Source organism: Streptomyces sp. SAJ15 (assembly GCF_007595705.1).
Classification (GTDB): Bacteria; Actinomycetota; Actinomycetes; order Streptomycetales; family Streptomycetaceae; genus Streptomyces.
Genome location: NZ_NISY01000003.1, coordinates 113,277 through 226,374, shown reverse-complemented (window position 1 = coordinate 226,374; position 113,098 = coordinate 113,277). Strand labels below are relative to the sequence as shown.

Annotated in this window: 96 protein-coding genes, 4 tRNA genes, 1 other RNA gene and 2 pseudogenes (1 of these 103 running past the window's edge); 63 read left to right on the top strand and 40 right to left on the bottom strand. The window is 72.5% G+C overall.

Going from position 1 to position 113,098, the window contains the following annotated elements; translation table 11 throughout:
- Window positions 1–176 precede the first annotated feature (176 nt).
- The 5 genes from CD790_RS11135 to CD790_RS11120 all read right to left on the bottom strand — a co-directional run bounded on the left by CD790_RS11135 (window position 177) and on the right by CD790_RS11120 (window position 3,434).
- On the bottom strand, window positions 177–1,175 hold the full coding sequence (locus tag CD790_RS11135; protein WP_399217439.1) for an RNA polymerase sigma factor SigF: 999 nt from the start codon (window positions 1,173–1,175) through the stop codon (window positions 177–179).
- A gap of 350 nt (window positions 1,176–1,525) precedes the next feature.
- Complete coding sequence (locus tag CD790_RS11130; protein ID WP_144383023.1) at window positions 1,526–1,819, bottom strand: Dabb family protein; 294 nt, start codon at window positions 1,817–1,819, stop codon at window positions 1,526–1,528.
- 38 nt (window positions 1,820–1,857) lie between these two features.
- Window positions 1,858–2,028, bottom strand: coding sequence for a hypothetical protein (locus tag CD790_RS34520; RefSeq protein WP_186319001.1), 171 nt, complete (start codon window positions 2,026–2,028; stop codon window positions 1,858–1,860).
- A gap of 299 nt (window positions 2,029–2,327) precedes the next feature.
- Window positions 2,328–2,789 (bottom strand): carboxymuconolactone decarboxylase family protein, encoded by a 462-nt coding sequence (locus tag CD790_RS11125; RefSeq protein ID WP_144383022.1) that lies wholly within the window; start codon window positions 2,787–2,789, stop codon window positions 2,328–2,330.
- Between the two features lie 126 nt (window positions 2,790–2,915).
- The gene (locus tag CD790_RS11120) at window positions 2,916–3,434 is read right to left on the bottom strand and encodes a hypothetical protein (protein WP_144383021.1); all 519 of its coding nucleotides are present in this window, start codon (window positions 3,432–3,434) and stop codon (window positions 2,916–2,918) included.
- Between the two features lie 142 nt (window positions 3,435–3,576).
- Here CD790_RS11120 and CD790_RS11115 point away from each other — a divergent pair, with 142 nt between their 5' ends.
- Entirely contained in the window at window positions 3,577–4,260 is a 684-nt protein-coding gene (locus CD790_RS11115; RefSeq protein ID WP_144383020.1) for a TetR/AcrR family transcriptional regulator C-terminal domain-containing protein, read from the top strand.
- Between the two features lie 168 nt (window positions 4,261–4,428).
- On the opposite strand, the gene CD790_RS11110 is transcribed toward CD790_RS11115, so the two are convergent.
- The 3 genes from CD790_RS11110 to CD790_RS11100 are packed head-to-tail and all read right to left on the bottom strand — an operon-like array spanning window position 4,429 to window position 6,907.
- On the bottom strand, window positions 4,429–5,247 hold the full coding sequence (locus CD790_RS11110) for an ABC transporter permease (RefSeq protein WP_144383019.1): 819 nt from the start codon (window positions 5,245–5,247) through the stop codon (window positions 4,429–4,431).
- Window positions 5,244–6,206, bottom strand: coding sequence for an ATP-binding cassette domain-containing protein (locus tag CD790_RS11105; protein ID WP_144383018.1), 963 nt, complete (start codon window positions 6,204–6,206; stop codon window positions 5,244–5,246). Before CD790_RS11105 ends, CD790_RS11110 begins: the two co-directional genes overlap by 4 nt.
- Window positions 6,207–6,238: 32 nt before the next feature.
- Window positions 6,239–6,907: a DUF4097 family beta strand repeat-containing protein gene (locus tag CD790_RS11100; protein ID WP_144383017.1), complete on the bottom strand. Its 669-nt coding sequence runs from the start codon at window positions 6,905–6,907 to the stop codon at window positions 6,239–6,241.
- A 224-nt stretch (window positions 6,908–7,131) separates the two neighbouring features.
- On the opposite strand from CD790_RS11100, the gene CD790_RS11095 reads away from it, so the two are divergent.
- Window positions 7,132–7,857 (top strand): helix-turn-helix domain-containing protein, encoded by a 726-nt coding sequence (locus tag CD790_RS11095; RefSeq protein WP_144383016.1) that lies wholly within the window; start codon window positions 7,132–7,134, stop codon window positions 7,855–7,857.
- A gap of 103 nt (window positions 7,858–7,960) precedes the next feature.
- Here CD790_RS11095 and CD790_RS11090 read toward each other — a convergent pair.
- The 4 genes from CD790_RS11090 to CD790_RS11075 form a co-directional block, all read right to left on the bottom strand.
- Window positions 7,961–8,047: transfer RNA gene (locus CD790_RS11090), tRNA-Ser, on the bottom strand.
- 61 nt (window positions 8,048–8,108) lie between these two features.
- On the bottom strand, window positions 8,109–8,609 hold the full coding sequence (gene tadA / locus CD790_RS11085) for a tRNA adenosine(34) deaminase TadA (protein ID WP_144383015.1): 501 nt from the start codon (window positions 8,607–8,609) through the stop codon (window positions 8,109–8,111).
- A gap of 69 nt (window positions 8,610–8,678) precedes the next feature.
- Window positions 8,679–9,206, bottom strand: coding sequence for a hypothetical protein (locus CD790_RS11080; protein WP_144383358.1), 528 nt, complete (start codon window positions 9,204–9,206; stop codon window positions 8,679–8,681).
- 140 nt (window positions 9,207–9,346) lie between these two features.
- Window positions 9,347–9,529 carry a hypothetical protein gene (locus tag CD790_RS11075; RefSeq protein ID WP_144383014.1) on the bottom strand — a complete coding sequence of 61 codons (183 nt, stop codon included), beginning with the start codon at window positions 9,527–9,529 and terminating at the stop codon, window positions 9,347–9,349.
- Between the two features lie 159 nt (window positions 9,530–9,688).
- On the opposite strand from CD790_RS11075, the gene upp reads away from it, so the two are divergent.
- Window positions 9,689–10,324, top strand: coding sequence for a uracil phosphoribosyltransferase (gene upp / locus CD790_RS11070; RefSeq protein ID WP_144383013.1), 636 nt, complete (start codon window positions 9,689–9,691; stop codon window positions 10,322–10,324).
- Between the two features lie 312 nt (window positions 10,325–10,636).
- On the opposite strand, the gene CD790_RS11065 is transcribed toward upp, so the two are convergent.
- Together CD790_RS11065 and CD790_RS11060 are read right to left on the bottom strand one after the other, a co-directional pair.
- Window positions 10,637–11,338 carry a LytR C-terminal domain-containing protein gene (locus CD790_RS11065; RefSeq protein ID WP_144383012.1) on the bottom strand — a complete coding sequence of 234 codons (702 nt, stop codon included), beginning with the start codon at window positions 11,336–11,338 and terminating at the stop codon, window positions 10,637–10,639.
- A 251-nt stretch (window positions 11,339–11,589) separates the two neighbouring features.
- Entirely contained in the window at window positions 11,590–11,886 is a 297-nt protein-coding gene (locus CD790_RS11060) for a type II toxin-antitoxin system VapB family antitoxin (RefSeq protein ID WP_003986294.1), read from the bottom strand.
- Window positions 11,887–11,974: 88 nt separating this feature from the next.
- On the opposite strand from CD790_RS11060, the gene CD790_RS11055 reads away from it, so the two are divergent.
- Window positions 11,975–12,529 carry a DUF853 domain-containing protein gene (locus CD790_RS11055; RefSeq protein ID WP_260867494.1) on the top strand — a complete coding sequence of 185 codons (555 nt, stop codon included), beginning with the start codon at window positions 11,975–11,977 and terminating at the stop codon, window positions 12,527–12,529.
- Window positions 12,530–12,637: 108 nt separating this feature from the next.
- Here CD790_RS11055 and CD790_RS11050 read toward each other — a convergent pair whose 3' ends face one another.
- Both CD790_RS11050 and CD790_RS11045 read right to left on the bottom strand, forming a co-directional pair.
- The gene (locus CD790_RS11050) at window positions 12,638–14,206 is read right to left on the bottom strand and encodes a M28 family metallopeptidase (protein ID WP_144383010.1); all 1,569 of its coding nucleotides are present in this window, start codon (window positions 14,204–14,206) and stop codon (window positions 12,638–12,640) included.
- A 173-nt stretch (window positions 14,207–14,379) separates the two neighbouring features.
- The gene (locus tag CD790_RS11045) at window positions 14,380–14,964 is read right to left on the bottom strand and encodes an HhH-GPD-type base excision DNA repair protein (protein WP_144383009.1); all 585 of its coding nucleotides are present in this window, start codon (window positions 14,962–14,964) and stop codon (window positions 14,380–14,382) included.
- A 286-nt stretch (window positions 14,965–15,250) separates the two neighbouring features.
- Here CD790_RS11045 and CD790_RS11040 point away from each other — a divergent pair, with 286 nt between their 5' ends.
- From CD790_RS11040 to CD790_RS11030, 3 genes are all read left to right on the top strand, one after another.
- On the top strand, window positions 15,251–17,281 hold the full coding sequence (locus tag CD790_RS11040) for an APC family permease (RefSeq protein WP_144383008.1): 2,031 nt from the start codon (window positions 15,251–15,253) through the stop codon (window positions 17,279–17,281).
- 134 nt (window positions 17,282–17,415) lie between these two features.
- Window positions 17,416–19,683 (top strand): terpene synthase family protein, encoded by a 2,268-nt coding sequence (locus tag CD790_RS11035; RefSeq protein WP_399217320.1) that lies wholly within the window; start codon window positions 17,416–17,418, stop codon window positions 19,681–19,683.
- Between the two features lie 236 nt (window positions 19,684–19,919).
- Window positions 19,920–20,579, top strand: coding sequence for a DUF4360 domain-containing protein (locus CD790_RS11030; protein ID WP_144383007.1), 660 nt, complete (start codon window positions 19,920–19,922; stop codon window positions 20,577–20,579).
- 25 nt (window positions 20,580–20,604) lie between these two features.
- On the opposite strand, the gene CD790_RS11025 is transcribed toward CD790_RS11030, so the two are convergent.
- Together CD790_RS11025 and CD790_RS11020 are read right to left on the bottom strand one after the other, a co-directional pair.
- Entirely contained in the window at window positions 20,605–21,657 is a 1,053-nt protein-coding gene (locus CD790_RS11025) for a CU044_5270 family protein (RefSeq protein ID WP_144383006.1), read from the bottom strand.
- Window positions 21,650–22,291 (bottom strand): RNA polymerase sigma factor, encoded by a 642-nt coding sequence (locus tag CD790_RS11020; protein ID WP_144383005.1) that lies wholly within the window; start codon window positions 22,289–22,291, stop codon window positions 21,650–21,652. Before CD790_RS11020 ends, CD790_RS11025 begins: the two co-directional genes overlap by 8 nt.
- Window positions 22,292–22,397: 106 nt before the next feature.
- Here CD790_RS11020 and ctaD point away from each other — a divergent pair, with 106 nt between their 5' ends.
- Together ctaD and CD790_RS11010 are read left to right on the top strand one after the other, a co-directional pair.
- On the top strand, window positions 22,398–24,062 hold the full coding sequence (ctaD, locus tag CD790_RS11015; RefSeq protein WP_144383004.1) for a cytochrome c oxidase subunit I: 1,665 nt from the start codon (window positions 22,398–22,400) through the stop codon (window positions 24,060–24,062).
- Window positions 24,059–24,460 (top strand): hypothetical protein, encoded by a 402-nt coding sequence (locus tag CD790_RS11010; protein WP_260867493.1) that lies wholly within the window; start codon window positions 24,059–24,061, stop codon window positions 24,458–24,460. Before ctaD ends, CD790_RS11010 begins: the two co-directional genes overlap by 4 nt.
- Window positions 24,461–24,566: 106 nt before the next feature.
- Here CD790_RS11010 and CD790_RS11005 read toward each other — a convergent pair whose 3' ends face one another.
- Window positions 24,567–25,235, bottom strand: a complete 669-nt coding sequence (locus CD790_RS11005; RefSeq protein WP_144383003.1) for a CAP domain-containing protein — start codon at window positions 25,233–25,235, stop codon at window positions 24,567–24,569.
- Window positions 25,236–25,661: 426 nt separating this feature from the next.
- On the opposite strand from CD790_RS11005, the gene CD790_RS11000 reads away from it, so the two are divergent.
- From CD790_RS11000 to CD790_RS10990, 3 genes are all read left to right on the top strand, one after another.
- A complete protein-coding gene (locus CD790_RS11000; protein WP_144383002.1) occupies window positions 25,662–25,913 on the top strand; it encodes a ferredoxin in 252 nt (83 codons plus the stop codon).
- Entirely contained in the window at window positions 25,903–27,297 is a 1,395-nt protein-coding gene (locus CD790_RS10995; RefSeq protein WP_144383001.1) for an NAD(P)/FAD-dependent oxidoreductase, read from the top strand. The genes CD790_RS11000 and CD790_RS10995 overlap by 11 nt, the downstream gene beginning before the upstream one ends.
- Before the next feature lie 324 nt (window positions 27,298–27,621).
- A complete protein-coding gene (locus CD790_RS10990; protein ID WP_144383000.1) occupies window positions 27,622–28,875 on the top strand; it encodes a cytochrome P450 in 1,254 nt (417 codons plus the stop codon).
- A 22-nt stretch (window positions 28,876–28,897) separates the two neighbouring features.
- Here the strand turns inward: CD790_RS10990 and CD790_RS10985 are convergent, their stop codons facing one another.
- Complete coding sequence (locus CD790_RS10985; RefSeq protein ID WP_144382999.1) at window positions 28,898–29,866, bottom strand: LysR family transcriptional regulator; 969 nt, start codon at window positions 29,864–29,866, stop codon at window positions 28,898–28,900.
- Between the two features lie 156 nt (window positions 29,867–30,022).
- Between CD790_RS10985 and CD790_RS10980 the strand changes: the two genes are divergently transcribed.
- Complete coding sequence (locus CD790_RS10980; protein WP_144382998.1) at window positions 30,023–31,453, top strand: MFS transporter; 1,431 nt, start codon at window positions 30,023–30,025, stop codon at window positions 31,451–31,453.
- Between the two features lie 232 nt (window positions 31,454–31,685).
- Here the strand turns inward: CD790_RS10980 and CD790_RS10975 are convergent, their stop codons facing one another.
- Window positions 31,686–32,162: a DUF6328 family protein gene (locus tag CD790_RS10975; RefSeq protein ID WP_144382997.1), complete on the bottom strand. Its 477-nt coding sequence runs from the start codon at window positions 32,160–32,162 to the stop codon at window positions 31,686–31,688.
- Window positions 32,159–32,482 (bottom strand): plasmid stabilization protein, encoded by a 324-nt coding sequence (locus CD790_RS10970; protein WP_144382996.1) that lies wholly within the window; start codon window positions 32,480–32,482, stop codon window positions 32,159–32,161. The genes CD790_RS10975 and CD790_RS10970 overlap by 4 nt, the downstream gene beginning before the upstream one ends.
- Window positions 32,483–32,571: 89 nt before the next feature.
- Here CD790_RS10970 and CD790_RS10965 point away from each other — a divergent pair, with 89 nt between their 5' ends.
- A complete protein-coding gene (locus CD790_RS10965; protein WP_144382995.1) occupies window positions 32,572–33,588 on the top strand; it encodes a helix-turn-helix domain-containing protein in 1,017 nt (338 codons plus the stop codon).
- A gap of 302 nt (window positions 33,589–33,890) precedes the next feature.
- Window positions 33,891–34,367: a rhodanese-like domain-containing protein gene (locus tag CD790_RS10960; RefSeq protein ID WP_260867528.1), complete on the top strand. Its 477-nt coding sequence runs from the start codon at window positions 33,891–33,893 to the stop codon at window positions 34,365–34,367.
- Between the two features lie 238 nt (window positions 34,368–34,605).
- On the opposite strand, the gene CD790_RS10955 is transcribed toward CD790_RS10960, so the two are convergent.
- Window positions 34,606–34,693 (bottom strand) — tRNA-Ser (locus tag CD790_RS10955).
- A 73-nt stretch (window positions 34,694–34,766) separates the two neighbouring features.
- Between CD790_RS10955 and ffs the strand changes: the two genes are divergently transcribed.
- The 10 genes from ffs to CD790_RS10905 all read left to right on the top strand — a co-directional run bounded on the left by ffs (window position 34,767) and on the right by CD790_RS10905 (window position 45,854).
- Window positions 34,767–34,865, top strand: an RNA gene (ffs, locus tag CD790_RS10950) — signal recognition particle sRNA small type.
- A 98-nt stretch (window positions 34,866–34,963) separates the two neighbouring features.
- On the top strand, window positions 34,964–37,387 hold the full coding sequence (locus CD790_RS10945) for a DNA polymerase III subunit gamma and tau (RefSeq protein WP_144382993.1): 2,424 nt from the start codon (window positions 34,964–34,966) through the stop codon (window positions 37,385–37,387).
- A gap of 351 nt (window positions 37,388–37,738) precedes the next feature.
- Window positions 37,739–38,071 (top strand): YbaB/EbfC family nucleoid-associated protein, encoded by a 333-nt coding sequence (locus CD790_RS10940; protein WP_144382992.1) that lies wholly within the window; start codon window positions 37,739–37,741, stop codon window positions 38,069–38,071.
- Window positions 38,072–38,255: 184 nt separating this feature from the next.
- Complete coding sequence (gene recR, locus CD790_RS10935; protein ID WP_144382991.1) at window positions 38,256–38,855, top strand: recombination mediator RecR; 600 nt, start codon at window positions 38,256–38,258, stop codon at window positions 38,853–38,855.
- Entirely contained in the window at window positions 38,848–39,513 is a 666-nt protein-coding gene (locus CD790_RS10930; RefSeq protein ID WP_144382990.1) for a DUF5063 domain-containing protein, read from the top strand. Before recR ends, CD790_RS10930 begins: the two co-directional genes overlap by 8 nt.
- 319 nt (window positions 39,514–39,832) lie before the next feature.
- Window positions 39,833–41,113 carry an aspartate kinase gene (locus CD790_RS10925; RefSeq protein WP_144382989.1) on the top strand — a complete coding sequence of 427 codons (1,281 nt, stop codon included), beginning with the start codon at window positions 39,833–39,835 and terminating at the stop codon, window positions 41,111–41,113.
- Window positions 41,110–42,180 (top strand): aspartate-semialdehyde dehydrogenase, encoded by a 1,071-nt coding sequence (locus tag CD790_RS10920; RefSeq protein ID WP_144382988.1) that lies wholly within the window; start codon window positions 41,110–41,112, stop codon window positions 42,178–42,180. The genes CD790_RS10925 and CD790_RS10920 overlap by 4 nt, the downstream gene beginning before the upstream one ends.
- A gap of 392 nt (window positions 42,181–42,572) precedes the next feature.
- Window positions 42,573–43,229 carry a SigE family RNA polymerase sigma factor gene (locus CD790_RS10915; RefSeq protein WP_186318972.1) on the top strand — a complete coding sequence of 219 codons (657 nt, stop codon included), beginning with the start codon at window positions 42,573–42,575 and terminating at the stop codon, window positions 43,227–43,229.
- The gene (locus CD790_RS34515; RefSeq protein ID WP_186318971.1) at window positions 43,226–44,722 is read left to right on the top strand and encodes a hypothetical protein; all 1,497 of its coding nucleotides are present in this window, start codon (window positions 43,226–43,228) and stop codon (window positions 44,720–44,722) included. Before CD790_RS10915 ends, CD790_RS34515 begins: the two co-directional genes overlap by 4 nt.
- A 97-nt stretch (window positions 44,723–44,819) precedes the next feature.
- A complete protein-coding gene (locus CD790_RS10905; RefSeq protein ID WP_144382986.1) occupies window positions 44,820–45,854 on the top strand; it encodes an SURF1 family protein in 1,035 nt (344 codons plus the stop codon).
- Between the two features lie 493 nt (window positions 45,855–46,347).
- Here the strand turns inward: CD790_RS10905 and CD790_RS10900 are convergent, their stop codons facing one another.
- Window positions 46,348–48,246 carry a prolyl oligopeptidase family serine peptidase gene (locus tag CD790_RS10900; protein ID WP_399217310.1) on the bottom strand — a complete coding sequence of 633 codons (1,899 nt, stop codon included), beginning with the start codon at window positions 48,244–48,246 and terminating at the stop codon, window positions 46,348–46,350.
- 186 nt (window positions 48,247–48,432) lie between these two features.
- Between CD790_RS10900 and CD790_RS10895 the strand changes: the two are divergent.
- Window positions 48,433–48,615: pseudogene (locus CD790_RS10895) on the top strand (SAM-dependent methyltransferase); the annotation flags it as partial.
- 113 nt (window positions 48,616–48,728) lie between these two features.
- On the opposite strand, the gene CD790_RS10890 reads toward CD790_RS10895, so the two are convergent.
- Window positions 48,729–49,895, bottom strand: a complete 1,167-nt coding sequence (locus CD790_RS10890; RefSeq protein WP_260867527.1) for a cytochrome P450 — start codon at window positions 49,893–49,895, stop codon at window positions 48,729–48,731.
- On the opposite strand from CD790_RS10890, the gene CD790_RS35665 reads away from it, so the two are divergent.
- Complete coding sequence (locus CD790_RS35665) at window positions 49,783–50,076, top strand: hypothetical protein (RefSeq protein ID WP_260867545.1); 294 nt, start codon at window positions 49,783–49,785, stop codon at window positions 50,074–50,076. The two genes, CD790_RS10890 and CD790_RS35665, sit on opposite strands and share 113 nt — an antisense overlap.
- 181 nt (window positions 50,077–50,257) lie before the next feature.
- On the opposite strand, the gene CD790_RS10885 is transcribed toward CD790_RS35665, so the two are convergent.
- A tRNA-Pro gene (locus tag CD790_RS10885) sits at window positions 50,258–50,331 on the bottom strand.
- Between the two features lie 116 nt (window positions 50,332–50,447).
- Window positions 50,448–51,377, bottom strand: coding sequence for a metallophosphoesterase (locus CD790_RS10880; protein WP_144382983.1), 930 nt, complete (start codon window positions 51,375–51,377; stop codon window positions 50,448–50,450).
- A gap of 76 nt (window positions 51,378–51,453) precedes the next feature.
- Between CD790_RS10880 and CD790_RS10875 the strand changes: the two genes are divergently transcribed.
- On the top strand, window positions 51,454–51,921 hold the full coding sequence (locus CD790_RS10875) for a GatB/YqeY domain-containing protein (RefSeq protein ID WP_144382982.1): 468 nt from the start codon (window positions 51,454–51,456) through the stop codon (window positions 51,919–51,921).
- Window positions 51,922–52,232: 311 nt separating this feature from the next.
- Here the strand turns inward: CD790_RS10875 and CD790_RS10870 are convergent, their stop codons facing one another.
- Window positions 52,233–54,491, bottom strand: coding sequence for a transglycosylase domain-containing protein (locus CD790_RS10870; protein ID WP_144382981.1), 2,259 nt, complete (start codon window positions 54,489–54,491; stop codon window positions 52,233–52,235).
- 386 nt (window positions 54,492–54,877) lie between these two features.
- On the opposite strand from CD790_RS10870, the gene CD790_RS10860 reads away from it, so the two are divergent.
- Window positions 54,878–55,216: a WhiB family transcriptional regulator gene (locus tag CD790_RS10860; RefSeq protein WP_144382980.1), complete on the top strand. Its 339-nt coding sequence runs from the start codon at window positions 54,878–54,880 to the stop codon at window positions 55,214–55,216.
- A 463-nt stretch (window positions 55,217–55,679) separates the two neighbouring features.
- Here CD790_RS10860 and CD790_RS10855 read toward each other — a convergent pair whose 3' ends face one another.
- Window positions 55,680–57,011, bottom strand: coding sequence for an ArsA family ATPase (locus CD790_RS10855; RefSeq protein ID WP_144382979.1), 1,332 nt, complete (start codon window positions 57,009–57,011; stop codon window positions 55,680–55,682).
- Between the two features lie 40 nt (window positions 57,012–57,051).
- Complete coding sequence (locus CD790_RS10850) at window positions 57,052–58,029, bottom strand: ArsA-related P-loop ATPase (protein WP_144382978.1); 978 nt, start codon at window positions 58,027–58,029, stop codon at window positions 57,052–57,054.
- Window positions 58,030–58,101: 72 nt separating this feature from the next.
- Here CD790_RS10850 and CD790_RS10845 point away from each other — a divergent pair, with 72 nt between their 5' ends.
- From CD790_RS10845 to CD790_RS10830, 4 genes are all read left to right on the top strand, one after another.
- Entirely contained in the window at window positions 58,102–58,263 is a 162-nt protein-coding gene (locus tag CD790_RS10845) for a DUF4177 domain-containing protein (RefSeq protein WP_003975360.1), read from the top strand.
- Window positions 58,260–58,724, top strand: a complete 465-nt coding sequence (locus CD790_RS10840) for a RidA family protein (RefSeq protein WP_144382977.1) — start codon at window positions 58,260–58,262, stop codon at window positions 58,722–58,724. Before CD790_RS10845 ends, CD790_RS10840 begins: the two co-directional genes overlap by 4 nt.
- Before the next feature lie 619 nt (window positions 58,725–59,343).
- A complete protein-coding gene (locus CD790_RS10835) occupies window positions 59,344–60,291 on the top strand; it encodes an NUDIX hydrolase (RefSeq protein WP_399217436.1) in 948 nt (315 codons plus the stop codon).
- Window positions 60,288–61,118: an MBL fold metallo-hydrolase gene (locus tag CD790_RS10830; protein ID WP_144382976.1), complete on the top strand. Its 831-nt coding sequence runs from the start codon at window positions 60,288–60,290 to the stop codon at window positions 61,116–61,118. The genes CD790_RS10835 and CD790_RS10830 overlap by 4 nt, the downstream gene beginning before the upstream one ends.
- Before the next feature lie 287 nt (window positions 61,119–61,405).
- Here the strand turns inward: CD790_RS10830 and CD790_RS10825 are convergent, their stop codons facing one another.
- Window positions 61,406–62,080 (bottom strand): Crp/Fnr family transcriptional regulator, encoded by a 675-nt coding sequence (locus CD790_RS10825; RefSeq protein WP_014061749.1) that lies wholly within the window; start codon window positions 62,078–62,080, stop codon window positions 61,406–61,408.
- Window positions 62,081–62,366: 286 nt separating this feature from the next.
- Between CD790_RS10825 and nth the strand changes: the two genes are divergently transcribed.
- The 3 genes from nth to CD790_RS10810 all read left to right on the top strand — a co-directional run bounded on the left by nth (window position 62,367) and on the right by CD790_RS10810 (window position 65,410).
- Window positions 62,367–63,356, top strand: a complete 990-nt coding sequence (gene nth / locus CD790_RS10820) for an endonuclease III (RefSeq protein WP_313956493.1) — start codon at window positions 62,367–62,369, stop codon at window positions 63,354–63,356.
- Window positions 63,353–64,039, top strand: a complete 687-nt coding sequence (locus CD790_RS10815; RefSeq protein WP_144382975.1) for a CoA pyrophosphatase — start codon at window positions 63,353–63,355, stop codon at window positions 64,037–64,039. The genes nth and CD790_RS10815 overlap by 4 nt, the downstream gene beginning before the upstream one ends.
- 171 nt (window positions 64,040–64,210) lie before the next feature.
- Window positions 64,211–65,410, top strand: a complete 1,200-nt coding sequence (locus tag CD790_RS10810; RefSeq protein WP_144382974.1) for a MarP family serine protease — start codon at window positions 64,211–64,213, stop codon at window positions 65,408–65,410.
- A gap of 163 nt (window positions 65,411–65,573) precedes the next feature.
- Here CD790_RS10810 and CD790_RS10805 read toward each other — a convergent pair whose 3' ends face one another.
- From CD790_RS10805 to acs, 5 genes are all read right to left on the bottom strand, one after another.
- Window positions 65,574–65,810, bottom strand: a complete 237-nt coding sequence (locus CD790_RS10805; RefSeq protein WP_144382973.1) for a hypothetical protein — start codon at window positions 65,808–65,810, stop codon at window positions 65,574–65,576.
- Window positions 65,811–65,932: 122 nt separating this feature from the next.
- Window positions 65,933–66,859: an alpha/beta fold hydrolase gene (locus CD790_RS10800; protein WP_144382972.1), complete on the bottom strand. Its 927-nt coding sequence runs from the start codon at window positions 66,857–66,859 to the stop codon at window positions 65,933–65,935.
- Window positions 66,856–67,317, bottom strand: a complete 462-nt coding sequence (locus CD790_RS10795; protein ID WP_144382971.1) for a phage holin family protein — start codon at window positions 67,315–67,317, stop codon at window positions 66,856–66,858. Before CD790_RS10795 ends, CD790_RS10800 begins: the two co-directional genes overlap by 4 nt.
- Window positions 67,318–67,384: 67 nt before the next feature.
- Window positions 67,385–68,776, bottom strand: a complete 1,392-nt coding sequence (gene nhaA, locus CD790_RS10790; protein WP_144382970.1) for a Na+/H+ antiporter NhaA — start codon at window positions 68,774–68,776, stop codon at window positions 67,385–67,387.
- A 251-nt stretch (window positions 68,777–69,027) separates the two neighbouring features.
- The gene (gene acs / locus CD790_RS10785; protein WP_144382969.1) at window positions 69,028–71,025 is read right to left on the bottom strand and encodes an acetate--CoA ligase; all 1,998 of its coding nucleotides are present in this window, start codon (window positions 71,023–71,025) and stop codon (window positions 69,028–69,030) included.
- Window positions 71,026–71,318: 293 nt separating this feature from the next.
- Between acs and CD790_RS10780 the strand changes: the two genes are divergently transcribed.
- Both CD790_RS10780 and CD790_RS10775 read left to right on the top strand, forming a co-directional pair.
- Window positions 71,319–71,945 carry an RNA polymerase sigma factor gene (locus tag CD790_RS10780; protein ID WP_144382968.1) on the top strand — a complete coding sequence of 209 codons (627 nt, stop codon included), beginning with the start codon at window positions 71,319–71,321 and terminating at the stop codon, window positions 71,943–71,945.
- Window positions 71,942–72,586, top strand: a complete 645-nt coding sequence (locus tag CD790_RS10775) for a hypothetical protein (protein ID WP_144382967.1) — start codon at window positions 71,942–71,944, stop codon at window positions 72,584–72,586. Before CD790_RS10780 ends, CD790_RS10775 begins: the two co-directional genes overlap by 4 nt.
- A 290-nt stretch (window positions 72,587–72,876) precedes the next feature.
- Here CD790_RS10775 and CD790_RS10770 read toward each other — a convergent pair whose 3' ends face one another.
- The gene (locus CD790_RS10770; RefSeq protein ID WP_144382966.1) at window positions 72,877–75,129 is read right to left on the bottom strand and encodes a bifunctional SulP family inorganic anion transporter/carbonic anhydrase; all 2,253 of its coding nucleotides are present in this window, start codon (window positions 75,127–75,129) and stop codon (window positions 72,877–72,879) included.
- Window positions 75,130–75,447: 318 nt separating this feature from the next.
- On the opposite strand from CD790_RS10770, the pseudogene CD790_RS10765 reads away from it, so the two are divergent.
- Window positions 75,448–76,749: pseudogene (locus tag CD790_RS10765) on the top strand (hypothetical protein); the annotation flags it as partial.
- Between the two features lie 644 nt (window positions 76,750–77,393).
- Here the strand turns inward: CD790_RS10765 and CD790_RS10760 are convergent.
- On the bottom strand, window positions 77,394–78,383 hold the full coding sequence (locus tag CD790_RS10760) for an ATP-binding protein (protein WP_144382965.1): 990 nt from the start codon (window positions 78,381–78,383) through the stop codon (window positions 77,394–77,396).
- 101 nt (window positions 78,384–78,484) lie between these two features.
- On the opposite strand from CD790_RS10760, the gene CD790_RS10755 reads away from it, so the two are divergent.
- Window positions 78,485–79,309, top strand: a complete 825-nt coding sequence (locus CD790_RS10755; protein ID WP_144382964.1) for a Fic family protein — start codon at window positions 78,485–78,487, stop codon at window positions 79,307–79,309.
- Window positions 79,310–79,973: 664 nt separating this feature from the next.
- On the opposite strand, the gene CD790_RS10750 is transcribed toward CD790_RS10755, so the two are convergent.
- Entirely contained in the window at window positions 79,974–80,807 is an 834-nt protein-coding gene (locus CD790_RS10750) for an HAD family phosphatase (protein WP_144382963.1), read from the bottom strand.
- A 455-nt stretch (window positions 80,808–81,262) separates the two neighbouring features.
- On the opposite strand from CD790_RS10750, the gene ssd reads away from it, so the two are divergent.
- From ssd to CD790_RS10715, 7 genes are all read left to right on the top strand, one after another.
- Complete coding sequence (ssd, locus tag CD790_RS10745; RefSeq protein ID WP_144382962.1) at window positions 81,263–82,375, top strand: septum site-determining protein Ssd; 1,113 nt, start codon at window positions 81,263–81,265, stop codon at window positions 82,373–82,375.
- Window positions 82,372–83,556 (top strand): TadA family conjugal transfer-associated ATPase, encoded by a 1,185-nt coding sequence (locus tag CD790_RS10740; protein WP_260867490.1) that lies wholly within the window; start codon window positions 82,372–82,374, stop codon window positions 83,554–83,556. The genes ssd and CD790_RS10740 overlap by 4 nt, the downstream gene beginning before the upstream one ends.
- Window positions 83,553–84,491: a type II secretion system F family protein gene (locus CD790_RS10735; RefSeq protein ID WP_144382961.1), complete on the top strand. Its 939-nt coding sequence runs from the start codon at window positions 83,553–83,555 to the stop codon at window positions 84,489–84,491. The genes CD790_RS10740 and CD790_RS10735 overlap by 4 nt, the downstream gene beginning before the upstream one ends.
- Window positions 84,488–85,300 (top strand): type II secretion system F family protein, encoded by an 813-nt coding sequence (locus tag CD790_RS10730; protein ID WP_144382960.1) that lies wholly within the window; start codon window positions 84,488–84,490, stop codon window positions 85,298–85,300. Before CD790_RS10735 ends, CD790_RS10730 begins: the two co-directional genes overlap by 4 nt.
- Before the next feature lie 220 nt (window positions 85,301–85,520).
- Window positions 85,521–85,730 carry a DUF4244 domain-containing protein gene (locus tag CD790_RS10725; RefSeq protein WP_144382959.1) on the top strand — a complete coding sequence of 70 codons (210 nt, stop codon included), beginning with the start codon at window positions 85,521–85,523 and terminating at the stop codon, window positions 85,728–85,730.
- The gene (locus tag CD790_RS10720) at window positions 85,717–86,142 is read left to right on the top strand and encodes a TadE family type IV pilus minor pilin (RefSeq protein WP_144382958.1); all 426 of its coding nucleotides are present in this window, start codon (window positions 85,717–85,719) and stop codon (window positions 86,140–86,142) included. Before CD790_RS10725 ends, CD790_RS10720 begins: the two co-directional genes overlap by 14 nt.
- Entirely contained in the window at window positions 86,139–86,495 is a 357-nt protein-coding gene (locus CD790_RS10715) for an Rv3654c family TadE-like protein (RefSeq protein WP_144382957.1), read from the top strand. The genes CD790_RS10720 and CD790_RS10715 overlap by 4 nt, the downstream gene beginning before the upstream one ends.
- Before the next feature lie 108 nt (window positions 86,496–86,603).
- On the opposite strand, the gene CD790_RS10710 is transcribed toward CD790_RS10715, so the two are convergent.
- Window positions 86,604–89,015 (bottom strand): DEAD/DEAH box helicase, encoded by a 2,412-nt coding sequence (locus CD790_RS10710; protein ID WP_260867489.1) that lies wholly within the window; start codon window positions 89,013–89,015, stop codon window positions 86,604–86,606.
- Between the two features lie 134 nt (window positions 89,016–89,149).
- On the opposite strand from CD790_RS10710, the gene bldG reads away from it, so the two are divergent.
- From bldG to CD790_RS10625, 16 genes are all read left to right on the top strand, one after another.
- Window positions 89,150–89,491, top strand: coding sequence for an anti-sigma factor antagonist BldG (bldG, locus tag CD790_RS10705; protein ID WP_144382955.1), 342 nt, complete (start codon window positions 89,150–89,152; stop codon window positions 89,489–89,491).
- A 117-nt stretch (window positions 89,492–89,608) separates the two neighbouring features.
- Window positions 89,609–90,061 (top strand): ATP-binding protein, encoded by a 453-nt coding sequence (locus CD790_RS10700; protein ID WP_144382954.1) that lies wholly within the window; start codon window positions 89,609–89,611, stop codon window positions 90,059–90,061.
- 863 nt (window positions 90,062–90,924) lie between these two features.
- Window positions 90,925–93,321: a sodium-translocating pyrophosphatase gene (locus tag CD790_RS10690; protein WP_144382952.1), complete on the top strand. Its 2,397-nt coding sequence runs from the start codon at window positions 90,925–90,927 to the stop codon at window positions 93,319–93,321.
- Between the two features lie 199 nt (window positions 93,322–93,520).
- The gene (locus tag CD790_RS10685; protein WP_260867488.1) at window positions 93,521–94,093 is read left to right on the top strand and encodes a small secreted protein; all 573 of its coding nucleotides are present in this window, start codon (window positions 93,521–93,523) and stop codon (window positions 94,091–94,093) included.
- Window positions 94,094–94,763: 670 nt separating this feature from the next.
- Complete coding sequence (locus tag CD790_RS10680; RefSeq protein ID WP_399217298.1) at window positions 94,764–96,359, top strand: methyltransferase; 1,596 nt, start codon at window positions 94,764–94,766, stop codon at window positions 96,357–96,359.
- Between the two features lie 519 nt (window positions 96,360–96,878).
- On the top strand, window positions 96,879–97,076 hold the full coding sequence (locus CD790_RS10675; protein WP_144382949.1) for a hypothetical protein: 198 nt from the start codon (window positions 96,879–96,881) through the stop codon (window positions 97,074–97,076).
- A 196-nt stretch (window positions 97,077–97,272) separates the two neighbouring features.
- Window positions 97,273–100,131 (top strand): type I DNA topoisomerase, encoded by a 2,859-nt coding sequence (topA, locus tag CD790_RS10670; RefSeq protein WP_144382948.1) that lies wholly within the window; start codon window positions 97,273–97,275, stop codon window positions 100,129–100,131.
- A gap of 578 nt (window positions 100,132–100,709) precedes the next feature.
- Window positions 100,710–104,657 carry a dTMP kinase gene (gene tmk / locus CD790_RS10665; RefSeq protein ID WP_144382947.1) on the top strand — a complete coding sequence of 1,316 codons (3,948 nt, stop codon included), beginning with the start codon at window positions 100,710–100,712 and terminating at the stop codon, window positions 104,655–104,657.
- A 104-nt stretch (window positions 104,658–104,761) separates the two neighbouring features.
- Window positions 104,762–106,042, top strand: a complete 1,281-nt coding sequence (locus CD790_RS10660; protein ID WP_144383352.1) for a DNA polymerase III subunit delta' — start codon at window positions 104,762–104,764, stop codon at window positions 106,040–106,042.
- Window positions 106,043–106,541: 499 nt separating this feature from the next.
- Window positions 106,542–108,104 (top strand): alpha/beta hydrolase, encoded by a 1,563-nt coding sequence (locus tag CD790_RS10655; RefSeq protein ID WP_144382946.1) that lies wholly within the window; start codon window positions 106,542–106,544, stop codon window positions 108,102–108,104.
- Between the two features lie 117 nt (window positions 108,105–108,221).
- Window positions 108,222–108,295, top strand: a tRNA-Thr gene (locus CD790_RS10650).
- Window positions 108,296–108,525: 230 nt separating this feature from the next.
- Window positions 108,526–109,350: a GNAT family N-acetyltransferase gene (locus tag CD790_RS10645; RefSeq protein WP_144382945.1), complete on the top strand. Its 825-nt coding sequence runs from the start codon at window positions 108,526–108,528 to the stop codon at window positions 109,348–109,350.
- A 68-nt stretch (window positions 109,351–109,418) separates the two neighbouring features.
- Window positions 109,419–110,699 (top strand): 1-acyl-sn-glycerol-3-phosphate acyltransferase, encoded by a 1,281-nt coding sequence (locus CD790_RS10640; RefSeq protein WP_260867487.1) that lies wholly within the window; start codon window positions 109,419–109,421, stop codon window positions 110,697–110,699.
- Window positions 110,662–111,189: a methylated-DNA--[protein]-cysteine S-methyltransferase gene (locus CD790_RS10635; RefSeq protein WP_144382944.1), complete on the top strand. Its 528-nt coding sequence runs from the start codon at window positions 110,662–110,664 to the stop codon at window positions 111,187–111,189. Before CD790_RS10640 ends, CD790_RS10635 begins: the two co-directional genes overlap by 38 nt.
- A complete protein-coding gene (locus CD790_RS10630; RefSeq protein ID WP_260867486.1) occupies window positions 111,186–111,863 on the top strand; it encodes an alpha-ketoglutarate-dependent dioxygenase AlkB in 678 nt (225 codons plus the stop codon). Before CD790_RS10635 ends, CD790_RS10630 begins: the two co-directional genes overlap by 4 nt.
- A gap of 81 nt (window positions 111,864–111,944) precedes the next feature.
- On the top strand, window positions 111,945–113,098 hold the 5' portion of the coding sequence (locus CD790_RS10625; protein ID WP_144382943.1) for a 5'-methylthioadenosine/S-adenosylhomocysteine nucleosidase. Its footprint extends 310 nt past the window's final position; 1,154 of the gene's 1,464 nt are visible here — the first part of the coding sequence; it begins with the start codon at window positions 111,945–111,947; its stop codon lies off the right edge, out of view.

Here is a 113,098-nt window from a genome sequence, read left to right as displayed (position 1 = left end):
GAGGTCGCGGACGGATCTCAGCAGCGCTCTGTGCGTTGAGCGCAGCCTCCCCCTGAATACCGGAGGTCGGGCCACGGCAAACGCGGTTCCAGCAGAATGTCACATGTCGGCAACGCGCTGTAGCGCCATATCGACATTCCGTCCCGGAAACCGGGGGTCGTGGTCACCCGCAGCGGTTAGGACTCGATCCGATTTGCGGACCGAAGCCGGGCGAAGCTCCGCGACAGCAGTCGGGAGACATGCATCTGAGAGACCCCCAGCTCCGCGCTGATCTGCGACTGCGTCAGATTGCTGTAGTAACGGAGCAACAGGATGCGCTGCTCGCGCTCCGGCAGTTGCACGAGGAGGTGACGTACGAGGTCGCGGTGCTCGACCCCGGCCAGCTCCGGGTCCTCGTAGCCGAGCCGGTCCAGCAGCCCCGGCAGCCCGTCACCCTCCTGGGCCGCCTCCAGGGAGGTCGCGTGGTACGAGCGGCCCGCCTCGATGCAGGCGAGGACGTCCTCCTCGCTCAGCCCGAGGCGCTCGGCGATCTCCGCGGTGGACGGAGAGCGGCCGTGTTGCACCGTCAGATCCTCGGTGGCGCTGTTCACCTGGACCCACAGCTCGTGCAGTCGGCGCGGCACATGCACCGTCCGGACGTTGTCGCGGAAGTAGCGCTTGATCTCGCCGACGACGGTGGGCATGGCGAAGGTCGGGAACTGTACGCCCCGCTCCGGGTCGAACCGGTCGATCGCGTTGATCAGCCCGATGGTCCCGACCTGGACGACGTCCTCCATCGGCTCGTTGCGGCTGCGGAAGCGGGCGGCGGCGTATCGGACCAGCGGCAGGTTCGCCTCGATCAGCGCGTCCCGTACGCGGGTGTGCTCCGGGGTGCCGGGTTCGAGGGTGGACAGTTCGGCGAAGAGCACCTGGGTGAGCGCCCGCGCGTCGGCCCCGCGGCTCTTGGGCGTGCTGGGGGGCGGTGTGTCGGCGGCCTCGCCGGGGGCGGGGTTGGGGGCGGGGGCGGGATCGGGGACGGGCGTGGGCGTGGGCCGCCCGGCGTCGGTGTCCGGGGTCCCGGGTTCCCGGGTTTGGCGGTCCGGGGTCCCGGGTTCCCGGGTTTGGCGGTCCGCGGATTCAGCGTCCGGGGTTTCGAGATCCGGGGTTTCGAGATCCGGGGTTTCGAGGTCCGGAATTTCGAGGTCCGGAATTTCGAGGTCCGGGGTCTCGGGGTCCGCGGTCTCGTGGTTCCGGGCCTCGGGGTCCGGGGTCTCGCCGTCACGGGCACCGCGGCCGCCGTCGCCGGGCGGCTGGTCCGGGGTGTCGCTGGGAGGTGGCGTTCTGGGCGCAGTACGGGCCGACACGGTCACGCCACCCTTCACTGTCCTCCACTCACCCGTCAAAAGCGGTCATAGCATCACAAGACATGTGCACTGTGTGCAAGCACCGCATAACGCCGTGTTGGTGGTATGAAAGAACCCCTCGCCGCGCGGCGAGGGGTCGGCGCCCGAACGGGCGGCGGGGTGCGCTCGGGGTCGCGGGGTCCTCAGACCTCGTAGTCGGCGATCACCCAGGTGGCGAACTCGCGCCACTGCGCGGCGGCCGCCTGGTGCGCCGGGTGTTCGAGGTAGCGCTTGAGCGCGTCGCGGTCGGCCACGGCCGAGTTGATCGCGAAGTCGTAGGCGATCGGCCGGTCCGTGATGTTCCAGGCGCACTCCCAGAACTCCAGCTCGGGAACGGTCCCGTCGAGCGCCCGGAACGCCTCGACGCCGGCGGCCACGCGCGGCTCGTCGCGCGCCACCCCGTCGTTGAGCTTGAACAGGACCAGATGGCGTATCACTGGCTGAACCTCCGTGATGGAACGCGACCGGTCGCCGGTCAGCTGATCAGCGCGGTCATGAAATCGCCGATGCTCTTCGCGGCGTCGGATATGCCCTCGAACCCTACCTGGACCAGCTCGGCCGCCCGCTCAGGGGTTTTGATGATCGTGTAGAGCACGAAGATGACGAGCCCGTAGAGCACGATCTTCTTGGCCTGTGCCAACCCCATCCGGTGCCGCCTCCCCAGCGAGTCCCGTCGATCACGATCACGATCGCGTGAGTCTATCCACACGTATGGCCGATCCGGGGGAACGCTTGAGCGGCGTGGCCGCGTCCGCCCAACCGCTGCGGGGCGCAGTCGCCTTGACGGGCGGGGGCGAGACGCCGGGCTCCGGGCGGTCGAGTCGGGGAGGTGGCGCGCGAAGGCCCGGCTCGCGAGAGCCGGGCCTTTCGCGTCGCGGCGTGTCGGCGGCGGGGGCGCCCCCCGGTGCCTCCGGTGCCTCCGGTGCCCCCGTGCCGTCGGTGCCGTCAGCCCCAGACGGTGCCTGCGGGCTCCTTGATGGTGGCGTTGATGCGGTTGAACATGTTGGTCACGCCGATGACCAGGATGAGCGCGGACAGCTCCTGCTCGTCGAAGTGGTCGGCGACCTCGTCCCACAGGGCGTCGGAGACCGCTTCGTCGGAGCGGTCGGCGATCCGGGTGACGGCCTCGGTCAGGTTGAGGGCGGCGCGCTCGGCGTCGGTGAAGAACGGGGCCTCGCGCCAGGCGGCGACGGTCGCGATCCGCTCCGAGTCGGCGCCGGCCTTGACCAGGTTCTGGGTGTGGGAGTGGACGCACGCGCTGCAGCCGTTGATCTGGCTGGCCCGCAGGCCGACGATCTCCTGCAGTTCCTGGGGGAGACCGCCCTGGTTGATCGCCTTGATGAGGCTGCCCACGCCCTTCATGGCGTCGGCCAGAACGAACGCCGGGTTCTTCATCCGTGCCTGCATGATCGTCTCCTTCGTCGTCGGTGGTGGCGGTCGTTTCCGGCCGTTCTCGCCGGCGCCTACACATCACTGACGGAGCTCGGGGCGGGAGTGTGACGGCTGACGGTGTGACGTGGGTCACCGTCGCCGTCAGGCGGCGAGAAGGGTCACGAAGGCGACGGCGGAGGCGCCGAAGACCACCACGTGGCGGGCGTTCTGCAGGATCCAGACCCAGGAGGGGAAGCCGGCCTCGGCCGCCTTGAGCAGGGCGGGCACGTCGATGCGCGCCAGCATCGGGTCGCCCTTACGGGCGAAGGCGGCCTGCACGGACCGGGCGGCGGTCAGGTTGCTGTAGAGGATGACGACGTTGATGGCCAGCACGATCGACTGGAAGACCCAGGTCAGCGGGTGGGACCAGGAGTGGTCGGCGAGGTTGAGGGCGGCCACGCCCGCCATCACCGCGGCGATCGAGACCGGGGCCCAGGTCTCGTGGCCGCCGGCGTCGAACCGCATGCCGTTCTCGGCCAGCACCGTGGGCCGCACGCCTTGGCGCCGCAGCTCCGCCTCGGCGCCCGCGGTCGCGACGGCTCCGTAGCGGGAGCGCACCAGCGGAATGCTCAGGAAGGCGGCGGCGACGAGCAGCTGCAGGACGGCGATGAGCGTGTTCATGGACGGTCTCCCTCGTCGGGCGCTCTCCGGCGCCGCTCGACTTGAACTAAGTACAAGACGAAGGTAGAGCATCGATTGAACTAAGTGCAAGCGCTCTCCTGAACTTTGTACAAGACGGGTTCGGCTCGCCTATCGTGAGCGCATGCCGCGCGACACGCTGACCAAGGAACAGATCGTCCACACCGCCATCGAGCTGCTCGACGAAGAGGGCCTGGAAGGTCTGAACATGCGCAGCCTCGGCAAACGGCTGGGGAGCGCCGCCACCGCCGTCTACTGGCACGTCAAGAACAAGGACAACCTCATCCTGCTCGCCGGCGACCACGTGTGGGACGAGATCGAGCTACCCGATCTCGCCGTGGTCGACTGGCGCACGGCCGCCACCCGGATGGCCACCAGCCTGCACGCGATGTTCGGCCGGCATCCCTGGCTGGTGCAGGCCGTCGGGACCCATCTGCTGTACGGCCCGGGCAAGGCCCGGCACGACGACCACAGCCTCGCCATCTACGAGGCCGCCGGCTTCGCCGGCCCCGCCGCCGACCGCGCCGCCGCGACCGTCTTCACCTTCGTCCTCGGCAGCGTCCTCGGCACCTCCGCCAACGCCTCGCTCACCAGAAAGCTGGGCCGCGACGGCGGCGACGCGGAGGAGGAGCTGCGGGAGACCATGGCCAAGGCCGGCGAGATCGCCATGCGCTTCCCCCGCCTGCGCGCCCGCCTCGAAACCCCCGCCGCCGACTACAACGCCTCGCCCGAGCAGACCTTCGAGTACGGCCTCCACGCCCTCCTCGACGGCCTCGAAGCCCAACTGGCCTCCCACGATCGGGTCTGACGGAGAAAGACACGACGGACGACACGACGACGGAGGGCCCCACCCGCACGGGTGGGGCCCTCCGTGTCTCCTCGCGAACGAACAGGGCGGCGTACGCCGACGGGGTGTCGGTGTGCGCCGCCCTCGGATGGGACGAGTCGCGGGAGGCGGCCCGCGGGGTCATGGCGGTTACTTCGGGTCCTCGTTGAACTTCGCGGTCGACCAGAGGTAGCCGAGCACCGCGAGGCCCAGACACCAGGCGACGGCGAGCCATCCGTTGTGGCCGATCTCGGTGCCGAGCAGCAGGCCGCGCAGGGTCTCGATGGCCGGGGTGAACGGCTGGTACTCGGCGATCGGCTGGAACCAGCCCGGCATCGCGTCGAGCGGGACGAAGGCGCTGGAGAGGAGCGGCAGCAGGATCAGGGGCATGGCGTTGTTGCTGGCGGCCTCGGCGTTCGGGCTGATCAGGCCCATGCCGACCGCGATCCAGGTGAGCGCCATGGCGAAGAGCACGAGCAGTCCGAACGCCGCGAGCCACTCCAGGACGGTGGCATCGGTGGAGCGGAAGCCGATGGCCACCGCGACGGCGCCGACGAGGACCACGCTGGCGATCGACTGCAGCACGCTGCCGATGACATGCCCGATGATCACCGAGCCGCGGTGGATCGCCATCGCGCGGAAGCGGGCGATGATGCCCTCGGTCATGTCGTTGGAGACGGAGACCGCGGTGCCCACCACCGTGCTGCCGATGGTCATCAGCAGGAGGCCCGGGACGACATAGGCGATGTACCTGGCGCGGTCCGGGCCGCCGCCGTCGAGGCCCGCGCTCATGGTGTCGCCGAAGATGTAGACGAAGAGCAGCAACAGCATGATCGGCGTGAGCAGCAGGTTCAGGGTGAGCGACGGGTAGCGCCGGGCGTGCAGGAGGTTGCGGCGCAGCATCGTGGAGCAGTCGCGTACGGCCAGGGAGATCCGGGTCGGGCGGGCGGGAGCCAGCGGGGCGCTCATCGGGCGGTCTCCTTGGGCTGGTTGGGCACCTTGGTGCCGCCGGTCAGGGCGAAGAACACGTCGTCGAGGTCGGGGGTGTGGACGGTCAGCTCGTCCGCCTCGATGCCGGCCGAGTCCAGCCAGTCGAGGATGGAGCGCAGTTCGCGCTGGCTGCCGTCGCTGGGGAGGTGCAGCGCGAGGGCTTCGTCGTCCCGGGACGCCTCGCGCAGGGTGGCGGCGGCGGACCGGTACGCGGTCGGGTCGGCGAAGCGGAGGCGTACGTGCCCGCCGGGGACGAGTCGCTTCAGCTGCTCGGCGGTGCCCTCGGCGGCGATCTTGCCGTCGTTCAGCACCGCGATGCGGTCGGCGAGTTCGTCGGCCTCCTCCAGGTACTGGGTGGTGAGGAAGACGGTGACGCCGTCGGAGACCAGCTCGCGGATGATCTGCCACATGTTGTGGCGGCTGCGTGGGTCGAGGCCGGTGGTCGGCTCGTCGAGGAAGATGATCCGCGGGTTGCCCACCAGGGTCATGGCGATGTCGAGGCGGCGCTTCATGCCGCCGGAGTAGGTGGACGCGGGCCTCGACGCGGCCTCGGTGAGGTCGAAGCGCTCCAGCAGCTCGGCGGTGACCTGCCGTCGCTCGCGCCTGGAGAGATGGTGCAGGTCCGCCATGAGGAGCATGTTCTCCTCGCCGGTGATCAGCCCGTCGACGGCGGAGAACTGCCCGGTGACGCCGATCGCGGCCCGTACGGCCTGCGGGTCGGCGGCGAGGTCGTGGCCGCCGACGCGGATCTGACCGCTGGCGGGGTCCGGGGAGACAAGGGTGGAGAGGATCTTCACGGTGGTGGTCTTGCCGGCGCCGTTCGGCCCGAGCAGGGAGAAGATCGTTCCTTCCGGGACGGCCAGGTCGACGCCGTCGAGGACGGTCTTGTCGCCGTAGGACTTGCGCAGTCCGTTCGCCGCGATGGCCAGGTCGGTCACGAGGGGTGCTCCTTCTTGCGGGCTGCGGGCGGTTACAGGCTGCGGGCGGTGATGTCGCCGTACGAGGTGGTCGCGTGGACGCTCAGGCCGGGGGTGCCGTCGGTGTTCTTGAGCGCGTTGTGGATCCGGCCGTAGCCGGTGCCCGCGTCCAGGGAGGCGGAGACTCCGCGGGCGGCGCCGACCGAGATGTCGCCCTGCTCGGTGCGCAGCGTCACCGTGCCGCGCACGGCCTCGGTGATCTGGATGTCACCCCGCTGGGTGCTGATCTCCGCGGGGCCGCCCAGGCGGCCGACCGAGACGCCGCCGTCGAGGGCGGTGAGGCGGGCGCTCGCGGCCTCGTCGAGCTTGACCGAGCGGTGGCCGCCCTCGAAGACGACGTCGCCGAGCCGTCCGACACCGCGGAACTCGGCGGCGGCCGCCTTCGCCTCGACGCGGGAGCCGGCGGGCAGCTGCACGGTCACCTCGACGGATCCGCAGCTGCCGAGGATCCGGCTCTTCGCCTCCGGGGCCTCGATCCGCAGGACGCCGTCGCCGTACGCGACCTGGATCTGCTCCGCCGCCTTCACGTCGCGGCTCTTCGAGGCGTCCGCGGGCAGGATCTCGACCGTGGTGTCGGCCCGGTCGGCGGCGATGAACCGGATGCGTCCCGCGGGGATGTCGAGGACGGTGGCGATCGGGGCGGTGGTGTCGAACTTCTGCATGATGTCCTCCTGCGACTCGTTGTTTCCGATGACGGAAACGCTACGTTGCCTTTCCGGATCTCACAACAACCTTGTTGCATAGGATCCGTATAACCGCAGGTGAAGTCCCTAATTTCGTTGCAATGGGCAAAGATTCAACGCAACGTCAGAGCCTCTAGTCGTTGCAATGGACTGATGGTGAACGCTATGCTGGAGGCATCCGGGAGACACGAAGGAGATCGCAGATGCCGGGAGGCAGGCTCACCCAGCAGGAACGCCAGCAGATCGCGCTGGGGCTGGCCGACGGCCTCGCCTACGCGGAGATCGCCAGGCGCCTCGACCGTCCGACCTCGACGGTCACGCGTGAGGTGATGCGCAACGGCGGCCCCCTCGGCTACCGCGCCGACCTCGCCCACCGCGCCACCGAACGCCGCGCCCACCGGCGCAGGCAGGCCGCGCCCCGGGGGTCGGAGGCGCCCCCGCGGGCCCAGGGGCGCGACACCGAGGCGATGCGCGCCTACGAGGAGACGCTCACCACCGTCTTCATGCAGTCGGGCATGCCCAAGATGACGTCTCGGGTGATGGTCTGCCTCACCCTCTCCGACGACGGCAGCCTCACCGCGTCCGAACTCGTCCAGCGCCTCCGGGTCAGCCCGGCGTCCGTCTCCAAGGCCATCGCGTTCCTGGAGAGCCAGGACCTCGTCCGCCGGGAACGCGACGAAGGCCGCCGCGAGCGCTACGTCGTCGACGACGACGTCTGGTACCAGTCGATGATCGCCAGCGCCCGCGCCATCGCCCAGATCGTCGAGATCACACGACAGGGCGTCGGCGTCGTCGGCCCCGACACCCCGGCCGCCACCCGCCTGGAGAACATCGCCCGCTTCCTCGACTTCGTCTCCGAGAGCACCGTCCGCGCCGCGGAGCAGGCCCGCGACATCCTCTACGTGAAACCCGACACGACCGCGGAGTGAACGGGGGCCTGAGCCGGGCCTCCTGATACCAGAACTGAGACCAGAGCTGAGACGACAACGACGGAGGGCCCTACCCGCACGGGTGGGGCCCTCCGTCTGAGAGCGGTAGCGGTGGGATTTGAACCCACGGAGGAGTTGCCCCCTCACACGCTTTCGAGGCGTGCTCCTTAGGCCGCTCGGACACGCTACCGAGAGAGAGCTTAGCGGACGGTGGGCCGTGCTCCGAAATCGGTTGTCGGAAGAGGGTGGTCTCAGGGCTGGGGGCGGTCGCGGAAGAAGCGGGTGAGGAGGGCGGCGCAGTCCTCGGCGAGGACGTCGTGGATGACCTCGGGGCGGTGGTTGAGCCGGCGGTCGCGGACGACGTCCCAGAGCGAGCCGACCGCGCCCGCCTTGGGGTCGACGGCGCCGTAGACGACCCGGTCGACGCGGGACAGCACGATGGCGCCCGCGCACATGGTGCACGGCTCCAGGGTCACCACCAGCGTGCAGCCGGTCAGCCGCCACTCGCCGATGCGCCGCGACGCCTCCCGCAGGGCGAGGACTTCGGCGTGGGCGGTGGGGTCGCCCGTCGCCTCGCGTTCGTTGTGGCCGCGGCCGAGCACCGCGCCGTCGGGGCCCAGCACGACGGCGCCGACCGGCACATCGCCCGTCTCCGGGGCTCGTACGGCCTCGTCGAGGGCGAGCCGCATGGCGGCGCGCCAGGGGTCGCGTACGGGGTCGGGAGCGACGGCGGGCGGGGGATCGGCGGTCATGGCACCAGTGTGGGTGACGGGCGGTGGCCGGCTACGCGGGCGGGTGGGATCGGGCGGGGGAATCGGGGCTCAGCGCACCGCCTCCAGGACGTCGGTGCAGCCCAGCGCGTCCGCGAGGGTGCTGAGGGCGTCCCCGTCGAGCGCGAGCAGCTCTCTGTGCGTCACGCCGAGGTCGCTGAGGATGCCGGGGTCGCCGACCGGCCCGCGCGGGACCAGCGGCTCCGATCCGGGCGCCGCGTCCTCGTCCTCCGCGGGCTCGGGCTCGCCGTCCTCGGTGCCGTCGAGGTTCAGGCTGTCCAGGTCTTCGGTGTCGCTGTCGTCCCTCCCGATGAGCTCGTCGACGAGCATGGCGCCGTACGAGCTGCGGCCGGCCGCGATCCCGTCCGAGACGAAGACGCGCGGGTCGTCCTCGCCGTCCACGCGGACGACGCCGAACCACGCGTCTTCCTGCTCGATGAGGGCCAGCACCGTGTCGTCGTCGACCGCGGCCTCGCGGGCCAGGTCGGCCAGGTCGGCCAGGGTCTCCACATTGTCGAGCTCTGTGTCGCTCGCTTGCCACCCGTCTTCGGTGCGCGCGAGCAGTGCGGCGAAGTACACCGTGACTCTCCCACTGGTCATAGGCGTGCCGGAGCGGGCGAGGGACCACGCCCCGCCCATTCGGAATCGTGGCAGAAACAACGGCGTCGCGAGAGGTCTTCCGCGCTGCGTCGTGCCGCGGTCCTGGGAGATGTGGCTCACTACCACCGAAACGTCCGCATGCGCATGGCCTGCCGGGCCCGCGCGGCCCGGGCCCGGCGCGGCTGAACCCGGTCCCGCAGCTCCCTGGCCTCGTTCAAGTCGCGGAGGAACTGGGCGCGTCGTCGTCGCCGGTCCGCGTCGTTCTCCGCCGTCATGCCGCCGAAGTCGTCTCGATCAGCCATGGGCACCACCACCTCGGGCCGAGGTCTCCGCCCGGTGGGACAGTCCGGGCGTACGTGCCCACTTTCCCCCGAAGTGGTGGTTTGATGCCACCGCGCGGCAAAGTTTCGGCAGGTGCCGGGCGGACGCCGGTGCCCGAAAGCTCGGTTAATGTCGATGTCATGCGGATCCACGTCGTCGACCACCCGCTGGTGGCGCACAAACTCACCACGCTGCGCGACAAGCGCACCGACTCCCCCACCTTCCGGCGGCTCGCCGACGAGCTGGTCACCCTGCTCGCCTACGAGGCGACGCGGGATGTGCGCACCGAGCAGGTCGACATCGACACTCCGGTGACGGCGACCACCGGCGTCCGGCTGGCCCGGCCCCGTCCGCTGGTGGTGCCGATCCTGCGGGCCGGCCTCGGCATGCTCGACGGCATGGTCCGGCTGCTGCCCACCGCCGAGGTCGGCTTCCTCGGCATGATCCGTGACGAGGAGACGCTGCAGGCGTCCACCTACGCCACCCGGATGCCGGACGACCTCTCGGGTCGCCAGGTCTATGTGCTCGACCCGATGCTCGCCACCGGCGGCACCCTGGTCGCGGCCATCAACGAGCTGATCTCCCGGGGCGCCGACGACGTCACCGCCCTGTGCCTGCTGGCCGCCCCGGAGGGCGTCGAGGTCATGGAGCGCGAGCTGGAGGGCGCCCCGGTCACCGTGGTGACCGCCGCCGTCGACGAGCGGCTCAACGAGAGCGGCTACATCGTGCCCGGCCTCGGCGACGCCGGCGACCGGATGTACGGCGCGGCCGGCTGACCCGCCGCCCCGGGCTCGGCCCGAGCCCGCGGTCTTCGCTTGAAACCGTCATATCGCCGCCGTGGTGGGTCCCCGCCGCGGCGGCGACGCCGTTCCCGGACGGACGCCGGGGCCGGCACGACGACCCTGACGGACGACGTCCGTACGGCGTACGACCAGCGTGCGGGCGTCGTGCGGGCGCGTACGGCCAGCCTGCGGGCATCGTGCGGGCGGCGTGCGACGCCGCGCCGGGGCCCGTCGGTCCCCGACCCGCGGCGGCGCGCCCCGTGAGGCGTGGGGCGGGCGCCCAGGGCCCTGTTTCGAGGCTTCCGGTCAGCCCCGGGCGGTGGGCTCGCACTTCGCGGCGGCCCCGTCCGCCGCGGACGGGGCGGGCTTGGTCAGCGCGGCCAGCGCCCGGTCCGCCTCCCGCTTCGCGGTCAGGTCGGTGAAGGCGTCCCCGATGATCAGGTCGACGTCCTTGCCGCCGCGGGCGTCGTTCTTGGTGCGGACGTCGGGCACCTGGGTGCCCAGCACGTCGAAGGCGCCGTTGGTGGCCGCCGGGGCGCCCAGCAGCAGGCCGGGGGCCTTGATCTTCTTGTCGTACTCGGCCGGGGCGTTGCCCACCTTGCCGATCTTGAAGCCGCGCTTCTCGAGTGCCTCGGCGGTCTCCTTGGCGAGCCCGGTGCGCTTGGTCGCGTTGTAGACGTTGACCGTGATCTGGGACGGCTTGGGCACGGCCGTGGCGGACGGGTTCGGCCCCGTGGCGGGCTGGCTCCGTGTCTCGGTGTCCCGACCGCCGTCCGCGCAGTCTCCCCGCGCCCCGGTGCCGTGGGCGGCCGTGCGCGGGCCCTCGTCGTCGCCCGAGAAGACGTCGATGAGCTGCACCGTTCCCCAGCCCAGGAGGCCGAGCGCCGCGGCCGAGCCGACGGCGGCGAGCACCAGCCGGCGCCGACCCGTGGGGCGGCGCATCCGCGGATAACGGTTGCCCGTGATCCGGTAGTTTCCGCCCATGCCGGGAGGGGTGAGCATGCTCATGGTCGCAGCGTAATGCGGCCCGCGACTCATGCCTACTAGATGATCAATGGTTGCCGGTCCGCCCGGCGCAAAGCCAACCCAAAAGGGTCAATACCGGCCCGCGCGTGGAAGGGTGAGCGCACATCAACCGCACGACGGCGTGCGGACGGCACGCGGCGGCGCGAGGCGCGGCGCGCGCCCCGCGGCGGCCGGGGCGCAGACGAGGGGAACGCCGGAGCGGTGCCCCGCGCCATGGCGCGGGGCGAGTGGTGTCAGCCCAGTTCGAGCACGCGCGCGTGCAGCACCTGGCGCTGCTGGAGCGCGGCGCGCACCGCGCGGTGCAACCCGTCCTCCAGGTAGAGGTCGCCCTGCCACTTCACGACGTGGGCGAACAGGTCGCCGTAGAACGTCGAGTCCTCCGCGAGCAGCGTCTCCAGGTCGAGTTGCTGCTTCGTGGTGACCAACTGGTCAAGGCGTACCGGGCGTGGGGCGACATCCGCCCACTGGCGGGTGCTTTCCCGGCCGTGGTCGGGGTACGGCCGCCCGTTTCCGATGCGCTTGAAGATCACACGGAAAGCCTACCGGTCAAGTGGGTTCCGGCGCAGCCAAGGCGGCGGAGTGCGAAGGTGACAAACAACCGCATATATGGAGCGAGCCATGAATGAGAGCCCTCCGTCCGCCACCGAGCGCTCCCCCCGGGCGCCACGGGGGGACGTCCCGAGGCGGATCGCCGAGGGGTATCCGTCCTCCGGACCGGCGCTCGATCTCGGCGCGCCGCTGTGGGACAAGCGGGGCGCGCCGACGCCGGTCGCGGCGGTGCGGCTGCGGGCGCCCCGGTCCCGTATGGGGCCGATCGAGCCGGCGGAGCTGGAGCGCGCGGTCACCGGCTCCGCGCTCCTCGAACGTTATGCACAGGCTGTGGATCGTGACTCCGCCTACGAGAAGCTGGCCGCGGCCGGGGCCGCGAAGGAGGCGGCGACGACGGGAGCCGCGTCGGCGGGGCGCGGGGCTTCCGCGGGGCCCGGGGCGGGCGCGGGCGGTGGGGAGCGGAGGGCCCGGCGGGAGCGGGAGCCTCGGCTGGAGCCCGAGACCCTCGTCGACCAGGTCGTCGGCGGCGGGATCCTCACCACTCTCGCCCGTTCGGTCGACACCCGGCGGGGCGGGGAGATCTCGCGTTCCCTCTTCGGCACGGCCCGCCGCCGCGGGCGCTGAGCGCTCGGCCCGGCGCCCGCGGCGGTGAGGGGTGGTGCGCGGTGTGTGGTGTGCCGTGTGTGTTGTGCGTGTTGTGCGTGTTGTGCCGGGGGCGGTGCTACGCCCTCGCTACTCCGTCACCCGGTCGTGGTCGTCGTGCAGCCCGCCGCCGCTGCCCGCGTCACCGGTGGTGGGCACGGTGGCCACCGGTTCGGACAGCGAGCTCAGGTCGTGGGCGTAGGTGCCGACGGCGTTCGCGATCACGTCGACGTTGGTGTCCAGGGCGTCGAGGTCCAGGTTGTCGAGGTCGTCGCACGCCGCGTGGTAGCAGGCGTCGTACGCCACACCCGCCTCGCCGCCGTACTTCGCGGCCTGCCCCGCCGTCTTGACGCCCTCGGCGCCGGTGAAGGTGCCGCCGGAGGGGATGCCCACCTTGATGAACGGGCCGTAGTCGGAGCGGCCGGTGAAGTCGGTGCCCTCGTGCGGGAGGCCCCGGCGGTCCAGGAAGTCGTTGATCTGCTTCTCCAACTGGGCCGAGCCCGCGGGGCCGGCCGGGGCGCCGACGCCGTCGGAGTTGTCGCCGTCATAGACGAACTGGGCGGCGTTCGGCGAGGCGATCATGTCGAAGTTGAGGTAGAGCGCGATCTGCTCGCGCTGCGCCTCGGTGAGCTTCGCGACGTACGCGTGGGAGCCGAGCAGCCCCAGCTCCTCCGCGGACCACCACGCGAAGCGGATCTTGTTGGTGGGCTTCTTGTGGGTCTCGGCGAGCTCCAGCGCCACCTCCAGCAGACCGGCCGAGCCGGAGCCGTTGTCGTTGATGCCGGGGCCGGCGGCGACGGAGTCCAGGTGCGAGCCGAGCATCACCGTCCGGTCGGGGTCGCCGCCGCGCGTCTCGGCGATCACGTTGTCGGTCCGGCGCTTCTCCTGGAGCTCGCGCACCTCGAGGGTGACGGTCACCTCGCCGCGCCCGGCCTCCGCGACCAGCGCCTCGCCGTCGGCCTGGGAGATGCCGCCGGTGGGTATCCGGGCGTCGGCCGGGTCGCCGATGGTGCCGTTCAGCGCGCCCGGCACGTGGTTGTAGACGATCGCCCCCACCGCGCCGGCCTCGGCCGCCGCCTTCTGCTTGTCCGCGAAGGCGCAGCCGCCGCGCTTGATCAGCGCGATCTTCCCGGTGAAGCCTCCCGAGGCGTAGTCCGCGGCCTCACAACCGGGGGTGTCGTCGACCCGGGCCGCGGCCACGGCCGCCGTGATCCCGCCGACCGGGGTGCTCTTGGTGTACGTCAGCTCCTTGATCGGCACGTCCCGCGGCGTGGGGGAGACCACCGAGAGCTTCTCGGCGAGGGCCTCGGTGTACGTGAACTCGAACGGCTGGTACGAGACGCGGTAGCCGGCCTTCCGAAGCACCTTGGAGACGTACGCGGCGGAGGCGTTGTGGCCGGGTGAGCCGGCGGCGCGGTGGCCGCCCGACTCGTCGGCTATCTCCTGGAGTCTTTCCAGGTGGTCCAGGGCGCCCTCGGCCGAGGACGCGCGGACCAACTGGCGCGCCAGCTTCCGGGCCTTCTTGGCGGGGTCCTCCCCGTGGCCGGCGCCCTGGGCCGGGGCGGCCGAGGCCGAGGAGATCAGCAGCGGTGCGGCCAGCGCGACGGCGGCCAGCGCGGCGACCGCGCGGCGCGCGGATGACAGAGAACGTACGTCCATGGGAAGCGGTCCTTCCAGGCATACGAGGCCGTGCCGGGGCGCCCTGCGCGCCCCGGGGTCGCCTGAGCCTGCCCCGCGCGGAGCTCTCCGATACATGACGACACCGCACCGATAGCCGAAGACCTCCGTGGCCTCGGCCGAAGACGCCCCGCGGCCGCGCGGCCGCGTGCGCCTCATGCCTGTTTCGCCTTCGCCGCCCGCTTCATCTCCTGCTTGTACGCCCGCACTTTGTCCAGGGAGGTGGGTCCGGTGATGTCGGCGACGGAGCGGTAGGAGCCCACGTCCCCGTAGGGCCCGGCGGCCTCGCGCCAGCCGCGGGGGCGCACGCCGAACTGCTTGCCCAGCAGGGCGACGAAGATCTGCGACTTCTGCTTGCCGTAGCCGGGGAGTCGGGTGAGGCGGGAGAGGAGTTCGGCGCCGCTGTTGACGTCGCGCCAGACGGCGCCGGCATCGCCCGCGTAGTGCTCGACCAGGTACTGGCACAGCTGCTGCACCCGCTTGGCCATGGCGGCCGGGTAGCGGTGCACGGCGGGCTTCTCGGCCAGCAGTTCGGCGAACCGGTCGGGGTCGTAGACGGCGATCTCGTGGGCGTCCAGGTCGTCGCGCCCCATGCGCCGCGCGATGGTGTACGGGCCGGCGAACGCCCACTCCATGGGCACCTGCTGGTCGAGCAGCATGCCGGTCATGATGGCCAGCGGGCTGCGTCCCAACAGGGCGTCGGCCTCGGGCTGCTGCGCGAGCCGCACGGTGGCGTCCATGGGCACCTCGGTCGTTGCCGTCCTCGCCTGGTCGTCTTCGCCCATTGTCGGACGAGCCCCCGGGCCTCGCCACGCGGAGCGGCCGCCGTGCCGCCCCTGCCCGCCGACGTCCGACGGCCGCCCCTCCGACATCCCGCGGCCGACCCTCCGACGGCCGTCGGTCCTGTCGTCGGCGGCACCTCAGCCGATCGGAGGCGCGACGACGAGCCGGGCCCTGGGCACGGGGCGTACCGCCGAATGCGCCGTGCGTCGGGTATGCGAAGCATGTCCGACTTACGCTCGCGCTGTGTTCAACCTGACGGGTCTGCTCAAGCGGCTGGTGATCGGCCGGGCGCGGCGCAGCGAGGAACTGCACGAGACGCTGCTGCCCAAGCGGCTCGCGCTGCCGATCTTCGCCTCCGACCCGCTGTCCTCGGTCGCGTACGCCACGCAGGAGATCCTGCTGGTGCTCACCCTGGGCGGGCTGGCGTATCTGCACTTCACGCCCTGGATCGCGCTGGCCGTGGTGTGTCTGATGACCGTGGTGGTGCTGTCGTACCGGCAGGTGGTGCGCGCGTATCCGAGTGGCGGGGGCTCGTACGAGGTCGCCTCGACCAACCTCGGCGCCTCGGCCGGGCTGGTGGTCGCCTCGGCGCTGCTGGTCGACTATGTGATGACGGTGGCGGTCTCGGTCGCCTCCGGGGTGGCCAACATCATCTCGGCGGTGCCGGCGCTGGTCGATCACCGGGTGCCGATGGCGCTGACCTTCGTGGCCCTGCTGACGGCGGTGAACCTGCGCGGGGTGCGCGAGGCGGGCTCGGCGTTCGCCGCCCCGACCTACCTCTTCATCACCGGTGTACTGATCATGGTCGGCACGGGGCTGTTCCGCTATCTGATGGGCGACGCGCCGGTGGCGGAGAGCGCCCGGTACGGGATCGAGCCGGAGCCGGCCGACGCCGGTCTGACCGGGCTGGCGCTGCTGATGCTGGTGCTGCGCGCCTTCTCCAGCGGCTGTACGGCGCTGACCGGCGTGGAGGCGATCTCCAACGGGGTGCCGGCCTTCCGCAAGCCCAAGTCGAAGAACGCGGCGACGACGATGGCGGCGATGGGCCTGATCGCCATCACCATGTTCAGCGGCGTCACCACGCTGGCGGTGGTGGCCAAGGTGCACATCGTGGAGCACCCCTGCCAGCTGATCGGGCTGCCCGACTGCGAGGACCACACCCAGCGCACCGTCATCGCCCAGCTGGCCTCCGCGGTCTTCGGCGGGCCGGAGACCCTCGGCTTCTACTACATCCAGGCGGCCACCGCCCTGGTGCTGATCCTGGCGGCGAACACCGCCTACAACGGCTTCCCGCTGCTGGCCTCGATCCTCGCCCAGCACCGCTATCTGCCACGGCAGCTGCACAACCGGGGCGACCGGCTGGCCTTCTCCAACGGCATCCTGGCGCTGGCGGTGGTCGCGGCGCTGCTGCTGTGGGCCTACCGGGCGGACGTCACCAGCCTGATCCACCTCTACATCCTGGGCGTCTTCACCTCCTTCACGCTCTCCCAGTCCGGCATGGTCCGGCACTGGAACCGCGAGCTGCGCGCCGAGTTCGACCACACCGTCCGGCGCCGGTACCACCTGGCCCGCACCGTCAACGCCACCGGCGCCGTGGTCACCGGGCTGGTGCTGGTGATCGTGCTGGCCACCAAGTTCACCCAGGGCGCCTGGCTGGCGGTGCTGGCCGCCGCCCTGCTGTGGCTGATGATGCGCGCCATCCGGCGCCACTACGACGCGGTCGCCGCGGAGCTGGCCGTCGCCGACCCGCGCAGCGAGCTGTCGCGGCCCTCCCGGGTGACCGCCATCGTGCTGGTCTCCACGCTCCACAAGCCGACCCTGCGGGCGCTGTCGTACGCCCGCGCGTTCAAGCCGGACCGGCTGGAGGCGTTGACGGTCGCGGTGGACCACGAGGAGGCGGCCGGGCTGCGACGGCAGTGGCAGCAGCTGGACATCGAGGTGCCGCTGAGGATCCTGGACTCGCCGTACCGGGAGATCACCCGCCCGGTGGTGGAGTATGTGCGCTCCGTCCGCCGCACCAGCCCGCGGGACGTGGTCGGCGTCTTCATCCCGGAGTACGTGGTGGGCCGCTGGTGGGAGCATCTGCTGCACAACCAGTCCGCGCTGTGGCTGAAGAGCCGGCTGCTGTTCACGCCGGGGGTGATGGTCACCAGCGTGCCCTGGCAGTTGACCTCCTCCGCGCGGGCCGACCGGCCCGCCGCCCGCGCCCCCGGCTCCGTGCGGCGCGGCGAGCCGACCGGCGAACGCCCGGCGCACCACCGGGCCAGGTCGTGACCCCGCGGTGCCGTTTGTATGACTGTTCTGGATTCCGGATAACCGGCGAGGGGCCGGGGTAGTGCTGAGCGCGCCGTCCGGGCGGCGACGGAACGGCTCTCTCAGTAGACGGCTTTCAGCAAAGGTGGGCGCTCGTGGCACAGCCGTTTGAACTCCCGGACTTCTACATGCCGTATCCGGCACGGCTGAACCCGCATCTGGAGGAGGTCAGGGCCCACTCCACGGCCTGGGCCCGGGAGATGGGGATGCTGGAGGGCTCCGGGGTCTGGGAGCAGAGCGATCTGGACGCCCACGACTACCCGCTGTTGTGCGCCTACACTCACCCCGACTGCTCCGGCCCGGACCTCGCGCTGGTCACCGACTGGTACGTGTGGGTCTTCTTCTTCGACGACCACTTCCTGGAGACCTTCAAGCGCACCCAGGACCGCGAGGCGGGCAAGGCGTATCTGGACCGGTTGCCCGCCTTCATGCCGATGGACCTGTCCGCCGGCATGCCGGAGCCGGTCAATCCGGTCGAGGCGGGCCTGGCCGACCTGTGGACCCGTACGGTTCCGGCCATGTCGCTGGAGTGGCGGGCCCGGTTCGCCGAGAGCACCGAGCACCTGCTCAACGAGTCGCTCTGGGAGCTGTCCAACATCGACGCCGGGCGGATCCCCAACCCCGTCGAGTACATCGAGATGCGGCGCAAGGTCGGCGGGGCGCCGTGGTCGGCCGGGCTGGTGGAGTACGCGGCCCGTGCCGAGGTGCCCGCGCGGGTGGCCGACTCCCGACCGCTGCGGGTGCTCCGGGACACCTTCTCCGACGGGGTCCACCTGCGCAACGACCTCTTCTCGTACCAGCGGGAGACCGAGGAGGAGGGCGAACTCGCCAACGGCGTCCTGGTGTTGGAGACCTTCCTCGGCTGCACCACCCAGCAGGCCGCGGACGCCGTCAACGACCTGCTGAGCTCGCGGCTGCGGCAGTTCGAGGACACCGCCCTCGGCGAACTCCCGCCGCTGTTCGCCCGGGAGGGCCTGGATCCGCGGTCCTGCGCGGATGTGCTGCGGTACGTCAAGGGGCTCCAGGACTGGCAGGCGGGCGGCCACGAGTGGCACCTGCGGTCCAGTCGCTATATGAACGAGAAGGCCGGGGCCGGGGCTCCCGGGGCCGCCTGGTCGCCCTTCCGGGTCGAGGGGCCGGGGACCTCGGCGCTGGACATCCGGGGGGCGGTCGGGAAGTCGCTCGCCGCCAGGGCGCGCGGCCACGGCCATGTGCCCTTCCAGAAGGTGGGGCCGTCCCGGCTGCCCGACTTCGAGATGCCGTTCCCGACCACCCTCAGCCCGCATCTGCCCGCGGCCCGTCGGAACACCGTCGCCTGGGCGCGGCAGACCGGGATCCTGGGGCCGCAGACCGGGCCCGGGGCGCCGGGGGCCGCGGTCTGGGACGCGGAGAAGCTCGCGGACTACGACTTCCCGCTGTGCGCGGCCGGGCTGCACCCGGAGGCGACGCCCGAGGGGCTCGACCTGGAGTCGCAGTGGCTGACCTGGGGGACCTTCGGGGACGACTACTACCCCGCCGTCTTCGGCCGCGTCGGGGATCTGGCCGGTGCCGCCGCCTGCAACGAGCGGCTGCTGGCCCTGATGTCCGTGGAGTCCCCCGAGGCGCCGCCGCTCGCGCCGGTCAACGGGATGGAGCGCTCCCTCGCCGACCTGTGGGCCCGTACCGCCACCCCGATGGGGGTCGACCAGCGCCGGGAGTTCCGCGGCGCCGTCGAGCGGATGCTCGGCAGCTGGCTGTGGGAGCTCGACAACCAGGTGCTGCACCGCGTCCCGGACCCGGTGGACTACATCGAGATGCGCCGGCTCACCTTCGGCTCCGACCTCACCATGGCCCTGGCCCGCTTCGCGCACGGTAGGCGGCTCCCGTCGGAGGTCTACCGCAGCGGGCCGATGCGCTCCCTGGAGAACGCCGCGGCCGACTACGCCTGCATGATCAACGACGTCTTCTCGTACCAGAAGGAGATCGAGTACGAGGGCGAGGTGCACAACGTCGTCCTGGTGGTGCAGAACTTCTTCAGCTGCGACTACCCGACCGCGCTGGCCATCGTGGACGACCTGATGAAGTCCCGGATGCGCCAGTTCCAGCACGTCGCCGCGCATGAACTGCCGGTCGTCTGCGATGACTTCGGGCTCGACCAGGCCGCCCGCGAGCAACTGGCCGGGTATGTGCGGGAGCTGGAGAACTGGCTGGCCGGGATCCTCACCTGGCACCGGGGCTGCCGCCGCTACCGCGAGGAGGACCTGCGCCGTCACCACGCGCGGGTTCGGGCGGGGGCGCCGCCGGCCGGGCCCACCGGGCTCGGCACCTCGGCCGCCCGGCTGCTCGCCGGTCGGGCCGGTCGGGCGGCGGTGGGCGCGGGGTAGCGGCCCGGCGGGGCGGCCGCCCGGAGGGGGAGGCGGCGGGACGCGATCGGTCTGGCCCGTTGTGGTCTGTTCTCGCGGCCCGCCGGTTCCTACGGTTTCACTACTTCATTCACCGTTCCTGCGCATGGCCGGAGGGTGTCTCCGCTATTGGCATGAGCATGATCGGTATCCCCATGAAGTGAGCACCCGTCGCACCGTCCCCACGCACGTCCACCGACAATCGATCGGAGCACCCCATGACAGCACGTGCCCTGTTCACGGGCGCCGCGACCGCGGCCTTGTGCGCGTCGATGCTCTCCGCCCAGCCGGCTTCGGCCGGCTCCTCCGGCCCGACCCTCCCGCCCGACAAGATCCAGATCGAGATCGCGACGGTCAACGGATCCGGCTGTCCCGCGGGCACCGCGGCGATCGCCGTCTCCCCGGACAACACCGCGTTCACCGTGACGTACAGCGCCTACACGGCCAAGGTGGGGGCCGGCGCCCAGCCCACCGACTTCCGCAAGAACTGCCAGCTCAACCTGATCGTGTACGTGCCGCACGGCTTCACCTACGCCATCGCCAGCGCCGACTACCGCGGCTTCGCCCACCTGGAGCGCGGCGCCTCCGCCGTCCAGAAGGCCTCGTACTACTTCCAGGGCTCCCAGCAGACGATGCCGATCAGCCACCCCTACGCCGGTCCGTACAGCGACAACTGGCAGGAGAGGGACGAGACCGAGGTCGGCCAGGTGGTCTGGGCCCCCTGCGGCGAGCGGCGGAACTTCAACATCAACACCGAACTGCGGGTGAACGCCGGCTCCTCCGACCCGCGGAAGACCAGCTTCATGGCCATGGACTCCGTGGACGGCGACATCAACACCGTCTATCGGCTGATCTGGAAGCAGTGCCCGCCGCGGTAGGCGCTCCGCCGGCCGTGCGGCCGGCTCAGGGCAGCCACGCCTCGTACGAGAGGACGTCGCCCGCCCTGAGCCCGAACTCCGGCTGGTCCCGGGCGGCGGTCAGCTCGACACCCAGCACCCGGCCGTCCTCCGGGCTGAGGACGACCATGTAGCGGGCCTCACCGAACCGGTGGGTGTACGCCTGCCCCCGCCGGCCGAGGCGGTCGGTGACCGCACCGGCGGGGCGCAGGCCCTCGGCCCGGGAGAGCAGGGTGGCGATCGCGGCGCGCCCGCGCGGGCCGGGGGTCCACGTCCGCAGCAGCGCGGAGAGGTCGTCCAGCAGCTCCGTGGTGGTGCCGGTGGTGCCGGCGGGGCCGTGCAGCCGGGTGAGGTAGGCCCGCAGCGCCGCCGGCTCGTCGGGCGGCTCGTCCCCGGGCAGCCGGGTGCCGGCGGGGTACTCCGTGCGCTCGATCACCTTCCCGTCCGCCACCGGGCGGGCCCTGCCGCCGGAGTCGTCGATCACCGGTTCGCCGGGCCTGCGCGGATCGGTGGCCACCGTCAGGTCCGTGCCGCTGCCGTCGGCGTTCCAGCGGATGACGCGCTCCTGGGGCAGGGTGACGGGCGCGGCGGCGTCGGGACCCTCCTCCAGGCTCACGTACCAGGACTGGAAGTGGCTGCCCCGGCGTGGCGGGGCGGTGCTGCCGTCCGCCGCGGCCCAGGCCCGTTGGGCGACCTCGGCGAGCGGCACCGGGCGGGAGCCGGCCCGCGGCACCAGCGCGGTGGGCGCGGCGGCCGCGGGAGCCGTGGTGGCCTCGGAGAAGACCACGGTGAGGGTGACGACCACGAGCACCGCCGCGGTGGCCGTCGCCGCGGCGCTCAGCATGAACCGCCGGGCGAGGCTCGGCCGGCGGCCGGGCCACCCGCCCGCCCGGGCCCGCTCCCGCGGTCGGTTTCCGGACAGCTCCGCGGTCCGCGGCGCGCCCCGCATCAGCAGGTTCAGCCGCCGCTCGGCGGCTTCGTCCAACGGCCGGTCCCGCCAGGGCCCCTCGTCGGCGCGCACGGGGTTGGCCAGCCGCAGCCGCTCCAGTTCATCAGCCATTGCCCAGGCCCATCTGCGTCGTACGGGGGGTGGTTCGCGAAGCGCGCGGAGCGCGAGGGACGCGCGGCGCCACGGCCGCCGGCTCCGTCGGCGGCTTCGGGGCGGGGGGCGGGGCGGCGCTCCGCGCACCCTCGGCCCGCATGGCGTCGATCTGGTCCCGCAGCCGGCGGCGGGCACGGTGCAGCCGCATGGCCGCCGCGCTCTGGCCGCATCGGAGCGCCACCGCCAGCTCGGCGAGGCTCAGCTCCTCCCAACTGGTCAGCCGCAGCACCTCCTGGTCGGCGGGGGAGAGCCGGGACAGCGCCTCGTGCACCCAGGCGGCCGGGTTGTCGCTGTCCGGGCTCCGCACGATGTGGGTGCCGTGCGCGGCCTGGTGGTGACCGATCCGGTTGAGCAGGCGGCGATAGCGGCTCTGCCCCCGCACGGTGTTGGCCAGGCAGTTCCGCGCCACGCCGTACAGCCAGGGGAGTGTGGCCTCGGGGAGCTCGGCGCGGCGGCGCCAGGCGACGGAGAAGACCTCCGCCACCACCTCCTCGACCTCGTGCGCCTGCCCGTCCAGCCGCCGCGCGACATAGCGGCTGACCGCCCAGTAGTGCTCCCGATAGGCATCGGCGAACGCTTCGTCCGTGCTCATGTCCGCTTGGTGTCCGGCATGCCGCCGATCATCACACCCCGGGGCTGTGACCTTTCCCGGGGACCGGACCGGTGAGGGAGAGGGGGTGTCCGGACACCTACGGGGCATGAGGCACACGCAGGACCGCCGGCCCGCGGCGGTGAAGTGGCTGACCACCACGGATCACAAGACCATCGGCACGCTCTACCTGGTCACCTCGTTCGCGTTCTTCTGCGTCGGCGGCGTGATGGCGCTCTTCATGCGCGCCGAACTGGCCCGCCCGGGGTTGCAGATCATGTCGAACGAGCAGTTCAACCAGGCGTTCACCATGCATGGCACGATCATGCTGCTGATGTTCGCCACCCCGCTCTTCGCGGGCTTCGCGAACTGGATCATGCCGCTGCAGATCGGCGCGCCCGATGTGGCGTTCCCGCGGCTGAACATGTTCGCCTACTGGCTCTACCTGTTCGGCTCGCTGATCGCGGTCGGCGGCTTCCTCACCCCGCAGGGTGCGGCCGACTTCGGCTGGTTCGCCTACTCCCCGCTGTCGGACGCGGTCCGCTCGCCGGGCGTCGGCGCCGACATGTGGATCATGGGGTTGGCGCTCTCCGGGTTCGGCACCATCCTGGGCGCGGTCAACTTCATCACCACGATCATCTGCATGCGCGCCCCCGGCATGACGATGTTCCGCATGCCGATCTTCACCTGGAACGTGCTGCTCACCGGTGTGCTGGTGCTGCTGGCCTTCCCGGTGCTGGCCGCCGCGCTCTTCGCGCTGGAGGCGGACCGCAAGTTCGGCGCCCACGTCTTCGACGCCGCCAACGGCGGGGCGCTGTTGTGGCAGCACCTCTTCTGGTTCTTCGGCCACCCCGAGGTGTACATCATCGCGCTGCCGTTCTTCGGCATCGTCTCCGAGGTCATCCCGGTGTTCTCGCGTAAGCCGATGTTCGGTTACATCAGCCTCATCGCGGCGACCATCTCGATCGCGGGTCTGTCGGTGACCGTGTGGGCCCACCACATGTACGTCACGGGCGGTGTGCTGCTGCCCTTCTTCTCCTTCATGACGTTCCTGATCGCGGTTCCGACCGGTATCAAGTTCTTCAACTGGATCGGCACGATGTGGAAGGGGAGTCTGAGCTTCGAGACGCCCATGCTGTGGGCGACAGGATTTCTCATCACCTTCGTCTTCGGTGGTCTCACCGGTGTCATCCTGGCCTCGCCGCCGATGGACTTCCATGTCTCCGAGTCGTATTTCGTGGTGGCGCACTTCCACTACGTGATCTTCGGGACGGTGGTCTTCGCGATGTTCGCCGGCTTCCACTTCTGGTGGCCGAAGTTCACTGGGAAGATGCTGGACGAGCGGCTGGGGAAGATCACGTTCTGGACGCTGTTCATCGGTTTCCACGGCACCTTCCTGGTGCAGCACTGGCTGGGCGCCCAGGGAATGCTGCGCCGCATTCCCGACTATCTGGTGGGCGACGGATTCACCACGCTCAACACCGTTTCCACGATCTTCTCGTTCCTGCTCGGCATGTCGATCCTGCCGTTCCTCTACAACGTCTGGAAGACCGCCAGGTACGGCGAGAAGGTCGAGGTCGACGACCCTTGGGGGTGGGGCCGTTCGCTGGAGTGGGCCACCTCCTGCCCGCCGCCGCGGCACAACTTCCACGCCCTGCCGCGGATCCGCTCCGAATCCCCGGCGTTCGACCTGCACCACCCCGAGATCGCGGCGGACGCGGACGGGCCCGACCCGCTCGACGCGCCCGACGAGCAGCAGGAGGCCCTCGTATGACCACGGTGAACGGCAACGCGGTGAACGGCAGGGGGACGGCCGGGGCGGCGGACCCGGCCGGCGCGGCCCGGTCCGTGGACCCCGCAGAGGTGATCAACGCCATCGAGGGCTATCTGCTGTGGGAGGGGGAGAAGCGCCAGGCCCAGGCGCGCGCCCGGGCGCTGTGCGGGCGGATGCCCTGGCTCACCGACTCCCAGCGGATCGAGGTCGAGCGGCTCTACGTCGAGGACCACCTGAACACCTCGAAGGCGTATCTGAAGCGGGTGGCGCGGCGCAGCGCCGAACTGCGCGCCGAGTACGAGGGCGTCTACCGGGTGCTGCGGCGCCGGCTCCTCGCCGCCTTCCTGTCGGGCGCGGCCGCGGTGGGGACGGTGGCGGCGGTGATCGCCCTTCGCTAGCCGCCGAGAAGACCACGCGGGCCCCGACCGGATCTCCTCCGGCCGGGGCCCGTGCGGGCTGTCCGCCGTTTCAGGGGGCTTGGCGGCGGTCTGAGCGGAGACGGCTCTAGCGGGCCGTTCCGAAGTTCTGCGTCCAGTAGTTGCCCGGCTGCGCCAGGCCGACGCCGATCTCCTTGAAGGAGCAGTTCAGGATGTTGCGCTTGTGGCCGGCGCTGGACATCCAGCCCTGCATGACCTTCTCGGGAGTGGAGTAGCCGTAGGCCACGTTCTCGCCGTAGGTGCTCCAGTTGTAGCCGGCGCGGGTGATCCGCTGGCCGGGGTTGGAGCCGTCGGAGCCGGTGTGCGACATGTTCTGGTGCGCGGCCATGTCCTTGCTGTGGGCCTGCGCGGCCTGGGTCAGCTTCGCGTTCACCGTCAGCGCGGAGCAGCCGGCCTTGGCGCGCTCGGCGTTGACCAGTTCCACGACGCGCTTCTGCGCGGCGGTCAGCGTGGTGGTGCCCGAGGTGGGGGTGCTCGGGGTGGCGCTCGGCGAGCCGGAGGCGCTCGGGGCGACCGGGTCGGCGGGGGCCTTCGCGCCGCGTCCGTTCTGCGCGCGCCAGTCCTTCTGGGAGGCGTCGCGCCAGTCCTTCTTGGAGGCGTGATGTCCGTAGGAGTCGCCCTTGCCGCCCTGATCGTCCAGGCACGCCATGGCGACGGACGGGATGCCGACCGCGGCCACGGCCACGGCGGCGATGGTTATCTTCCGGTAGTGGGTGTTCCTGCGGTGCTTCGTCATATTGCGACCTCACCTCGTTTTCGTGGGGGGACCGTCATTCTGGAGACCGCCGAAGGGGCCCGGCAATGACCTGCGTTACTAAGCAGGCTCGTAGCGCGGCAGGGTTCTTGCGATGCGTGAGTGGGCATGCTCTTCCCGCACACGGGGATGCGCCACGAAATCTGTTGGACCGTCAAATCCCCTTATGCACCGACCAGGCGACGGAAATCACTGAGTGGATCACAGCGCATTCCTTGCCCTGTGTGACAAATGTCCATTCCGGGCGGGACGCGTCTCAAATGTCGGCCGGTGGTTCTCTACTATCCGGCGGGGTGAGAAGCGGAATGCGCTGTGAGGGATGTCACGAACCGGTGACGGTCTTCGGGGGTCACCCCTTTGGTCCGGTTGTGCGCGCGTGACCACGAGAGCCCACCCATGCTGGGACATATGAGACTTGTGGTCGATCTCGTCCGCTGTCAGGGCTATGCGCAGTGCGCCTTCCTGGCGCCCGACGTCTTCACCATGCACGGCGAAGAGGCGCTGCTGTACAACCCGCACGCCGACGCGGCGCAGCGGGAGAACGTGCTGCGCGCGGCGACCGCGTGTCCGGTCCGGGCCATCACGGTCGAGGACACCGAGGCCCCGACCGGCACCGGCGGGCGCGTCGACTCCACGGGGGTGGGCACCGATGCCCGCTGACGGATCCCTGGAGCGGCTGCGGCGAGAGGGCCGGATCGTCATCGTGGGCGCCTCGCTGGCCGGGCTGCGCGCGGCCGAGACCCTGCGCGCCGAGGGCTTCACCGGCTCGCTCACCCTGATCGGGGACGAGTCGGCCGAGCCGTACGACCGGCCGCCGCTCTCCAAACAGGTGCTGCTGGGCAGGGCCGCCGCGGACCGCACCACCCTCCCCCGGCGCCGGGAGATCGACGCGACCTGGCGGCTCGGTGTCGCCGCCACCGGGCTGGACATGGCCGCCCGCACGGTGCGGCTGGCCGACGGCGACCAGGTGGAGTACGACCGGCTGCTGATCACCACCGGGGTCCGGGCCCGTCCGTGGCCCCACGAGTTGGAGGCCGACCTGGACGGGGTCTTCGTGCTGCGCGACCGGGACGACGCGGCCCGGCTGCACGCACGGCTGCGCGCCGGGCCGCGCCGGGTGCTGGTCATCGGCGCCGGATTCACCGGCTCGGAGATCGCCTCCGCCTGCCGTGAACGGGGGCTGCCGGTCACCGTCGTGGAGCGCGGCGCGGCACCGCTGGTGGGCGCGCTCGGGGCCGTGGTCGGCGAGGTGGCCGCCGCCCTCCAGCGCGCGCACGGAGTGGACCTGCGCTGCGGGGCGATGGTGACCCGGCTGGAGGGGGACTCGGCCGGGCGGCTGTGCCGCGCCCATCTGGCCGACGGCGAGACCGTCGACGCCGATGTGGCGGTGGTCGCGCTCGGCGCGACCCGCAACACCGAGTGGCTGGCCGGCTCCGGGCTCGGCGCCGGGCCCCGCGGCATCGCGTGCGACGCCGGCTGCCGCGCCTTCGACGCCAGCGGCATCGTCACCGACGACATCTTCGCGGCCGGGGACGTCGCCCGGTCCCCGCATCCGCTCTTCGGGTACCAGTTCCTCTCCCTGGAGCACTGGGGGAACGCCGTCGCCCAGGCCGAGATCGCGGCGCACAACATGATCCATGCCAGTGCCGACCGCCGTCCGCACCTCAACGTGCCGGCCTTCTGGTCCTCGCAGTTCGGGGTCAACATCAAGTCGGTCGGCGTCCCGCCCATGGGCGAGCAACTGCTCATCGCCCAAGGCGCGCTCGCCGAACGCCGGTTCACCGGCGTCTACGGCTACCAGGGCCGGATCATCGCCGCCGTCACCTTCGACCAGACGAAGTGGCTGGACTTCTACCAGCGGCAGATCGAGTCGGCCGCGCCCTTCCCACCCGCCTTCACCACCGTGGATCGCCGGGCCGAGGGCCTGCACCCGGTCCCGGCCGGCTTCCCCGACCCCTCGCAGCCCACCCACGGGCCGACCGTCACGGTCAGCGGCTACTCGCCGACCGACCGGCGGATCACCTTCACCCCGGCGCGGGCCTGAACGAGGCGTCGCGGCGGCCCGCCCGCGTCCGCCCGTCCCCCACTCGCCTTCGCCGCTGCCCGGTCCCGGCCGTACGCCCGACGGACGCGCCGCGGCCCCGACCGTCCGTCCGTCCGCCAGACCAGCCGTCGTCCGTCCGCCAGACCAGCCGTCCGTATCGACCGAGGACCCGCCTGTATCGCCCGACGACCCCGTCCGTACGCCAGATCAGCCGTCGGTATCGCCCGACGACCCACCAGCAACGCCCGACGACCCGCCCGTCTCTCCCGACGAACCCGCCCCGCACGTCCCGCGGCTCCGCCGCCTCCGCCCAAGGACTCCCCCATGACGCACGGCACCCTCCTGCGGCAGATCACCGACTACGCCAACCGCGCCGACCCGTACCCCCTGTATGCCGAGCTGAGGAAGACGCCGGTGCTGCACGAGGAGGACGGCCCGTACGTGGTCAGCACCTACTGGGAGATCCAGGGCCTGCTGCACGATCCGCGGATCAGCTCCGACGCCCGCAATCTGTCCCCCGCGGCCGCGCGGCTCTCCCCCGAGGTCGCGGGGGCGACCGAGGAGGAGGAGGGCTCGGGGCTGCCGCCCAGCTTCCTGCGGCTCGACCCACCCGAGCACGACCGGCTGCGCCGGATGGCGATGACCCCGTTCGGCCCCCCGCACACCCCCCGCCGGATCCACGAGATGCGCGGCGAACTCACCCGGATCGTCGCCGACCTGATCGACGGCTTCGGCGACCGGACCCGGATCGACCTGGTGGACTCCTTCTCCTATCCGTTCCCGGTGACCGTGATCTGCCGGCTGCTCGGTGTCCCGCGCGAGGACGAGACGCGCTTCCACTCCTGGGCCGACACCATCGCCGCCAGCCTGGACCCGGACCCGTCCGCGGACCCGGTCGAGCGGCGGCGCGTCGCCCAGCAGGCCCGTACCGAGCTGGGGATGTACCTCTCCGGCCTGATCGAGGAGCGCCGTCGCACCCCCGGCGACGACCTGCTCTCCGCGCTGGCCACCGGGCACGGGCCGGACGGGCAGATGAGCCATCTGGAAGTGCTCACCACCGCCGCGCTGCTGCTGATCGCCGGCCATGAGACCACGGTCAACCTCATCACCAACGGGATGCTCACCCTGCTGCGCAACCCGCCGGTGCTCCAGCGGCTGCGGGACGAACCCCGCCTGGCCGTCCCGCTGGTGGAGGAACTGCTGCGTTTCGAACCACCCGTGCAACTGCTGCCCCAGCGCACCACCCTCGCCGACATCGAGATCGCCGGCACCACCGTCCCCAAGGGGGCCTCGCTCTGGCTGATCCTGGCCTCGGGCAACCGCGATCCGCGGCGCTTCGCCGACCCCGACCGCTTCGACCCCGACCGCCCGGACATCCAGCACCTGGGCTTCGGCAGCGGAATCCACAGCTGCTTCGGCGCCCCGCTGGCCCGACTCGAAGCACAGATCGCCCTCGCCGAGCTGGCCCGCCGGCTGGAGGACCCGCACCTGGTCGAGGACCCACCGCCCTACCGCCGGAACGCGGTGCTGCGCGGCCCGCGGCATCTGAACATCACCTTCGACCGCCTCGTGGACTGAGCCCGGTCGGCGACGGTCCGCTTCAGGCCGGGGCCCCGGCCGGCTCCGCGACCCGGCGCCGGGCCGTGCCCCGGGCCGGCTCGGACGCCCCCCGGGCCGGCTCGGACGGCTGGGCCGTCTTCAGCGCCGTGCGGGCGAAGGCCCGCACTGCGCCGGTGCTGTCGGCCGCCCGCCACACCAGTCCGTAGCCGACCGGGGCCGCGTCGTCCAGCGGCAGGTAGGCGACCCCGGGACGGGGGTGATAGGCGGCGGTGTGCGCGGTGGTGAGGAACGCGCCCTTGCCCGCCGCGACCAGCATCAGCGCCTCCTGGAGGCTGGTGATGCCCGGGCCGCGGGGGATGGGTCGGCCGTTCGGGGTCCGCGCGGGGCCGTGGTGCTCCCGTCGGTACTCGGGGAGTTCGCCCTCGACGGTCAGCAGGGGCACCTCGGCCAGCTCTTCGAGCGAGACCCGCCGCCGGGCGGCGAGCGGATGCCCGGCCGCGACGGCCAGCACCCGCTCCTCGGTGAGCAGCGCGGGACCCTCGCCCAGGTCCGGCTCCCGCACGGGCAGCTCGATGAGCTGGATGTCGAAGTCGCCCTTGCGCAACGGCCCGTAGGGGTCCGCCAGCGGCACCTCGCAGATCTCGACGTCGAGCCCGGGGTGGCCGGCGCGCAGCGCCTCGGCCGCCTTCATCACGACCTCCCCGGCCAGCGGACTGGAGAAGCCGACGTGCAGCACCCCGCTGACGCCGCGCGCGGTGGCGGCGGCCCTGGCGACGGCCGCGTCGATCGCGCGATGGTGCGGGGCGAGGTCCTCGCGGAGCTGCCGCCCGAGGGCGGTGAGGGCGACCCGGCGGCTGGTGCGGGCGAACAGCGGGGCGCCGACGCGACGTTCGAGCCGCCGCACCAGCTGGCTCACCCGGGCCCGGGACAGCCGCATGCGGTCCGCGGTGCGCCCGAAGTGCAGCTCCTCGGCGAGGATCAGGAAGCACTCCAGTTCGTCGCGCTCCATGGCCGCCCCTTCGGTCCCGCGGATCGGTAAGCCTGACTGAACCAACATTGCGATCTTCGCCGTTGTTCCCCCTCCTCGGCCGATCGATGGTGGTCGGGCGGAGAACTTCCCCCGCCATCACCGTCTCGACCGACCAGAGGAATCACGGAAATGCAGATGAGCGCGAGAAATTGGGGCGTGCTGTTCGTCCTGTGCGGGGCGATCTTCCTGGAGGGCATCGACGTGGCCATGCTCAACGTGGCCCTGCCGTCGATCCGCGCCGAGCTCGGCATGTCCACCGGCGAACTCCAGTGGGTGATGAGCGCCTACGTCCTCGGCTACGGCGGCTTCATGCTGCTGGGCGGCCGCGCGGCCGACCTCTTCGGGCGCCGTCGGATGTTCGTCTTCTGGCTGACGGTCTTCCTGCTCTTCTCCGGCCTGGGCGGATTCGCCACCGAGGGCTGGATGCTGATCACCGCGCGGTTCGTCACCGGGGTGGCGGCCGCCTTCATGACGCCGGCCGGCCTGTCCATCATCACCACGAGCTTCGCGGAGGGGCCGCAGCGCAACAAGGCGTTGCTGATCTACTCCGGGACCGCGGCCGGCGGCTTCTCCGTCGGCCTGGTCGTCGGCGGGCTGCTCACCGCGGTCGACTGGCGCTGGGTGTTCTTCGCCCCCGTCGCCCTCTCCGCGGTCATCCTGGTCGGCGCGCTGACGCTGGTGCCCGCCTCGCCCCGGCCGGACCGGACCGGGCAGCGCGTCGATCTGGCGGGCGCGGTGAGCGTCACCGCGGCCATCGTGCTGCTGGTCCTGGGCGTCGAGCGCGCCGCCCACGCGAGCCTCGGCCAGACCATCGGCACCCTCGCCGCCGGGCTGGCCCTCTTCGCCGCCTTCGTCGCCGTCGAGCGCCGCGCCGCCGCCCCGCTGGTCCGCCTCGGCCTCCTCCGCGGCGGCCCGCTGGTCCGCGCCAACGTCGTGGGACTGCTCTTCGCCGCCGGCTTCTTCGGCTTCCAGTTCCTCGTGGTGCTCTACCTCCAGGAGCTGCGCGGCTGGTCCACGCTCCAGACGAGCCTCGCGATGGTCGTCATCGGCCTCGACTCGGTCCTGTCGCCCACCCTCACCCCCAAGCTGGTCGACCGGTTCGGCAACGCCCGGGTGATCTTCGGCGGGCTGCTGCTGGCGGCGCTCGCGTACGGGTTGTTCCTGCCGGTCGGCGCCGACTGGACGTATCCGATGATGCTGCCGAGCCTGGTCCTCCTCAGCCTCGGCTTCGCGCTGGCGTACGGCCCGCTGACCATCGTCGCCACGGAGGGCGTCCGGGCGGAGGAACAGGGCCTGGCCGGCGGTCTGCTCTACACCTCCTTCCAGTTCGGTGCCGCGCTCGGCCTCTCCACCGTCACCGCGGTCGACGTCGCGGCCACCGACGGGAACAGCCCCGCGACGCTGCTCGACGGCTACCACGCCGGCCTCGTCGTCCCGGTGGTCACCGCGCTGCTCGCCGCCGTCGTCGGCGCCTTCGGACTGCGGTCCGGCCGCCGACCGGGCGTGGTCACGGCAGCGGGAGACGCGGTCGCCGCCGACCGCGCGGAGACCCCCGCCGCCCGCTGACCGGCCCCACCCCGGCCGAGGACGAGCGGTCCCGGCGCCACGCCTGGGACGCCCCGGTCGTCGCCGCGCCCAGCACCACGGTGGCGACGCGACCCGCGGGGGCGGCCCGGTCCGCCCGTGGCTCGGTTCCTCCGGGCTCAGTCCGCCCGTGGCTCGGTTCCCCCGGGCACAGTCCGCCCGTGGCTCGGTTCCCCCGGGCACAGTCTGCCCGTGGCCCGGTCCGCCCCCTGGCTCAGTTCGCCCGGTGGCGGTACCGGGCCCACAGCGGCAGCACGTACCAGCACAGCACGTACCAGAGAAAGACCAGGCCGACGATCCACGGCACGAAGGCGTTGTGGGCGGCCACCCGCAGCACCAGGAGCAGCGCCGAGACCATCGTGCCCAGCAGCAGCACCAGCCCGATGTTGGTCAGCCGGTGCGCCCACCGCACCGTCTCCGGCTTGATGCGGCGGCCGGAGACGAGGCGGTGGAAGGAGACCGGGCCGATCAGCGCCCCGGTCGTCGCCGCGCCCAGCACCACGGTGACGATGTAGATCGTCTGGTCGGTCTGGCTCAGCTGCTCGTAGCGCGGGGTGAAGACGACGGCGAGGAGGAAGGCGAACAGCACCTGGACGCCGGTCTGGGCCACCCGGACCTCCTGGAGGAGGTCGCCCCACATGCGGTCGGCGCGCTCGTCGTCCGTCTCGTCCCTCCCCCTGCGCTGGGTCATTTGCCGAGGGCCCGCTTGAGCTGTTCCTTGTTCATGTGCGAGCGGCCCTCGACGTTGCGCCGCTGGGCCTCGGCGTACAGCTGGTCGTACGTCGGACCCTGCGCGCCCCTGCCGGAGCGCTGGCCGCCGCGCTTCCCGGAGGACATGTCCTCAAGGGAAAGCGGGCTGGCGGTCTTGGATTCGCCCGCCCGGGCCCGCTCCTTGTTCACCGTGCGGGCGGCGATCTCCTTGGCCCGCTTCTCACTCTCGCCCCGGTCCTCCGCGCTCTCCTTGATGTGCTCGTACTGTCGCTCGCGCTTGGGGCTGGAACCTCTGGGCATGACACTCACCTCATTGCTCGTATCACCGGGCAGCCGTCGGTCATGCGCCCGGCGCCCGACGGAACCCTCCCTCTCATTAAGATCCGGCCATGGCGAAGTCGCACGTGGTGGCGGTGCTGGCCTTCGACGGAATGGCGCCGTTCGAACTCGGTGTGGTGGTGGAGGTATTCGGGCTCGCCCGGCCCGAGCTCGGGGAACTGCCCTGGTACGAGCTGCGGGTCTGCGCGGAGGAGCCCGGCCGCGACCTGCGCGCGATCGGCGGGTTCTCGCTCCGCGCCGAGCACGGTCTGGACGCGCTGGCGGCCGCCGACACGGTGATCGTGCCGGGCGTGCCCCGCGCGGGCGGCGCGGTCTCCCCTGCCCTGGTGGACGCGCTGCTGCGGGCGCACGCCCGCGGGGCCCGGCTGGTGTCGATCTGCTCGGGCACCTTCGCGCTCGCCGCGACCGGGCTGCTGGACGGTCGCCGGGCCACCACCCACTGGCTGTACGCCCGCACCCTCGCCGAGCGCCATCCGGACATCGAGGTCGACCCGGACGTGCTCTACGTCGACAACGGCGACGTGCTCACCAGCGCCGGCAGCGCCGCCGGCATCGACCTGTGCCTCTATCTGGTCCGCGCCGACCACGGCGCCGCCGTCGCCAACACCGTGGCCCGTCGCTTCGTGGTGCCGCCCCACCGCGAGGGCGGACAGGCGCAGTTCATCGAGGCGGCGGTGCGCCCGATCGGCGAGGAGGACGACGGCGTGGCGCGGAGCATGGCCTGGGCGCTGCGCCGGCTGCACACCCCGCTCTCGGTGCCCGCCCTGGCCCGCGCCGCCAGCATGTCGGAGCGCTCCTACCTGCGGCACTTCGCCCGCCGGAACGGGGTCAGCCCGATGCGCTGGGTCATCTCGCAGCGGGTGGCGGCGAGCCTGCCGCTGCTGGAGTCGGGCGAGGGGTCGATCGACGAGATCGCCACCGCCGTCGGCTTCGACAGCACGGCCACATACCGCCACCACTTCACCCGGCAGATGCGGACGACGCCGACCGCCTACCGGAGGGCGTTCACCCGGGTGCCCGGCCCGGCGGGGCCGCCCGGACCGGGGATCCGACTGGCGGGATCTTGACGAAGGGCGGCGTTCACGCCACTCGTGAGGCGGGAGCGGGGCCCGGAGGATGGAGTCATCGCCGAGCGGGGGAGCACCCGGCCGGCGCGGACCACCACCATCGCCGCCGTTCCCACCCCGCACGACACGCAAGGAGCACGCAGATGCCCGCCGCCGCCCCGTCCCCCGAGGCCACCCCGTCCGCCCCAGCCGCCCCTTCCGCCCCGTCCGCCGAGGCCGCGCGGTCCGCCGTCCCCGCCCCGTCCGCCGAGGCCGCGCGGTCCGTCGCAGCCGCCCCTTCCGCCCCAGCCGCCCCTTCTGCCCTGTCCGCCACCGGGATCGTCAGCGCCGTTCTGAAGGTCCCCGCCGCCGCGCCCGCCGAGGCCGCCGCCCACTACGCCGCCCGGCTGGCCTTCGAGACCGACGTCTCCGATGTGCGCGCCGACCTCCTCGCCGGCGTCCCCGGGGTGGTCGTGGTCGACTCCCGCAGCGACGCCGCCTGGGCGCAGGGACACATCCCCGGCGCCGTGCACCTCCCCACCGCGGAGATCGCCGAACGCGCCGCCGAGCTGATCGACCCCTCGGCGACCGTGGTGACCTACTGCTGGGGACCCGGCTGCAACGGCGCCACCCGCGCCGCCCTCACCTTCGCCCGGCTCGGCTACCGGGTCAAGGAGATGATCGGCGGCTTCGAGTACTGGGTGCGCGAGGGCTTCCCGCACGAGACGGCCCAGGGCACCGACCAGCGCCCGGTCGACGACCTGACCGCCCCGCGCTCGGGCATCTCCTGCGCCTGCTGAACGTGGGAGCCCGGCGGACGCGGGCGTACGAGACAGACGGGCGACCGTGTGACACGCGTCACACCGTAGGGGCGGTGCCTCCCGCTGGTCTCCGGTGTCGCGGCGGGCGCGATCATGGTATGGGAGCCCGGGGGTCCGCGCCGGAGGCGCGCCCGGAGCCGAGGCGGAGGCCGAGGCGGAAACTACGGCGGAGAAACGCCAGAGGGCTGGACCGCCGGAGCGGTCCAGCCCTCTGAGCTGGCGGAGGATACGAGATTCGAACTCGTGAGGGGTTGCCCCCAACACGCTTTCCAAGCGTGCGCCCTAGGCCTCTAGGCGAATCCTCCGCCGCAAACAATACAAGACCAGAAGCAGTGCTCGCGAACTCGTTCCTCACGGCTCCGATCCGCTAGGGTGGGGGGCAGCCCCTCACGTGGCGCTATCTCACTGAACTCCCCCAGGGCCGGAAGGCAGCAAGGGTAGGTGGGCTCTGGCGGGTGCGTGAGGGGCGCTTGCGTTGGGGGAGCGGGTTTCCCGCGGGGCGGGCGGCGGGTCGTGGCTGGCGGGTTCGCTGTGACGGGAGCCACTTGTCGGTGGGCCCCGATATCGTCGTATGCGTGTCGTCTCTCGCGCTTTACCGCCGCTACCGCCCGGAGACCTTCGCCGAGGTCATCGGGCAGGAGCATGTCACCACCCCGCTGCAGCAGGCGCTGCGGAACAACCGGGTCAATCACGCGTACCTGTTCAGCGGGCCGCGCGGCTGTGGCAAGACGACCAGCGCCCGCATCCTGGCCCGCTGTCTCAACTGCGAGCAGGGGCCGACGCCGACGCCGTGCGGGGAGTGCCAGTCCTGTCGTGACCTGGCGCGGAACGGGCCGGGCTCGATCGATGTGATCGAGATCGACGCGGCGTCCCACGGTGGCGTGGACGACGCCCGTGAGCTGCGCGAGAAGGCGTTCTTCGGACCGGCCTCCAGTCGGTACAAGATCTACATCATCGACGAGGCGCACATGGTCACCTCGGCGGGCTTCAACGCCCTGCTGAAGGTGGTCGAGGAGCCGCCGGAGCACCTCAAGTTCATCTTCGCGACCACCGAGCCGGAGAAGGTCATCGGCACCATCCGGTCGCGCACGCACCACTACCCGTTCCGGCTGGTGCCGCCCGGCACGCTGCGCGAGTACCTCGGCGCGGTCTGCGAGCGCGAGGCCATCCCGGTCGAGGACGGCGTGCTGCCGTTGGTCGTGCGGGCCGGCGCCGGGTCGGTGCGTGACTCCATGTCCGTGATGGACCAGCTGCTGGCCGGCGCCGCCGAGGACGGTGTGACGTACGCCATGGCGACGTCCCTGCTCGGCTACACGGACGGCTCGCTGCTCGACGCCGTCGTGGACGCCTTCGCGGCGGGCGACGGCGCGGCGGCGTTCGAGGTCGTGGACCGCGTCATCGAGGGCGGCAACGACCCCCGGCGCTTCGTCGCGGACCTGCTGGAGCGGCTGCGCGACCTGGTGATCCTGGCCGCCGTCCCGGACGCCGCCGAGAAGGGGCTGATCGACGCCCCGGCCGACGTCGTCGAGCGGATGCAGGCCCAGGCGTCCGTCTTCGGCGGCTCGGAGCTCAGCCGCGCGGCCGACCTGGTCAACGAGGGCCTCACCGAGATGCGCGGCGCCACCTCGCCGCGGCTCCAGCTGGAACTGATCTGTGCCCGGGTGCTGCTGCCCGCGGCCTTCGACGACGAGCGGTCGGTGCAGGCCCGCCTGGAGCGGCTGGAGCGCGGCGCCGCCGTCGCCGGTCTGGGCGGCGGAGGCGCCGCCGCCGGCCCGCCCATGGGGTACGTGCCGGGGCCGGACGCCCACGCGCCGCTCACCGGACCCTCGGGTCCCGCCGCCGCCCGCGCCGCCATGGCCGCCGGCCCCGGCGCCCCGGCGCCCACCCCTGTGACGGCCCCCGCGGCGGCCCCCCCGGCCGCCGCGGTCCAGCCCGCCGCCCCCGAGGCTCCGCACGCGGCTCCGCAGCCGCCCGTCGAGCAGCCCGCCACGCCCGCCCCGGTGCCCAGTGCGCCGGCCGCCTCCGCCCCGGCGCCCGGCGCTCCGGCCCCGTCCGCCCCGCCGGCCCAGCCTGCCGGGGCGCGCCCCGGCGCGTGGCCCGCGGCCGCCGCGCCCGGCCAGGGGGCCGGGTCGGCCGCCGCCGAGCCCCGGCGGCCCGGTGGCTGGCCCACGGCGGCCGCGCCGGGACAGCCGGCCCCCGCCGCGCCCGCCCCCGGCGGCCCCGCCGCTCCCGTGTCGCCGCAGGCCCCCGCCCAGGCCCCGGCCCAGGCCACCGCCCCCTCTGCCGCGGCCGCCCAGGGCGCCATGCAGGTGCGGCAGATGTGGCCCGACATCCTGGAGGCGGTGAAGAACCGCCGCCGCTTCACCTGGATCCTGCTCAGCCAGAACGCGCACGTCTCCGGCTTCGACGGCACCACGCTCCAGGTCGGCTTCTCCAACTCCGGCGCCCGCGACAGCTTCGTCAACGGCGGCAGCGAGGACGTGCTGCGACAGGCGCTCAGCGAGCAGTACGGCGTGCAGTGGCGGGTCGAGGCGATCGTCGACCCCTCGGGCGGCGCCGGCCAGCCGGCCGGTGGCTCCGGCGGCGCGGGCGGCTTCGGCGGGGCGGGCGGCTTCGCCGGCCCCGGCGCGGCCCCCGGCGGCGGCTTCGGCGGTGCGGGCGGCGGCTTCGGCGCTCCGGCCGCGCCCCGGCCGCAGGCCGCCCCTCCGGCGCCCGCCCCGGCTCCCCAGGCGCCGAGCGGCCCGTCCGCTCCCGCCGCCTCCGGCCCCGCCTCCGGACGACCCGCGCCGTCCGCGGCGGCCGGTCTCGGCGGTCCCGGCGGTTCTGCCGGTCCCGCCGCCTCGCCGGCCTACCGCGAGCCGGAGCCCCCGCCGGTCGCGCCCGAGGACGACATCCCGGAGGAGGACGACCCGGACCTCGACGAGTCCGCGCTCAGCGGCCACGAGCTGATCGTCCGCGAGCTCGGCGCGACGGTGGTCGAGGAGATCGCCAACGAGTAGCACGGTCGGGGCGGCCCCCCCCCGGCGCCCGGCTCGGCCACGGGCGCCGCGCCGCCGACGTCCGCTCGCCGCCGCCGAATCCGCTGCTGCGGAACCCGTCGCTGATCGACGCTGGCGCGGAGGGGTGGCGTGGAGCCGGCACGCCGTGGACCGCGTCGGAGACGAGCCAGCGCCCGAGGCAAGCCCGCGGAGAAGACGAGACCACCTCGGAGACGGGGACGAGAAAGAGCGGAACTCCTCCCACCACCGGGGTAGCGCGCGGTGTCCCCTCAGCACGTAGGCTCGGGCTATCGGAATGAAGAACACGGACGGACGGCAGCAGAGCCTCCCTCGACAGCCAGGAGCGCACTCGTGATCCCCGGTGGCCAGCCCAACATGCAGCAGCTGCTTCAGCAGGCTCAGAAGATGCAGCAGGACCTCGCCGCCGCTCAGCAGGAGCTGGCGGAGACCCCGGTCGAGGGTTCGGCCGGCGGCGGCCTGGTGAAGGCGACCGTGACCGGCGCCGGTGAGCTCCGCGACCTGGTCATCGACCCGAAGGCGGTGGACCCGGAGGACACCGAGACCCTCGCGGATCTGATCGTCGCCGCCGTTCGGGACGCCAACCAGGCGGCCCACGAACTCCAGCAGACGAAGCTCGGCCCGCTCGCCCAGGGCCTCGGCGGCATGCCCGGCCTGCCGTTCTGAGCCCCAGGGCAGCCGCGGCGGCCGGGGAGCGGCCGGGAGCCGGTCGTGAGCCGCGTACGGCAGCCGTGAGCAAGCCGTACGAGAGCCCGTAAGGTCGGCGTCCCCCGGACGTTCCGCGGGCTTCCCACGGGCGTCACCCCGGCGCCCGACAGTCGCCCAGACGTCCCACTAAGGAGAGCGTTCCGTGTACGAAGGCGTGGTCCAGGACCTCATCGACGAGCTGGGCAGGCTGCCCGGCGTCGGTCCCAAGAGCGCGCAGCGGATCGCCTTCCACATCCTGCAGGCCGACCCCGCCGACGTCCGCCGGCTGGCGCACGCGCTCACCGAGGTGAAGGCGAAGGTCCGGTTCTGCGTCGTGTGCGGCAACGTCGCCGAGGCCGAGCAGTGCCGGGTCTGTCTCGACCCGCGCCGCGACCCGGCCGTCATCTGTGTGGTGGAGGAGCCGAAGGACGTCGTCGCCATCGAGCGCACCCGGGAGTTCCGCGGCCGGTACCACGTGCTCGGCGGGGCGATCAGCCCCATCGAGGGCGTGGGCCCGGACGACCTGCGGATCAGGGAGCTGCTCGGCCGGCTGGCGGACGGCACCGTCACCGAGCTGATCCTGGCCACGGACCCCAATCTGGAGGGGGAGGCCACCGCCACGTACCTCGCGCGCATGATCAAGCCCATGGGCTTGAAGGTCACCCGCCTGGCCAGCGGCCTGCCGGTCGGCGGCGACCTGGAGTACGCGGACGAGGTGACCCTTGGTCGGGCCTTCGAAGGGAGAAGACTTCTCGATGTCTGACGCAACCCTGCACGACACTCACCAGAACCCCGACGACTTCGCGGTTCAGATCGCCGACCAGATCGAGAGCTTCATCGTCGCGGTCACCGAGGTCGCGAAGGGCGACGAGCCGGACAGCGCTGTCCCCTTCCTGCTGTTGGAGATCTCCCAACTGCTCCTGGCCGGCGGGCGGCTGGGCGCGCACGAGGACATCGTCCCCGACGAGCGGTACGAGCCCGACGTGGGCCCGGAGCCCGACGTCGACGAGCTGCGGGAGAACTTCGCCGCCCTGCTCGACCCCGTCGACGTCTACTCCGAGGTCTTCGACCCCTACGTGCCGCGTAAGGCGCCCGTCGCCTGCCGCATCTCCGACGACCTGGCCGACATCATCACCGACCTGCGGCACGGTATGGCCCACTACCGCGGCGGCCGGGTCACCGAGGCGCTGTGGTGGTGGCAGTTCTCCTACCTGTCCAACTGGGGCCCCACCGCCTCGGCCGCGCTGCGCGCGCTCCAGTCCCTGGTCGCCCATGTGCGGCTGGACAGCCCGTTGGACGAGCTCGACGGACTGGACACCGACAGCGAGCCGGACGGTGACGAGGCGCTGGAGGAGGAGGCCGGGCGGGTCATGGCCGCGGAGATCGCGGGGCCGCTGGGCATGCGGTCCGCGCGGGGGTGACAGCGGTCGGGGCGCTCGCTCTCCGTCGCGGGGCGTGCGAGCGCCGATCGGCGCGTGCGAGCACCGATCGGCGCGTTCACGCGCCAGGTCGCTGTCACCTGAACCACGTCGCGCCAGGCCGCTGTGACCTGAATTACGTTTCCGTGTGCCCGGTCGAGCAGCGGGCAGGGTCGTTGCTGAGCGGGTGCGGGGCGTGCCGGGTGCGCCCCGTCGATCATGTGGTGAGCAAATCGTCTCGCTATGTGATATCAGGAAGGCGGATCCTGGTCGCTCGTTAAACTGAGTCGACCGCTTTACTAACAGTTTGCGAGGAGCGCACGTGGGCCTTGTCGTGCAGAAGTACGGAGGCTCATCCGTTGCCGATGCCGAAGGCATCAAGCGCGTCGCCAAGCGAATCGTCGAAGCCAAGAAGAACGGCCACCAGGTGGTCGTCGTGGTTTCCGCGATGGGCGACACGACGGACGAGCTGATCGAACTCGCCGAGCAGGTATCTCCGATCCCTGCCGGACGTGAGTTCGACATGCTGCTGACCGCCGGAGAGCGAATCTCCATGGCTCTGCTGGCGATGGCGATCAAAAACCTCGGGCACGAGGCGCTGTCGTTCACCGGTAGCCAGGCCGGAGTCATCACGGACGCCGTTCACAACAAGGCGCGGATCATCGACGTCACGCCGGGCCGCATTCGGGACGCGCTCGAGCAGGGCGCGGTCGCGATCGTGGCCGGTTTCCAGGGCGTCTCGCAGGTCAGCAAGGACATCACCACGCTGGGCCGGGGCGGCTCGGACACCACGGCGGTGGCCCTGGCGGCCGCTCTCGACGCCGCGGTGTGCGAGATCTACACCGATGTGGACGGCGTGTTCACGGCCGATCCGCGCGTGGTGAAGAAGGCCCGCAAGATCGACGAGATCGCGTTCGAGGACATGCTCGAACTCGCCGCGAGCGGCTCGAAGGTGCTGCACCTGCGCTGTGTCGAGTACGCCCGCCGTTACAACATCCCGATCCACGTCCGGTCCTCATTCTCCGGTCACTGGGGGACGTGGGTGCGCAACAGGCCAGAGCCTGGAGAAGGAGCAGAGGGTATGGAGCAGGCGATCATCTCCGGGGTCGCGCACGACACGTCCGAGGCCAAGATCACGGTCGTCGGTGTGCCGGACAAGCCGGGCGAGGCCGCGGCGATCTTCCGGGCGATCTCCAACGCCGAGATCAACATCGACATGGTGGTGCAGAACGTCTCCGCCGCGTCGACCGGTCTCACCGACATCTCCTTCACCCTGCCGAAGACCGACGGTCACAAGGCGATGGAGGCCCTGACCCGGGCGCAGCCGGCCATCGGCTTCGACTCGCTCCGCTACGACGACCAGATCGCGAAGATCTCGCTGGTCGGCGCCGGCATGCGGACCAACCCCGGCGTCACCGCCACCTTCTTCGAGGCGCTTTCGAACGTCGGCGTGAACATCGAGCTGATCTCGACCTCCGAGATCCGCATCTCGGTCGTGACCCGGGCCGACGAGGTCAAGGAGGCGGTGCGCGCCGTGCACACCGCCTTCGGCCTGGACAGTGAGAACGACGAGGCGGTCGTCTACGGAGGGACCGGGCGATGACCACGGCCGCCGACCGCGCCGGTCGGCCGACCCTCGCGGTGGTCGGCGCGACCGGCGCGGTCGGCACCGTCATGCTCGGCCTGCTCTCCGAGCGGGCCGACGTCTGGGGTGAGATCCGGCTGATCGCCTCCCCGCGCTCGGCCGGCCGCAGGCTGACCGTGCGGGGCGAGGAGGTCGAGGTCCTCGCGCTGACCGAAGAGGCGTTCGACGGCGTCCATGTCGCGATGTTCGACGTGCCGGACGAGGTCTCGGCGCAGTGGGCGCCGATCGCGGCCAGCAAGGGCGCGGTCGTGGTCGACAACTCCGGGGCCTTCCGGATGGACCCGGACGTTCCGCTGGTGGTGCCGGAGGTCAACGCGCACGCGGCGCGGGTCCGGCCGCGCGGCATCATCGCCAACCCCAACTGCACCACGCTGTCGATGATCGTCGCGATCGGCGCGCTGCATGCCGAGTTCGGGCTGAGCGAGCTGATCGTCTCCTCGTACCAGGCGGTCTCCGGCGCCGGGAAGGCGGGCGTCGACACGCTGCGCGAGCAGCTGACGAAGGTCGCCGGCGCGGAGCTGGGCACCCAGCCCGGAGACGTCCGACGGGCCATCGGCGACCTGGGCCCCTTCCCCGCCCCGATGGCGCTGAACGTGGTGCCGTTCGCGGGCTCGCTCAAGGAGGACGGCTGGTCCTCCGAGGAGCTCAAGGTGCGCAACGAGTCGCGGAAGATCCTGGGCCTGCCCCAGCTCCGGGTCAGCGCGACCTGTGTCCGGGTGCCCGTGATCACGACGCATTCACTGGCCGTGCACGCGCGGTTCGAGAACGAGGTCACGGTCGCCGCCGCGCACGAGATCCTGGCCGGCGCGCCGGGCGTGGTGCTCTGCGACAACCCGGCCGAGGGCGAGTTCCCGACCCCGGCGGACGTCGTGGGCACCGACCCCACCTGGGTGGGGCGGGTGCGGCGCTCGCTGGACGACCCCTGTGCGTTGGAGCTCTTCGTGTGCGGCGACAATCTGCGCAAGGGCGCGGCGCTCAACACCGCGCAGATCGCGGAGGTCGTGGCGGCGGAGCTCACCGTCTGACCCGCCGCGGTTCGGTGGTCGGCCGAGTCGAGGAATCGGAACCGTGGAACGGAACCGAGGAATCGAACGGACGAGTCAGAGTCGAGGATCCGGAGTCGAGGATCCGGAGTCGAGGAACGCGGTCGCGTGACGACCGGGAGCCTGTGAAGATTCTGTGACCAATACAATGGCCTGGACCACTTGAACTGCGCAGACGATCTGTTTGACGATGCGCTCCCCGCCTCGCTGCAACCGGCAGCGGCGCGGGGAGCGTCTTTCTGGCCGCCCCGCTCGGGCGCGGTAAAAATTGGGGCATTTGGGGAAGAGATGGTGCGCGTGGGGGCATTTGATGCATCGTCAAACGCGGCTCCGTGCGCATACAACCCTGGCGGGGAGAAGCGTGTCCAACGTGCGTGGCAGAGGTACTCGGCATCGCAACGGCCCCGGGGCGCGGCTCGACGCTGCGTCCTTCGCGTCCCCGCACGCCAGGTGGCATGCCGGTGATCGCTCCATGGCCGACCGCCCGCCCTGCGCAGGCTCCGACGGGTCGCGGGGAGACTGACGGCGCGATGGCAGTGGGCACCACAGTCGACCACCTCACCGAGACCTACCGCGCCCACTACCGGTCGCTGCTCGGTCTCGCCGCGCTGCTCCTCGATGACACCGCCTCCTGTGAGGACGTCGTACAGGAGGCGTTCATCCGCGTGCACTCCGCGCGCAACCGGGTCCGTGACCCGGAGAAGACCCTTGCCTATCTGCGGCAGACGGTCGTCAATCTCTCCCGCTCCGCCCTGCGCCGGCGCATCCTCGGGCTCAAGCTGCTCAGCAAGCCGATGCCCGACATGGCCAGTGCCGAAGAAGGCGCGTACGAGCAGTTGGAGCGCGACCAACTGATCAAGGCGATGAGAGGACTGCAGCGCCGCCAGCGCGAGGTCCTGGTGCTGCGTTACTTCGCCGATATGACCGAGGCCCAGGTCGCCGAGACGCTCGGCATATCTCTCGGCTCGGTCAAGGCGTACGGCTCGCGCGGCATCGCGGCGCTCCGCGTCGCCATGGAGGCTCCAGCATGAACGACAGGACCAAGCGGCCGGACGCGGGCGACCGCGACCGGCGACACCAGCACGACCCGGACCTGGAACAGGACCGGGAGCAGGGCCGGGACCGGAGCGAGGGCACGGGCCAGGGCCAGGGCCAGGGCGACGGCCGGGGCACGGACCTGGGCCGGTCGCTCGGGGCCGACGCGGCCGAGGAGCGGAGCTCCGGGCGCCCCGCCGCCGAGCCGACCGCGAAGCCGGCCGAGCCGTTCGCAGGACCGGAGCGCGCCCCGGCGGGCGACGCCGACCGCGGCAGTGACGCCGACCGCGCACGTGACGCCGATGGTGGCAGTGACGCCGACCGTGCCAGCGCCGCCGACCCCGCCAGTGGCGCCGATCTCGGCAGTCACGCCGACCTCGGCAGTGACGCCGGCCGTGACGGCGACGCAGACGGCGGTGACGACGCCGGCGGCCATCAGTCGCTGCTGGACGAGAACGCGCTGAGGCAGCTGCTGCATGGGGCCGTGGGCGACCTCGAACCCCGCCCTGACGCCCTGGAGCACCTGTATCGCGCCGTCCCCGCCCGCCGCACCCGCCGTCGACAGGCTTTGGTCGGAGCGGCGGCCGCGGTAGTGCTCGGCGGGGCCGCGATGCCCGCCGTGGTGCATGTGGCCGCCACCGTCACCACCTCTGACGACCGTTCCGCCGACACCGCCTCCAGCCACCGCACCCCCGGGGTGCAGGGCGGAGCGCACGGCGAGGGCAGCGACGGCGGAGAGACCGGCATGCCCGCCAGCCACCGTCCGGACGAAGGCGACAAAGAGAAGAAGAAGGACAAGGAGAAGCACGACCCGACGAAGAAGCCCGAGGACAAGGAGGAGTCCGGCGCCCCGGTGCCCATCCCGACGGGAACGCTGAACGCCACCTCGCCCACCTGTACTCGGGCCCAGCTCGGCAACGGCACCGCCTCGGCCGGCGCGGCCGACGCGGAGGGCCGCGTCTACGGCTCCTTCCGTGTCGTGAACATCTCCGCCGTCCCCTGTGCCGTCGACGCCGGCGGCACGGTCAGCGCCACCGCGCAGGGCGCGGCGGACGCCACCAGGATCGCGGTCCTGGACCACACCGCGGGCGACGCGGCGAGCCAGCTCCCCGACCCGTCCACCGAGCCCGGGAAGCTGATCCTTCAGCCGGGCGCGGCCTACCAGGTGAAGTTCGCCTGGGTCCCGGCCGCCGGCGGTGGTACCTCCGGTTGCCAGACCACCGGCGCCTCGCCGACCCCTGAGCCCACCGACTCCCCGACGGGCGCCGCCCCCGAGGACCAGCCCACGCCGCAGGAGCCCACCGGCGGCGAGGAGACCGGCGGCGGCACCGACGGCGGCGGCGAGACGGGAGGGGCCGGTAGCGAACAGCCCGAGGCGAGCGTGCAGCTCAGCTACACCCCGGACGCGGGCGACCCGGCCGCCGCGAGCACCACGCTGACCAGCGCCTGCGCCGGCACCGTGTACCGCACCGGGATGCTGGAGGGCTAACCGGCCGAGCCCGGCGCCCTTGCCTTCGGCGCCTTTACCGCCCGACTCCCGCGCCCCCGGCGCAGGGAACCCCGCGCGGGGCCCGTACCGTGGTGGTGTGTATCGGTTTCTGCTGACGCCTCGGTGGTGGGCACTCAACGTCTTCACCGTGCTGTCGATCGTGGTCTGCGTGGTGCTGGGCAGCTGGCAGCTGAGCCGCTTCGAGGCGCGCGTCGACTCCCACAAGAACCAGCAGAAGCGCGCGTCCGACGCCCAGGAGGCCGAGGCCGCACCGCTGCGGAAGCTGCTGCCGGTCACCAAGGAGACCTCCGGCCGGCTGGCGACCGTCACCGGGCGCTACGACGCCGAACACCAGCTGCTCGTCCCCGACCGCCGGCTCGACGACCGCACCGGCTTCTACGTGCTGACGCTGTTGCGCACGGACGCCGCCGAGGGCGGAGGCCGGGAGAAGGCGCTCCCCGTCGTGCGCGGCTGGCTTCCCGGCGACGCCGACGACAAGGCGGCCACCGCCAAGGTGCCCGCGCCGCCCTCCGGCGAGGTGACGGTCACCGGTGCGCTCCAGGCATCGGAGAACCGCGGCACCGACGGTGTACGCGCCGAAGGCGGACTGCCCGAAGGTCAGCTCGGCATGATCAGCGCGGCCTCGCTGATCAACGTGGTGCCGTATGACGTGTACGACGCATGGGTCACCTCCTCCAAGACCACCGGCGCCCTGCGCCCGGTGCCCCCGGCCGCTGCCGAAGGCACCGGCCTGGACCTCAAGGCGTTCCAGAACCTCGGCTACACCGGTGAGTGGTTCGTCTTCGTGGGCTTTGTGCTCTTCATGTGGTTCCGCCTCTTCCGCCGCGACGTCGAGGCCGCGCGAGACCTCGCCCTGGGCATCGTCCCCGCCGACGCCGCCACCCCCGCCCCGACCACGGCGGGCTCACCCGACGACGGCAGTGACGACGCCACCCCCGCCGCCCCGGGCCCCAGGAAACCGGCCGCCTCCGGCTCGGGATCGGTCTCCGGAGCGGAACCGGAACCGGTGGCCTCTGGGGCCGATGCGGCGGCCTCCAGCGCGAAGCCGGAACCGGCCGCCTCTGGGAAGGCGTCGGCGGCCTCGGGTGCGAAGGCGACCACTTCCGAGTGAAACCGGCGCCGCCCGGTGCCGATCCGGTGCCCACGAGCCGCACGATCCCGAGCGGGGCCGCTCCCGATTCCGCGGGTCATGCCCGGCAGTCTCCGAGCCGTGTCCGCGCCAGCCGTGTCCGCGCGAGTCGTGTCCGCGCGAGGCGGGGTGCCCCGTCGTAGGCGGCCGCCAAGGCGCCGGCCAAGGCGCCGGCCAAGGCGTCGGCCAAAGCGCCCGCTTCGGGGCCGGACGGCTCAGCCCTGCCGCTCCACCGCCTTCCTATCCCGCGCCCCAGGGAAGGCGCGGGCGCCGCCCCTGACCTCCCGGGAGTGCCCCCGGTGTCCCCGGGGCCCGCCTGGCGTCTCTCAAGCGCCCTGCCGACCCCGGAGGCGGCGTCCCGGGAGCGTGCGGGGCGGGCCCGCGCTTGGTCCCGGCGGTCGGGGGCGGGCGGCGCCGCCTCGAATCGGGCACGCCCGCCCCCAACCGTCGGTCCGGACGGTGTCGTCCGGGGGCGTCAGCTCAGGCGGCTCAGGTGACGCTGGGCGAACTCGATCTCCAGCCGGAGCTGCTTGATCCGCTCCTCGACGACGAGCGAGCCGTGGCCGGCGTCGTAGCGGTACACCTCGTGGGGGGCGCCCCGCCGCTCCAGCCGGGTCACGTAGTTCTCGATCTGGCGTATCGGGCAGCGCGGGTCGTTGACGCCGGCCGAGATGTAGACGGGCGCCCGCACCTGGTCCACGTAGGTCAGGGGGGAAGACGCCTCGAACCGCTCCGGGACCTCCTCCGGCGTGCCGCCGAAGAGGGTGCGGTCCAGCGCTTTCAGGGCCTCCATCTCGTCGTGGTAGGCGGTGACGTAGTCGGCGACCGGCACCGCCGCCAGGCCCACCGCCCACGCCTCCGGCTGCGTACCGAGGCCCAGCAGTGTGAGGTAGCCGCCCCAGGAGCCGCCGGCCAGGACCAGCCGGCGGGGGTCGGCCAGCCCCGAGGCCACGGCCCACTCCCGGACCGCCGCGATGTCCTCCAGCTCTATGAGCCCGATGCGGTGCTTGAGAGCGTCCGTCCACTCCCGTCCGTACCCGGTGGAGCCGCGGTAGTTGACCCGCACCACCGCGAAGCCGTGGTCCACCCAGGCGGCCGGACCGGCGGCGAAGGCGTCGCTGTCGTGCCACGTCGGCCCGCCGTGGATGTCGAACACGGTCGGGAAGGGGCCCTCGCCCTCGGGCCGCTGCACCAGTGCGTGCACCCGGCCGCCGGGCCCCTCCACCCAGGCGTCCGTGACCGGCACCGACTCCGGGGCTCTGAGCCAGAAGGCCGCGTCCGCACGCCCTGTGCCGCTCTCGGCGACCACGGCACCCGCGGCGCCCTCGGCGGGCGGCTCCAGCACGATTCGCCCGCTCGTGGAGCGCACCTGGGGCGGATGGGCGGCCGAGGACCACAGGTACTCGACCGTGCCGTCCGGCCGGGCCGAGGCGCCGGATATGGTCCCGGCCGGGGTCTCCACCGCGGTCAGCTCGCCGGAGCCCAGGTCGTACCGCCACAGCTCGCTGCGCGCCTGGTAGCCGTGCTCCACCAGCAGCGCCGAACCGTCCGGGTACCAGTCGACGCCGACGTCACCCGGCAGCTCGATGGCGAGCGCCGTCTCCTCGCCCGTCAGCGGGTCCCAGATCACCGGCTCCCAGCGGCCGCGGCGCTGGTGCCCGACCAACAGCCGCGTGTCCCCGGCGACCGGCGCGAAGCCCATCACCGAGAGCCCGAGCTCCACCGCGCCGCCCTTGGTGTCGTCCAACTCGGCGACGGTGGTGCCGTCGCGCCGCACCACCCGGATCGCCGAGTGCATCGCGTCGCCGTGCTCGGTGTGCTCTATCGCGATCAGCTCGCCGTCGTAGGAGAGATCGCCGACCCCGGCCGACTCCCGGTGGCGGTAGATCTCCCGCGAGGCGCCGTCCGGCTCCACGACGTGGAGGGTGGAGCCGTCCTCGTCGGTCGAGCGGCCGACGACCGCCGTGCCGTCCCGGCCGAGCGCGAGCCCGGCCGGATACGACGGCGCCAACGGCGTCGCGGGCTCGTCCTCTTCACCCTCGGGACGCCGGGAGTCCCACCCGGAGAACGGCTGGCGCCGCCATATCCCGAACTCGTCGCCGTCGGTGTCGGAGAACCACCAGATCCACTCGCCGTCCGGCGACAGCACCCCGCCCGTCGTCCCGTTGGGCCGGTCCGTCGCCTGGCGTTGGACACCGGTGGTCCGATCCCAGGCGTACAGCTCGTACGTGCCCGTCGCGTTCGATACGAAAAGCGAGCGGTCGGGGGCGTCCTCCGCCCAGTCCGGCAGCCCCACTCGCGGCGCTCGGAAGCGCTTCTCCCAGTCCGGCATGGACTCCGGCATGGATCCTGTGCTCTCAGCCATGCCCCCCATTCTGCGCCGCCGCGCAGACAACTCGCTGACGTCGCCGCGCACCTGTGGATAACCTCCGGCGCATGCGCCGATCCACGCCGCGGGACGACACGGCGGACGACCCGGCGGAGGACTGGCACGAGACCGACCGAGCCCTGGGGGACCAGCGCGTTCCCGGGCATCTGGCCAGCGACTTCCCCGACCTCACCCGCCGACGTCTACGACGCGGTCGAGGCGGTGCCCGACTCCTCGTACGACATCGTCTACACCGGCGTCGGGGCGCCCTGCCGGCTGCCCGACATCGACCGCTGGGCCGAGACGACCGCCCGTCTCGTGGCGCTCGGCGGTTTCCTCCACCTCGCCGAGTTCCACCCGCTCACCGACGCGCTCGGGTCCGGCCGTGAGGGGCGCGAGTGCCGCCGTGACGGGCATGGGTCCGGTTGTGACCGGCAGGGCCCGCCCGGGGCGTGGAGTCCTGCCCTGGCACGCACGGGCTCCGCCCGCTACCCGTGCAGCCGCAGCGGCAGCGCGTCCACGCCGTAGACGATCGAGAGCTTGCGGAACGACAGCTCCTCCGGCGCGACCGCCAGCCGCATGTCGGGGAAGCGTCGCACCAGTGCGGGGAGCGCGGCCCGCAGCTCCATCCGGGCCAGCTCGGCGCCGATGCAGCGGTGGATGCCGTATCCGAAGGCCAGGTGGGACGCGCCGGCCTCGCGGTGCGGGTCGAAGCGCTCCATGTCCTCGCCCAGTGCCGCGTCGCGGTTGGATCCGCTCAGCGAGCACAGCATGAAGTCGCCGCGAGCGATCTTCGTGCCGGCGATCTCCATGTCCTCCTTGGCGAAGCGCGGGAAGGCCACCTGGACCACCGTCAGATAGCGCAGCAGCTCCTCGATGAAGGGGTCGACCACGTCGTCGCGGTCGCGCAGCGCCGCGAAGTGCTCCGGGTGCTGGAGCAGCACGAGGGTGCCCAGCGCCAGCATGCTCGCCGTCGTCTCCAGGCCGCCGGTCAGCACTCCGTCGGCGAGACCGGTGAGCTCCTCGTCCTCGATGTCGTCGCCGTGCTCGCGAACGATCATGCCCAGCAGTCCGTCGCCCGGGTTCTCGCGCTGCTTCTTCACGATGTCGCGCAGATACGACAAAGAGTCGGATATGACGCCGAATGGGGCATTTGCTCCGCCGAATAGGTCGAACCGCGCGGTGCTCAGCTTCTGGAACTCGTCGCGGTCCTCGTACGGCACGCCCAGCAGTTCGCATATGACGAGCGAGGGGATCGGGAACGCGAACGCCTCCACCAGGTCGACCGGCCCGTCGGCCGCGGCCATCTCGTCGAGTCGTTCCTCCACGAGGGAGTGAATGCGCGGAGTCAATCGGTTCAGTCGGCGCATCGTGAACTCCGGTGTCAGGAGGCGCCGCAATCTCGTATGTGTCGGTGGATCACTGAAACCCAGCCCGCCGGGATTCTGCTGAGCAGAAATTCCGGCATTCCCCGCAATGTTGGTGAAATCGGTGCTGAAGGCGTTCGCCTTTCCGAGGACCGCCTTGCATTCGGTGTGTCCCGTGACGAGCCAGCCATTCATCCCGAACGGCAGCGAAAGCTTGCTGATCGGCTCCTGGGTGCGCCGTGTGGCCAGCGCCGGCACCGGATCCACGCCGTCGCGCCGCAGCGGCATGAGCGTGGATTCCGGCAGAAAAGACATCTTGGACAGGTCGAGGCCGTTCCTCTGCAATCTCGAAAAGTACTTGCGGCTGACCCAGGAGACGATGTTTGAGCGGAGAGTCGACATGCGCGCAATACTGCCTGCCGCCGCTCAGGGACTGGTAAGCGGCCCGAGAATCCGCCGGCGTCTGTAGGTGGCAGAAGTTGATTCCGGCAACGGCTTTATCGAATCGCCTTCCCGGCGTGACGGTGACGCGATCACGGGCGCCGTCGAACGGGTGCCGAGACCATCCGAGCACGTTCCCCGGAGAGCATGGCGGGGACGCCGGACATAAGCGAGAGGCCCGGTCCAATGGACCGGGCCTCTCGTGCCAGTCGGGGTGGCGGGATTTGAACCCACGACCTCTTCGTCCCGAACGAAGCGCGCTGCCAAGCTGCGCTACACCCCGAAGCAACGAGCTCTACTTTAGCCCACGTCGCGCCAGAGACGAAATCCGGTTTCGAGGCCGGGCCCGCAGGTCGCTCCCCCGTCGCTCTCGGATCGCTTCCGAGGTCGGCCCCGAGCTCAGTCCCGGGGGGTCAGCGTGAGCAGGGTGGCCTCGGGCGGGCAGGCGAAGCGGACCGGGGTGTAGCGGTTGGTGCCGCAGCCGGCGGAGACGTGGAGGAAGGAGGTGTGGCCGCCCGCGGTGTGCGTGGACAGGCCCTTGACCCGGCCCGTGTCGATGTCGCAGTTGGTGACCAGTGCTCCGTAGAAGGGGATGCACACCTGCCCGCCGTGGGTGTGCCCGGCGAGGATCAGCGGGTAGCGGTCGGCGGTGAAGGCGTCCAGCACGCGCAGGTACGGGGCGTGGACCACGGCCAGCGACAGGTCCGCGTCGGTCTCCGGGCCGCCCGCCACCGCGTTGTAGCGGTCTCGCTTGATGTGCGGGTCGTCCAGGCCGGTCAGAGCGATCTCCAGGCCGCCGTCCAGCTTCAGCCGGCCGCGGGTGTTGGTGAGGCCCACCCAGCCCGCGGCGTCGAAGGCGTCGCGCAGGTCCTCCCACGGGTTGTGGATGGCGCCGACCACCGGCGGGTTGCCGTTGAGTCCGTGCCGGCCGCTGGCCTTCTCCATCAGATAGCGGGCGGGGTTGCGCAGCTTCGGGCCGTAGTAGTCGTTCGAGCCGAAGACGTACGCCCCGGGGAACTCCATCAGCGGGCCCAGGGCGTCCAGCGTCTCCGGGACGCCCTCGGTGTCGGAGAGGTTGTCTCCGGTGTTGATGACGAAGTCGGGGCGGAGGCCGGCGAGCGACTGGAGCCAGCGCTGCTTCTTCCGCTGTCCGCTGACCATGTGGATGTCGGAGACCTGGAGGACGCGCAGCGGTCGCATCCCGCGCGGCAGCACGGGCACGGACACCCGTCGGAGCCGGAAGGAGCGGACTTCGAAGCCGACGGCGTAGGCGAGGCCGGCCGCGCCGACTGCGGTGATTCCCAGGGGTACTCCGTAACGAGCGCGCATGGTCCCCATGGTCCCAGACCTGCGACGGCGACGAAATCTTCGGGTGATTCCCGACCGGTGCTGGCAGACTCAGTCCATGACCACCACGCTCAAGGACAGGCTGCAGGCCGACCTCACCGCGGCGATCAAGGCGCGCGACGAACTGCGCTCCTCCACGCTTCGGCTCACCATCACCGCGATCACCAAGGAGGAGGTGGCGGGCACGACCGCCCGCGAACTCTCCGACGCGGAGGTGGAGAAGATCGTCGCGCGGGAGGCCAAGAAGCGCCGTGAGGCCGCCGAGGCCTTCGAGCAGGGCGGCCGCGCGGAGCAGGCCGAGCGGGAGCGGGCCGAGGGCGAGGTGCTGGCGGAGTACCTGCCGAAGCCGCTGACCGACGAGGAGCTGGACGCGCTGGTCGCCGCCGCGGTCAAGGAGGCGGCCGAGGGCGGTGCCGAGGGCCCGCGCGCGATGGGCGCCGTGATGAAGATCGTGAATCCCAAGATCGCCGGCCGCGCCGACGGCGGCCGGGTGGCGGCCGCGGTGAAGCGGCACCTCGCCGGCTGACCCTTTCGAACGTCGTCCCACCCCTTCCGACCGCGTTCCGGCCGCACCGTGCCGCAAACCCGCCGGACGGGTGGTTCTCCCATCGACCGGCGACCGGCGACCGGCGACCGGCGACTGGCGACTGGCGACTGGCGACTGGCGGTCGATGGGAGCGGGGCGCCGGCTGTCGACCGCGGGGCGCCGGCGCCGGCGAGGGGGCGCCGCCGGAGGCAGGCCGTACGCAACGGGCGACGGGGCCCGGACATCCACTGTCCGGGCCCCGTCGCCCTCTTATGCCGTCGTGCCGGCCCTGATGGTCGGCCGGCCGGTGGTCAGCGCCGGCCCCTGCCGACGCCCGGGTTCCAGCCGCCGTTCCAGCCCCCGATGTCACCGATACCCCCGATGTCATCGATGCCGCCGTCCTCGCCGCCGATCAGGTCCGGCGGGATGGTGAGGTCCGGCCATGGCTTGTCGCCCCGGCCGCCGTTGCCCCCGCGGCCCGGCTTGTTGTCCTCGTCACCCCGGTCCGGCCGGTCCTTGTGCGGGTCGTCGACGGGCACGGTGACGAAACCCGGCGCGGGCTTGCCCGCCAGGGCGCCGGACATCGCCTCGCGCCAGATCGGCCCGGGCACCTGGCCGCCGAAGACCTTGCCCCAGGTGCGGCCGCCGATGGTGATGTTGACCATCTTGCGCTGGTGCTTGGGGTCGCCGACCCACACCGCGCCGGCCAGGTTCGGGGTGTAGCCCACGAACCAGGCGGCGTAGCGGAAGTCCGTGGTGCCGGTCTTGCCGGCGCTGGCGCGCCCGCTGAGGCCGGCCTCCTTGCCCGTGCCGTCCTCGACGACGCCCCGCAGCAGCGTGTTGACGGTGTCGGCGGTCTTCTCCGACATGGCCCGCTTGCAGGAGGTCTGCGGGACCTTGAACGACTTGCCGTCCGCGGTGGTGATCGACTCGATGGCCACCGGGGTGCAGTACACGCCCCGGTTGGCGAAGGTCGCGTAGGCGTTGGCCATGGTCAGCGGGGACATCTCCTGGGTGCCGAGCGTGATGGACGGCACCTGGTCGATCTTCTTGCCGTCGGCCCGCTTGACGCCCATCTTGTCGGCGAGGGTGGTCACCGGACAGACGCCGATGTCGCTGATCAGCTGGACGAAGTAGGTGTTGACCGACTTCGCGGTCGCCTCCCTCATCCCGTACGGGCCGACCTCCGAGGGGTTCTCGTTCTCCACGGAGGCGGTGTCGCTCCAGCTGCCGTCGCAGGTCTGCACCGGGCTCGGATACGGCATCTTGTACGGCGACGGGTAGGACTGGCTCGGCTTGGTGCCCCGCTCCAGCGCGGCCGCCGCCACGATGGGCTTGAACGTCGAGCCCGGCTGGTAGCCCGCGCCGCCGCCCATCCGCTGGTCGACCGAGAGGTTGATCTGCGTCTGGTTCTCGCCGAAGCCGTACGGCCTGGACTGGCCCATGCCCACGATCTTGCCGGTGCCCGGCTCCACCAGGGTGACGGCGGTGGCCACCTCGTCGCTCGCGTTGACGCCGTTCTTCACGGCCTTCTGCACCGACTTCTGGGCCCGCGGGTCGAGGGTGGTGCGGATCGTCAGACCGCCGCGGTGCCAGCGCTGGGCCCGCTCCTCCGGCGTCTTGCCGAAGGCCGGGTCGGTGAGGAAGACCTTGCGGACGTAGTCGCAGAAGAAGCCCGCGCCGTCGACGGCGGTGATGCAGCCGTTCTTGGGCCGGCTCACGTTGAGGCCGAGCGGCTTCTTCTTGGACGCGTCCGCCTGCGCCTGGGTGATGTGCCTCACCTCGGCCATGCGCTGCAGCACGGTGTTGCGGCGGAGGGTGGCCTCGCGCGGGTCGTTCACCGGGTCGAAGCGGCTCGGCGACTGCACGAGGCCGGCCAGCAGCGCCGACTCCTCCAGGGTGAGGTCCTTGGCGTGCTTGCTGAAGTAGCGCTGTGAGGCGGCTTCGACGCCGTAGGCCTGCTGTCCGAAGAAGGTGATGTTCAGGTAGTTCTGGAGGATCCGCTCCTTGCCGAGCTCCTTCTCGACCTGGATGGCGTACTTCAGCTCCCTGATCTTGCGCCCGACCGTCTGCTGGGTGGCCTCCGCGACCTTCTCGGGGTCGTCGCCGGCCTCCTCCACGAAGACGTTCTTCACATACTGCTGGGTGAGGGTGGAGGCGCCCTCGGAGACGCCTCCGTCCTGGGCGTTCTTGTTGAGCGCGCGCAGCACGCCCTTGAGGTCGATCGCCCCGTGCTCGTAGAACCGGGCGTCCTCGATCGCCACGATCGCCTTGCGCATGTGGGGGGAGATGTCCTTGAGCTCCACGACGGTGCGGTCGCGGGAGTAGACCTTCGCGATCTCGCCGCCGTCGGCGTCGAGGATGGTGGTCCGCTGACTGAGCGGCGGTGTCTTGAGGTTGGCCGGAATCTCGTCGAACTCCTCGACCGTCCCCTTGGCGGCCAGGCCTAGCGCCCCGACCGCGGGCAGTGCGAGGCCGGCCATCACCGTGCCGGCGAGCATGCTGACCCCGAGGAACTTGGCCGCCTGCTGAGTGGTGGAGAGGCCCCCGCCCGAGCGCTTCTTACCCATAGGGGGCAGCCTACGTGGCGAATCGCCGGACAGGGGCCTACCGGTTCGCCTACTCTGTTTCACGCCAGCCACAGATGTGCGGTTCAGCGCTCCTCCATTAATCACTCGTGTGAGTGATGAGACATGCCCGAGTTGTCGAGGTGTGTCGCTCCCCGCGCCATATGTCCTGGGTGATCTGCCCCGTTATGCGGGATTGCTCTGTTATGTCGTCAGCTCACTCCGTTGGGTGATCTGCCGCGTACGCATAGTCCGTTCGGGCCATTCAAGATTGGGCCCGCAGGGGGTGTTGCACCCTGCTTGCCTTCCGTAACGTCCTCAACTGGCGACGGTGCATATGCCGTTTGTCGCCGTGGGGGAGCCTCGATTCGGGAGAGGACGGCGCCAGCATGGGCTGGGTAACCGACTGGAGTGCGCAGGCAGCCTGCCGCACTACCGATCCGGATGAACTATTCGTCCAGGGCGCGGCACAGAACAGGGCGAAGGCGGTCTGCACGGGATGCCCGGTGCGCACCGAGTGCCTGGCCGACGCCTTGGACAACCGCGTGGAGTTCGGCGTCTGGGGCGGGATGACCGAGCGCGAGCGGCGGGCGCTGCTGCGCCGCCGGCCGACCGTCACCTCGTGGCGGCGGCTCCTGGAGACCGCCCGCACGGAGTACGAGCGCGGAGCGGGCCTGCTGCCCGTCGGCGACGACGAGGAGTACGGCAGCTACGCCGCGGCGGGATGAGCCGTCGGCTTGCTCCGTTCGGCGTGAAACACCCGGTCTGATTCGCTGGGCCGGATGCACCGCGGCGCGATCCGCCCTTGCGGAGACCGCTGCGGCCTCGCTGAGAACGCTGTGGGCCGGTCAGCCTCGGAGGGGTCCCCGCGCGGCGATCGCTTGAGGCATGTGGCCGAGGCCCGCCGGGCCCGGCGCGTGGGACAGGTGGCCCAGCGCGTGCGCCACGGCGCGACATGCGGCCGTGCGGGATGCGCGGCACGGCGCGACATGCGGCGACGCGGGGTGTGCGGCGACGCGGGATATACGCGGCCTCGACCGCCGCTTGTACGCCCCGTCGTGGGCGCCCCACCAGGTGCTGCCGCGCTCGCCGGCGGCCGCTCAGGCCCGCACCCCAGCCCCGGACCGCCCGCACCCCAGGCCCGGACCTCGGTCTACGGAGGCCCATGGCCGGAGCCGCCGGCCGCGTGCCCTAACCGGCGGCTCGGCTCTCTCCCGTCTGGACCGCCAGCCGCTCGCCCACCGCACGCAGCCCCGCCAGGTCGTGCACATCGCCGGGGAGCGCGGCGACCTCGGCCACCGGAACCTCGGAGTGCAACGCGGCGAAACGATCGCGCGTGCGCTGCTCACGCGCGAGCACCTGCATGCGCTCCGCGTGCAGCCTCAGCAACCCCGCGGCAAGCTGCTCCGCCGACGTGGGGGAGTGGTCGTCGGCGACGGCAGTGGCGACCGGGTCCGCGCCGGAGTCCGTATCCGGTGCGCTTCGCTCGTCAACCTTCCCGGAAGCGCGATCGACAATGCGGGCGTCGCCAAGATTTTCTACAGAATCATCACTGACCGTCAGAACGTTGGCCATGGATGTCCGGTCCGCCAGCATCTCCGCGGCGGCCAACGCGCGTTCGGCCGACAGCTCCGCCGCGCCGCTGCCGTGCACCCGGTTGAGCACCAGGCCCGCCAGCGGCATCCGGTCCGCCGCCAGTCGCTCGACGAAGTACGCGGCCTCGCGCAGCGCGTCCCGCTCCGGGGCGGCCACCACCAGAAACGCCGTGCCGGGTGCCTGGAGCAGCCGGTAGGTGGCGTCCGCGCGGGTGCGGAAGCCGCCGAACATGGTGTCCATGGCGGAGGCGAAGGTCTGTACGTCCTTGAGCAGTTGCCCGCCCAGCAGCTTGCTCAGTGCCCCCGTCATCATCGACATGCCGACGTTGAGCACCTTCAGCCCGGCCCGGCCGCCCACCTTGGCCGGGGCCAGCAGCACCTTGATCAGCTTGCCGTCCAGGAACGAGCCGAGACGCTTCGGCGCGTCCAGGAAGTCCAGCGCCGAGCGGCTGGGCGGTGTGTCGACGATGATCAGGTCCCACTCGTCGCGCGCCCGCAGCTGGCCCAGCTTCTCCATGGCCATGTACTCCTGCGTGCCCGCGAAGCCGGCCGACAGCGACTGGTAGAAGGGGTTCGCGAGGATCGCGGCGGCACGCTCGACGTCGGCGTGGGCCTCGACGAACTCGTCGAAGGTCCGCTTCATGTCGAGCATCATCGCGTGCAGTTCGCCGCCGGCCGAGGTGTCGATGCCCTCCACCCGACGCGGGATGTTGTCGAGCGAGCCGATGCCCATCGACTGGGCCAGTCGGCGGGCCGGGTCGATGGTGAGGACGACCACCCTGCGGCCGCGCTCGGCGGCCCGTACGCCCAGCGCCGCCGCGGTCGTGGTCTTGCCGACGCCGCCCGAGCCGCAGCACACCACGATGCGGGTCCGCGGGTCGTCCAGCAGCGCGTCGGTGTCGAGCCGCGGTGCCGCGTCCATGGTCATGCCCACCTTCCCTCGCGCGGCCCGGTCCGGTGCCCGCCGCTCATGCCGTCCATTGCTTGCGGAGGTCCGCCGCCAGCCGGTAGAGCCCGGCCAGGTCGATCCCGTCGCTCAGCAGCTCCAACTCGTGGGTCGGCAGCCCCAGTCGCCCCAACTCGGCGCGTTGCGCGTGCTCCAGCGCCACCCGCTCCGCATGCTCGCGCGCCTGCTCCAGCAGCGGGTCGACCAGCCGCTCCGCCAGTCCGCCGCGGCGCGCGCCGCCCAACCCGGCCTCCGACAGGGCCTTGGCCACGGCCGTGCGCTGGCCGTTGGCGGCGGCCTGCACGGCCGCCTGGTCCAGGATCGCCGGACGGACCATGTTGATGATGACCCCGCCCGTCGGCAGGCCCTCCGCGCGGAGCTCGGCGACGCCGTCCGCGGTCTCCTGGACCGGCATCTCCTCCAGCAGCGTCACGAAGTGCACCGCGGTCTCGGGGGACTTGAGCACCCGCATGACCGCCTGCGCCTGGTTGTATATCGGGCCGGTGCGCGCCAGCCCCGCCATCTCGTCGTTGACGTTCAGGAAGCGGGTGATCCGGCCGGTCGGCGGCGCGTCCATGACGATGTGGTCGTAGACGAACCGGCCGTCCTTGCCCTTGCGGCGCACCGCCTCGCAGGCCTTGCCGGTCAGCAGCACATCGCGCAGCCCGGGCGCGACGGTCGTCGCGAAGTCGATGGCGCCGAGCTTCTTCAGCGCCCGCCCGGCACTGCCGAGCTTGTAGAACATGTGGAGGTAGTCGAGCAGCGCGTACTCGGGGTCGATGGCCAGGGCGTGCACCTCGCCGCCGCCCTGCGCAACCGCGATCTTGCGCTCCTCATAAGGCAACGCCTCCGTCTCGAAGAGCTGCGCGATACCCTGCCGGCCTTCTACCTCGACCAACAGTGTCCGCTTGCCCTCGGCCGCGAGGGCCAACGCGAGTGCGGCGGCGACCGTGGTCTTGCCGGTTCCGCCCTTGCCACTGACGACATGGAGCCTGCTCACATTCGGGAGCCTAACCAGTCGCCGTACGGAGTACGCACGAGCCCCCGCGAGAGAGGCATTACAGTCAGCACCATGACCAAGTGGGAATACGCGACCGTGCCGCTGCTCGTGCATGCGACCAAGCAGATTCTGGACACCTGGGGCGAGGACGGCTGGGAGCTCGTCCAGGTCGTGCCGGGCCCGAACAACCCCGAGCAGCTGGTGGCCTACCTGAAGCGGGAGAAGCAGGCGTGAGCGCGGTCGAGGAGAAGCTCGCGGAGCTCGGCCTGCGGCTGCCGGGCGTCGCGGCGCCCATCGCGTCGTACGTCCCGGCGGTCCGTACGGGCTCGTACGTCTACACCTCGGGCCAGCTCCCGATGGTCGAGGGCAAGCTGGGCGTGACCGGCAAGGTCGGCGCGGAGGTGACGCCGGAAGAGGCCAAGGACCTGGCGCGGATCTGCGCGCTGAACGCCCTGGCCGCCGTGAAGTCGGTGATCGGCGACCTCGACAAGGTCGTCCGCGTGGTCAAGGTCGTCGGCTTCGTCGCCTCGGCTCCGGACTTCACCGGCCAGCCGGGCGTCATCAACGGCGCCAGCGAGCTGCTGGGCGAGGTCCTGGGCGCCAAGGGCGTGCACGCGCGTAGCGCCGTGGGCGCGGCGGCGCTGCCGCTGGACGCGCCGGTCGAGGTCGAGATCCAGGTCGAGATCGCGGACTGAGCTGTCTGAACGGACGAGCTTTCCGAACGGACGAGCTTTCCGAACGGACGAGCTCTCCGAACGAACGAGCTCTCCGAACGGGCGATCGTCTGTACGGGCGATCTGTCTGTACGGGCCGGGCGGCCGGAAACGGTCGTAGGCGACGGGTGGACCGAGCCGGCTGAGAGGCTCGGTCCGACCGCACGACGTGGGTTCACGGCGCGGGTCGGAGTCGCCGCGCGGGCCGGGTCTGGTCACCGCGCGCCGAAACCGCGCACCGCGCGGGGCGCGTTCACCATGCGGACCGTGGACCGTGGACCGTGGACCACGGCCTGCGCGTGTTCGCCGCGCAGGCCGCGATTGCTTGCCGCGCGGGGCGATGCGGCCCCCGGCCATACGTGCTCACGCGAGGGCGCTCACCGTTTCGACCGTCAGAGCGGGTGCCGCCAGGAGTCGGCCCGGGATCGGCCCCGGGCGCTCTCCTGGCGGCACCTTCGCTTGTCCGGCCCGTTCGGCGACCGCGACCGCAACGGCACGTCCGTGGACACCCGGCGGGCCACAGGGGGAGAAGAACCGGCTGGTCAGGGCGGCGCCTCTCGAACATCCGCCCGCGAGCGCATACCATCCGGCCATGCCGTCCATGTCGCCTGGCCCGTCCGCGTCGTCGTCCGTGTCACCGGCGTCGCCCACGCCTCCCACGCCGCCCGCCGCCAACGGCCAGTGGTACCCGGCCGAGTGGCCGGATCGCATCCGGGCGCTCGCCGCCGGCGAACTCACCCCGGTCGCCCCACGCCGTGCCGCCACCGTGCTGCTACTGCGGGACGGTGCCGACGGCCCCGCCGTGCACATGCTGCGCAGACGCGCCTCCATGGCCTTCGCCGGAGGCGCGTACGCGTATCCGGGCGGCGCGGTGGACCCGCGCGACGACCGACCGGTGGCCTGGGCCGGGCCCGCGCGAGACGTCTGGGCCGAGCGGTTGGGGCTGGCGGGAGACGGGGCGGCGGCGCAGGCGATCGTGTGCGCCGCGGTGCGGGAGACCTTCGAGGAGGCCGGCGTGCTGCTCGCCGGGCCCACGGCGGACACGGTCGTCGCGGACACCTCCGGGGACGACTGGGAGGCGGACCGCGCGGCGCTGGTCGACCGCGAGCTGTCCTTCACCGACTTCCTCAGCCGCCGCGGCCTGGTGCTGCGTTCGGACCTGCTGCGCGGCTGGGCCCGATGGATCACCCCGGAGTTCGAGGCGCGCCGCTACGACACCTGGTTCTTCGTGGCCGTGCTGCCCGAGGGCCAGCGCACGCGCAACGCCTCGACCGAGGCGGACCGTACGGTCTGGATCCGCCCCCAGGACGCCGCCGACGGTTACGACAAGGGCGAGCTGCTGATGATGCCGCCCACCATCGCGACGCTGCGCCAGGTGGCGCCGTACGGCACGGCGGCCGAGGCGCTGGCGGCCGCCGAGCGGCTCGACCTGACACCGGTGCTCGCGCGGGCGAGCCTGGTCGGCGAGGAGATCGTGCTGAGCTGGCCGGGCCACGACGAGTTCACCAAGCACGTCCCCACGGGACCCACGGGCGGAGCCACCTCATGACCTACGCAGCCTCCCTGCCGGGACAGCCGCGCGGCGGCGCGATCAGCGGTCCGGCGACCGCCCGCGCGGTGTGCGTGTTGGCGCCCAACCCGTCCGCGATGACCCTGGACGGCACCAACACCTGGATCATCGCCGAGCCCGACTCCGACCTCGCCGTCGTCATCGACCCGGGACCGCTGGACGAGGGCCACCTCCAGGCGGTCGTCGACACCGCCGAGCGGGCCGGCAAGCGCGTCGGCCTCACCCTGCTCACCCATGGACACGCCGACCACGCGGAGGGCGCCGGGCGCTTCGCGGAGCTCACCGGGACCCGGGTGCGCGCCCTCGACCCCGCCCTGCGACTCGGCGACGAGGGCCTCGCGGCGGGGGACGTCATCACCACCGGCGGCCTCGAACTGCGCGTGGTCCCCACCCCCGGCCACACCGCCGACTCGCTCTCCTTCCACCTCCCCGCCGACGCCGCCGTGCTGACCGGCGACACGGTCCTCGGCCGCGGCACCACCATGGTGGCCCACCCCGACGGCCGCCTCGGGGACTACCTCGACTCCCTGCGCCGCCTCCGCTCCCTGACCGTCGACGATGGCGTGAGCACGGTGCTCCCCGGCCACGGCCCCGTCCTCAACGACGCCAAGGGCGCGGTCGAGTACTACCTCGCCCACCGCGCCAACCGCCTCGCCCAGGTCGAGACGGCCGTCGAGGACGGCTACCGCACGGCGGAGGAGGTCGTCGCGCACGTCTACGCGGACGTGGACCGCTCCCTGTGGCCCGCGGCGGAGCTGTCGGTCCGGGCGCAGCTGGAGTATCTGCGGGAGCATGGGCTGATCTGAGGCGTACGGGGGCGCGGGGCTCGGCCACGGCCGGTCGGGCCGGAGCACGCCCGGTGGTCGCCGCCCGCGGTGGTCGCGCCCACCGGGTGCCGGCGCGCGGCGACGCGCTACGGGATCCTCCCGCGCCGTACGGCGGATCGGTCCGCCAGGCTGTCGTACGGCGGATCGGTCCGCCAGGCGACGGCAACGGCGAAGGGCCCCCGCCGGATGCCCGGCGGGGGCCCTTCGTGCCTATGGCGTGCGGGTGCGGGACGGCCCCGCACCGGTGTGCCCGTGGCGAACCCGCGTCAGCGGGACCGCTTGGCCAGGCGCTCCACGTCCAGCAGGATCACGGCGCGGGCCTCCAGGCGCAGCCAGCCGCGGCCCGCGAAGTCGGCGAGGGCCTTGTTCACGGTCTCGCGCGAGGCGCCGACGAGCTGGGCGAGCTCTTCCTGGGTCAGGTCGTGTACGACGTGGATGCCCTCCTCGGACTGCACGCCGAAGCGGCGCGACAGGTCGAGGAGCGCCCGCGCGACACGGCCCGGGACGTCGGAGAAGACCAGGTCGGACATCTGGTCGTTGGTCTTGCGCAGGCGCCGGGCGACGGCGCGCAGCAGGGCGCTGGCCACCTCGGGGCGCGCGTTGAGCCACGGCTGGAGGTCGCCGTGGCCGAGGCCGAGGAGCTTCACCTCGGTGAGGGCGGTCGCGGTGGCGGTGCGCGGGCCGGGGTCGAAGAGCGACAGCTCGCCGATCAGCTCGCCGGGACCGAGCACGGCCAGCATGTTCTCGCGGCCGTCGGGAGAGGTGCGGTGGAGCTTCACCTTGCCCTCGGTGACCACATACAGGCGGTCGCCCGGGTCCCCTTCGTGGAAGAGTGCGTCGCCTCGGGCGAGGGTGACCTCTCCCATGGAGGCGCGCAGCTCAGCGGCCTGCTCGTCATCGAGCGCCGCGAAAAGCGGGGCGCGCCGCAGAACGTCGTCCACGAGATCTCTCCTTGTCGACACGCACAGGGGACCTTGGTCCCCATGATGCCGGACGGTAAAACAGTGCGATCAATCACAAGTTTGACGCACCGGTCCATGGGACCGTACGGCAGGGGTCCGATTGGGCGGCCGATTTCGTGCGACCGGGGCGGATGTCAGTGCCTGGGCTTAGGCTGGCCGGGTGTCCAATAGGCCGGTGAGAGCACAGGGCAAGGGGGCTGGACGGGTGAGCGCACCTCGAAATTCCGCTGTGGGCGAACACCCGCCCCGTGCTGCCGCGAAAGCCGTGAAGTCGAGCAAAAGGCCCAGCGCCGCCGCCTCGGAGGCCGCGCCGGCCACGCAGGATGTCGCCCCGACCGCCGAGGGCGTCGCGCCGGCCGGAGCGTCGAGGACCGCGAAGCCCACGAAGGCCCCGGGGGCGGCGAAGAGCGCGAAGGTCCCCGCGGCTGCCAAGTCCGCCACGAGCGAGAAGCCCGCCAAGCCCGCCAAGCCTGCCAAGCCCGCCAAGTCGGAGTCTCGCGTCGCGCTCGTCCGTCGCGCCCGCCGGATCAACCGCGAGCTCGCCGAGCTGTATCCGTACGCCCACCCCGAGCTGGACTTCCAGAACCCCTTCCAGTTGCTGGTCGCCACCGTCCTCTCCGCCCAGACCACCGACCTGCGCGTCAACCAGACCACTCCGGCCCTCTTCGCCGCCTATCCCACCCCCGAGGAGATGGCGGCCGCGGATCCCGAGACGTTGGAGCGGCTGATTCGGCCGACCGGGTTCTTCCGGGCCAAGGCGAGGTCGTTGCTGGGGCTCTCGGCCGCCCTCCGGGACCGGTTCGGCGGCGAGGTGCCGGGGCGGTTGGAGGACCTCGTCACGCTGCCCGGCGTCGGGCGAAAGACGGCCAATGTGGTGTTGGGTAACGCGTTCGGGGTGCCCGGCGTGACCGTTGATACCCATTTCGGGCGACTTGTCCGGCGCTGGAAGTGGACCACGCAGGAGGACCCGGACAAGGTCGAGGCCGAGGTCTGCGCGCTCTTCCCCAAGAGCGAGTGGACGATGCTCTCGCACCGGATCATCTTTCACGGCCGGCGCGTCTGCCACGCCCGCAAGCCCGCCTGCGGCGCCTGCCCCATCGCCCCGCTGTGCCCGGCGTACGGAGAGGGCGAGACCGACCCCGAGAAGGCCAGAAAGCTGCTGAAGTACGAGCTGGGCGGCCAGCCCGGCCAGCGGCTCAGCCCCCCGGCCGACTACCCCGGCAAGGCCGCCGCGCCGCTGGGAGCCGCCGGATGACGAGCACCTACGGTGGCGGCGTCGCCGTCAGCGCCCAGGGCCTGCCCGAGTGGCTGGAGCCCGTCGCGCGGGTCGCCGAGACGATCGAGCCGCTCCAGCTCAGCCGCTTCCTGCCGCCCGCCCAGGGCGGCGGCCGTCCGTCCGCGGTGCTCGTGCTCTTCGGCGAGGGACCGCGCGGGCCGGAGCTGTTGCTCATGGAGCGCGCGGGGTCGCTGCGCGCGCACCCGGGGCAGGCCTCGTTCCCCGGCGGCGCGCTCGACCCGGAGGACGGAGACCCGGACGGGATCGGCCCGCTGCGCGCGGCGCTGCGCGAGGCCGAGGAGGAGACCGGCCTCGACCCCACCGGCGTCCAGATCTTCGGGGTGCTGCCCCGGCTGTACATCCCGGTCAGCCGCTTCGTCGTGACCCCCGTGCTCGGCTGGTGGCGCGAGCCCAGCCCGGTCGCGCCGGTGGACCCGGCCGAGACGGCGCGGGTCTTCGCCGTGCCGGTGGCGGATCTCACCAATCCGGACAATCGGGCCATGGCGCTTCACCCCAGTGGGCACCAGGGCCCCGCCTTCACCGTTGGAGCGGGCTTGGTGTGGGGTTTCACCGCCGGGGTGATCGACCGCCTGCTGCACTACGCGGGCTGGGAGCTCCCCTGGGACCGGGACCGACAGGTCTCGCTCGACTGGCAGGCATGAGAGGTTTGTCCCCGTGCCGTCTTCTCCCGGGGACCCCGACATGAGCGGCCGCCACCGGCCCGGCGGCCCCGTCGCCGACGCTCCGGGGCGCCGCGCGGGCCGGTGGGAGGGCCGCCCCGGGAGCCCCGGCCGGCCCACGGTCCCGGCGACATCATTGCGAGGCAAATTTCGGTGAACGTGCTGGACATCCTGCTGCTGCTCGCCGCCGTGTGGTTCGCCATCGTCGGCTACCGCCAGGGCTTCGTCGTCGGTGTGCTGTCCGTCATCGGCTTCCTCGGCGGCGGCCTGATCGCCGTCTATCTGCTGCCGGTGATCTGGGACGCCGCCACCGACGAGGCGACGCCGGGCACCTTCGCCGCGGTCACCGCGGTGGTGCTGGTGATCGTCTGCGCCTCGATCGGACAGGCCGCCACCACACACCTGGGCAACAAGCTGCGCCGGCACATCACCTGGTCACCGGCGCGCGCCCTGGACGCCACCGGCGGCGCGCTGGTCAACGTCGTCGCCATGCTGCTGGTCGCCTGGCTGATCGGCTCCGCGCTGGCCGGCACCTCGCTGCCGACGCTCGGCAAGGAGGTGCGCAACTCGCGGGTGCTGCTCGGCGTCTCCCGGGTGATCCCGGAGGAGGCCAACACCTGGTTCGCCGACTTCTCCGCCACGCTCGCGCAGAACGGGTTCCCCCAGGTCTTCTCCCCGTTCGCCAACGAGCCCATCACCTCCGTCCCGCCGCCCGACCCGGCGCTGGCCGAGAGCCCCGTCGCCACGGCCGCCAAGCAGAGCATCGTCAAGGTCGTCGGCTCCGCCCCGAGCTGCGGAAAGGTCCTCGAGGGCACCGGCTTCGTCTTCGCGCCGCACCGCGTGATGACCAACGCGCATGTCGTCGGCGGTGTCGACGAGCCGACCGTGCAGATCGGCGGCGAGGGCCGGACGTACGACGCCCGGGTGGTGCTCTACGACTGGGAGCGCGACATCGCCGTCCTCGACGTCCCCTCGCTGCGCGCTCCCGCGCTGAAGTTCACCGAGGGCGACGCGCGCAGCGGCAACGACGCCATCGTCGCCGGCTTCCCGGAGAACGGCTCCTTCGACGTCCGCGCCGCGCGCGTGCGCGGACGTATGCAGCCCACCGGTCCGGACATCTACCACCGGGGCAGTGTCCGCCGCGATGTCTACTCGCTCTACGCCACGGTGCGGCAGGGCAACTCCGGCGGCCCGCTGCTGACCCCCGAGGGACGGGTGTACGGCGTCGTCTTCGCCAAGTCGCTCGACGACCCGGACACGGGGTACGCGCTGACCGCCGACGAGGTCCGGGAGGACGTCGAGCAGGGGCGCACCGCCACCGGTCAGGCCGACAGCCAGGGCTGCGCCCTGTAGCGCGGACAGGCGGACCCCGGCCCCGCCCCGGGCGGAATCAGGCGGCGCCGGGCACCTTCGACCGGCCGCACGAAGGGTGTCGCGGTCGTGCGGATGGTGTCAGCGGCCGCGCGAGGGGTGTCAGCGGTCTCGCGGAGGGTGCCGGCTGGCAGCGCGAGCGCTGTCAGCGGCTGCGCGGGTGGTGGCGCAGCCGCGCCGAGACCCAGCGGGCCCGGCGGCGGATGATCCGTGGGATGCCGATGCGGGAAGCATGGCCGCCCAGCGGACCCGGGCCCTGCGGCGCGAGGGGGCCCTGCGGATGTCCGGGAGCGCGTCGCTCGGACACGCTCAGCGTGGTGTTGGCATTGGCGTCGGAGCCGCGCTCGCTCGGTGCGTCACGGTAGTCGTGCGTCCAGCCCATACCCGGGACTCTGCCCGTGCCTCAAGGTCCGTAATCGCCTGTGGAGGCGTCAATTGGCCTATGCGACGGGCAAGTGGCAGTTGGTCGTACGGGCGTTTCCCTGGTGGTTGACGGGGCGTCGCCTAACGGTCGGGTTCCGGGTCCCGCAGCCAGTCGATCAGCTCGGTCGAGAACGCCACCGGATCCTCCTCATGGGGGAAGTGGCCGAGGCCGTCGAAGAGCCGCCAGCGGTAGGGCGCCTCCACATACTCCCCCGAACCAGCGGCGCTGCGGGTGCGCATCACCGGGTCGAGTGAACCGTGGAGATGCAGCGTCGGCACCCGCACCGGCCGCTTCATACGCCGGTTGAACTGGAAGCCGTCCGGGCGGGCCAGCGACCGCACCATCCAGCGGTACGGCTCGATCGAACAGTGCGCCGTGGAGGGGATGCACACGGCGCGACGGTAGACGTCCACCGTCTCGTCGTCGGGCAGCAGCGGCCCCGACCAGTCCCGGATCAGCCGCCCCACCAGGGCCGCGTCGTCGGCGACCAGCTGACGCTCCGGGATCCAGGGCCGCTGGAACCCCCAGATGTGGCTGCTCGCCGCCGACTGCTTGACGTCCGCGACCATGGCCGAGCGCCAGCGCCGAGGGTGCGGCGAGGAGGCGACGACGAGCCGTCGCACCAGCTTGGGCCGCATCACCGCGGCCGTCCAGGCCAGATAGCCGCCCAGGTCGTGGCCGACGAGCGCGGCGTCGGGTTCGCCGAGCGAACGGATGACGCCGGTGATGTCGAGGGCGAGGTTGGCCGGGTCGTAGCCGCGCGGCGTACGGTCGCTGCCGCCCACGCCGCGCAGGTCCATCGCCACCGCCCGGAAGCCGGCGTCGGCGAGGGCGGTCAGCTGGTGCCGCCAGGTCCACCAGAACTGGGGGAAACCGTGGAGCAGCAGTACCAGCGGACCGTCGCCCAGCTCGGCGATGTGGAAGCGCGCACCGTTGGCCGCGACGTCCCGGTGGGTCCAGGGGCCGTCCAACCGTACGAGCGCGGCAGCGGAATCGGGAGCCGTCATGCAGTCGAGCGTGTCACATCGACGTCCACCCGGTGGCCATCGACGGTGGCACGCGGATGCGGCTTGACGTACGAGAGCACCGCCGCGGTCTGCTTCGCGGAATCGATGGACTTCTGGGGCGGCTTGACCTTCTTCAACTTCGCCATCGCCAGCAGCCCGAGCACCGCCGCCAGCAGCCAGTACAGGCCGCCGACGATGAGGAAGCACCAGACCAGACCGAGTCCGGTCCAGGCGCGGAAGCCGTACGCCAGGGCGAAGCTGAGCACCGGCAGCGAGAAGAGCACCAGCACACCCGCCGCGATGAAGGCGCCACTTCCGATCGCGCCCCGCTTGACGTCCTGTCGGATCTCGGCCTTGGCCAGTGCGATCTCGTCGTGGACCAGCGCGGACAGCTCGGTGGTCGCCGTGGCCACCAACTGGCCGAGGCTGCGGTTGCCGCTGTCGTCGGCTGCGCTCATCGCCATCTCCCTCTGCTCTTCTGCGGAGCTCCGCACCCGCGGAGCTACGGTCCTCAAGCCTCTCAGATCATGCCGGACCATCCTCGCCGGTGTCCTGGGCGGCGGCTACTTCGGCCAGCCGACGGTGTTCGGCCGCCCTGGCCTCGTAGATGGCGGCCATCCGCAGGTGGTAGTCGGGCTTGTCCAACTCGTAGACGTCCGGGATGCCGTCCTGGTCCTCGTCCCGATCCTCCTCCTCACAGAGCCGCTTGTACTTGTTGTTGCGCAGCTTGAGCAGCACGCAGGCCAGGACCGCGGCCAGCAGCGAGCCGATGAGCACCGCGGCCTTCACCTCGTCGGCCAGCACCGGGTCCGCGGGGAAGGCCAGCTCGCCGATGAGGAGCGAGACGGTGAAGCCGATCCCCGCGAGCGAGGCCACGGCGAAGACGTCCGCCCAGGCCAGCTCCTCGTTCAGCTCCGCCTTGGTGAAGCGCGCGGCGAGCCAGGAGCCGCCGAAGACACCGATGGTCTTGCCCACCACCAGCCCGAGGACGACGCCGAGCGTCTCCGGCCGGGTGAAGACGTCGGCGACCGCGCCGCCGGAGACCGAGACACCGGCCGCGAAGAGCGCGAAGAGCGGTACGGCGAGGCCCGCGGAGAACGGACGCACCTGATGCTCGACGTGCTCGGCGGGGGAGTGCTCCTCGCCGTCGCGGACGGTGCAGCGCAGCATCAGGCCCATGGCGACGCCGGCGACCGTGGCGTGGACGCCGCTGGCGTGCATCAGCGCCCAGATGACGACGGCGAGCGGGACGTAGACGTACCAGCCGCGGACGCCCTTGCGGTGCAGCAGCCAGAAGACGACGAGGCCGAGGACCGAGAGTCCCAGGGCGAGGAAGTCGATCTCCTGGGTGAAGAAGACCGCGATGATCAGGATCGCGAAGAGGTCGTCGACGACGGCGAGGGTGAGCAGGAAGGCGCGCAGCGCGGCGGGCAGCGCGGTGCCGATGACCGCGAGGACGGCGAGCGCGAAGGCGATGTCGGTGGCGGTGGGCACCGCCCAGCCCCGCAGGCTGCCGCCGCCGGCCGTGTTGACCACGGTGTAGACCAGGGCGGGCACCGCCATGCCGCAGATCGCGGCGACGACCGGCAGCGCCGCCGCCTTGGGGTCGCGCAGCTCGCCCGCGATCAGCTCGCGCTTGAGCTCGATGCCGGCGACGAAGAAGAAGACCGTCAGCAGGCCGTCCTGGGCCCAGGCCCCCACGGACAGGTGCAGATGGAGCGACTCCGGCCCGAAGGAGAAGTCCTTGACGTCGTGGTAGAAGCCGCTGAGCGGGGTGTTGGCGAGGAGCAGCGCGACGATGGCCGCGACCAGCAGCAGCACGCCGCCGAGCGTCTCGGTGCGCAGCGCGTCCGCGACGAACGTGCGCTCGGGCAGCGACTGACGACCGAGGAATTTACGGCGGATGGGGGCGGCCACGAGGGGGGACCTCCTGAAGTCGGACGGGCGGGTACACGTGTGCTGTGTGCCGACCAGACTTCCCGGCGCGCCTGTGAATCTTGTCGCGATCTTTACGCGTCAGGGTCCTACTTTAGCTCGAAACGGGGAAGGGCGCCCCTGTGGCGTGGGGCGCCCTTCCTGGTCGTGTGCCTTTGACCTGCAGTTTTGATTGCCGTGTACGCAGATCACCGCAGCCGGTCGTTCCGCGCTCGCCGGCTGCGGCGTTCGGCTCAGTCCTCGCTGGACGCGGCGGGCAGCCGGCTCTGGATGAGCTCCATCACCGAGGAGTCGGTGAGCGTGGTGACGTCGCCCAGCGCGCGGTTCTCCGCGACATCGCGCAGCAACCGGCGCATGATCTTGCCGGAGCGGGTCTTGGGCAGCTCGGCCACCGGCAGGATCCGCTTGGGCTTGGCGATCGGGCCGAGCTGCTTGGCGACATGCGCCCGCAGCTCCTCGACCAGGTCCCCCTCGGCGTCGGCGGAAGCCGCCTCCACCTTGGCCTCGGCCGCCGCGGCCTCCTGGCGCAGGATGACGAAGGCGCAGATGGCCTGCGTGGTCTGCGGGTCCGTCGCCCCCACGACCGCGGCCTCGGCGACCTTCGGGTGCGAGACGAGGGCCGACTCGACCTCGGTGGTGGAGATGTTGTGGCCGGAGACCAGCATCACGTCGTCGACCCGGCCCAGCAGCCAGATATCGCCGTCGTCGTCCTTCTTGGCGCCGTCGCCCGCGAAGTACCGGTTCTTGAAGCGGGACCAGTAGGTGTCCAGGTAGCGCTGGTCGTCGCCCCAGATCGTGCGGAGCATCGACGGCCACGGCTCGGTGAGCACGAGGTAGCCGCCGGCGCCGTCGGGCACCTCGTTCGCGTCGTCGTCGACGACGGTGGCGGCGATGCCGGGCAGCGGGACCTGGGCCGAGCCGGGCTTGGTGTCGGTCACCCCCGGCAACGGGCTGATCATGATGGCGCCGGTCTCGGTCTGCCACCAGGTGTCGACGACGGGGGTGGTGTCCCCACCGATGTGCTTGCGGTACCAGACCCACGCCTCGGGGTTGATCGGCTCGCCGACCGAGCCCAGCAGGCGCAGGCTGCTCAGGTCGAACTTGGCGGGGATGTCGTCGCCCCACTTCATGCACGCGCGGATGGCGGTGGGCGCGGTGTAGAGGATCGTGACGCCGTACTTCTGGACGATCTCCCACCAGCGGCCCTGGTGCGGGGTGTCCGGGGTGCCCTCGTAGAGCACCTCGGTCGCGCCGTTGCTCAGCGGGCCGTAGACGATGTACGAGTGGCCGGTGACCCAGCCGACGTCGGCGGTGCACCAGTAGACGTCCGACTCGGGCTTGAGATCGAAGACGGCGTGGTGGGTGTACGACACCTGGGTCAGATAGCCGCCGGTGGTGTGCAGGATGCCCTTCGGCTTCCCCGTCGTGCCCGAGGTGTAGAGGATGAACAGCGGGTGCTCGGCGTCGAACGCCTGCGGGGTGTGCTGGTCCGACTGGCGCCGCACCAGGTCGTGCCACCACACGTCGCGGCCCTTGGTCCAGGCCGTCTCCTGACCGGTGCGGCGGACCACCAGCACACTGCGGACGCTCTCGGTGCCGGGGCGGGTCAGCGCCTCGTCGACGGCGGGCTTGAGCGCGGAGGGCTTGCCGCGCCGGTAGCCGCCGTCGGCGGTGATGACGACGCGGGCGTCGGCGTCCTGGATGCGCGTGGCCAGGGCGTCGGCCGAGAAGCCGCCGAAGACCACGGAGTGCGGGGCGCCGATCCGGGCGCAGGCCAGCATGGCGACGACCGTCTCGGGGATCATCGGCATGTAGATGGCGACCCGGTCGCCGGCCTGGACGCCCAGCTCGGTCAGGGCGTTGGCGGCGCGGGAGACCTCGCCGAGCAGCTCGGCGTAGGTGATCGAGCGGGTGTCGCCGGGCTCGCCCTCGAAGTGGAGGGCCACGCGGTCGCCGAGGCCGTTCTCCACATGGCGGTCGACGCAGTTGTACGCCACGTTGAGCTTTCCGTCGGCGAACCACTTCGCGAACGGCGGGTTCGACCAGTCCAGCGTCTCGGTCGGCGCGGACGCCCAGCTCAGCCGGCGGGCCTGCGCGGCCCAGAAGCCCAGCCGGTCAGCCTTGGCCTGCTCGTACGCCTCCGCGGTGACGTTGGCCCGCGCGGCCAGCTCGGCCGGCGGCGCGAAGCGGCGCTCCTCCTTCAAGAGGTTGGCCAGGCTTTCGTTGCTCACGTCATCGTCCTTTCCCGGCGGTGCGCGTTGTCTCGAAGCCTTAGCTCACCAGGCCGGCGCACGCCCTGACAAGGGTTCCCGGCAATTATTGGTTTAGACCTGTACGCGATGGCCCGTTCGGCTCCGTAGATCGTCTTCTTTCGCGCCACACCGGCCTCCGCGGGTGTCAGGCCGGCTTCCTCGGGGCGCCGGTCCGGCTGCCTCGCGCCTCGCTCAGGCGGCAGCCGGCGTGTAACGCTCTGCGGCCCTCCAGCCAAGTAGAGGTGAAGGCAGGCAGGCGAGAGGACGAAGCAGTGCACCCAGCGAGAGATCCGGTCGCGTTCGAGGAGTTCTACCGGCGCCATATCGACGGCGTCACCCGCTTCGTGGCGCGCCGGGTGGCCGATCCGTACACCGTCGCCGACCTCACCGCCGAGGTGTTCCTCGCGGTGATCGACTCCGGGCACACCTACCGACCGGGCCGGGGTAGCGAGACGGCCTGGCTGTACGGCATCGCCCGTAACGTCGTCTCGGCCGAACGGCGCCGCACCGCACGGGAGTCCGCGCTGGGCGCGCGGATCGCCGGACACCGGCTGCTCGACTCCGACGACCTCGCGCGGCTGGAGGACAAGCTCGACGCGGAGAGCGTCGGGCGGCGCGCGCTGGCCGCGCTGGAGGGGCTCCCCGAAGGGGAGCGCGCGCTCCTGGAGCTGGTCGTCGTCGACCAGTTGACGGTCGCCGAGGCCGCCGCGGCGCTCGGCATACGGCAGGTCACCGCGCGGGTGCGGCTGCACCGGGCCCGCAAGGTGCTGCGCGCGGTGACCCAACCGCCCGCGGCGGCACCGGAGTCCGGCGCCGCGCCCCACTCGACTCCGACCTCAACCCGCCCGGGTGGCGCCCGGCTTGCCCACTCCAGGGAATACGCAAGGGGAGAAGCATGAAGACGACCTTCGAGGACCGGCTGCTGGCTGAGCTCGTCAGCGAGATTCGGCTCGACTCCGCGACCCGGACCGAGCCGGTGACACGACGCCGTCTGGTCACCGTGCGCCGGGCCGCGCTGGGGCTGGCGGCCTGCGGCGCGGCGGCGGCCGGCGCCGTGGCCCTGCCGGGGTCCGCGACGACGTCCGCGTACGCGGTCGAGAAGCACTCCGACGGGACGGTCACCGTCAGCGTCGAGGACGCCTCGTTCAGCCCGGAGCAGCAGCGTGGACTGGCGCGAGAGCTGCGAAAGGTCGGCGTGAAGGCGGTGATCGACAACCCGCCCGCAGGCATGGGGTGTGCGCCCACCCGCGGTCGGCAGGAGGGTCGGATCGACTTCACCGACGGCGCTCCGGTCGACAAGGCGCCGCCGGAGGCGGCCGGGGAGACGCCGGCACCCGAACCCACCGCAGGCGACGCGGCACCCACCGAGGACTGGACCCTCGGACACGAGCTGAAGCCCGGTGACACCCTCACCATCGAGAACCGGCGCCTCAAGTGGTCCACGGGGGACGACGACAGGCGGTCGGTGGTGCTCGGCGCCTACCGCGGCGAAGTCGGCCCGTGTGTACCGGAGCGGCTCAGCGACGAGCTCTCCGACTGACCCCGCCGAGAAGGCCCGTCAGGTGAACGCGACCGGCTCACGCGGCCGGTGACGCGACCGGGTGGGCTTCCCGGGGGAAGGCCGTCGCGGTGGCGTGCAGTCGGCGCCGCGCCACCGCGACGGACGAGCCGGGGGCTGGTGGTGTGAGGAGCGTTGCGAGCTGTCTGGGGGCGCTGTCTGGATGACGGAGTCATCGGGACACGGACGCTTCGGGGAGACGGCCGTGTGGGGGGACGGCCGTGTGGGGGGACGGCCGTGTGGGGGGACGGCCGTGTGGGGGGACGGCCAGGTCAGGGGTGTACGGCGTCCAGCACCTCCGGTCGCACCGCGCAGAACGTCGCCGTCCTGCGGTCCAGCACATACGCCTGCGCCTCGGCGACGTGGAAGTACATCCCGTGCAGCGCGAGCCGGCCCTCGGCCACGCTGCGGGCCACGCACGGGTGCGCCATCAGGTGCTCCAACTGCTGCACCACATTGACCAGGGCCAGCCGCTCCACATCGTCGGCGACCGGCCGGTCGGCCAGGGCGATCTCGCCGCGCCCCAGCCGTCCGATGCGGCCCATCCGGGCCAGACTGGGGCGCCCGTGGCGCAGCCAACGGGCCAGCGGCGTCTGGGCGCCGGGCTCCTGGGAGGATCCGAGCAGGGCCTGCATCGCGCCGCAGCCGGAGTGCCCGCACACGGTGATGCTGCTGACCTTCAGCACCTCCACGGCGTACTCGATGGCCGCGCCCACCGAGTCGCAGGCGACCTGGGCACCGGGGGGAGGGACCAGGTTCCCCACGTTGCGCACGGTGAACAGGTCACCCGGGCCGCTGGAAGTGATCATGCTGGTCACCAGCCGGGAGTCGGCACAGGTGAGGAAGAGCTGGGTAGGCCGCTGCCCCTCGCGCGCCAGTCGGGCCAGCTCCTCCCGGACCAGCGGCGCCGTGTTGCGCTGGAAGGCGCTCACCCCGCCCAGCAGCTGGCCCTCGCCGGGCCCGCCGGGGCGGTCGGCCGGCGTGGGCCGGGTGCAGTGGTGGTTGCGCCAGGGTGTCCACGGGCGGCAGATGTGCGCGCTGGCGGGCTCGGCGATCGGCCCTCCGTGGCGACCGCTGAGGGCGACCCAACCCCCCTGCGCCCGATGCCCGTTCGACCAGGACTGCAGGGCGTCGTAGGCGGCGTGGTCCATGAACGAGCCGCCGAGCTCGATCACGGCGTTCGCCTTGGCGGGCACCTGGGAGAGTGCCCGGGAGAGCCGGGGCACCGCGAGGAAGGTCAGCTGGCCGTCGACGCGCACCCGGTGCCGGTCGGCCTCCTCGATGACGGTGATCCGCGTACGGGTGAGCCGGCGTAGCGAGGTGAAGACGGCGACCGTGATGCCGACGGCCACCCCCTGGAGCACGCCGAGGAGCACGACGCCGCCCAGCGTGGCCGCGTAGACGGGGAACTCCCGGTGCCGCTGCACATGCCTGATGTGGGCGAAGCTCACCATCTGCACGCCGACGACCATGACCAGCGCGGCCAGCGCGGCGAGGGGGATCAGCTCCAGGGCCCCGGCCAGCAGCCCCGCGCACAGCACCACCCAGAGCGCGTGCAGCCCGGCGGAGCGCCGGGAGACGGCGCCGGCCTTGACGTTGGCCGAGCCGCGGATCGCCCCGCCGGCGATCGCCATGCCGCCCAGCAGCCCCGAGACGATGTTGGCCGCGCCCTGGCCGGCCAGCTCGCGGTTCAGACGGGGTGCGGGGACCCTGCCCACGCCCGGCCGCTCGGCGTGCAGCCGCTCCACGGCTACGGCGGAGAGCAGCGACTCCATGCTGGCGACGAGCGTGACCGTGAGCACCGCGGCGATCAGGCCGAGCGCCGGTGCGTCCGGTACTCCCGGGAGGGCGTGCGGCCGCCAGGACGGCAGATCGACCCGGGGCAGCGTGGTGGAGACGCTGGCCGTGGTGGCGATGACCACGGCGGCCAGCGGCGCCGGGACCGTGCGCAGCGCCCGCCCCACGGATCCCGGCAGCCGTGGCCACAGGACCAGCACGGCGACGGTGACCGCCCCGATCGCCAGGGCGGCCGGATGGGGGTGGCGGAGCTCGGCCGGCAGGGCGGCGAGGTTGCGGAGCGCCGACGCGTCGGGACGCTCGCCCAGCAGCACGTGGAGCTGGCCGATCGCGATGACGACGCCGATGCCCGCCAGCATGCCGTGCACGATCGCCGGGCTGATGGCGAGCGCCGCGCGGGCCACCCGCAGGGCGCCCAGGGCGAGCTGCGCCAGGCCCGCGCAGACGGTGATCGCGCAGGTCGTGCGCCATCCGTACCGCTGGACGAGGTCGGTGGTGACGACGACCAGGCCGGTCGCGGCGCCGCTGACCTGGAGCGGCGCGCCGCCGAGCAGGCCGGCGACCAGCCCGCCGACCGCGGCCGCCACGAGCCCGGCCTCCGGCGGCGCCCCGGTGGCCAGGGCGACGCCGAGAGAGAGCGGGATGGCGATCAGGAAGACGACGACCGAGGCGGAGAGGTCGCGACGCCAGCCGGACCTGTCGATCCGGTTCAAGAGCTGCTGAGACATTGCCGTCTCCTCCCGGGGCTGCGCGGCCGTGAACGGAGTCCGCGGTCGTGGGTCACGGTGGGTGATGGTCTGATTACTCCCAAGCGCTGGTAAACGAATCGTAATGGCGAGTAAAGGTCCCGAGAAGTCTTTTTGATCAGAGTGGCGGCCAGGTTCCGCCGTTCGAGTGAATATTCGTTTCAAGTGGCTTGTCGCTATTTGTCCGCTTAATGCTCTATGCGAGGTTTGCCCGGCGTTCTGAGGGCGTGTGAGAGGCACACGCACGGCACCGCATGCGGCCCCGGAGTGACGGCCGGAGCAGAGGAGACGAGGTGGCTGATGGCGGCCGGGAGGAAGTTCACGGTGGTGCTCGCCGCGACGGCCGTGCTGGCCGCCGCGGCGGCGGGCTGCTCGACGGGGCCGCGATCGGAGCGGACCCCCGGGCATCAGGCGGCCGAAGGCGCGGCTCCGCACGGCGGCCAGGACGGCCGCAAGGGCCACCGGGTCCCCAAGGGAGGCAAGGGAGGCAAAGGACAGCAGGGGCATGCGGCGCCGAAGCCGGGCGCGCCGTCGGTCACGCTCATCGGTGACGGCTCGACCGCGTACACCGGGCCGCAGCCGCGGCAGCCCACCCCCCACCGCCTGAGACCGGGTGAGGCGCCGCCGCAGTTCGTGGTCTTCTCCTGGGACGGCGCGGGCGAGGACGGCCAGCGCCTCTTCTCCCGCTTCCGCAAGGTCGCCAAGCGCAGCGGCGCGACGATGACCTACTTCCTCAGCGGCGTGTATCTGCTGCCGGAGCACCGGCGCGACCTCTACGACCCGCCCCGGCACTCCCGTGGCGCCTCCGCCATCGGCTTCAACGACGTCCGGGGCGTCCGCAACACCGTGGAGCAGCTCCGCGGCGCCTGGCTGGAAGGCAACGAGATCGGCACCCACTTCAACGGGCACTTCTGTGGACCGGGCGACGGCGTCGGCACCTGGACGCCGCAGGAGTGGCGGAGCGAGATCCGCCAGGCCGAGTGGTTCGTGGCCCACTGGAAGACCACCTCCGGCATCCAGGACGCCAAGCCGCTGCCGTTCGACTACCGCAGGGAACTCGTCGGCGGCCGCGCGCCCTGTCTGGAAGGGCAGCGGAATCTGATTCCGGCCGCCCGGTCGCTGGGCTTCCGCTACGACGCCAGTTCCAGCGGAGGACAGCAGGTGTGGCCGGGCAAGTTGGGCGGGCTCTGGGATTTCCCACTGCAACAGATCCCGGTTCCGGGCCGCGCCTTCGAAACGCTGTCGATGGACTACAACTTCCTCGCCAACCAGTCGGGCACCGCCCGCGGAAACCCGGCGATGCACGCGGGCTGGGGCCGGCAGATGCGCGACGGCATGCTCGCCGCCTTCGGCCGGGCCTACGACGGCAATCGTGCTCCGCTCTTCATCGGCAACCACTTCGAATCATGGAACGGCGGCACGTATATGCGCGCCGTCGAGGAGACCATCGAGACGCTCTGCCCGCGCGAAGGGGTGCGCTGCGTCTCCTTCAAGCAACTGGCCGACTGGATGGACGCGCAGCATCCCGAAGTCCTCGCCCGACTGCGCGCTCTGGAGGTCGGCGAGCGGCCGCCGGGCGGCTGGGCGTCCTATCTGGCCGCTCCCTTCGAAACGGACTCCAAGCCTCCCAAGAAGCATCACGGGCCGGCGTCCAAGGCGCACAAGAACGAGAGCGATAAGGCCAAGGGGCATAAGGGGAAGCGGCATAAGGCCCATGGCCCTGAGAGTCAGGCGCGTGAGGGCGAGCGGGGCGGCGACGTCCACGGACGCACAGGCGGAGTGGTGAAGCGGGAGCGCCCGACGGCGGAGGCGCACAAGAACCCTTCACTCAAAGCCGACGGGCACAAGACCGATGGGCAGGTCTACGGGCACAGGACTTATGGGCGCGACGCTCGCGGGTACCGGCCCCATGGGCTCGAGGTCCTCGGGTCTGAGGCGGGTGGGAACGCGGCGCACGCACGCAAGGGGCGGCCGCACAAGGCGGCGAAGGGGCACGCCGAGAGGCGGCCCGGCGGCAGGGAGCGGACGGAGAAGCGCGGCTCGCAGCGGGACCGGAAGGCGGTCCAGCCGGGCCGGCGGCCAGAGGGCGGCAGGGACGACGGTCAGGGGTAGCCGGGACCGGGGGCCGGGGTAGCCGGAACGGGGGCCGGGGGTGGCCGGGGCGGCGGCTGCCGGAGGCTCGGCCACCCCGGCCCGAACGGCCGGCCAGCCAGCCGGCCCGGCTGAACGGTCAGCTGGCCAGCCGGTCAGACAGGCTGAGGGCTCGCGGTCAGCCGCTCGTCGAGGACGAAGCCGGGGTCGACCTGGGTCGCCAGGTCGGCGCCCGTGCGCTCGTTGCCCCAACTCGCCGCGTTCTTCAGATGGAAGTGCACCATCTGTCGGGTGTAGCGCCGCCAGTCCCGGCGCTCGTACGCGGCGTCCGCCGTCTCGTGCAGCGTGCGCAGGGCGCACTGGTTGGCCTCCTCCAGCAGCTCGAAGCGGTGCGGGCGACCCTTTTCCGTCGCCCGCACCCAGTCGGAGTGGCCGAAGGTCACCAGCAGGTCGTCGCCGACCTCGTCATGGAGGAAGTCGACGTCCTCGGGGCCCTGCACCTTGTTGCCCACCACGCGCAGAGCGATGCCGAACTCGCGTGCGTAGTCCTTGTACTGGCGGTAGACGGCGACGCCTCGGCGGGTGGGCTCAGCCACCAGGAAGGTCATGTCGAAGCGGGTGAACAGGCCGGACGCGAAGGAGTCGCTGCCCGCGGTCATGTCGACGACCATGAACTCCTCTCGGGTGTCGACGAGATGGTTCAGGCACAGCTCCACCGCGCCCACCTTGGAGTGGTAGCAGGCGACGCCGAGGTCGGACTCGGTGAAGGCGCCGGTGGCCAGCAGCCGGACCTGGCCGTCGTCGAGCGCGACGGTGCGCGCGCAGGCGTCGTAGACCGGGTTGTCCTCGTCGATGCGGAGCAGGCGCGATCCCTCGCCGGGCGGAGTTGTCTTGATCATGCTGTCGGCGGAGGCGATGCGAGGGTTCGTTCCGCGCAGGTAGTCCTTGATCAGCGGCAGCTGGGCACCCAGGGCGGGTAGCGCGGCGGCCTCCGCCTCGTCCAGACCCAGCGCGACGCCGAGGTGCTGGTTGATGTCGGCGTCCACAGCGATGACCGGCAGGCGGGCGGCTGTGAGGTGGCGGATGAACAGGGACGACAGCGTCGTCTTGCCACTGCCGCCCTTGCCGACGAAAGCGATCTTCATGTTCATCGACACTAGTGGGCGCCCTGTGTCGCATGGTGCGAATGCGTGAAGAAGACCACTCCAATGGGGGGTGTAGGCCGCGGTTGCGTAGTGTCGTACCCATGAGTAGTAGGACAGCTGATCCGCTCGCCGCCCTCGGCGCCCTGCCCGGCGTGGCCGACTCGGTGGAGGCCGTGCGCACGGCGGTGGACCGGGTCTACGGACACCGCGTGATGCGCCGCCGCAGCAACGAGGTGACCTCCGAGGCGGCACTGCGCGCCGCGCGTGCCTCGGCGGCGCTGGCGGGCGCCGACTGGGCGCTCGAAGAGGTGCGTCGCCGCACCGACTTCGGCGCGGAGGGTGAGCCGCGCACCGTGGGCGCGGCGCTCCGGCTGACCGCGGAGGCGGGGCAGCTGCTCAGCGTCTGGCGCCAGTCCCCGCTGCGGGTGCTGGCCAGGCTGCACCTGGTGGCGGCCGGTGGGGCGGCCCCCGACGACACCGTGGGCCGGCCCCGGCAGGCCGCCGAACCGGTGAACGAGCCGCTGGTGACGCTGGCGCTGCCGGACGCGCAGGAGATGGCGGGACGGCTCGACGGGCTGGCGCGGCTGCTGCTGGCGGGCGGCTCGGCGCCGGCGCTGGTCAAGGCCGCCGTGGTGCACGGCGAGCTGCTCGCCCTGCGGCCCTTCGCCTCGCACAACGGCCTGGTCGCCCGGGCCGCCGAGCGCATCGTGCTGATCGACAGTGGGTTGGACCCCAAGTCGATCTGCCCGGCCGAGGTCGGTCACGCGGAGCTGGGGCGTGAGGCGTACGTCGCCGCGCTGGAGGGTTACGCGTCCGGCACTCCGGAGGGCATGGCGGCCTGGATCGCACACTGCGGGCGCGCCGTTGAGCTGGGCGTACGGGAGAGCACGGCGGTGTGCGAGGCCCTCCAGCGCGGAGCCGCCTGACCGCGGCAGGCCGTGGTCGGCCGTCCTCGAGGGCCCTCGCCCGACGGGGTGTTGGGACGGGGTGTCCGGGCGCGGCCGTGTCGCCCGGGCCGGCGAGGCGGCGTGCGCCGGTTTCGCCCCCGTCGGGCGGTTCGTTCCTACCTGGGGACCTCCGGGGGCGCGCTCGCTTCGAGTCGGGAGCGGGCGCTGGATCGCCGCCGAGGCCGGGCGGCCTTTCGGTCTTCTGGGGCGACGCACCCGCGTGTTGAGGCCGTACGCCTCGCAGGGAACCCTTCGCTTCGGACGGGCCCGAACGGAAGCCGTACGCCCCGCACAGGGTCATGCGCCTCGGGCAGAGGTCATACGTCCCGGGCAGGAGTCATACGTTCCGGGCAGGGCTGCGGCGGTACCGAAACCGGTACCGCCGCTGGCACGTCCGCCGGGTTACCAAGCGTCCTCGATATTTGCCCATCAGGCCGGGTACTTTGCCCGTCACCTGGTGCGGCTGGCCCGTAATCGACGGGTCGACGTCGCGTGGGTGCCCGACGTTCCTGCTCGGTCCGTGGGGCCTTGGTGCGTTCGGGGAGATCCTCCCGGATACCCCTGGTCTCGCGGGCCGTCAAGTCCTTTCTACTCCTGCCCGGGGCGAAGCGGAACCCCTCGGCGCAGATCTTTGCTTTTCCCGTCAAACGCCTACATACGGCCCCCGGCGCCGACTGGCGTACCAGACCAGGCCCGCGGTGGCCGCGGCCGCGCCCACAGCGGCGGCCACCAGGACCGGCCGCGGCGGCATCGACAACGAGGGGAGGCGCTGCTTGAGGCGGACCGGGCGGCTGAAGGAGAGAACGGGCCAGTCGCGGGCGATCGCCTCGCGGCGCAGGGCCCGGTCCGGATTCACGGCGTGCGGGTGGCCGACCGATTCCAGCATCGGGATATCGGTCACCGAGTCGCTGTAGGCGTAGCAGCGCGCCAGGTCGTACCCCTCGGTCTCGGCGAGCTCGGCGATGGCCTCCGCCTTGGTGGGGCCATAGGCGTAGTACTCCACCTCGCCGGTGAAGACCCCGTCCTCGACGACCATGCGCGTGGCGATCACCCGGTCGGCGCCGAGCAGCTCGCCGATCGGCTCCACGACCTCGGCGCCGGAGGTGCTGACGATCACGACGTCGCGGCCGGCGGCATGGTGTTCCTCGATCAGCGAGGCGGCCTCGTCGTAGATGATCGGGTCGATCAGGTCGTGCAGAGTTTCCGCGACGAGCTCGCGCACCTGCTGCACGTTCCAGCCGCGGCAGAGCGCCGAGAGGTACTCGCGCAACCGCTCCATCTGCTCGTGGTCCGCACCTCCCGCAAGGAAGACGAACTGCGCGAACGCGGTCCGAAGTACGGCGCGGCGGTTGATCAGTCCGCCTTGGTAGAAGGACTTGCTGAACGTGAGAGTGCTCGACTTCGCAATGACCGTCTTGTCCAGGTCAAAGAAGGCGGCTGTGCGCGGCAAGGAGTGGTTTTCCACGAGCCTGAGCATAGGGGCCCTCCATTCGGCGTAAGCTGGGGCGCGTGGGTTTGCCTGAGAAGGCCTTCGGGTACACCATGGAAGTCACGGATCGTTCGCGACCGTGCTAACCCGGTCCGACTCCTCCCCCCCCGAGTCGGCCGTGGGGACGACCCCCGCTCTCCCCCCCGGCGGGGGTCGTCGCATGTCCGGGTGCGTTTTCGCCATTCTCATCGGATCTTCCGCCTCCCATTCGGCCCCAAGCGCCGTACCGGCCCCTTGATCCTGCTCGGTAACTGTGGGTAATCGCTAGAGTGCTCTCCGGAAGTCACCGGTATAGGTGATTGAGATATTCACAACTGATGAGTTGTCCACAGATTTGGACCAAGATCCCCAAGATTTCCCGGATCGCCGCACGGTGATTCTCGTCGGCGTTCGCGCGTGCTGTTCGCGGACGTGAAAGCGCGTAACGAGATGGGGAGGGGACCGTGGCGGGATCCAACACGCCCGAACGGGTTGTGCCTACAGATGGGCGGCAGGCCAGACCGCTGATCGTCACGGAGGACGACGAGCTTCTCGACGACCTTTTGCGATTGTGTGCGGCGGCCGGAGCCGGGCCCGAAGTGGCCCTCGGCTCATCCGCGCATCGCGGAAGTTGGGAAGGGGCGCCGCTGATTCTGGTCGGCGACGACTGTGCCGCCGGACTGCGCGGGTTCCCGCGCCGGACCGGCCTCCTCCTCATCGGACGGGACCTCGACGACCAGGGCATCTGGCGGCGCGCGGTGGATCTGGGGGCCGACCATGTGCTGTTCCTGCCGGACGACGAGACATGGCTGGTGGACCGGATCGCCGACGCCGCGGAGGGCACGGGTCTCCAGGCCCTCACCCTCGGCGTCATCGGGGGCCGTGGCGGTGCGGGGGCGAGCACCCTCGCCTGTGCTCTGGCGGTGACGGCCGCCCGCGCGGGGCGGCGCACCATGCTCATCGACGCCGACCCGCTGGGCGGGGGCCTGGACGTGCTGCTCGGCGGAGAGAGCGCGGAGGGGCTGCGGTGGCCGGCCTTCGCGGCGTCGCGCGGGCGCGTCGCCGGAAGCGCGCTGGAGGAGTCGCTGCCGGAGCTGCACGCCCTGCGGGTGCTCAGCTGGGACCGCGGCGACTCGGTGGCCATCCCACCCGCCGCCATGCGGTCGGTGCTGGCGGCCGCCCGGCGGCGCGGTGGGGTCGTGGTGGTGGACCTGCCCCGGCGGATCGACGAGGCGGCGGCCGAGGCGCTCGCCCAGCTGGATCTGGGACTGCTGGTGGTGCCCGCGGAACTGCGCGCCATCGCGGCCGCCCACCGGGTGGCGGCGTCCCTGAGCCCGGCGCTGCTGCGTGATCTGCGGGCCGTCGTCCGTGGGCCGTACGCCGAGGGCTTGGACGACGAGGAGATCGCGCGGTTGCTCGGCCTGCCGCTGGCCGGCGAGGTGCCCCAGGAGCCCGGGCTGCCGGAGGCGCTGGACGGCGGGCAGCCGCCAGGTGCCGGTGCCCGCGGGCCGCTCGCCCGGTTCTGCGCGGAGTTCTGGGCCCGGGCGCTGCCCGGCGCCGGAGGGGGCGCGACATGAGCGTCAGCACGCAACCGGGACCGGAGCGGATGGAGCTGTTGGACGCCGTACGGCTGCGGCTGGCCGAGAGCGGGGCGGAGGCGACGCCCGCGCGGGTGGCCGCCGCCCTCCGCGAGGAGGGCCGGCTGCTCGGCGACACCGAGGTGCTCGGCGTCGTCGCCGCGTTGCGCTCCGAACTGGTCGGCGCCGGTCCGCTGGAGCCGCTCCTCGCCGCACCCGATGTCACCGACGTCCTGGTCACCGCGCCCCATGAGGTGTGGGTGGACCGCGGGACCGGGCTGGAGCGGACCGACGTCCGCTTCCCCGACGCGGCCGCGATCCGCCGGTTGGCCCAGCGGCTCGCCGCGGTTGCCGGACGGCGGCTGGACGACGCCCGGCCGTGGGTGGACGCCCGGCTTCCCGACGGCACCCGACTGCACGCCGTCCTGCCGCCGGTGGCCGTCGGCTCGACCTGCCTGTCGCTGCGGGTGGTGCGGCCGCGCGCCTTCTCACTCGCCGAGCTGGTGGCGGCGGGGACCGTGCGACCGGAGGGCGAGCGGCTGCTCCGCGCGATGTTGGAGGCCCGGCTCTCGTACCTGATCAGCGGCGGCACCGGCTCCGGGAAGACCACGCTGCTGAGCACCCTGCTGGGCCTGGTCGGGCCGAGTGAGCGGATCGTCCTGGCGGAGGACTCGGCGGAGCTGCGGCCCGACCACCCCCACGTGGTGCGACTGGAGACGCGCCCGGCCAACCAGGAGGGCCGCGGCCAGGTGACGCTCCGGGACCTGGTGCGGCAGGCCCTCCGCATGCGGCCGGACCGGCTCGTCGTCGGCGAGGTGCGCGGTGCCGAGGTCCTGGAGCTCCTGGCGGCCCTGAACACGGGCCACGAAGGGGGCAGCGGGACCGTGCACGCCAACGCGGCGGCCGATGTCCCCGCCCGGCTGGAGGCGCTCGGCTCCACCGCCGGACTCGACCGCGCGGCGCTGCACAGCCAGCTCGCGGCGGCGCTGTCGGTCCTGGTTCACCTCGTGCGGGACCGGGGCGGCCGGCGGCGGATCGCCGAGCTGCATGTGCTGAAGCGCGATCGGGCGGGGCTGGTGACGACGGTGCCGGCGGCCGTGTGGGGCCCGGACGGGCTGGAGCGGGCGCCCGGCTGGCAGCGCCTCCAGCGGCTGTGCGAGCGGGGCGGGAGTGCCGCATGACGGGCGTGGGGGCGGTGACGGACACGCTGCCGCTGTACGCGGCGGTCCTCTGCGCGGGCGCCGCGGCGTGGCTCATGGGCGGGCGCGAGCACGAACTGCGCCGGGCCCGGCTGATGTTCGCCGGAAGCGGCGCGGCGCCCGCGGAGGGCTCGCGGACCGACTCCCGACAGCCCGCGGTCCGGCTGGCCGGCCTGGCCGCCGCGGCACGCGACCGCTGGCGTGCCCGATCCAGCGGGCGGCTGGGCCCCGAGGTGCTCTGTCTGCCGGCCGGCTGCCTGATCGCCCTGTGGGGCGCCTCGCCGCTCCCGTTGCTCGGCGCCACCGCCGCCGTACCGGCCGTGGGGCGCTGGCGGCGGGCGCGGGAGCGGCGCCGGGAGCGCGAGCGCCGGACCGCCGAGGTGATCGAGTTGTGCGGGGCGGTCGCAGGGGAGCTGAGAGCCGGACGACAGCCGGGGGAGGCGCTGTTGGCCGTGTCGGCGGACGGCCTCGGACGGCACTGGCCCCTGGTGCGGGCGGCCGCCCGCTTCGGTGGGGACGTGCCCCGGGAATTGCGCCGGGCCGCGCGGGCGCCCGGCGCGGAGGGGCTCACCGGGATCGCGGCGTGCTGGCAGGTCGCGGTCGACGGCGGCGCGGGACTGGCCGCCGGGCTGGACCGGGTGGGCGTGGCGCTGCGTGCCGAGCGGGACCGGCGCGAGCACCTGCGGGCGCAGTTGGCGTCGCAGCGCACGACGAGCGCCATCCTCGCCCTGCTCCCCGTGGTCGCGCTGCTGCTGGGCAGCGGAATGGGCGCCGATCCGCTGCGTGTGTTGCTGCACACCCCCGCCGGGCTGGCGTGTCTGCTGACGGGTGGGCTCCTGGAGTGGGCGGGAGTCGCCCTCACCGCGCGGGTGCTGCGGGCCGCGGCCGTCCCGGAGACGACGGAGGGGAGCCGATGAGCGGCGAGTTTGTCCACAGGCTGGGGATGGCGGTGTCGGCCGCGGCTGCTCTGCTGTGCACGGCGATGGCCGTGGCGGAAGCCCGGCGGGAGCGCGCCGCGCGGCGGCGGGTGACCCGCGCCCTCGGCGCCGAAGCGGAACGTGGACGTCGGCGGGCCCGAGCGGCACCCCGCGGCCGATGGCTCCACGGCGCCCGCGCGACCGCCCTCCGACGCCGGTTGCCGGCGGTGGCCGCCGCCTTGAGCTGTGTCGCCCTCGTCGGCGGCGTCTGGGGCGGCGCGCTGGGGCTGGCCGCGGCGTACGGCGTCACCCGGTGGCAGCGGCGCAACCGAGCGCTCCAGGACGAGCCCGCGGGCCATGGGGGGCGCGTCGCGCCCCAGCTGCCCCTGGCCGCCGATCTGCTGGCCGCCTGCCTGGCCGCTGGCGCCGGCCCGAGGGAGGCGGCGGAGGCCGTCGGCCGGTCGCTGCGCGGTCCGGTCGGCGAGCGGCTCGCGCAGGCCGCCGCCGAACTGCGGCTGGGGGGTGACCCGGCCCACGCCTGGGGGCGCCTGGCCGCGCTGCCCGGTGCCGGCCCGCTGGCCCGGTGCCTCGAGCGGGCCGGAGCCACCGGCTCGCCCGTGGTCGAGACGGTCTCCCGGCTGGCCGCCGACTGCCGGGCCGAACAAGGGAGGGAGGCGACCGAACGAGCCGGAAAGGCGAGGGCGCGGGCGGTGATCCCGCTGGGGCTGTGCTTCCTGCCCGCCTTTCTGCTGATCGCGGTCGTGCCGGTGGTGATCGGGCTGACCGACGGTCTGACCCGAGGCATCTGACGGCCGGTGGAGTGACCTATGAGACGGCCGGCGGAGTGACATGTGAGACGGCCGGCGAGAAAGAACGCGCGAGATGGCGTGCGTGGGGCTGCGTTCGCGCGGCAGCGCCCCTGTCGACAGCGTGAACAGCCGGCATGTGTGAGACGGCGCGCGTGGGTCCACGCGCGATCCGACGAGTCGAACCGATGCGACACAAGGTCGCGATCTGAAAGGGGATGTGATGGTCAATCGATGGTGTGCCCGGCGGTATGCGGAGATCGCGACCGGCCTGAGGGCGCGTGCGGACGCCGGGATGGCCACCGCGGAGTACGCGGTCGGCACGCTGGCGGCATGTGCCTTCGCCGCCGTGCTCTACCGCGTGGTGACCGGTGGGACGGTCAGCGGTGCGCTGCAATCCCTGATCGAGAGGGCGCTCGATGCCCCGTTCTGACGCCTCCGGCGCCTCCGGCCGCACCGACGCGACACCCGGTGCGGCCGGCCCCGAGGGTCCGACCTCCGACAGCGGGTTCATCACGGCGGAGGCGGCAGTCGCCACCCCGGTGCTGGTGCTCTTCGCGGTCGCCCTGATCTGGGGCCTGATGGCCGCCTCGGCGCAGATGCAGTGTGTGGACGCGGCACGTGCCGGGGCTCGTGCGGCCGCGCGGTCCGAGCCGACGGCGGCTGCCGTGGCCGCCGCCCGCTCGGCCGCTCCGCGCGGCGCGCAGGTCGTGGTGCGTCGCGAGGGCGACCTGGTGCGGGTGCGGGTGGTGGCCCACGCGGCCGGACCGGGCCCGCTGGCGGTGCGGCTGCAGGGAGAGGCGGTGGCGCTGGCTGAGGACACGGTGGGGGAGGCGGGGTCATGAGCCGTACCGACGACCGCGGCTCGGCCACGGTCTGGGTCGCGGTGGCCGCCACGGCGCTGTGCGCCCTCTTCGCGGGGCTGATGGTGTTCGGCCAGGTCATGGTGGCCCGGCACCGCGCGGGCGGCGCGGCCGACCTGGCGGCCCTCGCGGCGGCCGACCACGCGCTGGAGGGCCCGCGCGCGGCCTGTGGCCTGGCTCGGCGGGTGGCCGCCGCGCAGGGGACGCGTGTGGTGCGGTGCGAGGTGCGTGGCGAGATCGCGGACCTCACGGCCGAGGCCCGCGCCGGGCCGTTCGCGCCACGGGTGCGCTCCCGGGCCGGTCCACCGAGCGCGATCCCGCCCGAGGACCCCTGACCTCGCCCCGCTTCGGTGATCTCCCACGGCGGTGGCCATCGGGGCCGGCCGCGGGCCGCGACGGTGCCGCCTCCCGCCCGGGGTGAGGCGATGTCCCGACGGGAGGCTTCAGCCGGAGCCGGCGCCGGAGTCGGCACCGGAGTCGGAGTCGGACTCAGGGGCGGCGGAGGGGGCGCCGGCGAGGAGGGTGGTGAGCAGCCGAATGGCGGCCTTCTTGTCGAGCGGGTCGTTGCCGTTGCCGCACTTGGGCGACTGGATGCACGACGGGCAGCCGGAGTCGCACTCGCAGGAGGCGATGGCCTCGCGGGTCGCGGTGAGCCATCGGGCGGCGGTGTGGAAGGCGCGCTCGGCGAAGCCCGCACCGCCGGGGTGGCCGTCGTAGACGAAGACGGTCGGCAGCAGCGTGTCCGGGTGGAGCGGGATCGAGACGCCGCCGATGTCCCAGCGGTCGCAGGTGGCGAAGAGGGGCAGCATGCCGATGGAGGCGTGCTCGGCGGCGTGGAGCGCGCCGCCGAGTGCCTCCGGGGGCACGAGCGCGTCGTCCAGCTGGCCCTCGGTGACCGTCCACCACACGGCACGGGTGCGGAGCGTCCGGGGCGGCAGGTCCAGCTTGGACTCGCCGAGGACCTCGCCGGTGATCAGCTTTCGACGCAGATAGGAGACGACCTGGTTGGTGACCTCGACCGAGCCGAAGCAGAGCCGTGCGTCACCCCACGGCACTTCGGTGGTGGTCTCCAGGATGGAGACGGAGGTGGTGTCGCGGGCCGTCGTCGTGTACGGCGGGTCGGCCTCCTCGACCAGAGCGACGGCGTCGTCGAGGTCGAGCCGCCGGACCAGGTAGGAGCGGCCCTGGTGCAGGTGGACGGCGCCGTCGTGCACGGTGGTGTGGGCCGCCGCGGCGTCCACGGTGCCCAACAGCCGCCCGGTCTCGGCCTCCACGACCTGGATCGGCTTGCCGCCCGCGCCCCGGATGTCGGTGAGGTCGGCGGCGCGCTCGCGGCGGGTCCAGTGCCAGGCGGTCGCCCGGCGTCGCAGGAGCCTGCGCTGCTCCAGTTGCGGCATCAGTTCGGCTGCCGCGGGGCCGAAGAGCTCCAGGTCGGCCTCGGTGAGGGGCAGTTCGGCCGCGGCCGCGCACAGGTGGGGCGCGAGCACGTACGGGTTGTCCGGGTCGAGGACGGTGGACTCCACCGGCTGCCGGAACAGGGCGTCCGGGTGGTGGACGAGATAGGTGTCCAGCGGGTCGTCCCGGGCCACCAGGACCGCCAGCGCGCCCTGGCCGGTGCGCCCGGCCCGGCCGGCCTGCTGCCACAGGGACGCGCGGGTGCCCGGGTAGCCCGCGAGGACCACGGCGTCGAGACCGGCGATGTCCATGCCGAGTTCGAGCGCGGTGGTCGCGGCGAGCCCGAGCAGCCTGCCGGAGTGCAGGGCCCGCTCCAGGGAACGCCGCTCCTCGGGGAGGTAGCCGCCCCGGTAGGCGGCGACGCGGGAGGGGAGTGAGCGGTCGACGGCGGCGAGGCGCTCCTGGGCGATCAGCGCGATGAGCTCGGCGCCGCGTCGGGACCGTACGAAGGTGACGGTCCGGACCCCCTGGACGGCGAGGTCGGTGAGCAGGTCGGCCGACTCGGCGGTGGCGGTGCGGCGCACCGGGGCGCCGCGCTCGCCGTGCAGCTCGGTGAGGGGCGGTTCCCACAGCGCGAAGACCAGCTCACCGCGGGGCGAGGCGTCCTCGGTGATCTCCGCGACCGGCAGTCCGGTCAGCCGGGTCGCCGCGCGGGCCGGGTCGGCGGCGGTGGCGGAGGCGAGCAGGAAGACGGGGGTGGAGCCATAGCGGGCGCAGACGCGGCGCAGCCTGCGCAGCACCTGGGCGACGTGCGAGCCGAACACGCCGCGGTAGGTGTGGCACTCGTCGATCACCACGTAGCGCAGCGCGCGCAGGAAGGAGGACCAGCGGGCGTGGCCGGGCAGGATCGCGCGGTGCAGCATGTCCGGGTTGGTGAGCACGTAGTTCGCGTGGTTCCGGACCCACTCGCGCTCTTCGACCGGGGTGTCGCCGTCGTAGACCGCGGGACGCACGGCGTGGCCGAGCGGCGCGGCCAGTTCGCTCACGGCGCGCCGCTGATCGGCGGCGAGGGCCTTGGTGGGCGACAGGTAGAGCGCGGTCGCTCCCCGCCGTCCCGGGGCCTCCGCGCCGTCCAGCAGGGCGCTGAGGACGGGGGCGAGGTAGGCGAGCGACTTCCCGGAGGCGGTGCCGGTGGCGACCACGACGGACTCGCCGCGCAGCGCGTACTCGGCGGTACGCGCCTGGTGCACCCACGGGTGTTCGATTCCGCAGGCCCGGAAGGCGTCGACCACTTCCGGTCGGATCTCCTGAGGCCAGGGGGCATGGCTTCCGGACCGCGGGGGCAAGTGCTCCATATGAGTGATGCGCGTAGCCCGATCGCTCCCGCCGGTCAGCTGGTCCAGGATGGACCGGGGGGAGGGGCGTATGCCCGCGTGCCGCGGGAGTTGGTTGTGCGCCATTGACACCGAGTGTGTCACCGGAGTGACGGACAATGGGCTCAAGGCGTCGTGCACGCCTGCCGTAAGTGATTGAATGCCATCGCGGCTGCCGATCCATGGGGGGCGACCGCTCGATGCAAGGTGCTGGAGGATCCGTGGACCTGTCCCTGTCGACCCGGACCGTTGGCGACCGCACGGTCGTCGAGGTCGGTGGCGAGATTGATGTATACACCGCGCCCAAGCTGCGCGAGCAGCTGGTCGAGCTTGTCAACGACGGCAACTACCACCTGGTCGTCGACATGGAGGGCGTCGACTTCCTCGACTCCACCGGGCTGGGCGTCCTCGTCGGCGGGCTCAAGCGAGTCCGGGCCCACGAGGGCTCTCTGCGCCTGGTCTGCAACCAGGAGCGCATTCTCAAGATCTTCCGCATCACCGGCCTGACCAAGGTGTTTCCGATCCACACCTCGGTCGAGGACGCCGTTGCGGCCACCGACTGAGGCGTTTGACTAGATTAGTAAGTGCCTTTAGTCGGCAGCCGCGGGAAGACAGCAGGGGGTACCGGGTGCAGTCGCCCGGCCCCCTGGGATGCAGCCCGTACGTCCGAGGGGGATGGCATGGCCACCGTCGAACTCCGCTTCAGCGCCCTGCCGGAGCATGTCAGGACCGCACGCCTGGTCGCGGCGGCGGTGGCGCGCAGGGCAGGGGTGGACGAGGCAGTGCTCGACGAGGTGCGGCTCGCCGTCGGTGAGGCGTGCAGCCGCGCTGTGGGGCTGCATCGCAGCAACCGGCTGGCCGCCCCGGTCCGGGTCGTGCTGATCGAGGACGAGAAGAGGTTCTCGATCGAGGTCGGCGACGAGGTGCCGCACGGCCCCGCTGCCGGGGCCGGCGCGCCCGGTGGCCCGGACGGCCCGCCTACGGGGCCGAGCGAGGCCGCTGCCGAGAGTGAGGACGAGATGGGCCTGGCGGTCATCAGCGGGCTCGTCGACGACGTCGAGGTCTCGGCCACCGAAGCCGGCGGCGTCATCCGGATGAGTTGGCCCACCACACCCGCGCCGGTGCTGCCGTAATCCCGCCCGCGGCCGGCGGCGTCATCCCGCGCCCGCGGGCGTGATCGCCTAGTCCGCACCGTGCCCACGCCGTCCGTAGTCGGGCGTTCTCACGCGCGCGGTGCCGGCGGCTCGGCCCGGCGGTCGTACCCGGTTGGCTCACACGCACGCGCCACACACCACCGCCACGCGCCACGCCACCGCGCCCCCTGTGCCCCGTAGGGCCGCTCACCGGCCTCCCTCCGGCCATGGGGTGCCACTCCGCCGCCGTTCCGCCATCCGGGCCGGGTTGTGCCGCCTCGGCCGCCCTGGTCGCCCCCACGGGGATTCTGCGAGCCGTCCCGTACGCGCGCCCGCCCGGCGTCCTGGGGTCTCGATGTCCGGACCGTTGGGCCGACCGCGTTCCCGGGTGCCGATCGATCGTCCGCAATGAGCCGTTACGCCACGTAGCCGAGCCTCTCGCCGACCGTAGTCGCGGGCCTCGTGTCGCATCTCGCGCCCCCCGTCTCGGAGCGCGTCGGCATCGCTTCGGTCCGCTCCGGCAATCCACTCCGACGGGTGGTTTTCGGGGCTGTCTGGCGTGTCGGAGCTGCGTTCCACACCTGGTGATCATCGGGTGTTGAGATCCTTGTTTGATCATTTCAAGAGCCACCCTGGTTGATCGTCAGCGAATTGCGACGCTTCCTTCATCCGGGGGAATTCCCGGAGCGCAAACCTATTGATCATCGCTGGTGCAGGCGAATTCCCTTTGCGGCGCCCTGTTTTGATCTAGTACGGCTCCCTACAATCCGTCCACATCTCGAGCTCAGGACGCCTGAGCGTGGCGGCTGTTCTGCGGTCGCGGAACCGCTGCGCGCCCATGTGCCAAACGTCAAGGAGGACGAATGGCGGGGCCTCTCACCCCTCATCAGCTGGACCTTCCCCCAACCCTGGCCGCCGCGGAGCTGACCGACGGCAATCGTGTGATCGTGCTGGTGATCGCCGCCGTCGCGGTTGCGGCGCTCGCGGTCGCGCTGGTGCTCGTACGACAAGTGCTCGCGGCCGGCGAGGGCACGGACAACATGAAGAAGATCGCCGCAGCCGTGCAAGAAGGCGCTAACGCCTATCTGGCACGGCAGTTGCGGACCCTCGGCGGTTTCGCCGTCGTCGTGTTCTTCCTGCTCATGCTGCTGCCGGCGGACAACTGGTCGCAGCGCATCGGGCGTTCGGTGTTCTTTCTGATCGGCGCGGGATTCTCGGCGGCCACCGGCTATATCGGGATGTGGCTCGCGGTGCGCAGCAATGTGCGGGTGGCGGCCGCCGCCCGTGAGGCGACACCCGCGAAGGGCGAACCGGCCAAGGATCTGACGGACGTCGCGCACCGGGCTATGAAGATCGCATTCCGTACGGGCGGCGTGGTCGGCATGTTCACGGTGGGCCTCGGCCTGCTGGGCGCCTCGAGTGTGGTGCTGGTCTACGCGGCGGACGCGCCCAAGGTGCTGGAGGGCTTCGGCCTGGGTGCCGCGCTCATCGCGATGTTCATGAGGGTCGGCGGTGGCATCTTCACCAAGGCGGCCGATGTCGGCGCCGACCTGGTGGGCAAGGTGGAGAAGGGCATTCCGGAGGACGATCCGCGCAACGCCGCGACCATCGCGGACAACGTGGGCGACAACGTCGGTGACTGCGCGGGCATGGCGGCCGACCTCTTCGAGTCGTACGCCGTGACCCTGGTCGCCGCGCTGATCCTCGGCAAGGTCGCCTTCGGCGACTCCGGGCTCGCCTTCCCGCTGCTCGTTCCGGCGATCGGCGTGGTCACGGCCATGATCGGCATCTTCGCGGTGGCGCCCCGGCGGTCCGACCGCAGCGGTATGACCGCGATCAACCGCGGCTTCTTCATCTCCGCCGTGATCTCCCTGGTGTTGGTCGCGGGTGCCGTCTTCGCCTATCTGCCCTCCTCCTACGCCGACTTGGACGGGGTCACGGACGACGAGATCCTCACTCACTCCGGGGACCCGCGGATCCTGGCGCTGGTCTCGGTCGGCATCGGCATCCTGCTGGCAGCGCTCATCCAGCAGCTGACCGGTTACTTCACCGAGACCAACCGGCGGCCGGTGCGCGACATCGGCAAGACCTCGCTGACCGGGCCGGCCACGGTCGTGCTCTCCGGCATCTCCATCGGTCTGGAGTCGGCGGTCTACTCGGCGGCGCTGATCGGACTCGGCGTCTACGGCGCGTTCCTGCTCGGCGGCTCCAGCATCATGCTGGCGCTGTTCGCGGTCGCGCTCGCCGGCACCGGCCTGTTGACCACCGTCGGCGTCATCGTCGCCATGGACACCTTCGGTCCGGTCTCCGACAACGCGCAGGGCATCGCCGAGATGTCCGGTGACGTGGAGGGTTCCGGCGCGCAGGTGCTCACCGACCTGGACGCCGTCGGCAACACCACCAAGGCCATCACCAAGGGCATCGCCATCGCCACCGCGGTGCTGGCGGCGGCCGCGCTCTTCGGCTCGTACCGCGACGCCATCGCCGAGGCGATCGACGAGGTGGGCGTGCAGGTGGCCGGAGAGATGAACCTGAGCCTGGACATCTCGCAGCCGAACAACCTGGTCGGGCTGGTGCTCGGCGCGGCCGTCGTCTTCCTCTTCTCCGGGCTGGCGATCAACGCGGTGTCGCGGTCGGCGGGCGCGGTGGTCTTCGAGGTCCGGCGGCAGTTCCGGGAGAAGCCCGGGATCATGGACTACAGCGAGAAGCCCGAGTACGGGCGGGTGGTGGACATCTGCACCAAGGACGCGCTGCGCGAACTGGCCACCCCGGGCCTGCTGGCGGTCATGGCCCCCATCACCGTCGGCTTCGCGCTCGGCGTCGGCGCGCTCGGCTCGTTCCTCGCCGGCGCGATCGGCACCGGAACGCTGATGGCGGTCTTCCTGGCGAACTCCGGCGGCGCCTGGGACAACGCGAAGAAGCTGGTGGAGGACGGCCACCATGGCGGCAAGGGCAGCGAGGCGCACGCGGCCACGGTGATCGGCGACACCGTCGGCGACCCGTTCAAGGACACCGCGGGCCCCGCGATCAACCCGCTGCTGAAGGTGATGAACCTGGTGGCGCTGCTGATCGCGCCGGCGGTCGTGAAGTTCAGCTACGGCGACGACGCGAATCCGGGGCTGCGGGCGGGGATCGCCGTCCTGGCCATCGTGATCATCATCGGTGCGGTGTACGTCTCCAAGCGGCGTGGCATCGCGGTGGGTGACGAAGGCAACGCCGAGCGGGTGGCCCAGCAGGCCGACCCGGCGGTGGTGTCCTAGGTTCCAACCGGCGGGCGGGCAGTGCGCATTGGCGCGCTGCCCGCCTGTTTGTTTCCGCCCGTCCGTATGACGAGTTCCATCACACACCTGGCTTGGTGCAAATGGCTTCAAAAGTGGTCGTACCAGATGCCCGACTGACGGCCGCCGCGCTTCAGACGTGTATGTTCCGGGGCCGAGAGCCATGGAAGGGACCAATCCGGTGAACAAGAAGCTTGCGGCGGCACTGTCCGGCGGTGCGGCACTCGTACTGGCGCTGACCGGCTGCAACGACGAGAGCGAGAAGAGCGACAAGGTCAACGACTGGGCCAAGACGTTCTGCGACGCGGCGCAGCCGCACCTGAAGAGCATTCAGAGCGCCAACGCCGCCATTCAGGACGCCGAGGACGAGCCGGACGCCAAGAAGCTTCAGCAGACGGACTCGATGGCCTTCCAGAAGATCTCCGACGCCTACACCGCGCTCGGCAAGGCCGTGAACAAGGCCGGCGCCCCGCCCGTCGACGACGGCGAGAAGACCAAGGAGGCGGCCGTCAAGGAGCTCAACGAAACGGCCAAGGCCTACCAGAACCTCAAGACGACCGTCGACAAGCTGGACGCCGCGGACAAGGCGAAGTTCGCCGAGGGGCTCAACGGCATCGCCAAGGAGCTCAAGACGATCAGCCAGTCGGGTGACGAGGCGCTGCAGAAGCTGCAGGAAGGCGAGATCGGCCAGGCGATGACCAAGCAGACCGGCTGCCAGCGCAGCACGCCCACTCCGGCGCCCGCCGGCTCCTGACGCCACGCTCGCGGCCCCGCGGGTCCCCCAGCGCCGCGGGTTCCGTGGCGCTGTGGCGCCGCGGGGCCGCGCCGCGTGCACGCTGCCACCGCGGTCGCACGCCGTCGCGGCCATGTGGTCGGCCATGCGGTCGGCCATGCCGGCGGACGTGACGGCGGGCGTGGTGACCGACGTGGCGGCGCCGCGCCCCTGTGCGGTGCGCCCTACCCGGGCGGTGTGGCGCACCCGCGCGGGCGTGGGTCGTCCGTTCTCGCGCACCACTGTCGCGTACCGCTGACGTACCGCGCGGTGTCGCGCGTCCGGCATCGCGCCCCGAGCGGTGTCGCGGTACTGCCCGGATGGCCGTGTGCGCACCGACGCCGTTCGGGCCGAGGCCGTTCGGATCGACGCCCTTCGGGCCGAAGCCCTTCGGGTCGGCGGCGTCTGGGGTCACGGCGGCGTCTGGGGAGGCGCGTCGGGATCGGAGCCTGTGGGCGGCGGCCTCGCGCGTCATCGCGTACGGCGGTGCCCCAGCCGACGGCCGACGCCCGACGGCCGCCGAGGCGGCCACCGATCGCCGCGCGTCGGTGTTCGCCTCCGCTTCATCAGAGCACCCGTGGTCGGTCGCGGTGGTCGGTCGCGGTCGCCGTTCGAGTCCCAAGAGTCTCGCCGCGTACGCCCGTCCTGGCCCATGTCGACCGCGTCGTCGCTGATTGTCGGCGGTTGCCCTGACAATGGGTCCGTGAGTACGCACCTGTCCAGCCGCCTGCCGTCCCCTGACCCCGCGCGCACCGCCCGTCTCCGGGACGCGCTGCTGGCGGCCGACTTCACCGCCGACGGCCTGCTCGACCTGCTGGGCGCGCCCGCCTACGCCGCCCTCGCGCGAGCCGAGACCGTTCCGGCCGAGCGCGCCACGCGTGGCGGCGGCCCGTTGGAGACGCTGGTGCGGCTCTTCCTGCTCCAGGAGGCGGTTCCGCGGGATCGCGCGGGCGCCGTGCTGCCCGTCGCGGACTGCCTCGCCGACGGTTGGCTGGCGCCCGCGCCGGTCCCGTCGGGGGAGGGCGTACGGGCGGTCGTCGACATCCGTCCGTACGGAGGGCCGGAGGGCCAGGACTGGTGGATCGTCTCCGACCTGGGCTGCGCGGTCGGCGGCGCCGGAGGCATCGGCGGCCACCGCACGGACGTGGACCGCTCGCAGCTCGTCCTCGGTGTCGGCGGCGCCTCCACCACCCTCGCCGGCATCACCGTCCGCACCCCTGTGGCGAAGGCGCTCGACCTCGGCACCGGCTCCGGCATCCAGGCGCTGCACGCCGCCCAGCACGCCACGCGGGTCACCGCCACCGACCTCAACCCCCGCGCGCTGCACATCGCGCGGCTGACGCTGGCTCTGTCGGGCGCCCCCGAGGCCGACTTCCGGGAGGGCTCGCTCTTCGAGCCAGTCGGTGAGGAGACGTACGACCTCATCGTGTCCAACCCGCCCTTCGTCATCTCTCCCGGCGCCCGGCTCGTCTACCGGGACGGGGGACTGGGCGGGGACGCGCTGTGCGAGTCGCTGGTGCGGCAGTCCGCCGCCCACCTCAACGACGGCGGCTGGTGCCAGCTGCTGGCCAACTGGCAGCACGTCGAAGGCGAGGACTGGCACGACCGGCTGCGGTCCTGGGTACCCAGCGGCTGCGACGCCTGGATCGTGCAGCGCGAGGTGCAGGACGTCACGCAGTACGCCGAGCTGTGGCTGCGCGACGCCGGCGACCACCTCGGCGACCCCGCGCGGTACGCGGCCCGCTACGACGCCTGGCTGGAGGAGTTCGAGGCCCGCAAGACGAAGGCGGTCGGATTTGGCTGGATCACGCTGCGCAAGTCGGGCGCGGAGCGCCCCTCGGTGACGGTGGAGGAGTGGCCGCACCCCGTCGAGCAGCCGCTCGGCGGAGCCGTCGCCGCCCACTTCGACCGGCAGGACTTCCTGCGGACGCACGACGACGCGGCGCTGCTCGCCGGGCGCTTCCGGCTGGCCGACGAGGTCGTGCAGGAGCAGGTCGGGCTGCCCGGAGCGGAGGACCCGGAGCACGTGGTGCTGCGGCAGAACCGCGGCATGCGGCGGGCGACGAAGGTCGACACGGTCGGCGCGGGCTTCGCCGGAGTGTGCGACGGGACGCTGAGCGCGGGTCGCATTCTGGACGCCATCTCCCAGCTCATCGGCGAGGACGCGGTGCTGCTGCGGGATCGCACGCCGGCGTCGATACGGCTCCTGGTCGAGCAGGGCTTCCTGGTCCCGGTGGACGCCACCTAAGCCCCGCCCTTCGCCCTTCGCCGCCCTTCGCCGCCCTTCACCCTTAGCCGCCGTTCGTCGCCCTTCGCCGTTCGCCCTTCGCGGCCCTTCGCCTTCGCGGCCCTTCGCCGTTCGGCGACACCGGGCCGGACGGCGGCTGGTTGCCGGGCGCGACGACGACCAGCGCGTCGACGGTTCCACGACCAGCGCGTCGACGGCTCCACGGCCGCTGCCTCTACGGCGTACGCGGTGCACCCTCCTGTGCCGCCCGGCGCATACCGCGTACCGCCGGATGCCACCGTGCGCCCCCGGCCCCGACCGAATCGGCCACGGAGGGTCACGCAAGCGTGACTGAAATCGATTCGAGGCTTACGTCACCAGATAAAAATCAGAAAAAATCCCGATTGGTCACCAATGGCGCAGTCGTCGAGACGGGGCGGTCGAGGGAGGGTTCAGGCTTGGCCAAGATGTGACAAGACGTGACACGCCGTTCACCCGAGGTTCGTGTCGCGGCCTTCTGCGGGTGGCACGCTTTCGGCCATGGAGAGTGGACCCGCGGTCTTCGCCGGGACGGCGTTCGTGCTGTTCGGCGCCGCGTTGCTGCTGTGGACGGGGGTGCGCGTGCACGGTCGGGCACCGGTCGCGGAGGGCGTGCGCCCCGTCACCGGAGCCATCGTCTCCCTTCTCGCCGGGGTCGCCGCGCTGGGCGGCGGAATCTGGTATCTCGGTTGCGCCTGACGCCGGGCACCGCGGGGCGGTGTGTCGGTCCGGGCGGCAGACAGGACGCTTGTCGGGTTACCGTTCGAGTGGCGTTGTGGGCTTTTTCCGTTTGACACGGGGGCGGGATGTACCGTCACACTCCGCAGCGTCACCGCAATGACACGGTGCCGTACTGGGCCCGTTCACCGAGCGTCGACCGGAGAGAAGAGCGAAGTTGTCCCCGACCAGCGAGACCGCACAGGGCGGCCGCCGACTCGTCATCGTCGAGTCGCCTGCCAAGGCGAAGACGATCAAGGGCTACCTCGGCCCTGGCTATGTCGTCGAGGCCAGCGTCGGGCACATCCGCGACCTGCCGAACGGCGCCGCCGAGGTGCCGGAGAAGTACACCGGTGAGGTGCGTCGGCTCGGCGTGGACGTCGAGCACGACTTCCAGCCGATCTACGTCGTCAACGCCGACAAGCGCAGCCAGGTCAAGAAGCTCAAGGAGCTGCTGGCCGACTCCGACGAGCTCTTCCTCGCCACCGATGAGGACCGCGAGGGCGAGGCCATCGCCTGGCACCTCCAGGAGGTGCTCAAGCCCAAGGTCCCGGTCCGCCGGATGGTCTTCCACGAGATCACCAAGGACGCGATCCGCGAGGCCGTCGCCAACCCGCGCGAGCTGAACCAGCGCCTGGTCGACGCCCAGGAGACCCGCCGGATCCTCGACCGCCTCTACGGCTACGAGGTCTCTCCGGTGCTGTGGAAGAAGGTCATGCCGCGACTGTCGGCGGGCCGCGTCCAGTCGGTGGCCACCCGGCTCGTCGTCGAGCGGGAGCGCGAGCGCATCGCCTTCAGCTCCGCCGAGTACTGGGACCTGACCGGCACCTTCGCCACCGGCCGGGGCGGCGACCCCAGCGACCCGGGCACCCTCACCGCCCGCCTCGCGGCCGTCGACGGCCGCCGGGTCGCCCAGGGCCGCGACTTCGGTCCGAACGGCAAGCTCAAGACCGACGCCCTGCACCTGGACGAGGCCGGTGCCCGCGCGCTGGCCGCGGCGCTCGCCGAGAGCCCGTTCGCGGTGCGGTCGGTCGAGTCCAAGCCGTACCGCCGGTCGCCCTACGCCCCGTTCCGTACGACCACCCTCCAGCAGGAGGCGAGCCGCAAGCTCGGCTTCGGCGCGAAGGCCACCATGCAGGTGGCGCAGAAGCTGTACGAGAACGGCTTCATCACCTATATGCGCACCGACTCCACCACGCTCTCCGACACCGCGGTGGCGGCGGCGCGGGCGCAGGTCACGCAGCTCTACGGGGCGGACTACCTGCCGGAGAAGCCCCGCTCCTACGCGGGCAAGGTCAAGAACGCACAGGAGGCGCACGAGGCGATCCGTCCCTCGGGCGACCGCTTCCGCACCCCGGCGGAGACCGGGCTCACCGGCGACCAGTTCCGCCTCTACGAGCTGATCTGGAAGCGGACCGTCGCCTCTCAGATGAAGGACGCGGTCGGCAACTCGGTCACCGTCAAGATCGCCGGCACGGCCGCCGACGGGCGGGACGCGGAGTTCTCCGCCTCCGGCAAGACGATCACCTTCCACGGGTTCATGAAGGCGTACGTCGAGGGCGCCGACGACCCGAACGCCGAGCTTGACGACCGCGAGCGGCGCCTGCCGCAGGTCGCCGAGGGCGCCGCGCTGTCCGCCGAGCGGATCACCGCCGACGGTCACGCCACCAAGCCGCCGGCCCGCTACACCGAGGCCTCGCTGGTCAAGGAGCTCGAAGAGCGCGAGATCGGCCGCCCGTCGACGTACGCGTCGATCATCGGCACCATCCTCGACCGCGGCTACGTCTTCAAGAAGGGCACCGCGCTCGTCCCGTCCTTCCTGAGCTTCGCCGTGGTCAACCTCCTGGAGAAGCACTTCGGGCGGCTCGTGGACTACGACTTCACCGCCAAGATGGAGGATGACCTCGACCGCATCGCGCGGGGCGAGGCCGAGGCCGTGCCGTGGCTGAAGCGTTTCTACTTCGGTGAGAGCGCGCAGGGCGCCCAGGCCGCCGGTGGCGCCGCCGAGGCCGGGAACGGCGACGGCGACCACCTGGGCGGCCTCAAGGAGCTCGTCACCGACCTGGGCGCGATCGACGCCCGCGAGGTGTCCTCCTTCCCGGTCGGCGACGGCATCGTGCTGCGGGTCGGTCGCTATGGCCCGTACGTGGAGAAGCCGTCCGAGGTCGAGGGCGAGGCCGGCCAGCGCGCCGACGTGCCGGACGACCTGCCGCCGGACGAGCTGACCGTGGAGCTGGCCCACGAGCTGCTGGCCAAGCCCAGCGGCGAGCGGGTGCTGGGCACCGACCCCGAGGCGCCGCACCACCCGATCGTGGCCAAGGACGGCCGCTACGGGCCGTACGTCACCGAGGTGCTGCCCGAGGGCACGCCGAAGACGGGCAAGAACGCGGTCAAGCCGCGCACCGCCTCGCTCTTCAAGTCGATGTCCCTGGACACCGTCACCCTTGAGGACGCCCTGCGTCTGATGTCGCTCCCGCGCGTCGTCGGCCAGGACGCCGAGGGCGTCGAGATCACCGCGCAGAACGGCCGCTACGGCCCGTATCTGAAGAAGGGCACCGACTCGCGCTCCCTGGAGCGCGAGGAGCAGCTCTTCACGATCACGCTCGACGAGGCGCTGGCCATCTACGCCCAGCCCAAGCAGCGTGGGCGTGCCGCCGCCAAGCCGCCGCTGAAGGAGCTGGGCACCGACCCGGTCAGCGAGCGCCCGGTGGTGGTCAAGGACGGTCGCTTCGGCCCGTACGTCACGGACGGCGAGACCAACGCGACGCTGCGCCGCGACGACGACGTCGAGACGATCACGCCCGAGCGCGGCTATGAGCTCCTGGCGGAGAAGCGCGCCAAGGGCCCGGCCAAGAAGACGGCGAAGAAGGCGACCACCAAGAAGGCGGCCGCGAAGAAGGCCCCGGCGAAGAAGACGGCGGCCAAGAAGACCGCCGCGAAGAAGACCACCACGGCCAAGAAGACGGCGGCGAAGAAGACCACGACGGCGAAGAAGGCCGCCGCGGCGAAGGCGTCGACCGCGAGCGACGCCGAGTAGGCGGTCACTAGCTCAGGCGCTCACGTACTGAGGTATCGAGGTACGCGGGAGCGCGGAGCAGGAGCACAGCAGGCGGGCCCGCGCGGTCGGCCGCCCGGGCCCGGTGGGGTTCGCGGCGGCCCCGCGCGGCCCGCCTGTCGCGTTTCCCGGTTCTCCCGGTTCTCCCGGTTCTCCCACATCTTCGTGACGGAAGACGTAGCGGGAGACCCGGGTGACGCGGGTGACGGCGGCCGTCGCGGCGCTCGTCCGTTCATCGCGTTCGCCGCTCGCGCGGCGGGTGTGGCGAAGATCGCGTCCGCGCGGAGCGCGGTTCCCGCGGGCGCGCGGTCCGGCACCCGGCTCGGCGCCCGCGGCCTCGGGCCGCCGGCTCCGCGCGCTGTGGCTTCGGTGGCGGCCGGGCGGGGTCTCCAGGGGGCGGTGGAGGGCGCTCGCGACGGGGTGCTCAGCCCCGGTCGCGACACCGCCGGGACGGGGGCTGAGCAGGGGCGTCGGGGCGGTGCCCGGAGGGCGTATGCCGGATCGGGCGTCTGTTCGGGTGGGCGGCGCGTGCGTTCACGCGATCCGGATAGGCTGGCGAGATGACACGAGCCGAGCAGCCAACGGACGTGACTCCCACCTCCGGCGCCCTAGCCGCGGACTCGCGCGAGCGCGCGGTGCGTGCCCTGTTGCGCTACCCCCCGCTGCGGCGGTTGTGGAGCGCGCAGCTCGTCAGCGGTACCGCGGACGCGCTCGCGGTGCTCGTGCTCATGTTGCTGTCGCTCCAGTCCGCGGTCGCCTCGGGCTCCTTCGGAGGCGGCTACCGGGGCGCGGCCTTCGCCGTCGCCGCGCTGCTGGCCGTACGGCTCTTCTCGACCGTGCTCTTCGGGGCGGTGCTGCTCGGCCCGCTCTCCTCGCTCATCGGTCCGTCCGGTCCGCTCGACCGCCGCTGGACCATGATCGGCGCGGATGGGCTGCGGCTGGTGCTGTTCGTCATCGCACCGCTGTGGATCGACTGGACCCCGGGCAACGCCCTGGTCTGGCTGCTGGTCACCGCGTTCGTCAGCGGAGCCGCCGAGCGCTGCTGGACGGTGGCCAAGGACGGCGCGGCGCCCGGGCTGCTGCCCGCGCCGCCCGCCGAGGGTGCGGCCGTGCGCCCGCTGCCGGACCACCTCGACGCGCTGCGCCGGCTCTGGCTCCGGACGACCTTCATCTCGCTGCCGCTGGCGGCCGTCGGCCTGATGGCCGCCACGCTCTTCGGGAACCTGCTGGGCTCCGGCATCGCGTGGTTCCACACCCACCAGGCGGCCATCGCCTCCTACGGGGCGGCCGGGCTCTTCGCGGCCGCGATCACGGCCGTCTGCTTCCTGGAGCTGCCCAGCGCCCAGACGCCCCGCCCGCGCTCCCCGCTGGAGGGGCTGCGTCGCCCACGGGCCGCCGTGCCCGGTCCCGACGGTCGGCTCGGCCCGGAGAAGGGCCGTACGGGAGCCGTGCCGCACCTGGTGCTGGCCTGCGGCGCCATCGCCGGGGCGATCGCGGCGGCCGTGGGCGTCTCCGCGCTTCAGGCCGTCGACATCGGCGGCGGCCCCGTCGCCTTCTCGCTGCTGGTGCTCGCCCTCAGCGGCGGCCCGGTGGTCGGCATCCGCACGGCCCCCAAGGTGCTGCCCGGCCTGTCGCGGCGGCGGCTGCTCTCGCTGTCCCTCGCGCTGACCGGTCTGTCGCTGCTGGCGGCGGGCCTGGTCCACGACGGCGCGACCGTGCTGCTGATCACCGCGCTGGCCGGGCTGTCGGCCGGTGTCGCGGCGCAGATCGGCCACGCGCTGCTGGACCAGGAGGTCGAGGAGCCGCGCCGGGCCCGGATGACCGAGCATCTCCAGGCCGTCGTACGCGTCTTCGTGGGCCTCGGCGCGGTCGCCGCGCCGCTGCTCGCCGCCGCCATCGGCCCGCACCGGCTGGTCAACGGCGACTTCGTTTTCGCCCACGGCGGCGCCGCCTTCACCCTCATGCTGGTCGGCGCGCTGCTGCTGCCGGTCGCGGCCCTGGTGCTCGGCAAGACCGACGACCGGCAGGGCGTGCCGCTGCGGCGCGATCTGCGCGAGGCACTCTTCGGCGGGGACCCGACGGAGGGCCCGGCCTCCGGAGGCTTCTTCATCGTCCTGGAGGGCGGCGACGGAGCGGGCAAGTCCACGCAGGTGCGTGCCCTGGCTGAGTGGATCAGGGCCAAGGGCCACGAGGTGGTGGTGACCCGCGAGCCGGGCGCCACGGCCATCGGCAAGCGGCTGCGCTCGATCCTGCTGGACGTCTCCAGCGCCGGAATCTCGCACCGCGCGGAGGCGCTGCTGTACGCGGCGGACCGCGCGGAGCACGTCGACAGCGTCATCCGTCCCGCCCTGGCGCGCGGTGCCGTCGTCATCTCCGACCGTTACATCGACTCCTCCGTCGCCTACCAGGGCGCGGGTCGCGACCTCGCCCCGACCGAGATCGCCCGGATCTCACGCTGGGCGACGGACGGCCTGATCCCGCACCTGACCGTGCTGCTGGACGTCTCCCCGGAGACCGCGCGCGAGCGCTTCACCGAGGCACCCGACCGGCTGGAGTCGGAGCCCGCCGAGTTCCACCGGCGCGTACGGTCCGGGTTCCTCACCCTGGCCGCCGCCGACCCGGGCCGCTACCTCGTCGTCGACGCCGGTCAGCAGCCGGAAGCCGTCACCGCGGTGGTGCGCCACCGCCTCGACCGGATGCTGCCCCTCTCGGAAGCCGAGCTGAAGGCCCGTGACGAGGCCCGCAAGGCCGCTGAGGCGGAGGCGCGACGCAAGGCCCAGGAGGAGGCCGCACGCAAGGCGGAGGAGGAGCGGCTGGAGCGCGAGCGACAGGAGGCCGCCGCCAAGGCGCGCGCCGAGGAGGAGGAGCGCGAGCGCCGCGAGCTGGAGGAAGCCCGGCAGCGCGAGGCCGAGCGGCAGGCGGAGGAGGCCCGTCAGCGGGCCGAGGACGCCCGTCGGAGGGCCGAGGCGGAGCGTCGGCGCATCGAGGCCGAGGACCGCGCCCGCGCCGCCGAGGAGGAGCGCCGCCGTCGCGAGGCCGAGGAGCAGGCGCGGCAGCGCGCGGAGGCGGAAGCCCGCCGCCTGGAGCGGCAGCGGCAGGCCGAGGAGGCGCTGCTCCGCGCGGAGGACGCGCGCCGGCAGGCGGCGGACGCGGGCCCGGACGCCGCCGGCGCCGCCGGACCGGGCGCGAGGACGCCGGGCGCGGGAACGGGGTCGGGCGCCGGTAACGCGCCCGAGGGCGGTGTCACGCCCGAGGGCGGCGTCACGCCGCAGGCCGGCGCCGCGCGGCGTACGGAAGGCGACGCCCCCACGCTCCAGACCCCGCTGGCGGCCGGCTACGAGGACGCGCCGGCGGCGCGGGACGCGGCGCCCGCAGGACGGAACGCGACCCCGGCGGCGCAGGGCACCCCGTCCGCCGGACAGGGCACCCGGCCCGCCGCGCGGGACGTGATGCCCGCCGCCCAGGCTCCCGCCCCGCAGGACGGGCGTGGCGCTCAGGAGCCGCCGAGGACGGTCGGCGAGGCGCCCACCCTGGAGGCCCCGGTGGTCGGTGCGCCGACGGTGACCGACCACGGCGGGACGAGCACCCCCGAGGCGGCCGAGTCGCGGCCCGCGAAGACCCGGCTCACCAAGAGCCCGTCCGCCGCCGCGCGGCCCACCGCCGACCGTCGCGATCCGCGCCTGGGCCCCGAGATCACCCCCGCGGTCCGGGAACAGCCGGCGCCGGACGAGACGGCCGTGCTGCCGCAGGTGGAGCCCACGGGCTCCGAGGCGCAGGGGCCGCATGTCGAGGCCGCCCCTTCCGACGCGGCCGAGACGGTGCGTACGCCGCGGGTGGACGCTCGCGCGGAGGCGGGCGCCGCGGATGAGACGGCCGTGCTGCCGCCCGTGCCCCCCATGCCGCCGATGCCTCCCGCGCGGCCCGAGGTGCCCGCGGACGCCGCCGAGACGCCGCGTACGCCTCGGGCGGACGACAGTGGCACGGCGGAGCGCGACGCGCGCGACGTGGACGAGACCGCCGTGCTGCCGCCCGTGGCACCCACGGGCGGCCCGGACGCCGAGAAGACGGCCGTGCTGCCGCAGTACCCGGGGCAGCCGGACGCGGGCGACGCGGAGGCCGCGGGGGACGCGCGCCCGGCGGAGCGGCCGGCCTCCGACCCGACCGCGGAGACCGCGGTGCTGCCGTCGGTTCACCCCGAGCGGCCCGAGGACCCCACCGACCGGGTTCCGCCGTGGCTGTTCCGCCCGGAGGAGAACGGGGCACAGCCGCGGCGGCAGGCGGACGCGGGCCCCGCCAACGACCGCACCCGTGAGCTGCCCCAGGTCGACCCCCGGCAGGACGAGGCCCCGGGCGCCGAACAGCGGCGCCGCCCGACCTGGGCGGAGGAGACGCCGCTGGACGACCTCCCGACGCTCGCCGACGAGCTGCTGGGCCCGTACGGGAACGAGGACGACGGGAACGAGGACGACGGGGGCGAGGCCGGCGGCCGGGGCCGCGGCCGGAGCTGATCTCGCACGGCGCCCCTTGTCGGTGCCGTGCTCCACAATGGGGAGCCGCGGGACGGCCGGAACGGGCCCCGCGGCAGGCGAGGCCGCAGGTGCTGGAGGCGACGATGGCGGTGTGGGACGACGTGGTCGGGCAGGACCGGGTGACGGTCCAGCTCACCGCTGCCGCGCGGGACGCGGACGCGTTGGTGACCGCCGCGGCGGCGGGCGCCGCGGCCGCGCCGAGGCTCGCCGTGCCGCAGCCCGGGACCGGTGGGCCGGACGAGGAGGGGCGCGCGCCGCTCTCGCTCGCCTCGTCCCGGATGACCCACGCTTGGCTTTTCACCGGTCCGCCCGGCTCCGGTCGGGCCACCGCGGCCCGCGCGTTCGCCGCCGCGCTCCAGTGCGTCAGCCCGGACCGGGCCCTGGGCGGCGTGCCGGGCTGCGGGTTCTGCGACGGCTGCCACACCACCCTGATCGGCACGCACGCCGATGTGGAGATCGTCCGCACTGATCTGCTCACCATCGGTGTGAAGGAGACCCGCGACCTGGTGCGCCGCGCCCAGCTGTCCCCGGCGGGCGGCCGCTGGCAGGTCATCGTCCTGGAGGATGCCGACCGGCTGACCGAGGGCGCGGCCAACGTCCTCCTCAAGGCCGTCGAGGAGCCCGCTCCGCGCACGGTGTGGCTGCTGTGCGCGCCCTCGCTGGAGGACGTGCTGCCGACGATCCGCTCCCGCTGCCGTCACCTGGTGCTGCGCACGCCGCCGGTCGACGCGGTGGCGGACGTCCTGGTGCGCCGTGACGGCATCGCTCCCGAGCTGGCCGCCTCCCTCGCCCGCGCCACCCAGGGCCACATCGGCCGGGCCCGGCGGCTGGCCACGGACGAGCGGGCGCGGAGTCGCCGCGCGGCCGTCCTCAGACTGCCGCTGCGCGTCGACGACGTGGGCGGCTGCCTCAAGGCGGCGCAGGAGCTGATCGACGCGGCGAACGAGGACGCCAAGCAGCTCGCCGAGGAGGTCGACGCGAAGGAGACCGAGGAGCTGCGCGCCGCCCTGGGCGCCGCGTCCGGCACCGGCGGTCGCCTGCCGCGCGGTACGGCGGGCGCCATGAAGGACCTCCAGGACCGACAGAAGCGCCGCGCCACCCGGACCCAGCGCGACAGCCTCGACCTGGCCCTCACCGACCTGATCGGCTTCTACCGCGACGTGTTGGCACTCCAGCTCGGTACGGAGATAGCCCTGGCCAACATCGACGTACGGGATGCGCTGGAACGGGTCGCCGCGAGCTCGAAGCCGGAGCGGACCCTGCGCCGGATCGACGCGGTGACGGCCTGCCGCCGGGCCCTGGACAGCAATGTGGCGCCGCTGCTGGCGGTCGAGGCGATGACCATGGCGCTGCGCGCGGGCTGAGCCGAGCCTGGCTCCCGGGCGAGGAGCGTGGCGGGGACCGTGGCGGGAAACGGCCGTCGGGACGTACGGGAAGGTCTCGGAGGTAGGCGGTCGGCCCCTGTCCGGGAAGGTCTCGGAGGTAGGAGGTCGGCGCCCTGCCGGAAGGTGACCGGGATCGGAGATCAGCTCCCCCTCGGGAAGATCTCCGGCCTCGGGCACGCTCCCCAAGCACGGGGCCCGGGGCGCGGCTCCCGGGGCAGGGGGCACCGGCATCGGTTCACGTCGCGGCCGGGGGAGCGCCGCCGGCCGGCGAAGCCGTCACCTCGTGCGAGGCAGGCTGGCGGCGCTGTAGGTGCTGTCGGCGCCACCCGCCCCGTCCTTCACCACCCCGGCCCTCCACGCACCCCTCACCCTTACGAGTTCGCTTCGCGCGCCTGCGCATGGACTGTAACGGTGTGGATACGCTCCGACAGACACGATGCCGCGAACTGCGCGATCTGAGGACGAAGGGCGCCAATCGATGGAGATCAGTCGCAAGCTCCGCAGTAACGGCACGGTGCTGGCGGCCGTGGCCCTGCTGACCGCCGCGGTGGCGTCCGGCCTCACCGGCTGTTCGGGTGACGAGTCCGACTCCCGATCCGGTCGGCCCCCGTCGGCCGACGAGGGCCGACCGGCCGCGCTGAAGCGCTACTACGAGCAGAAGCCGAGCTGGCGCGAGTGCGGCGTGCCGGGCTTCCAGTGCGCCACGCTCCGGGCGCCGCTGGACTACGACCACCCGGACCCCGCCGAGGACCTGCGGCTCGCGGTGGCCCGCAAGAAGGCCACCGGCCCGGGCGAGCGGATCGGCTCGCTCCTGGTCAACCCGGGCGGTCCGGGCGGCTCGGCCATCGGCTATCTGGAGGGGTACGCGGGCATCGGCTACCCGGCGCCGGTGCGCGCGCGGTACGACATGGTGGCGATGGACCCGCGCGGTGTGGCGCGCAGCGAACCCGTGCGGTGCCTGACCGACAAGGAGATGGACGCCTACACGCAGACCGACCAGACCCCGGACGACGCCTCGGAGGTCGCCGGGCTGACGGCCGCGTACAAGAAGTTCGCCGCCGGCTGCGAGAAGCGCTCCGGCGAGGTCCTGGGCCATGTCTCGACGGTCGAGGCGGCACGCGACATGGACCTGCTGCGCGCGGCGCTGGGCGACAAGCGGCTCAACTACGTGGGCGCCTCGTACGGCACCTTCCTCGGGGCCACCTACGCCGAGCTGTACCCCGACCGCGTCGGCCGGCTCGTCCTCGACGGCGCGATGGACCCGACGCTGTCCGCGGAGCGCACCAACCGCGACCAGACCGGCGGTTTCGAGACCGCCTTCACCGCCTTCGCCGAGGACTGTGTGGACCGCGACGACTGTCCGCTGGGCACCCGCAGCCCGGACGACGCCGCGAAGCGCCTCGGCGCCCTGTTCGCCCGGCTGGACCGGGACCCCGTCCCCACCGGCGACGACCGGCGCGAGCTCGGCGAGGCGCTCGCCACCACCGGGGTGATCGCGGCCATGTACGACGAGGGTTCCTGGCAGCAGCTGCGCGCGGCGCTGCGCTCGGCCATGGCGGGCGACGGCGGCCCACTGCTGCGACTGGCCGACCTCTACTACGAGCGTGAGGACGGAAAGTACGCCAACCTCATGTACGCCAACCCGGCCGTCAACTGCCTCGACCTACCGCCGGCCTTCCGCACCCCGGAGGACGTCAAGGCGGCCCTGCCCGCCTTCCGGAAGACCTCCCCCACCTTCGGCGAGGGCCTCGCCTGGGCCTCCCTGAACTGCGCCTACTGGCCGGTCCCCGCCACCGGAAAGCCCCACCGCATCGAGGCCCGCGGCGCCGCACCCATCCTCGTGGTCGGCACCACCCGCGACCCCGCCACGCCGTACGTCTGGGCCCAGTCCCTCGCCACCCAGCTCTCCTCGGCGACCCTCCTCACCTACGACGGTGACGGCCACACCGCCTACGGCCGGGGCAGCGACTGCGTCGACAACGCCGTCAACGCCTACCTCCTTGACGGAACTCCGCCCGCCGACGCCAAACGCTGCACCTGACCAGCCCGAACACCCCCGGCCCGCCCCCACCCCCGACCGCCCGGCCCCCGTGCGGAGCACCCCTGGAAACTGTGTAGACTTAGCGACGCTGCTGATGCCACTCTGGCTCGGCAGCATGCCGCCTTAGCTCAGTCGGCCAGAGCGACGCACTCGTAATGCGTAGGTCAAGGGTTCGATTCCCTTAGGCGGCTCACTGTGAAAGTCCAGGTCACGCAATCCGTGACCTGGACTTTTTCATGTGCCCAGGGCTACCCAGGGGCTTGCGCTGGGGCACGCTTCCGTCATCGTCTGGCATTGCGGGCACCATCGTGCGGACACCGCGATGTTCGCCTCGCTGGTCATTCTCCGAAGACCGTGGCGTCCTCACGCCGACGGCGTCACGGCGACCGCAGCGCTTGCCCGACGGCGAACAGGAATGCCCATGTTCTCGACGTCCACAGTATCGGCAGCCTCCACCGATCCCCGTGCGGCCTCCGTGCCCGCCTCCCGCGCGGCGAACGCCACCGACTCCGCGCCGCGCGGCGGGAGTTCGTACGTCACGTCCATCGCCCACACCGACGCACAGATACACGCCGCCCAGCGGCTGCGCTACCAGGTCTTCGGGCTGGAGAAGGGGGCGCGGCTGGAGCCGACCGCCGACGGGCGGGACGTGGACGCCTTCGACGCCGACATGGACCACCTCATCGTCACGGAGACGACGAGCGGCGAGGTGGTCGGCACCTACCGGCTGCTGCCGCCGGGGCGGAGCGCGCGGCTCTACTCGGAGACCGAGTTCGACCTGCGTGGGCTCCCGACCGACGTCCGCTCGTCGATGGTCGAGGCGGGGCGCGCCTGTGTGCACCCGGACCACCGGTCGGGGGCCGTGATCAACCTGATGTGGGCCGGACTCGCCCGCTACGTCCTGCTCTCCGGCCACCGCTACCTGGCGGGCTGCGCCTCGGTCCCGCTGGCCGACGGCGGACAGGCCGCCGCCAACGCCTGGCTGCTCGGCACCACCAAGCACGCCGCCCCGCCCGAGCTGCGGGTGCAGCCGCTCGATCCCTGGATACCCGGGCGGCCACTGGAGGCCGAGGCGGGCTACGGCACGCTGCCGCCGCTGCTGCGCGGCTACCTCCGGGTGGGCGCCTGGATGTGCGGGCCGCCGCAGCACGAACGGGACTTCGGCGACGCCGACTTCTTCGTCATGCTGGACACCGAGCGGATGAACGACCGCTACCGGCGCTACTTCCTCGGCGACGGGAAGTGACCCCGACCGGCCCCTGGGCCCCGTGGTCTCCCTGCACCACGCGCTGCGTCGCGCACGCCGCCCCGCGCGTGCCCGCCCCGGTCGCCGCGGGGCGGGGTATCGCCCTCGCCCGCGTGCTGGCCGGGGCGCTGCTGAGCGGCGAGCGGATCGCCGAGCCCGCCGTGCTGCGCTCCCGCGCACGGGCCGTGCTGGACGCCCTGGGCGTACGGCTGGAGGTCCACGAGGACGGCCCTGAGGGGGCCGAGGGGGCCGAAGGGGCCGAGGGGGCCGCGTACGGGGGCGTGGGGGGTGGGGTGCTCAGCGTCCACGGCCCCGGCCCCGGCGTCGCCAGGCCCGGCACGCTTGCGCCCGGTTCCCTTGTGCCTGGTGTCCGTATGCCTGGTGCCCGTGTGCCTGGTGGTCGCATGCCCGGTGTCTTTGTGTCCGGCGAGTCCGGCGACCTTGCGCCTGGCGGTCCCGTGCCCGCCGACCCCGCGCCCGGCGGCCTTGTGCCCGGTGCCCCCGCGCCCGGCACCCCTGCGCCTGGCGGTCCCGTGCCCGGCACCCTCGTCGTCGCCAACCACATCTCCTGGCTCGACGTGCTCGCCCTGCTGGCCGTCGAGCCGGTGACCATGCTGGCCAAGCGGGAGGTCGCGGGGTGGCCCGTGGTGGGCGGGCTGGTGCGTCGGGCGGGGACGCTGTTCATCGACCGTGACAGCCTGCGCGGGGTGCCGGACGCCGTGGCAGGGCTGGCCGAGCGGCTGCGGTCCGGGCGCTCGGTGATGGTCTTCCCGCAGGGCGCCACCTGGTGCTCTGGGGCCGGGGGCCGGTTCCGTCGTGCGACCTTCCAGGCGGCGCTCGACGTGGGCGCGCCCATCCGGCCCGTCACGCTCTCCTACGTCCAGCACCGGATGCCCACGACCGTCGCGGCCTTCGTGGGCGAGGACGACTTCGCCTCCTCGCTGCGCCGGATCGCCGGCGCCGGCGGGCTCGCGGTGCGGGTCCGCGTCCACCGGCCGCTGCCGCCCGCGCGGGGCGTCGACGACCGCCGGGCGCTCGCCGCGCGGGCGCAGGCGGTGATCCGTGGGGCGGTGCCGGAGGCCGGGTACGGAGGGGAGCCGGAGGGGCCGCGCGGGCCGGGGGCCGGCCGTGGGCGCCCGTACCGCGCGGAGGACTCCGCGTACGGTGGAGGGGAGACGCGCCCCAGGACCGCCGCCCGGCCCCCTGGCCGAGAGCGCCCGGCCCCTAGAGCGACGTCCGATTTCCGCCAGCACGACCGCGCGCCGGACCGCAGACTCGTACCCGGAACGAGCGCAGAAAGGAACGCGCACCATGACGGTCTACGCGACGATGGACAGCCCGCTGGGTGAGCTGCTGCTGGTCGGCGAGGAGTCGGCGACCGCGCGGGGTGGCACCGCGCTGGACTCGCTGTCGCTGCCGGGTCAGCGAGGCGGCGCCGTGGCCAAAGAGGACTGGCGGCACGACCCGGAGGCGTTCGTCGAGATCGTGCGTCAGCTCCGCGCGTACTTCGACGGCACGCTGACCCGCTTCGACGTGGCACACACCGCCCGCGGCACCGACTTCCAGCGCAAGGTCTGGGAGGGCCTGGAGACCATCCCCTACGGCGTCACCACCAGCTACGGGCGTCTGGCCGAGCAACTCGGCGTGCCCCGCGCGGCGGTGCGTGCCCTGGGCACCGCGATCGGCGCCAACCCGCTGCTCCTCATCCGCCCCTGCCACCGCGTGATCGGCGCGGACGGCTCGCTGACGGGCTACGCGGGTGGGCTGGAGGCCAAGCGGCGGCTGCTGGACCTTGAGGGCGCCGGGGCGCCGGCCGGGGGCGGACGGGGCCCGAGGTGAGCGACCCGGCCCTGTTCGGCGTGGTGGGCGGGGCGGGCCGGGCCCCCAGCAGTCCGGCGCCCGGCGCCGTCCACCTGCCCGGCTGGCTCGACCTCGACCAGCAGCGGCGCCTGGTCGTCGCCTGCCGCGACTGGGCCACCGGGCCCGTTCCGATCCGACACACCCGACTCCCGCGCGGGGGCGTGATGTCCGTGCGCACCGTGTGCGTCGGCTGGCACTGGCAGCCGTACCGCTACACGCGCACCGCCGACGACGTGAACGGCGCGCGGGTCGCGGACTTCCCCGAGTGGCTCGCCGAGTTGGGCCGCCGCGCGGTCGCGGACGCGTACGGTGACCCGGCGGCCGCGGCCGCCTACGCGCCCGACACCGCCCTGGTCAACTTCTACGACGGCCAGGCCAGGATGGGCATGCACCAGGACAAGGGCGAGCGGTCCGGCGCCCCCGTGGTCTCGTTGAGCATCGGCGACAGCTGCGTCTTCCGCTTCGGCAACCCCGAGACCCGCGCCAGGCCGTACACCGACATCGCCCTGGCCTCCGGCGACCTCTTCGTCTTCGGCGGGCCCTCCCGCTTCGCCTACCACGGCGTGCCCAGGGTCCACCCCGGCACCGGCGACCCCGCCACCGGCCTGACCGCCGGCCGTCTCAACATCACCTTGCGGGAAACCGGCCTGTGACCGACAGTGCCCGGTCGAATGCTCTAAGCTGCGGCAGCCGTAGAGAGAGCGGATTCGGCGCCGACGGGGGTGCACGGGGACATGGCGGAAGCGACCGGCCTGGCGGTGGTGTTGACGGCGCTGCCACTGGAACACCGCGCGGTGCGCGCACTGCTGACCGAGAGGTCGTTACGGACGCACCCGTCGGGCACCGTCTTCGAGCAGGGCACGCTGCCGGGCACCCCCTGGCAGGTCGCCGTCGCCTGCATCGACGCGGGGAACCTGGGCTCCGCCGTGATCGCCGAGCGGGCCCGCGCGTGGCTGCGGCCCGAGGCGCTGTTCTTCGTCGGCGTCGCGGGCGGCCTCAAGGACGACATCCGGCTCGGTGACGTCGTCGTCGCCACCCGCGTCTACCACCTGCACGGCGGCAAGGAGACCTCCGCCGGCCACCGGCTCCGCCCCGTCCCCGGCGCCGTCTCGCACCGCCTCGGACAGGCCGCGTACGCAGCCCTGGTCGATGACCGTTGGCGGCTCCGCATCCCGCCCGCGCTGCGTACCTCCCTCGCGCCCGAGGTGCACCACAAGCCCGTCGCCGCCGGCGAGGTGGTCCTCAACTCCCGTACCGCGCCGCTGTACACGCAGATCATCGCCGAGCACTACGAGGACGCCGCGGCCGTCGAGATGGAGAGCGCCGGGATCGCCAAGGCGGCCGGTCTCGCCGACGGCCTGCACATCCTGACCGTCCGCGGCATCAGCGACCACGCCGACGGGGCCAAGGCCGCCGCGGACGCCACGGGTTCACAGCCGCGCGCCGCCGCCCACGCCGCCGCCGCGCTGGCCGAGATCCTGGCCGTCCTCGCCCCGACGGCCCGCCCTTCCGAGCCCGCCGCGTACCCGCCCCCGGCGGCGGACGCCACGCCTCCAGCCGGCGCGTACCCGCCCCCGGCGGCGGACGCCACGCCTCCAGCCGGCGCGGCCGCTCCGCGTGAAGCCGCTGCCGCTCCCCGCCTTCCCATGCCTGCTCCGCGCGTTGTCGCGCCTGCTCCGCGCGTTGACGGACCTGTTCCGCGCGATGGCGGGCCTGCTCCGCGCGTTGACGTGTCGGCTCCGCGTCGTGTCGCGCCTGCTCCGTACCCTGCCGCGGCCGGGCCACCCACGGTCCCCGGTGCCCCGTTCGCGGCCGCCGAGGCCCCCTTCGCGGCCGCCGTCCCCGCGACCGAATCCGCTGCCGTGACGCCCCCGCCCGCACCCGTCGT

What these genes read in the sequence shown, in the direction of transcription:
- CD790_RS34520 (WP_186319001.1), bottom strand. Translation starts at nt 2,028, where the DNA reads ATGGGGTTGGCACAGGCCAAGAAGATCGTGCTCTACGGGCTCGTCATC.
- CD790_RS11125 (WP_144383022.1), bottom strand. Translation starts at nt 2,789, where the DNA reads ATGCAGGCACGGATGAAGAACCCGGCGTTCGTTCTGGCCGACGCCATG.
- CD790_RS11120 (WP_144383021.1), bottom strand. Translation starts at nt 3,434, where the DNA reads ATGAACACGCTCATCGCCGTCCTGCAGCTGCTCGTCGCCGCCGCCTTC.
- CD790_RS11115 (WP_144383020.1), top strand. Translation starts at nt 3,577, where the DNA reads ATGCCGCGCGACACGCTGACCAAGGAACAGATCGTCCACACCGCCATC.
- CD790_RS11110 (WP_144383019.1), bottom strand. Translation starts at nt 5,247, where the DNA reads ATGAGCGCCCCGCTGGCTCCCGCCCGCCCGACCCGGATCTCCCTGGCC.
- CD790_RS11100 (WP_144383017.1), bottom strand. Translation starts at nt 6,907, where the DNA reads ATGCAGAAGTTCGACACCACCGCCCCGATCGCCACCGTCCTCGACATC.
- CD790_RS11095 (WP_144383016.1), top strand. Translation starts at nt 7,132, where the DNA reads ATGCCGGGAGGCAGGCTCACCCAGCAGGAACGCCAGCAGATCGCGCTG.
- tadA (WP_144383015.1), bottom strand. Translation starts at nt 8,609, where the DNA reads ATGACCGCCGATCCCCCGCCCGCCGTCGCTCCCGACCCCGTACGCGAC.
- CD790_RS11075 (WP_144383014.1), bottom strand. Translation starts at nt 9,529, where the DNA reads ATGGCTGATCGAGACGACTTCGGCGGCATGACGGCGGAGAACGACGCG.
- upp (WP_144383013.1), top strand. Translation starts at nt 9,689, where the DNA reads ATGCGGATCCACGTCGTCGACCACCCGCTGGTGGCGCACAAACTCACC.
- CD790_RS11065 (WP_144383012.1), bottom strand. Translation starts at nt 11,338, where the DNA reads ATGAGCATGCTCACCCCTCCCGGCATGGGCGGAAACTACCGGATCACG.
- CD790_RS11055 (WP_260867494.1), top strand. Translation starts at nt 11,975, where the DNA reads ATGAATGAGAGCCCTCCGTCCGCCACCGAGCGCTCCCCCCGGGCGCCA.
- CD790_RS11050 (WP_144383010.1), bottom strand. Translation starts at nt 14,206, where the DNA reads ATGGACGTACGTTCTCTGTCATCCGCGCGCCGCGCGGTCGCCGCGCTG.
- CD790_RS11045 (WP_144383009.1), bottom strand. Translation starts at nt 14,964, where the DNA reads ATGGACGCCACCGTGCGGCTCGCGCAGCAGCCCGAGGCCGACGCCCTG.
- CD790_RS11030 (WP_144383007.1), top strand. Translation starts at nt 19,920, where the DNA reads ATGACAGCACGTGCCCTGTTCACGGGCGCCGCGACCGCGGCCTTGTGC.
- CD790_RS11025 (WP_144383006.1), bottom strand. Translation starts at nt 21,657, where the DNA reads ATGGCTGATGAACTGGAGCGGCTGCGGCTGGCCAACCCCGTGCGCGCC.
- CD790_RS11020 (WP_144383005.1), bottom strand. Translation starts at nt 22,291, where the DNA reads ATGAGCACGGACGAAGCGTTCGCCGATGCCTATCGGGAGCACTACTGG.
- ctaD (WP_144383004.1), top strand. Translation starts at nt 22,398, where the DNA reads ATGAGGCACACGCAGGACCGCCGGCCCGCGGCGGTGAAGTGGCTGACC.
- CD790_RS11010 (WP_260867493.1), top strand. Translation starts at nt 24,059, where the DNA reads ATGACCACGGTGAACGGCAACGCGGTGAACGGCAGGGGGACGGCCGGG.
- CD790_RS11005 (WP_144383003.1), bottom strand. Translation starts at nt 25,235, where the DNA reads ATGACGAAGCACCGCAGGAACACCCACTACCGGAAGATAACCATCGCC.
- CD790_RS11000 (WP_144383002.1), top strand. Translation starts at nt 25,662, where the DNA reads ATGAGACTTGTGGTCGATCTCGTCCGCTGTCAGGGCTATGCGCAGTGC.
- CD790_RS10995 (WP_144383001.1), top strand. Translation starts at nt 25,903, where the DNA reads ATGCCCGCTGACGGATCCCTGGAGCGGCTGCGGCGAGAGGGCCGGATC.
- CD790_RS10990 (WP_144383000.1), top strand. Translation starts at nt 27,622, where the DNA reads ATGACGCACGGCACCCTCCTGCGGCAGATCACCGACTACGCCAACCGC.
- CD790_RS10985 (WP_144382999.1), bottom strand. Translation starts at nt 29,866, where the DNA reads ATGGAGCGCGACGAACTGGAGTGCTTCCTGATCCTCGCCGAGGAGCTG.
- CD790_RS10980 (WP_144382998.1), top strand. Translation starts at nt 30,023, where the DNA reads ATGAGCGCGAGAAATTGGGGCGTGCTGTTCGTCCTGTGCGGGGCGATC.
- CD790_RS10975 (WP_144382997.1), bottom strand. Translation starts at nt 32,162, where the DNA reads ATGACCCAGCGCAGGGGGAGGGACGAGACGGACGACGAGCGCGCCGAC.
- CD790_RS10970 (WP_144382996.1), bottom strand. Translation starts at nt 32,482, where the DNA reads ATGCCCAGAGGTTCCAGCCCCAAGCGCGAGCGACAGTACGAGCACATC.
- CD790_RS10965 (WP_144382995.1), top strand. Translation starts at nt 32,572, where the DNA reads ATGGCGAAGTCGCACGTGGTGGCGGTGCTGGCCTTCGACGGAATGGCG.
- CD790_RS10930 (WP_144382990.1), top strand. Translation starts at nt 38,848, where the DNA reads ATGTCTGACGCAACCCTGCACGACACTCACCAGAACCCCGACGACTTC.
- CD790_RS10920 (WP_144382988.1), top strand. Translation starts at nt 41,110, where the DNA reads ATGACCACGGCCGCCGACCGCGCCGGTCGGCCGACCCTCGCGGTGGTC.
- CD790_RS34515 (WP_186318971.1), top strand. Translation starts at nt 43,226, where the DNA reads ATGAACGACAGGACCAAGCGGCCGGACGCGGGCGACCGCGACCGGCGA.
- CD790_RS10900 (WP_399217310.1), bottom strand. Translation starts at nt 48,246, where the DNA reads ATGGGGGGCATGGCTGAGAGCACAGGATCCATGCCGGAGTCCATGCCG.
- CD790_RS10890 (WP_260867527.1), bottom strand. Translation starts at nt 49,895, where the DNA reads ATGCCGCTGCGGCGCGACGGCGTGGATCCGGTGCCGGCGCTGGCCACA.
- CD790_RS10880 (WP_144382983.1), bottom strand. Translation starts at nt 51,377, where the DNA reads ATGCGCGCTCGTTACGGAGTACCCCTGGGAATCACCGCAGTCGGCGCG.
- CD790_RS10875 (WP_144382982.1), top strand. Translation starts at nt 51,454, where the DNA reads ATGACCACCACGCTCAAGGACAGGCTGCAGGCCGACCTCACCGCGGCG.
- CD790_RS10870 (WP_144382981.1), bottom strand. Translation starts at nt 54,491, where the DNA reads ATGGGTAAGAAGCGCTCGGGCGGGGGCCTCTCCACCACTCAGCAGGCG.
- CD790_RS10860 (WP_144382980.1), top strand. Translation starts at nt 54,878, where the DNA reads ATGGGCTGGGTAACCGACTGGAGTGCGCAGGCAGCCTGCCGCACTACC.
- CD790_RS10855 (WP_144382979.1), bottom strand. Translation starts at nt 57,011, where the DNA reads ATGACCATGGACGCGGCACCGCGGCTCGACACCGACGCGCTGCTGGAC.
- CD790_RS10845 (WP_003975360.1), top strand. Translation starts at nt 58,102, where the DNA reads ATGACCAAGTGGGAATACGCGACCGTGCCGCTGCTCGTGCATGCGACC.
- CD790_RS10835 (WP_399217436.1), top strand. Translation starts at nt 59,344, where the DNA reads ATGTCGCCTGGCCCGTCCGCGTCGTCGTCCGTGTCACCGGCGTCGCCC.
- CD790_RS10830 (WP_144382976.1), top strand. Translation starts at nt 60,288, where the DNA reads ATGACCTACGCAGCCTCCCTGCCGGGACAGCCGCGCGGCGGCGCGATC.
- CD790_RS10815 (WP_144382975.1), top strand. Translation starts at nt 63,353, where the DNA reads ATGACGAGCACCTACGGTGGCGGCGTCGCCGTCAGCGCCCAGGGCCTG.
- CD790_RS10805 (WP_144382973.1), bottom strand. Translation starts at nt 65,810, where the DNA reads ATGGGCTGGACGCACGACTACCGTGACGCACCGAGCGAGCGCGGCTCC.
- CD790_RS10800 (WP_144382972.1), bottom strand. Translation starts at nt 66,859, where the DNA reads ATGACGGCTCCCGATTCCGCTGCCGCGCTCGTACGGTTGGACGGCCCC.
- CD790_RS10795 (WP_144382971.1), bottom strand. Translation starts at nt 67,317, where the DNA reads ATGAGCGCAGCCGACGACAGCGGCAACCGCAGCCTCGGCCAGTTGGTG.
- CD790_RS10775 (WP_144382967.1), top strand. Translation starts at nt 71,942, where the DNA reads ATGAAGACGACCTTCGAGGACCGGCTGCTGGCTGAGCTCGTCAGCGAG.
- CD790_RS10770 (WP_144382966.1), bottom strand. Translation starts at nt 75,129, where the DNA reads ATGTCTCAGCAGCTCTTGAACCGGATCGACAGGTCCGGCTGGCGTCGC.
- CD790_RS10760 (WP_144382965.1), bottom strand. Translation starts at nt 78,383, where the DNA reads ATGAAGATCGCTTTCGTCGGCAAGGGCGGCAGTGGCAAGACGACGCTG.
- CD790_RS10755 (WP_144382964.1), top strand. Translation starts at nt 78,485, where the DNA reads ATGAGTAGTAGGACAGCTGATCCGCTCGCCGCCCTCGGCGCCCTGCCC.
- CD790_RS10750 (WP_144382963.1), bottom strand. Translation starts at nt 80,807, where the DNA reads ATGCTCAGGCTCGTGGAAAACCACTCCTTGCCGCGCACAGCCGCCTTC.
- CD790_RS10740 (WP_260867490.1), top strand. Translation starts at nt 82,372, where the DNA reads ATGAGCGTCAGCACGCAACCGGGACCGGAGCGGATGGAGCTGTTGGAC.
- CD790_RS10735 (WP_144382961.1), top strand. Translation starts at nt 83,553, where the DNA reads ATGACGGGCGTGGGGGCGGTGACGGACACGCTGCCGCTGTACGCGGCG.
- CD790_RS10730 (WP_144382960.1), top strand. Translation starts at nt 84,488, where the DNA reads ATGAGCGGCGAGTTTGTCCACAGGCTGGGGATGGCGGTGTCGGCCGCG.
- CD790_RS10725 (WP_144382959.1), top strand. Translation starts at nt 85,521, where the DNA reads ATGGTCAATCGATGGTGTGCCCGGCGGTATGCGGAGATCGCGACCGGC.
- CD790_RS10720 (WP_144382958.1), top strand. Translation starts at nt 85,717, where the DNA reads ATGCCCCGTTCTGACGCCTCCGGCGCCTCCGGCCGCACCGACGCGACA.
- CD790_RS10715 (WP_144382957.1), top strand. Translation starts at nt 86,139, where the DNA reads ATGAGCCGTACCGACGACCGCGGCTCGGCCACGGTCTGGGTCGCGGTG.
- CD790_RS10710 (WP_260867489.1), bottom strand. Translation starts at nt 89,015, where the DNA reads ATGGCGCACAACCAACTCCCGCGGCACGCGGGCATACGCCCCTCCCCC.
- CD790_RS10700 (WP_144382954.1), top strand. Translation starts at nt 89,609, where the DNA reads ATGGCCACCGTCGAACTCCGCTTCAGCGCCCTGCCGGAGCATGTCAGG.
- CD790_RS10690 (WP_144382952.1), top strand. Translation starts at nt 90,925, where the DNA reads ATGGCGGGGCCTCTCACCCCTCATCAGCTGGACCTTCCCCCAACCCTG.
- CD790_RS10680 (WP_399217298.1), top strand. Translation starts at nt 94,764, where the DNA reads ATGTCGACCGCGTCGTCGCTGATTGTCGGCGGTTGCCCTGACAATGGG.
- CD790_RS10675 (WP_144382949.1), top strand. Translation starts at nt 96,879, where the DNA reads ATGGAGAGTGGACCCGCGGTCTTCGCCGGGACGGCGTTCGTGCTGTTC.
- tmk (WP_144382947.1), top strand. Translation starts at nt 100,710, where the DNA reads ATGACACGAGCCGAGCAGCCAACGGACGTGACTCCCACCTCCGGCGCC.
- CD790_RS10660 (WP_144383352.1), top strand. Translation starts at nt 104,762, where the DNA reads ATGGCGGTGTGGGACGACGTGGTCGGGCAGGACCGGGTGACGGTCCAG.
- CD790_RS10655 (WP_144382946.1), top strand. Translation starts at nt 106,542, where the DNA reads ATGGAGATCAGTCGCAAGCTCCGCAGTAACGGCACGGTGCTGGCGGCC.
- CD790_RS10645 (WP_144382945.1), top strand. Translation starts at nt 108,526, where the DNA reads ATGTTCTCGACGTCCACAGTATCGGCAGCCTCCACCGATCCCCGTGCG.
- CD790_RS10635 (WP_144382944.1), top strand. Translation starts at nt 110,662, where the DNA reads ATGACGGTCTACGCGACGATGGACAGCCCGCTGGGTGAGCTGCTGCTG.